This window comes from Lactobacillus sp. ESL0260, from assembly GCF_003692935.1.
Lineage (GTDB): Bacteria > Bacillota > Bacilli > Lactobacillales > Lactobacillaceae > Lactobacillus > Lactobacillus melliventris.
Genome location: NZ_REHO01000013.1, coordinates 112375 through 227717, shown reverse-complemented (window position 1 = coordinate 227717; position 115343 = coordinate 112375). Strand labels below are relative to the sequence as shown.

99 protein-coding genes, 2 tRNA genes, 1 pseudogene and 1 riboswitch (1 of these 103 running past the window's edge) are annotated in these 115343 nt (G+C 36.0%); of the genes and pseudogenes, 87 read left to right on the top strand and 15 right to left on the bottom strand.

Going from position 1 to position 115343, the window contains the following annotated elements:
- The 16 genes from F5ESL0260_RS07505 to F5ESL0260_RS07430 form a co-directional block, all read left to right on the top strand.
- Positions 1-335, top strand: the final stretch of a protein-coding gene (locus F5ESL0260_RS07505; protein WP_046325443.1) for a DeoR/GlpR family DNA-binding transcription regulator. 418 nt of this gene lie to the left of the window's left edge; only the last 335 of its 753 coding nucleotides appear in the window; the start codon falls outside the window, past its left edge; its stop codon occupies positions 333-335.
- Positions 336-461: 126 nt separating this feature from the next.
- Positions 462-860 (top strand): nuclear transport factor 2 family protein, encoded by a 399-nt coding sequence (locus F5ESL0260_RS07500; protein ID WP_233557727.1) that lies wholly within the window; start codon positions 462-464, stop codon positions 858-860.
- Positions 861-1148: 288 nt separating this feature from the next.
- Positions 1149-2513, top strand: coding sequence for a PTS sugar transporter subunit IIC (locus F5ESL0260_RS07495; RefSeq protein WP_046325441.1), 1365 nt, complete (start codon positions 1149-1151; stop codon positions 2511-2513).
- A gap of 14 nt (positions 2514-2527) precedes the next feature.
- Positions 2528-3628, top strand: coding sequence for a DUF871 domain-containing protein (locus F5ESL0260_RS07490; RefSeq protein ID WP_122026429.1), 1101 nt, complete (start codon positions 2528-2530; stop codon positions 3626-3628).
- A gap of 124 nt (positions 3629-3752) precedes the next feature.
- Positions 3753-4811: a DUF871 domain-containing protein gene (locus F5ESL0260_RS07485; protein ID WP_122026428.1), complete on the top strand. Its 1059-nt coding sequence runs from the start codon at positions 3753-3755 to the stop codon at positions 4809-4811.
- A 180-nt stretch (positions 4812-4991) separates the two neighbouring features.
- The gene (locus tag F5ESL0260_RS07480) at positions 4992-5963 is read left to right on the top strand and encodes a ribose-phosphate diphosphokinase (RefSeq protein ID WP_122026427.1); all 972 of its coding nucleotides are present in this window, start codon (positions 4992-4994) and stop codon (positions 5961-5963) included.
- 163 nt (positions 5964-6126) lie between these two features.
- Positions 6127-7728, top strand: coding sequence for an ABC transporter ATP-binding protein (locus F5ESL0260_RS07475; RefSeq protein WP_122026426.1), 1602 nt, complete (start codon positions 6127-6129; stop codon positions 7726-7728).
- Positions 7718-9301 (top strand): ABC transporter ATP-binding protein, encoded by a 1584-nt coding sequence (locus tag F5ESL0260_RS07470; protein WP_122026425.1) that lies wholly within the window; start codon positions 7718-7720, stop codon positions 9299-9301. Before F5ESL0260_RS07475 ends, F5ESL0260_RS07470 begins: the two co-directional genes overlap by 11 nt.
- A 25-nt stretch (positions 9302-9326) precedes the next feature.
- Positions 9327-10931 (top strand): ABC transporter ATP-binding protein, encoded by a 1605-nt coding sequence (locus tag F5ESL0260_RS07465; protein ID WP_122026424.1) that lies wholly within the window; start codon positions 9327-9329, stop codon positions 10929-10931.
- Positions 10932-11123: 192 nt separating this feature from the next.
- Entirely contained in the window at positions 11124-12152 is a 1029-nt protein-coding gene (locus F5ESL0260_RS07460) for an SIS domain-containing protein (protein WP_122026423.1), read from the top strand.
- Between the two features lie 66 nt (positions 12153-12218).
- Positions 12219-13289, top strand: coding sequence for an SIS domain-containing protein (locus F5ESL0260_RS07455; RefSeq protein WP_122026422.1), 1071 nt, complete (start codon positions 12219-12221; stop codon positions 13287-13289).
- Between the two features lie 3 nt (positions 13290-13292).
- Complete coding sequence (locus F5ESL0260_RS07450) at positions 13293-13712, top strand: PTS sugar transporter subunit IIA (RefSeq protein ID WP_122026421.1); 420 nt, start codon at positions 13293-13295, stop codon at positions 13710-13712.
- Between the two features lie 13 nt (positions 13713-13725).
- The gene (locus F5ESL0260_RS07445; protein WP_046325428.1) at positions 13726-14193 is read left to right on the top strand and encodes a PTS sugar transporter subunit IIB; all 468 of its coding nucleotides are present in this window, start codon (positions 13726-13728) and stop codon (positions 14191-14193) included.
- Between the two features lie 22 nt (positions 14194-14215).
- On the top strand, positions 14216-15028 hold the full coding sequence (locus F5ESL0260_RS07440; RefSeq protein ID WP_122026420.1) for a PTS sugar transporter subunit IIC: 813 nt from the start codon (positions 14216-14218) through the stop codon (positions 15026-15028).
- Complete coding sequence (locus F5ESL0260_RS07435; protein ID WP_046325426.1) at positions 15018-15851, top strand: PTS system mannose/fructose/sorbose family transporter subunit IID; 834 nt, start codon at positions 15018-15020, stop codon at positions 15849-15851. The genes F5ESL0260_RS07440 and F5ESL0260_RS07435 overlap by 11 nt, the downstream gene beginning before the upstream one ends.
- An 88-nt stretch (positions 15852-15939) precedes the next feature.
- The gene (locus F5ESL0260_RS07430; protein WP_122026419.1) at positions 15940-17118 is read left to right on the top strand and encodes an MFS transporter; all 1179 of its coding nucleotides are present in this window, start codon (positions 15940-15942) and stop codon (positions 17116-17118) included.
- Here F5ESL0260_RS07430 and F5ESL0260_RS07425 read toward each other — a convergent pair.
- From F5ESL0260_RS07425 to F5ESL0260_RS07415, 3 genes are all read right to left on the bottom strand, one after another.
- The gene (locus tag F5ESL0260_RS07425) at positions 17115-17852 is read right to left on the bottom strand and encodes a GntR family transcriptional regulator (RefSeq protein WP_122026418.1); all 738 of its coding nucleotides are present in this window, start codon (positions 17850-17852) and stop codon (positions 17115-17117) included. The two genes, F5ESL0260_RS07430 and F5ESL0260_RS07425, sit on opposite strands and share 4 nt — an antisense overlap.
- Complete coding sequence (locus tag F5ESL0260_RS07420) at positions 17845-18582, bottom strand: GntR family transcriptional regulator (protein ID WP_158593824.1); 738 nt, start codon at positions 18580-18582, stop codon at positions 17845-17847. Before F5ESL0260_RS07420 ends, F5ESL0260_RS07425 begins: the two co-directional genes overlap by 8 nt.
- A gap of 248 nt (positions 18583-18830) precedes the next feature.
- Positions 18831-19553 carry a GntR family transcriptional regulator gene (locus F5ESL0260_RS07415; RefSeq protein ID WP_158593823.1) on the bottom strand — a complete coding sequence of 241 codons (723 nt, stop codon included), beginning with the start codon at positions 19551-19553 and terminating at the stop codon, positions 18831-18833.
- Between the two features lie 287 nt (positions 19554-19840).
- Here F5ESL0260_RS07415 and F5ESL0260_RS07410 point away from each other — a divergent pair, with 287 nt between their 5' ends.
- Genes F5ESL0260_RS07410 through F5ESL0260_RS07385 form a run of 6 tightly spaced genes read left to right on the top strand, consistent with a single transcriptional unit; the run spans position 19841 to position 24068 of the window.
- On the top strand, positions 19841-20242 hold the full coding sequence (locus F5ESL0260_RS07410) for a PTS sugar transporter subunit IIA (protein ID WP_122026415.1): 402 nt from the start codon (positions 19841-19843) through the stop codon (positions 20240-20242).
- A complete protein-coding gene (locus tag F5ESL0260_RS07405; RefSeq protein ID WP_122026414.1) occupies positions 20242-20730 on the top strand; it encodes a PTS sugar transporter subunit IIB in 489 nt (162 codons plus the stop codon). Before F5ESL0260_RS07410 ends, F5ESL0260_RS07405 begins: the two co-directional genes overlap by 1 nt.
- A 19-nt stretch (positions 20731-20749) precedes the next feature.
- A complete protein-coding gene (locus F5ESL0260_RS07400) occupies positions 20750-21496 on the top strand; it encodes a PTS sugar transporter subunit IIC (protein ID WP_122026413.1) in 747 nt (248 codons plus the stop codon).
- Positions 21496-22326 (top strand): PTS system mannose/fructose/sorbose family transporter subunit IID, encoded by an 831-nt coding sequence (locus tag F5ESL0260_RS07395; protein WP_122026412.1) that lies wholly within the window; start codon positions 21496-21498, stop codon positions 22324-22326. Before F5ESL0260_RS07400 ends, F5ESL0260_RS07395 begins: the two co-directional genes overlap by 1 nt.
- Before the next feature lie 11 nt (positions 22327-22337).
- A complete protein-coding gene (locus F5ESL0260_RS07390; protein ID WP_122026411.1) occupies positions 22338-22970 on the top strand; it encodes a hypothetical protein in 633 nt (210 codons plus the stop codon).
- Positions 22971-24068: an SIS domain-containing protein gene (locus F5ESL0260_RS07385; RefSeq protein WP_122026410.1), complete on the top strand. Its 1098-nt coding sequence runs from the start codon at positions 22971-22973 to the stop codon at positions 24066-24068.
- Positions 24069-24234: 166 nt separating this feature from the next.
- On the opposite strand, the gene F5ESL0260_RS07380 is transcribed toward F5ESL0260_RS07385, so the two are convergent.
- Entirely contained in the window at positions 24235-25593 is a 1359-nt protein-coding gene (locus F5ESL0260_RS07380) for an HD domain-containing protein (RefSeq protein ID WP_046325422.1), read from the bottom strand.
- A gap of 197 nt (positions 25594-25790) precedes the next feature.
- On the opposite strand from F5ESL0260_RS07380, the gene F5ESL0260_RS07375 reads away from it, so the two are divergent.
- The 9 genes from F5ESL0260_RS07375 to scrK all read left to right on the top strand — a co-directional run bounded on the left by F5ESL0260_RS07375 (position 25791) and on the right by scrK (position 36280).
- Entirely contained in the window at positions 25791-26621 is an 831-nt protein-coding gene (locus tag F5ESL0260_RS07375; RefSeq protein WP_158593822.1) for a helix-turn-helix domain-containing protein, read from the top strand.
- Between the two features lie 443 nt (positions 26622-27064).
- Positions 27065-28669: an ABC transporter ATP-binding protein gene (locus tag F5ESL0260_RS07370; RefSeq protein ID WP_122026408.1), complete on the top strand. Its 1605-nt coding sequence runs from the start codon at positions 27065-27067 to the stop codon at positions 28667-28669.
- Positions 28670-28891: 222 nt separating this feature from the next.
- Positions 28892-30082 (top strand): MFS transporter, encoded by a 1191-nt coding sequence (locus F5ESL0260_RS07365; RefSeq protein ID WP_122026407.1) that lies wholly within the window; start codon positions 28892-28894, stop codon positions 30080-30082.
- 112 nt (positions 30083-30194) lie between these two features.
- Positions 30195-30599 carry a DUF1934 domain-containing protein gene (locus F5ESL0260_RS07360; protein ID WP_122026406.1) on the top strand — a complete coding sequence of 135 codons (405 nt, stop codon included), beginning with the start codon at positions 30195-30197 and terminating at the stop codon, positions 30597-30599.
- Between the two features lie 47 nt (positions 30600-30646).
- Positions 30647-31201, top strand: a complete 555-nt coding sequence (gene rpoE, locus F5ESL0260_RS07355) for a DNA-directed RNA polymerase subunit delta (RefSeq protein WP_046325417.1) — start codon at positions 30647-30649, stop codon at positions 31199-31201.
- A 126-nt stretch (positions 31202-31327) separates the two neighbouring features.
- Complete coding sequence (locus F5ESL0260_RS07350) at positions 31328-32947, top strand: CTP synthase (protein ID WP_122026405.1); 1620 nt, start codon at positions 31328-31330, stop codon at positions 32945-32947.
- Positions 32948-33076: 129 nt separating this feature from the next.
- Complete coding sequence (locus F5ESL0260_RS07345; protein WP_046325415.1) at positions 33077-34351, top strand: UDP-N-acetylglucosamine 1-carboxyvinyltransferase; 1275 nt, start codon at positions 33077-33079, stop codon at positions 34349-34351.
- A 160-nt stretch (positions 34352-34511) separates the two neighbouring features.
- Positions 34512-35138: a hypothetical protein gene (locus F5ESL0260_RS07340; protein ID WP_122026404.1), complete on the top strand. Its 627-nt coding sequence runs from the start codon at positions 34512-34514 to the stop codon at positions 35136-35138.
- Positions 35139-35407: 269 nt separating this feature from the next.
- Entirely contained in the window at positions 35408-36280 is an 873-nt protein-coding gene (gene scrK / locus F5ESL0260_RS07335; protein ID WP_122026403.1) for a fructokinase ScrK, read from the top strand.
- A gap of 214 nt (positions 36281-36494) precedes the next feature.
- On the opposite strand, the gene F5ESL0260_RS07330 is transcribed toward scrK, so the two are convergent.
- The gene (locus F5ESL0260_RS07330) at positions 36495-37910 is read right to left on the bottom strand and encodes a C69 family dipeptidase (protein WP_122026402.1); all 1416 of its coding nucleotides are present in this window, start codon (positions 37908-37910) and stop codon (positions 36495-36497) included.
- 201 nt (positions 37911-38111) lie between these two features.
- Here F5ESL0260_RS07330 and F5ESL0260_RS07325 point away from each other — a divergent pair, with 201 nt between their 5' ends.
- Positions 38112-38267, top strand: coding sequence for a helix-turn-helix transcriptional regulator (locus F5ESL0260_RS07325; protein ID WP_122026401.1), 156 nt, complete (start codon positions 38112-38114; stop codon positions 38265-38267).
- 181 nt (positions 38268-38448) lie between these two features.
- Positions 38449-39327 carry a phosphotransferase gene (locus F5ESL0260_RS07320; RefSeq protein ID WP_122026400.1) on the top strand — a complete coding sequence of 293 codons (879 nt, stop codon included), beginning with the start codon at positions 38449-38451 and terminating at the stop codon, positions 39325-39327.
- Between the two features lie 78 nt (positions 39328-39405).
- On the opposite strand, the gene F5ESL0260_RS07315 is transcribed toward F5ESL0260_RS07320, so the two are convergent.
- Both F5ESL0260_RS07315 and F5ESL0260_RS07310 read right to left on the bottom strand, forming a co-directional pair.
- The gene (locus F5ESL0260_RS07315) at positions 39406-40719 is read right to left on the bottom strand and encodes a nucleobase:cation symporter-2 family protein (RefSeq protein WP_122026399.1); all 1314 of its coding nucleotides are present in this window, start codon (positions 40717-40719) and stop codon (positions 39406-39408) included.
- Entirely contained in the window at positions 40719-41297 is a 579-nt protein-coding gene (locus tag F5ESL0260_RS07310; RefSeq protein WP_122026398.1) for a xanthine phosphoribosyltransferase, read from the bottom strand. The genes F5ESL0260_RS07315 and F5ESL0260_RS07310 overlap by 1 nt, the downstream gene beginning before the upstream one ends.
- An 80-nt stretch (positions 41298-41377) precedes the next feature.
- Positions 41378-41475: riboswitch (purine riboswitch) on the bottom strand.
- A gap of 188 nt (positions 41476-41663) precedes the next feature.
- On the opposite strand from F5ESL0260_RS07310, the gene guaA reads away from it, so the two are divergent.
- From guaA to budA, 4 genes and pseudogenes are all read left to right on the top strand, one after another.
- On the top strand, positions 41664-43214 hold the full coding sequence (gene guaA, locus F5ESL0260_RS07305) for a glutamine-hydrolyzing GMP synthase (RefSeq protein ID WP_122026713.1): 1551 nt from the start codon (positions 41664-41666) through the stop codon (positions 43212-43214).
- 232 nt (positions 43215-43446) lie between these two features.
- A complete protein-coding gene (locus F5ESL0260_RS07300) occupies positions 43447-44559 on the top strand; it encodes an ImmA/IrrE family metallo-endopeptidase (protein ID WP_122026397.1) in 1113 nt (370 codons plus the stop codon).
- Positions 44559-45065, top strand: a complete 507-nt coding sequence (locus F5ESL0260_RS07295; protein WP_122026396.1) for a DUF4411 family protein — start codon at positions 44559-44561, stop codon at positions 45063-45065. The genes F5ESL0260_RS07300 and F5ESL0260_RS07295 overlap by 1 nt, the downstream gene beginning before the upstream one ends.
- A gap of 166 nt (positions 45066-45231) precedes the next feature.
- A pseudogene (budA, locus tag F5ESL0260_RS09625) lies at positions 45232-45941 on the top strand (acetolactate decarboxylase).
- Positions 45942-46099: 158 nt separating this feature from the next.
- Here budA and F5ESL0260_RS07280 read toward each other — a convergent pair.
- Positions 46100-47050 carry a LacI family DNA-binding transcriptional regulator gene (locus F5ESL0260_RS07280; protein WP_122026393.1) on the bottom strand — a complete coding sequence of 317 codons (951 nt, stop codon included), beginning with the start codon at positions 47048-47050 and terminating at the stop codon, positions 46100-46102.
- Between the two features lie 169 nt (positions 47051-47219).
- Between F5ESL0260_RS07280 and gtfA the strand changes: the two genes are divergently transcribed.
- From gtfA to F5ESL0260_RS07255, 5 genes are all read left to right on the top strand, one after another.
- Positions 47220-48662 (top strand): sucrose phosphorylase, encoded by a 1443-nt coding sequence (gene gtfA / locus F5ESL0260_RS07275; protein ID WP_122026392.1) that lies wholly within the window; start codon positions 47220-47222, stop codon positions 48660-48662.
- Positions 48663-48679: 17 nt separating this feature from the next.
- Entirely contained in the window at positions 48680-50134 is a 1455-nt protein-coding gene (locus F5ESL0260_RS07270) for a 6-phospho-beta-glucosidase (RefSeq protein ID WP_122026391.1), read from the top strand.
- Entirely contained in the window at positions 50131-51444 is a 1314-nt protein-coding gene (locus tag F5ESL0260_RS07265) for a PTS sugar transporter subunit IIC (RefSeq protein WP_122026390.1), read from the top strand. The genes F5ESL0260_RS07270 and F5ESL0260_RS07265 overlap by 4 nt, the downstream gene beginning before the upstream one ends.
- 346 nt (positions 51445-51790) lie before the next feature.
- Complete coding sequence (locus F5ESL0260_RS07260) at positions 51791-53392, top strand: ABC transporter ATP-binding protein (protein WP_122026389.1); 1602 nt, start codon at positions 51791-51793, stop codon at positions 53390-53392.
- Positions 53382-54959, top strand: a complete 1578-nt coding sequence (locus tag F5ESL0260_RS07255; RefSeq protein ID WP_122026388.1) for an ABC transporter ATP-binding protein — start codon at positions 53382-53384, stop codon at positions 54957-54959. Before F5ESL0260_RS07260 ends, F5ESL0260_RS07255 begins: the two co-directional genes overlap by 11 nt.
- 45 nt (positions 54960-55004) lie before the next feature.
- On the opposite strand, the gene F5ESL0260_RS07250 is transcribed toward F5ESL0260_RS07255, so the two are convergent.
- A complete protein-coding gene (locus F5ESL0260_RS07250; protein ID WP_122026387.1) occupies positions 55005-56084 on the bottom strand; it encodes a GntR family transcriptional regulator in 1080 nt (359 codons plus the stop codon).
- Positions 56085-56466: 382 nt separating this feature from the next.
- Here F5ESL0260_RS07250 and F5ESL0260_RS07245 point away from each other — a divergent pair, with 382 nt between their 5' ends.
- From F5ESL0260_RS07245 to F5ESL0260_RS07195, 11 genes are all read left to right on the top strand, one after another.
- Complete coding sequence (locus tag F5ESL0260_RS07245) at positions 56467-58071, top strand: xylulokinase (RefSeq protein ID WP_122026386.1); 1605 nt, start codon at positions 56467-56469, stop codon at positions 58069-58071.
- Positions 58072-58800, top strand: coding sequence for an L-ribulose-5-phosphate 4-epimerase (locus F5ESL0260_RS07240; protein ID WP_122026385.1), 729 nt, complete (start codon positions 58072-58074; stop codon positions 58798-58800).
- 20 nt (positions 58801-58820) lie between these two features.
- On the top strand, positions 58821-59792 hold the full coding sequence (locus tag F5ESL0260_RS07235; RefSeq protein WP_122026384.1) for a family 43 glycosylhydrolase: 972 nt from the start codon (positions 58821-58823) through the stop codon (positions 59790-59792).
- 17 nt (positions 59793-59809) lie between these two features.
- Positions 59810-61096 (top strand): oligosaccharide MFS transporter, encoded by a 1287-nt coding sequence (locus F5ESL0260_RS07230; RefSeq protein WP_122026383.1) that lies wholly within the window; start codon positions 59810-59812, stop codon positions 61094-61096.
- Positions 61096-62589: an alpha-N-arabinofuranosidase gene (locus F5ESL0260_RS07225; protein ID WP_233557725.1), complete on the top strand. Its 1494-nt coding sequence runs from the start codon at positions 61096-61098 to the stop codon at positions 62587-62589. The genes F5ESL0260_RS07230 and F5ESL0260_RS07225 overlap by 1 nt, the downstream gene beginning before the upstream one ends.
- A 57-nt stretch (positions 62590-62646) precedes the next feature.
- Entirely contained in the window at positions 62647-64071 is a 1425-nt protein-coding gene (gene araA, locus F5ESL0260_RS07220; RefSeq protein WP_122026382.1) for an L-arabinose isomerase, read from the top strand.
- Positions 64072-64198: 127 nt separating this feature from the next.
- On the top strand, positions 64199-65236 hold the full coding sequence (locus tag F5ESL0260_RS07215; RefSeq protein ID WP_122026381.1) for an aldose epimerase family protein: 1038 nt from the start codon (positions 64199-64201) through the stop codon (positions 65234-65236).
- A 167-nt stretch (positions 65237-65403) separates the two neighbouring features.
- A complete protein-coding gene (locus F5ESL0260_RS07210; protein ID WP_122026380.1) occupies positions 65404-66258 on the top strand; it encodes an ABC transporter ATP-binding protein in 855 nt (284 codons plus the stop codon).
- Positions 66259-67104: an ABC transporter permease gene (locus F5ESL0260_RS07205; protein ID WP_122026379.1), complete on the top strand. Its 846-nt coding sequence runs from the start codon at positions 66259-66261 to the stop codon at positions 67102-67104.
- 1 nt (position 67105) lies between these two features.
- Positions 67106-67558 carry a LytTR family DNA-binding domain-containing protein gene (locus F5ESL0260_RS07200; RefSeq protein WP_046325395.1) on the top strand — a complete coding sequence of 151 codons (453 nt, stop codon included), beginning with the start codon at positions 67106-67108 and terminating at the stop codon, positions 67556-67558.
- A gap of 2 nt (positions 67559-67560) precedes the next feature.
- Positions 67561-67950, top strand: coding sequence for a DUF3021 family protein (locus F5ESL0260_RS07195; RefSeq protein ID WP_122026378.1), 390 nt, complete (start codon positions 67561-67563; stop codon positions 67948-67950).
- Positions 67951-68216: 266 nt separating this feature from the next.
- On the opposite strand, the gene F5ESL0260_RS07190 is transcribed toward F5ESL0260_RS07195, so the two are convergent.
- Both F5ESL0260_RS07190 and F5ESL0260_RS07185 read right to left on the bottom strand, forming a co-directional pair.
- Positions 68217-69515: a PTS sugar transporter subunit IIC gene (locus F5ESL0260_RS07190; RefSeq protein ID WP_122026711.1), complete on the bottom strand. Its 1299-nt coding sequence runs from the start codon at positions 69513-69515 to the stop codon at positions 68217-68219.
- A gap of 43 nt (positions 69516-69558) precedes the next feature.
- Complete coding sequence (locus tag F5ESL0260_RS07185) at positions 69559-70206, bottom strand: hypothetical protein (protein ID WP_122026377.1); 648 nt, start codon at positions 70204-70206, stop codon at positions 69559-69561.
- Positions 70207-70764: 558 nt separating this feature from the next.
- On the opposite strand from F5ESL0260_RS07185, the gene F5ESL0260_RS07180 reads away from it, so the two are divergent.
- The gene (locus tag F5ESL0260_RS07180) at positions 70765-71451 is read left to right on the top strand and encodes a MurR/RpiR family transcriptional regulator (protein WP_122026376.1); all 687 of its coding nucleotides are present in this window, start codon (positions 70765-70767) and stop codon (positions 71449-71451) included.
- Between the two features lie 59 nt (positions 71452-71510).
- Here F5ESL0260_RS07180 and F5ESL0260_RS07175 read toward each other — a convergent pair whose 3' ends face one another.
- Positions 71511-72818, bottom strand: a complete 1308-nt coding sequence (locus F5ESL0260_RS07175; RefSeq protein ID WP_122026375.1) for an APC family permease — start codon at positions 72816-72818, stop codon at positions 71511-71513.
- A 200-nt stretch (positions 72819-73018) separates the two neighbouring features.
- Here F5ESL0260_RS07175 and rbsK point away from each other — a divergent pair, with 200 nt between their 5' ends.
- From rbsK to alr, 11 genes are all read left to right on the top strand, one after another.
- Positions 73019-73924, top strand: coding sequence for a ribokinase (rbsK, locus tag F5ESL0260_RS07170; RefSeq protein ID WP_122026374.1), 906 nt, complete (start codon positions 73019-73021; stop codon positions 73922-73924).
- A gap of 148 nt (positions 73925-74072) precedes the next feature.
- On the top strand, positions 74073-74981 hold the full coding sequence (locus tag F5ESL0260_RS07165; RefSeq protein ID WP_122026373.1) for an L-lactate dehydrogenase: 909 nt from the start codon (positions 74073-74075) through the stop codon (positions 74979-74981).
- 370 nt (positions 74982-75351) lie between these two features.
- Positions 75352-76011 carry an amino acid ABC transporter permease gene (locus tag F5ESL0260_RS07160; RefSeq protein WP_122026372.1) on the top strand — a complete coding sequence of 220 codons (660 nt, stop codon included), beginning with the start codon at positions 75352-75354 and terminating at the stop codon, positions 76009-76011.
- The gene (locus tag F5ESL0260_RS07155; protein WP_122026371.1) at positions 75992-76669 is read left to right on the top strand and encodes an amino acid ABC transporter permease; all 678 of its coding nucleotides are present in this window, start codon (positions 75992-75994) and stop codon (positions 76667-76669) included. Before F5ESL0260_RS07160 ends, F5ESL0260_RS07155 begins: the two co-directional genes overlap by 20 nt.
- Before the next feature lie 5 nt (positions 76670-76674).
- A complete protein-coding gene (locus F5ESL0260_RS07150; protein ID WP_122026370.1) occupies positions 76675-77415 on the top strand; it encodes an amino acid ABC transporter ATP-binding protein in 741 nt (246 codons plus the stop codon).
- 10 nt (positions 77416-77425) lie between these two features.
- The gene (locus tag F5ESL0260_RS07145) at positions 77426-78271 is read left to right on the top strand and encodes a transporter substrate-binding domain-containing protein (protein WP_122026369.1); all 846 of its coding nucleotides are present in this window, start codon (positions 77426-77428) and stop codon (positions 78269-78271) included.
- Between the two features lie 115 nt (positions 78272-78386).
- The gene (locus F5ESL0260_RS07140) at positions 78387-78635 is read left to right on the top strand and encodes a type B 50S ribosomal protein L31 (RefSeq protein WP_046325385.1); all 249 of its coding nucleotides are present in this window, start codon (positions 78387-78389) and stop codon (positions 78633-78635) included.
- Between the two features lie 131 nt (positions 78636-78766).
- Positions 78767-80134, top strand: a complete 1368-nt coding sequence (murF, locus tag F5ESL0260_RS07135; RefSeq protein WP_122026368.1) for a UDP-N-acetylmuramoyl-tripeptide--D-alanyl-D-alanine ligase — start codon at positions 78767-78769, stop codon at positions 80132-80134.
- 10 nt (positions 80135-80144) lie between these two features.
- Positions 80145-81626, top strand: coding sequence for a DEAD/DEAH box helicase (locus F5ESL0260_RS07130; RefSeq protein WP_122026367.1), 1482 nt, complete (start codon positions 80145-80147; stop codon positions 81624-81626).
- 78 nt (positions 81627-81704) lie between these two features.
- Positions 81705-82058, top strand: coding sequence for a holo-ACP synthase (gene acpS / locus F5ESL0260_RS07125; protein ID WP_110446449.1), 354 nt, complete (start codon positions 81705-81707; stop codon positions 82056-82058).
- A gap of 2 nt (positions 82059-82060) precedes the next feature.
- The gene (alr, locus tag F5ESL0260_RS07120; protein ID WP_122026366.1) at positions 82061-83188 is read left to right on the top strand and encodes an alanine racemase; all 1128 of its coding nucleotides are present in this window, start codon (positions 82061-82063) and stop codon (positions 83186-83188) included.
- Between the two features lie 63 nt (positions 83189-83251).
- On the opposite strand, the gene cbpA is transcribed toward alr, so the two are convergent.
- Positions 83252-83944, bottom strand: a complete 693-nt coding sequence (cbpA, locus tag F5ESL0260_RS07115) for a cyclic di-AMP binding protein CbpA (RefSeq protein ID WP_046325378.1) — start codon at positions 83942-83944, stop codon at positions 83252-83254.
- Positions 83945-84170: 226 nt separating this feature from the next.
- Here cbpA and pth point away from each other — a divergent pair, with 226 nt between their 5' ends.
- The 12 genes from pth to lysS all read left to right on the top strand — a co-directional run bounded on the left by pth (position 84171) and on the right by lysS (position 98887).
- On the top strand, positions 84171-84737 hold the full coding sequence (gene pth / locus F5ESL0260_RS07110) for an aminoacyl-tRNA hydrolase (RefSeq protein ID WP_046325377.1): 567 nt from the start codon (positions 84171-84173) through the stop codon (positions 84735-84737).
- Position 84738: 1 nt separating this feature from the next.
- Entirely contained in the window at positions 84739-88233 is a 3495-nt protein-coding gene (gene mfd, locus F5ESL0260_RS07105; protein ID WP_122026365.1) for a transcription-repair coupling factor, read from the top strand.
- An 8-nt stretch (positions 88234-88241) separates the two neighbouring features.
- Positions 88242-88484, top strand: a complete 243-nt coding sequence (locus tag F5ESL0260_RS07100) for an RNA-binding S4 domain-containing protein (protein WP_046325375.1) — start codon at positions 88242-88244, stop codon at positions 88482-88484.
- Positions 88485-88559: 75 nt separating this feature from the next.
- Positions 88560-88937 (top strand): septum formation initiator family protein, encoded by a 378-nt coding sequence (locus F5ESL0260_RS07095; protein WP_199700514.1) that lies wholly within the window; start codon positions 88560-88562, stop codon positions 88935-88937.
- Complete coding sequence (locus tag F5ESL0260_RS07090; protein WP_110446443.1) at positions 88937-89302, top strand: S1 RNA-binding domain-containing protein; 366 nt, start codon at positions 88937-88939, stop codon at positions 89300-89302. Before F5ESL0260_RS07095 ends, F5ESL0260_RS07090 begins: the two co-directional genes overlap by 1 nt.
- On the top strand, positions 89292-90548 hold the full coding sequence (gene tilS / locus F5ESL0260_RS07085) for a tRNA lysidine(34) synthetase TilS (RefSeq protein WP_122026363.1): 1257 nt from the start codon (positions 89292-89294) through the stop codon (positions 90546-90548). The genes F5ESL0260_RS07090 and tilS overlap by 11 nt, the downstream gene beginning before the upstream one ends.
- A gap of 86 nt (positions 90549-90634) precedes the next feature.
- Complete coding sequence (gene ftsH / locus F5ESL0260_RS07080; protein ID WP_122026362.1) at positions 90635-92887, top strand: ATP-dependent zinc metalloprotease FtsH; 2253 nt, start codon at positions 90635-90637, stop codon at positions 92885-92887.
- A gap of 47 nt (positions 92888-92934) precedes the next feature.
- Positions 92935-93810, top strand: a complete 876-nt coding sequence (hslO, locus tag F5ESL0260_RS07075; protein ID WP_122026361.1) for an Hsp33 family molecular chaperone HslO — start codon at positions 92935-92937, stop codon at positions 93808-93810.
- 69 nt (positions 93811-93879) lie between these two features.
- A complete protein-coding gene (locus tag F5ESL0260_RS07070) occupies positions 93880-95466 on the top strand; it encodes an ABC transporter ATP-binding protein (RefSeq protein ID WP_122026360.1) in 1587 nt (528 codons plus the stop codon).
- 102 nt (positions 95467-95568) lie between these two features.
- Positions 95569-96195 carry a histidine phosphatase family protein gene (locus tag F5ESL0260_RS07065; RefSeq protein WP_122026359.1) on the top strand — a complete coding sequence of 209 codons (627 nt, stop codon included), beginning with the start codon at positions 95569-95571 and terminating at the stop codon, positions 96193-96195.
- A gap of 113 nt (positions 96196-96308) precedes the next feature.
- Positions 96309-97328, top strand: a complete 1020-nt coding sequence (gene dusB / locus F5ESL0260_RS07060) for a tRNA dihydrouridine synthase DusB (protein ID WP_122026358.1) — start codon at positions 96309-96311, stop codon at positions 97326-97328.
- 17 nt (positions 97329-97345) lie between these two features.
- On the top strand, positions 97346-98887 hold the full coding sequence (gene lysS / locus F5ESL0260_RS07055; protein WP_122026357.1) for a lysine--tRNA ligase: 1542 nt from the start codon (positions 97346-97348) through the stop codon (positions 98885-98887).
- A 68-nt stretch (positions 98888-98955) separates the two neighbouring features.
- Here the strand turns inward: lysS and F5ESL0260_RS07050 are convergent, their stop codons facing one another.
- Complete coding sequence (locus F5ESL0260_RS07050) at positions 98956-99774, bottom strand: DUF2785 domain-containing protein (protein WP_122026356.1); 819 nt, start codon at positions 99772-99774, stop codon at positions 98956-98958.
- Positions 99775-99968: 194 nt separating this feature from the next.
- Here F5ESL0260_RS07050 and F5ESL0260_RS07045 point away from each other — a divergent pair.
- The 7 genes from F5ESL0260_RS07045 to F5ESL0260_RS07020 all read left to right on the top strand — a co-directional run bounded on the left by F5ESL0260_RS07045 (position 99969) and on the right by F5ESL0260_RS07020 (position 111343).
- Positions 99969-100040 (top strand) — tRNA-Gly (locus F5ESL0260_RS07045).
- A 43-nt stretch (positions 100041-100083) separates the two neighbouring features.
- Positions 100084-100157: transfer RNA gene (locus F5ESL0260_RS07040), tRNA-Pro, on the top strand.
- 286 nt (positions 100158-100443) lie between these two features.
- A complete protein-coding gene (locus F5ESL0260_RS07035; RefSeq protein ID WP_122026355.1) occupies positions 100444-102939 on the top strand; it encodes an ATP-dependent Clp protease ATP-binding subunit in 2496 nt (831 codons plus the stop codon).
- A 210-nt stretch (positions 102940-103149) separates the two neighbouring features.
- Positions 103150-106788, top strand: a complete 3639-nt coding sequence (rpoB, locus tag F5ESL0260_RS07030; RefSeq protein ID WP_122026354.1) for a DNA-directed RNA polymerase subunit beta — start codon at positions 103150-103152, stop codon at positions 106786-106788.
- Positions 106789-106804: 16 nt separating this feature from the next.
- Complete coding sequence (rpoC, locus tag F5ESL0260_RS07025) at positions 106805-110464, top strand: DNA-directed RNA polymerase subunit beta' (protein ID WP_122026353.1); 3660 nt, start codon at positions 106805-106807, stop codon at positions 110462-110464.
- Between the two features lie 118 nt (positions 110465-110582).
- Positions 110583-110723 carry a hypothetical protein gene (locus F5ESL0260_RS09470; RefSeq protein ID WP_158593821.1) on the top strand — a complete coding sequence of 47 codons (141 nt, stop codon included), beginning with the start codon at positions 110583-110585 and terminating at the stop codon, positions 110721-110723.
- Between the two features lie 107 nt (positions 110724-110830).
- Positions 110831-111343 (top strand): ECF transporter S component, encoded by a 513-nt coding sequence (locus F5ESL0260_RS07020; protein ID WP_233557724.1) that lies wholly within the window; start codon positions 110831-110833, stop codon positions 111341-111343.
- 69 nt (positions 111344-111412) lie between these two features.
- Here F5ESL0260_RS07020 and F5ESL0260_RS07015 read toward each other — a convergent pair whose 3' ends face one another.
- Positions 111413-112102 carry an A24 family peptidase gene (locus F5ESL0260_RS07015; RefSeq protein ID WP_122026351.1) on the bottom strand — a complete coding sequence of 230 codons (690 nt, stop codon included), beginning with the start codon at positions 112100-112102 and terminating at the stop codon, positions 111413-111415.
- A 183-nt stretch (positions 112103-112285) separates the two neighbouring features.
- Here F5ESL0260_RS07015 and rpsL point away from each other — a divergent pair, with 183 nt between their 5' ends.
- Genes rpsL through fusA form a run of 3 tightly spaced genes read left to right on the top strand, consistent with a single transcriptional unit; the run spans position 112286 to position 115295 of the window.
- Positions 112286-112693: a 30S ribosomal protein S12 gene (rpsL, locus tag F5ESL0260_RS07010; RefSeq protein ID WP_046325359.1), complete on the top strand. Its 408-nt coding sequence runs from the start codon at positions 112286-112288 to the stop codon at positions 112691-112693.
- A 13-nt stretch (positions 112694-112706) separates the two neighbouring features.
- On the top strand, positions 112707-113177 hold the full coding sequence (gene rpsG / locus F5ESL0260_RS07005) for a 30S ribosomal protein S7 (RefSeq protein ID WP_034980476.1): 471 nt from the start codon (positions 112707-112709) through the stop codon (positions 113175-113177).
- Positions 113178-113201: 24 nt separating this feature from the next.
- Positions 113202-115295 (top strand): elongation factor G, encoded by a 2094-nt coding sequence (gene fusA, locus F5ESL0260_RS07000; protein WP_046325358.1) that lies wholly within the window; start codon positions 113202-113204, stop codon positions 115293-115295.
- Positions 115296-115343 lie beyond the last annotated feature (48 nt).

Sequence of the window (115343 nt, the reverse complement as noted above, 5' to 3'; positions counted from 1 at the left end):
TATTAGATCGACACAGTATTTCTTTTCATGGTGCAATAGCTGAGCGGACTTTGCAAAACTATAATGTCGATGTAGCCTTAATTAGCTGTAAAGGTTTAGATATGGAGCAAGGGGTAACAGACTCAACTGATTCTGAAGCTATAATCAAAAAAATAATGATTAAACAAGCAAGTGAAGTTTATTTGCTAGTGGATTCAACGAAGTTTGATAAAAAAGGTTTCGTTCATTTGATTGATGCTTCAAAATTAAGTAATGTGATTACAGATAAAAAACCAAGTGTAGAATGGTTAGAGTACTTTAAACAAAAGAATATTAAACTTATTTATCCCAAATAGTTCGCTATAAAGCAATTCTTTGATGAATTGCTTTTTCTACCCTAATAAACTATATAAAGCTCTTTAACTTTAAGCTTATAATATTGATAGATTATAAAACCAAAATAAAAACCGACAGGAGGGAAAATGATGCACACAACTGAGCAACTTTTCGCTGAGGAAAAGATTATTAGAGAATATTTTAATTCATGGCTAGAAAGCGATTTTAGTAGACTTGATAACTGGTTTAGCCAAGATGTCTATTACCGTGAATGTTATGGTGCTACTTATAAGGGATTAAATGAGTTAAAAGCCTATATCAATTCGAAGTCTAAAGAGCAGACAGTTTTAAAATGGGATATTTTGAGCATGGCTTATACTTCCTCTAACCAGTTTGTAGTTACTTGGTTTTTTGATGCTAAAGAAAAGCAGGAATATTGTTTTGACGGTGTTTCCCTAATAGCTTTTTCTGATAACAAGATAAAAAGCATAGTGGAATATTCAACCAAGCATGAGACATACCGACCATACAAGGACAAGGTGTAACCATGATTTTGTAAACATCATATATTTAACTCATTGGTGCAATAATTTAAATTTAATAATTTCTTTTTTTATAGCATAAACAAAAAGGTTAAAAAAATTTTTAAGAAAAATATGGTATATACCATTTATATTCAAAAGCTATAAATATATTGAAATACAAGACTAATTTGGTTTATACCAAAGCTCTAAACCTTACTGCCACAACATTTTTCACCGATTTATAGTAAAACGTTTCCATTTAATGTGCTATAATACAATTGTAGTGAAATATTAGTAGGAGGAAATATTATGAATGCTATAATTAATTGGCTAAACAAGCATCTAGTACCTGTTGCAGCCAAGATTGGTTCAATTCGCTGGCTTGTAGCTTTACGTGACGCCTTTATTTCGATAATGCCAATAATGTTAGCTGGTTCTGTTGCTAGTGTATTGAATGCCATTTTTAGAGACGTTCCCACCAACTTAGGCTGGATGGGTGTTGTTAACTCAATGCAATGGCTGATCAGTATCAATGCAATGGTCTGGACAGGATCAACTGCTATTTTGGGCTTGCTGTTTGCCTTTACTTTTGGTTATCAGATGTGTGTGCAGTATAAAGTTGAACCAATTGCGGGTGGTCTTCTTACACTAGGCACATTTATTATGAGCTTGCCTCAGAGCTTTTCAGTTGATTTGAAAAATGCTCTTACTAAAGGTGATATAAAGACCTTAACTGATGCTGGTACAGCTGTTGTCGGTAAAAATGTTAGTGCCTGGGGCTGGTTTAACTTTAACAAGTACTTTGGTGCTTACGGCTTCTTTACCATAATGATTATGGGTGCCATTTCAGTTGCAGTTTATATTGCTTTAGTTAAGAGACATATTACTATTAAGATGCCTGAAAGTGTGCCACCTGCAGTTTCTAATGCCTTTACTGGTATTATTCCAGCAACTGCTGGTTTGTTCGTTGTCGGTATTATTGATTATCTATTTAGTTTAAAGAACACTACAGTTATTGACCTAATTGCTCAAACAATTCAAGAGCCATTAATGAAGATGGGTCAAGGCTATGGTTCATTATTATTAATTGTATTCTTAGTACAACTGTTCTGGTTCTTTGGTATTCATGGTACCAATGTTCTTGCTCCAGTTACTGAAAGTATTTGGACAACAGCATTAATCGCTAACGTTAATGCCCACAAGATGCAAAAAGCTTTACCATATATGTGGACTAGAAGCGACTTCGACCTTTACGTTTGGATTGGTGGTGCAGGTTCAACACTGTTGCTTATTCTGGCTGTTCTTGCCTTTTCAAAACGTGAAGATGAACGTGCTGTTGCTAAGGTTTCTCTCGTACCTGGAATCTTCAACATTAACGAGCCTATGATGTTTGGTATGCCAATTGTTTTGAACCCAATTTACATTATTCCATTCATTCTTGCTCCATTAGTTATGGTATCAATTGCCTACGGTGTTCTGAGTCTCGGCTGGGTAAGTCCGGTTGCAGTACAGACTACTTGGGCAATGCCGCCATTCCTTAACGCAATAATCGCTACGATTGACTGGCGTTCAGTTATCTTACAAATTGTTAATATGGTTGTTGGCTTCCTAATCTATGTACCATTCGTTATTGCATCTAATAACATGGATCCTGAAAAAGTTAATAAAGTTTAAGGAGCAATAATTTTATGAAACAGTTAGGTATTTCCCTTTATCCCGAACAAAGTACATTTGAGCAGGATAAAGAATATATGGATTTAGCTCACAAGTATGGCTACAGCAGAATTTTTTCTTCACTCTTGCAATTAAAGAGTGCCAGCGGTGAAGATTTACTTGCCAAGTTAAAAAAAGACGTTGCTTATGCAAATGATTTAGGGTTTAAAACCGTAGTTGATATTAATCCCGTTTTATTTAAAGAATTAAAAATTGACTATAATGATCTAGTCTTTTTCCATGACTTAGGCGTTTGGGGCTTAAGATTAGATGAAGGCTTCAGCGGTATGGAAGAAGCCGCCATGACTCATAATCAATATGAGTTAAAAATAGAACTTAATATGAGTCGTGGTACTAATTATTTGGATAGTATTATGGCTTATGACCCTGAAGTTGATAATTTGATTGGTTGTCATAACTTTTATCCTCAAGAATACACGGGACTAAGTGAGAAAATTTTTAATGAATATTCACAAAAGTATCGTGACTATGGTTTACATACCGCTGCGTTTGTTTCATCTAAAAATGCTCAATTCGGTCCGTGGCCTGTTCATGAAGGTTTACCAACAATGGAAAGCGATCGTCAAAGAGATATTTTTAGTCAAGTAACACATTTGCGCTTGAGTAAAAAAATTGATGATATTATTTTTGGCAACGCGTTTGCTAGTGAAGATGAACTAGCTGCTGCTGCGAAAGCTTTTAACAGTTCATTTCCTGCTCTAGGAATTGAATTTGAACAAGATATTTTGCCAATTGAGAAGACAATTTGTCTTAAAAAGCCGCATTTGTATCGCGGTGATGCTTCGGAATTTTTGTTGCGTGATACCCAACCCCGTGTCGTTTATGCTAAAGAAGATATTCCTGCACATAATAACGATAAAGCCTCTTTTGAAAGAGGAGATATAGTTGTTGTCAATGATAAATATCCACGCTACAAGGGAGAATTACAAATTGTTTTAACTCCATTTGCAAATGATGGCAGACGTAATCTTGTTGGTCATATCTGTCCAGATGATTTGGATCTGTTGAAAGACATTGAGCCTTGGAGTACATTTATATTACGAGAATCTAACTAAGTTAATTTAATTATTAAAGCCATGAGCAATTGCTCATGGCTTTTTAATATGCATTTTTTTAAATAAAAAATAGTATAATTGTACATGTAAGTGATTTCAGATAAAGGAAGAGAATTAAATTACTATGCTAGGTTTTTCAATGTATCTCAACCGCGATTTTACGGCTGATGACTATAATTATCTGCTGGCAATGCGTAATGCGGGATTGACTACTGTTTTTACTTCATTGCATATACCAGAAGATGATCAAAAAGTTGTTTTGAAAAGATTAGCTGAATTAACCAAGTGGTGTCAAAATTTAGAAACAGATATCATTGCCGACGTTTCAGAGGAGGGACTAGAGCAATTAGGCATTGCACTAGATAACGAAAAGCAGGTTGAAAGTCTGGGTTTAACCGGCCTAAGAATAGATGATGGTGTGTCGTCAGCTACTATAGCGAAACTTTCGCAGAAAATGCCAATTGCTCTGAATGCCAGCACTATAAATGAAGATGACATCACAGCTTTACGAGAACACGGTGCTAACTTCGAAAATTTGCAAGCTTGGCACAATTTTTATCCTCGTCCGGAAACCGGCTTAGATGCAAATTGGTTGGAACAAAAAAATAATTGGTTGCACCAAATGAATTTGGAGACGATGGCGTTTGTTGCGGGCGATGATATTCTGCGTGGACCTATTTATGCGGGATTGCCAACTCTGGAAAAACATAGAGGTGAGAATCCTTTAGCTGCCACACTGGAATTGAAACAGCTTGGTTGCGACCATATTTTTATCGGGGATCCCTCTTTAACTCCAGACATGATTAACTGTTTTAATAATTACATCAAACAGCAGACTATTACACTTCACGTTGATGAAAACTTGCCTGAATTGTTCAATTATGAATGGAGCAATCGTCCAGATGTGGCGCGAGATGTGATTAGGTTGACGGAGGGGCGTAGCCGCCAACTTTTTAACACAGAACCAGAGACAAAAGTAAGTGCACGTCCTAAGGGAACAATTACCTGTGATAACAAATTATATCTGCGTTATCAGGGTGAATTACAAATAACTAAGCGTGATTTACCAGCAGATAAGAAAGTTAACGTTTTAGGACATGTCGTGCCTCAAGACTTACCGCTTTTGAATCAAATTGGTGCAGGTCAAAAAATTATTTTTAGATCTATGAATGAACAAAAATAGCAGATTTTTGTTTGTTTAAATTTCTATGTTTACTTTAAAACTTATGCAATTTCCAAGATAATCTAGTATTCGGGGCTTGAATGTCACCAACTAAAGTTGAATAATAATAAAGGAAGTAACTTTTTCAGACAACTTTTGGTAAAATAATAAGTTGTTAACAAATTTAATACGGAGGAAATTATGTCTTATAAAGACAATATGATGTTGTTTGCCCTTAATTCAAACGTTCCGCTGGCCCAAAAAATTGCGGAGCGTGTGGGGGTGCCCTTAAGTAAGTCTAGCGTTCAACGCTTTAGTGATGGTGAAATTCAAATAAACATTGATGAATCAGTGCGGGGCAAAGATGTATATTTGATTCAGTCAACCAGTGTGCCGGTCAACGATAACCTAATGGAGCTGTTAATCATGATTGACGCTGTGCGCCGCGCCAGTGCACAAACGATTAATATCGTAATTCCTTACTATGGCTATGCTCGGCAAGATCGCAAAACAAGACCCCGTGAACCAATTACTGCTAAACTAGTTGCTGATATGTTGCAAGAAGCTGGCGCAACTAGAGTTTTATCTCTTGATCTTCACGCCCCACAAATTCAAGGATTCTTTGACATTCCGGTTGATAACTTAATGGGTGCACCATTACTTGCTGATTACTTTTTAAGAAACAAATTGCATGAAAATGCTGTTGTGGTTTCTCCCGATCACGGTGGTGTAACCCGTGCTCGTAAATTAGCCGAGTTTTTAAAGACTCCAATTGCAATTGTCGATAAACGTCGTCCGCGGGCTAACGTATCTGAAGTAATGAATATCATTGGTAACGTGAAAGGTAAGCGTGCAATTATTATTGACGATATGATTGATACTGCTGGTACGATTACTCTTGCTGCTCAGGCTCTGATAGATGCTGGAGCTACCGAAGTTTATGCCAGTGCTACACATGCGGTTTTATCAGGACCCGCTATTCAAAGGTTAAATGATTCTCCGATTAAAAATTTGGTGCTAACTGACTCTATTAATCAACCAGTAGAAAAGAAATTGGAAAAAACTCTTCTAGTTTCGGTTGGCCCGCTTATTGGGGATGCAATTAAATGTATTCAAAAACACGAGCCTCTTAGTCCATTGTTTAATACTCGGTATGAAAAAGATAAACATTAATAAGTTAAAAAAGATAGAAGATCTGCTTGAAATAAGGCAGATCTTTTATTTTGACAGAATTACCACTTAGTTTACTTTATTAACCTCTTAGTAAAATTCAATTGCTTTTGAAATAAAATTAAAGTTTAATAAAAATATACAAAAGATGAAAGGATAAAGGGTAATGTCACTGAAAGAACTTTTGAAAACTAATATTCCCCGTAGTGTATTTATTCTAATTATTTTCTTAGGTTATGCCATTTGTGGAACACTAGGAACATATCTTTTTAAATATGCAATTAATGATTTAACAAAGGGGCATTGGGACAGATTTGTGTTTTGGCTGGTTGTTGATTTTGTCATATCAATCTTTTCCGTTTTGCTTTTACCAGTAGGAACATTTTTATTTAATAAACAAATTCAAGAATGCTTGCATAATATTCGGGCAGAACTTATGTGCCATTATTATCAGTCAAATACTTATAAAGTTTCCAATATTCAAAACCAGTTGAACAACAATCTCAAAATTTTAACTGATGATTATGCTACTCCCTGGATTCAGGTCTGGACTAATTTATTAAGTATAATTATGGCAATAGGGACATTGCTTACACTTCACTGGTCATTAATTTTATTCGTTGCCATAACAGCAGTCATTGTCTTGGCATTACCAAAAATTATGTCTAAAAAATTATCCAGTTCAACGGCTGAAGCATCAAAGAAAAATGCTGAATTATTAAATACCATTGAAAATTGGTTTTCCGGATTAGGAGAATTACGCCGTTACAGTGCGGGGGCTCGCTTGGACAGAGCACTTGGCCAAGACAGCCGTAAACTGGCAGCAGCCAATGTTAATAGAAGAAAAATCCAAGGAATTTCTATTAGTATTAATGGCTTGGGTAATGCTATTGGTCAAATTGGTGCAAGTTTATGGAGTGGGCTGCTATTTTTTGCACATATTATCACCTTAGGTGATTGGTTTATAGCGGGCAGCTTTGCTTCGACAATTTTTAATGGTCTCTGGTCAGTTATTAGCGCAATGACGCAGATGAGATCTACCAAAAAATTGCGTCAGGAAATTGCTCAATTGACAAAGCCAATATCTGGGAAGAAGCAAAGCACTAAAGTTTATGGCGTTGAATGTCATAATTTGAAGGTACAATATCAAAATGGTGAAAGTATATCCTATCCTGATTTTACGATCAACAAAGGTGATAAAGTTTTACTTTCTGGTGATTCTGGTACAGGCAAGTCGACTTTATTCAAAGTTTTACTGGGACAACTTAAGCCCGAAACAGGTGAAGTATTCTTTACTGCTAAAGATGGCACCAAAATATCACCTCAAAAAGCTCAACTGGGTTATGTAGCTCAGGATGCAACTCTTTTTCCTGATACTATTGCTAATAATATTACAATGTTTAACCGCAAATTGACTGGCAAACTAAAAGAAGTTACACAAAGAGTTCAGTTAGTGCCGGATTTAGCCAAGTTTCCAAAACAAATTAATACAACAGTTGATTTAGATCAAGGCAATTTATCAGGTGGGCAAAGACAAAAAGTGGTTTTGGCCAGAGTGGAAATTCATGAAGAACCATTTCTGTTACTTGATGAGGCAACTAGCGCAATTGACAGTAAAACTACCAATGAAATTATTGGTAACTTGCTCGATACTGATAAAACAGTTTTGATGATTGCACATAACTTTAGTCCTGAACTAAAAGACAAGTTTGATTATCAAATCAATTTAAAATCTAATAAAAAATCAGGTAATCAAAATGACAATTAAAGAATTTTACAAGACCAATCCTTTGCGTTTTATTGTTTTACTATTAATCAATATTAGTTTCTATGCTCTGCTAATTATTGGCACAGTTTTCAGTATTATAGAAACTACGGCAATTCAACAGGGCAATTTTAAAATCTTTTTAATTACTATTTTATGTAGTTTTGTATGTGTAATGGCAGATTATTTAATGCAAGGTCTGACAAACTACCTTTTGTCTTGTCAGGAAGAACAATATAATATCGCCATCAGAGCGAAAACCGTTAATCACTTTTATAAAGATCAAAAAGATCACACAGTGGCACAAGTTCAAAATCGGCTAACAAATGATGTAGTCCAAAGTCAGCAAAATTATATTACTCCCTTTTTTAGTTTAATTGGCGGAGTAGTCATCATAGTTTCTGCTGTTATATTATTGATTTCATTGCATTGGAGTTTGCTTGTTACTATTGTAATAATGGTGGTAATCTCTTTACTTTTACCCAAGCTGTTAGAGAAACCCTTGCAAAAGTCAATGCTTCGAATTTCTCAAAGTAACCAAAAATATCTCGATTGTCTGGAAAAATGGCTTAATGGACTTGCAGAAATACAGCGTTATTTTAGTGGGGCAAAACTATTTAGGGTAACAGGTAGCGCAGCTAAAGAATTAGAAGATGCCAATGTTAAGCAAAATGGTGTCATGCAATTATTAACTGTTATCAACGGTTTAGTGTCTGTCGTTTTCTCACTGATTTTATTTTTATTAGCCGGATATTTGTTTCAGCAAAAATTAGTAGTGTTTGGCGTCATTACCGCAGTAGGTAATTGCTTAAGCTACTTGAAACAAGGAATTCAGTTTATAGTAACCTCTTATGGGCAAATGAAGGCAACGGCATCTCTAAATAAAGAAATTGCTAAAACCGCAAAACCAGTAAGAAAAACTCAAACTGAAAAAATTGTGACTCCAGCAGCGATTAGCACATCTAATCTTAGTTTGCAATTTCCTAACGGTGAGAGTTTGCTCTTTCCTGATGTTAATGTGAAACCCGGTGAAAAAATACTATTAACTGGAGACTCTGGAGCTGGTAAGTCAACGTTGTTTAAACTCGTCTTGGGACAGATTAAACCAAGTTCTGGACAAATCACTTTTAAAAACAAAAATGGTAATATAGTTAACCCCGACATGAGTAAAATTGGCTATATTCCGCAAGACCCTGTGCTTTTTCCGGTAACTATTGCTGATAACATGACTATGTTTTCCGATAAATTAAAAAGTGCACTGCCACAATTAGTTGAAAAAGTTCAACTTGCTGGCGATATTGCCAAGTTTGATGATGGTTTAGAACAAAAAATCGATTTAAACAAATTGAATATTTCTGGTGGTCAAAGACAAAAGATTGTTCTAGTACGAGCTTTAGTCCATCAAAGTGAAATTTTTTTGATTGATGAAGGAACCAGTGCTATTGACCAGCAAGCGACAATGCAAATTTTGCGGGAAATCACATCGAGTTCTGCTACAGTAATCTTTATTGCACACAGCTTTAATGATCAGATGAAAGAAATGTTTGACAGAGAAATTCACTTAACGAAAACATAAAGCAATAAAAAGGAGGTAAGATATTATGACAATTAAGGACTTTTATAAGCAAAACCCTTTACGCTTCATGATACTAATTTTGATTACCGTTTTAGAGTGGACTTTACCAATTGTAACCACACAAATACTTATGCTTTTAACCACAGCAATTCAGCAACAGAAATTCCAACAGTTTTTAATTATAAATGTCATTTCATTTATGCCTTTCTTATTTCAATATTTAATACAAGGACTGCATGCGTTCCTTCTATCAAAACAACAAGAGGAATTTAATTTTCATATCAGAAAAAGATCTGTATCTCACTTTTATGCGGATCAAAAAGAGCATTCTGTTGCCCAGATTCAAAATCGATTAACAAATGACCTGAATCAGAGCCAAGAAAATTATTTTGCACCATTTTTTGGTCTAATTGGTGGTGTTATTAATTTAGTATCTGTAATTGTTCTGCTTATTTCATTACACTGGAGTTTACTTCTCACAATTATTTTGATGGTAGCTATTTCATTATTGTTACCAAAATTATTAGAAAAGCCACTACAAAATTCAATGACCAAGATTTCAAAGAGTAATAATCAATATCTCGATTGCTTAGAAAAGTGGCTTAATGGCCTTGAAGAACTACAACGTTATTTTGCCGGAGGAAAACTATTTAAAGTAACTAATGATGCAGCTAAAGAGCTAGAAGATGCTTATGTCAAGCAAAATGGGGTTACGCAATTACTAAGTATCATTAATGGATTGGTATCAGTTTCTTTTTCATTAATTTTATTCTTACTAACGGGTTATTTGTTCCAAGCTAAAATAGTAGCATTTGGTGCAATTACTGGAGTAGGCAATTGTAATTTCTACTTAAGGCAAAGTATTCAAATCATAGTTAGTCGTTATGGACAAATAAAGGGCTCCAAAACTTTAAATCAGGAGATTGCCCAAACGGCTGCGCCAGTTAAAAAAGAGCAAGCTGAAGAAGTAGCAACTCCAGCATCACTTAGTACTCATGATCTTAGTTTGCAATTTCCTAATGGTGAAAGTCTAATTTTTCCAGACATTAATATTAAGTCAGGTGAAAAAGTGCTTCTGACTGGTGATTCTGGAGCTGGGAAATCAACTTTGTTTAAACTCATTCTAGGACAAATCAAACCAACTTCAGGGCAGATAGTTTTTAAGGGCAAAGATGGTGCTGTGGTTAACCCAGATATGAGTAAAATTGGCTATATTCCCCAAGATCCAGTGCTTTTTCCGGTGAGTGTTGCTGACAATATGACTATGTTTGTAGACAAATTAAAAAGCGCTTTACCGTCATTGGTTGAAAAAGTACAATTAGCGGGAGACATTGCCAAATTTGACGATGGACTAAATCAAAAGATTGACCTAAATAAGTTAAATATTTCAGGCGGACAAAGACAAAAAATTGTACTGGTACGGGCTTTAGTTCATCAGAGTGAAATTATTTTGATTGATGAAGGGACTAGTGCCATTGATCAAGAAGCAACAATGCAAATATTGCGCGAGGTTACTTCAACCCCTGCTACGGTAATCTTCATTGCACACAACTTTAGTGACAAAATGAAAAGCCTATTCGATAGGGAAATTCACTTAGTTAAAAATGTTAAAGTAAAAGTTAAAGATTAAGAGAAGAAATTAATAAGTGGAAGACTAATTCAAAGCCAATTTTGAATTAGTTTTTTATTTTTAGCAAAATGAATGAAAGCGATTAAAAAAAGTGTTGATTTATTTCTAAAAACTGGTACACTTAAAAGTGAAATCGGACTTATTAAATATCCAATTTTGTTTTATCTTGTTTTTTTACTTGGGAGGTAAAAAATGGAAACAGAAAAAGTAGAACTAATCAATTTTAACCCGGAAGCCTATCTAAAAGACGGTGAAATGGTCTATTCCAAGAGGTCAGAAATTGAAAAGCTGGCTGACAAGCTAACCCAAGAAGGATATAAAAATATCTATCTGATGGGAATAGGTGGAACTGAGTTTGAATTGTACCAGTTTGCATATGCAGCTAATAGAATGTCAGATTTACCTGTTAAAGTGATTAATGCTGCCGACTTAAATGCAGTCCATCCACGTGATTTGACCAAAGATACAATTGTTATTACTGCAAGTGACAGTGGTAATACTCCAGAGATTATCGAAGCTGCACAGTGGTTAATAAAAGATGATATTAGACTAATTGCATTTACTAAAAAGAGCGGCGAATTAGGTGGAATGGCACCAACTGTGATCGAAGTAAATGGCTCAACAGGTTCTGGACAAAACTACTATATGGCAGAAGCTATGTTAGTTTACAGCTTGCTTTATAAACATGGTGATTTTCCAGACTACCCTCAGTTTGCTGATCAACTGAAAAATGTCTTTAAGGATTTGCTGGACATCAGAAAGAAATTCGAACCAACAGCTGATGAGATTGCTCATAAATGTTACAAGGCTCCTTACACTATTTTCACCGGTTCAGGAGCTCTGTGGGGTGAAACTGAATTATTCGCTGAATGTCTGCTTGAAGAAATGCAATGGGTAAGAACACGCCCAATTACCAGTGCAAAATTCTTCCATGGTACTCTTGAGTTGGTTGAAAAGGGTGTACCAGTTTTCATTGTCGAAGGTGAAGACGAATTTAGAAAGCAAGACGTTCGCGTACAACGTTTCTGTGAAAAGATTGGCGCTGAACATTATGTAATTGATACAAAAGAATATAGTTTAAGTGTTGATGATAAGTTTAGACATTTGGTTATTCCATGGATTGTTAACTCTCTATTAACAGACAGATTAACAAATCACTACCAAGTTTATACAAAGCATAATAAGAACTACAGAAGATATTATCGTCAATTCGAATATTAGTATGATAAAAAGACGGGATACTTGTGTATCCCGCTTTTTGTTCAAATTTTTAGTTTGGAAGTGAATATGATGAAAATGCTGGATTATGTTAAAGCGTCACCACAAAAAGTTAAAGAAAACATTAATGATAAAGAAAGTTTAGTTACACCATTAGTAAAACTTTTTTGTGATCAAAATTTTGTAAGCGTTATCATAGTTGCGTCTGGATCATCTATGAATGCTGCAAAAATGGCACAACCATATATGGTTAAACGTTTAGGATGTCCTGTATCGGTAATAACCCCTGAATTGTATGAACTGATAGAACCAATTAATTTTAACAAAACATTCGTATTCTTTATATCTCAAAGTGGGGCTTCTACCAATATTCTGCATGCGATGAATTACATGAAAAAGTTAAGCCACCAAACTATTTTATTGACAGGTAATGTTCATAGTCAGGCTGCTGGTAATGCTGATTACGTAATTGATTACTGTGTAGGCGTTGAAACGGTTGGTTATGTGACCATCGGTTTGTCAACCTTAATTCTTTATTTAGCCCTCTTTGCAAATGAAGTTGCTATTAAAGGTGATCGTGAACATAACACTGATGATGAATTTATCCAATTAGCTAATGTTATGTCTAGCACAGTAGATAAGGGAATTGATTTTGTCAATGAGCACTTCCTGGAGCTTGCTGAAATGGGCCCAACTTTTATTTGCGGTAATAATATGAACCTGGGTGTTGCCAGAGAAGCTGCTCTTAAATTCCAAGAAACTTTGAAAATTCCTACGATGCATTATGAAGTTGAAGAATTTATGCATGGACCAGATATTCAACTAAGCCCAAAATATACGGTGTTTTTAATTGATAATCTGCAACACAGCTCACGAATTTCCAGTATTTATGAAAAACTAGCTGTAGTAACTTCAAGAAGATATTTGATCACGTTTGACAGTGAACCAAAAGAGCAAAACGTTATTAATATTACCAAACCGTTGATTACAGATCTGTGTTCTCTGGCCGTAATACCATTTTTCCAAGTTATTGTTGCCTCAATGATGCCCGCACTGAGTACGGAAAAATCTCATCCGCTGGCAGAAAAATTTATGGACGCAATTACTACTAAAAATTATAGTCAAAACAACAAGGAGTAAAAAATGGTTCAAGTATTGATATGTACGCATGAAGAGATGGCAGTTGGTGTGAAAAAAACAGCGGAATTTATTATGGGCCCGCAAAAAAATTTACATGCTATAGCAGCTTATACTGATGAACATTTAGATTATCAAAAAATGATTGCTGAGTTTTTAGCAAAACATTCTTCTGAACCTGTTGTTGTGCTAACAGATATCCTTGGCGGCAGCGTTAATACAGCATTAGGGAAAATGCTAGATCAATACCAAAACCTGCATATCATCTCGGGAGTCAATTTACCAATGATAGTGCAACTGTTGTTGTCAAATGAAAAAACCTTGGATGGAACAATCCAAAAGACAATTGCAGAAGCAAAAAATGGTATTCAGTATGTAAATCAAACACTCACTAAACAAACGAATAGTTTAAGTGATGATTTTTAAGGGGATGTTTTAAATGATTAAAATGATCAGAGTTGATTACCGTCTATTGCATGGCCAAGTCGCTGTGTCATGGACAGGAACTCTTGGAGCTGATGCACTTTTGCTAGTTAGTGACACCTTGAAAAATGATAAGTTAAGATTACAAATGCTTGCTTTGGCTAAGCCCAGTGGTGTCAAGGTAGTAGTAAAAGACACACAAGGTGCAATTGATGTCATCAAGAGTGGCAAAACCGATCGCTACAGTTTATTCATTATTTGTGAAACTGTTGAAATAGCGGCCAAGTTAGCTCGTGAATTTAATATTAAATCAGTTAATTTGGGCAATATCTCATTTGGTGACGGCAAGCAAAAGATTAGCAAGAGTATTTATATTAATGAAGACGAAAAACGAACAATTAAAGAATTAATTGATGAAGGAGTTGATGTCTTTATCCAAATGGTACCTACAGAAAATAAGATTGAGGCCAAAAACGTAATTTAGAGCGGTAAAGGAGATGTTCTAAATGATTTTAAAAACATTTTTGATTTTCATTGTGGCTTTAATTGGCTATAGTGATGCTTTTACTGGTACAAGTTTAATTCAACGTCCACTAGTTATGGGGATGTTAACAGGACTGGTATTGGGCGATTTAAAAGACGGCATTATTATGGGTGGTGCCATGGAACTGGCCATGGTAGGTTCAGTTTCAATTGGTGCTTATATTCCGCCTGATATGGTTTCTGGAACTATTTTAGGAACTGCTTTGGCAATTCAAGCACATGCGGATTCAGCAGCTGCTTTAACATTGGGTATTCCAATTGCTACTATAGTATTGGCTTTAGAAACAGCAATTGGTCAGCCACTAAAGTTGATCTTTGTTCACAGAATTGATAAAAACGCCCAGGATGGAGATACTAAGGCAATTGCACGTAATATGATCCTTGGTGGTTATGCTGGTAAATTACCGGGCTTAGTTATCGTACCAACCGCATTTTACTTTGGTCAACATGCGGTTACTACTTTACTCAGCAATATGCCTAAATTTATCTCGACGGGGATGACTATTGCTTCAGGGTTACTGCCAGCATTAGGATTTGCCATGTTAGCACAAATGATAATGAACAAGAAAGTTGCTGTGTTCTTTTTCATTGGTTTCTTCATGGTTGCTTATGGCAACTTGTCAACAACAGGTGTAGCTTTATTTGCTGCTTTAATCATCATTGTAATGTACATCTTTGTTGAGAGAAAAGATGATAAGAAAGGTCAAGCTACAGCCACTGAACCCGCCACAGGACAAGCAACAGAAGAACAAGGAGATGGTTTCGATGAGTTTTAAAATACAGCCTGAATATAAAGGTAAAATAACTAAAAAGGATCTACAAAAAGTATTTTGGCGCAGTATTCCAACAGAGCATTTGTGGAACTACGAAAGAATGATGAATGTTGGCTATACTTTTGCCATGATCCCAATCTTAAAGAAACTTTATCCTAAAAAAGAAGATTTATCAGCTGCATTGACGCGAAGTCTAGAAGTTTATAATGTTACTCCGTATATTATTACTTTACCAGAAGGTATTGCTACTGCTATGGAAGAGCAAAATGCGAGTGATCCAGATTTTGATACGCAATCAATTTCGGCTGTGAAACTCGCTATGATGGGTCCTTTATCAGGAGTTGGTGATGCTTTCTTCTGGGGAACTTTAAGAATACTGGCTACTGGTGTTGGTACTTCCTTAGCAATGCAGGGAAATATATTGGGACCTTTACTTTTCTTGATAATTTTTGATGTACCACATTTTATAATCAGATATGTCATGACTTTTTTAGGATACGGTCTTGGTTCAAACGTGATTGATAAACTAAAGAAGTCCGGTATTATGGATAAGGTTATGGAATATGCTTCAATCATGGGGATCATGGTTGTTGGTGGCATGACGATGAGCATGTCAAAAATTAACTTTATTACAAAAATAGGTTCCGGTAAAGGCGCCCAGACGATCCAAGGACTACTTGATGGTATCGCCCCGGGACTAGGTGTCTTAGCGCTATTTGGCGTCATGTACTGGATGCTTAAGAAGAAAATGAATCCATTGTTAATTATGTTGATTGTCTTAATCGTAAGTATAGCAGGAGCTTACTTTAACATTTTAGGAGTTTAGCTGCTATTTAATTTAAGAGTCATCAAAAAGAAATGAGATTAAATGAACTCATTTCTTTTTGTTTTTTAAGTAAAAACTAGGTGAAAAAATGTTGAAAAAAAGACGAACTATTTCTTTAAAATGGCTACTTCTTGGTGTTTTAATTACTAATACTGCAATGAGTTTTATTTGGCCGTTAAATACAATCTATATACATGAAACATTACATAAAAGCTTGGTAGTTGCGGCATCTGTATTATTCTTAAATCAACTTGCAACCATGTTGGGTAGTTTGATTGGTGGTAAATTGTTTGATACCTGGAGTCCTTATTACTCCATTTTACTAGGAATAATTTTAAATATATTTGCTTTAGGGGGACTTATTTTTTTTCATGCTTGGCCGGCCTACGCTTTATTGCTCATTTTGTCTGGTCTTGCAAATGGTATTTCTGTAACTTGTGAAAATTCTTTGGCAACTAGAGTCGGCGATCATCGTTCCAGTTATGTATTTAACCTCTTATACTTCGCCTCGAACTTTGGCTTAGTTTTTGGAACTCTTACAGTTGGATATATTATGCCTTTGGGAATTGCTTACGTATTTGCCATTGCAACCATAATTCAAGTATTGTTTTTAGTGGTAGCTGTTATCAATTACAATATTCAGTTTAACCAAACAATGGGCGACAGAAAGCAAGCAATAAAAAAGGGAAAATTAACACCAAAGATTCTAGGTGCTCTTATCATGGTTTTAATTTGCTGGCTCATTTATGAACAATGGCAAAGCAATCTCTCCACTTTTATGGTTGAAAAAGGCTTTAAAGTTAAAAGTTACAGCTTTCTTTGGACATTCAATGCAATTTTAATTGTTTTATTTCAACCTGTTGTTACTCATTTTGATGAATTATTGTTAAAACATATTAGAGGACGATTAAATATAGGTATTTTATTATTGCTGGCATCATTTGCAATTTTATTATTACCTTTTAAAAACACTTACGGACTTTATGTGACATCTATGTGTTTACTTACCCTAGGAGAGATATTGCTTTTTCCAGGGGTTGCCAGCTTTGTAGACATTGAATCACCTAAAAATTTAACAGGTTATTATCAAGGCAGAGTTCAAATGTTTAGTGCTTTAGGCAAAGCAATAGGTCCCTTATTCGGAGCATTAATTATTGACAATACCAGTTATGAATTTTTGTTCTTAACCTGTATTTTAATGGCCTTAATGGCTTTAGTTATTTTTTCTTGGCCGGGATTTGCTATTTCAAAAAAATATAAGGTCTAATTGCTGAGGTTTACATGATAACGGATTGACCCTTCGTTTGCAATGACGTAGCTTTCAGTGTATTCAATGATATCCTGATTTTGATCAGCGGTTGAATAGCAAGATTTGAAAACAAATGAGTTGGTACTAATTTGTAATAATTTTGCTTCTTCAGGCATTAAGGTTTCGAGTTGCTGATATGTTTGATGTGCCTTTAAAAAGTGTCCCATGCTTTCAATATAATCGTATAAGCCGATATTATTAAAATCAATTTGATAAAAATTAGGGAAAAACTTTCCCGGAACAAAGGAATTTTCAAGTGCAAAGGGTTTGCCACAATGTAACTTTAACCGTTGAACGCCATATACAGGTTCATTTTCGTTAAGAGCTAATTTTTGCCTTAGAAATTTTGAATCAATATCAGTGAAAAATTTAATTTGTTTGTTTGTGATAATAATTCCTTTAAGAGACATTGAATTGGTCAGGGAACGGGAACTGTCAAATGAAATATTAAAACGCTGGTCAATACCACTGATGACGAAAGTTCCTTTTCCCAGTTTTCTTATTAATAATCCTTGTTCAACCAATGAGTTAACGGCACGCTTTGTAGTTGTTCTGCTTATTTTGTAGTGTTCCGCCAGTTCACGCTCACTAGGTATTTTTTGCCCCGGTAAATATTCTTGAGTTCTAATTTTTTCGTATAAGAGGTGTTCAATTTGTTCGTATAAAGGAGCTTTATAAGAAATTTTATTCATTAAATGTACCAAGTTTTTCACTTATTATCTGAGACGGCATAATACTTACCGTATTTTGGGCGTCACTATATTGTTCTATAAAAAAACAAGTCTGATTGCTTGTAGTGGTAAATGTAGTTTCAATAGATAGCAAAGGATCTTGCACTTTGACGTGAAGAGCTTTAGCAATTAGTTTATCGGCAAAACAGAAGTTTAAAGTAACATCTGCATCTTGCGCCGTTTGCAGTTTTTCCTTAATTTTATTGAAGATCATTTCTTCACTACTCATTGAAAAACTGTTGTCAATTGGTAAAAAGATTCGATAAACTACATAACCGTTTGATTCTTTTTCAACTGATCTGAGAGTTATTAGTAGAATTTTTGTTCCCAATAAAACTTTTAATTTTTCAGAAAGCTCCTTGTCAGTGTCGATAAATTTATATCTTAGTATTTCATATTTGGTGTCATGTTGAGAAATATTAAGGTAATCAAGTTTATTTGAAAAAGAATTAATCAAATTTAAAAGAGGCTCATGCTTACGGTAGTTAACAAAGTAACCAGCTGCCGGTTTGCGAGAGATCAATCCTTGCTTTTCCAGTCTTTTTAGCGCCATTCTAGCAGTTCCACGAGACACTGAATAATTTTTGGCTGTAGTACGTTCAGTCAATTTTTGCTCATATTTAATGAAGCCTTGTTCAATTTGGTATTGAATATCTTTAGCTATCAATTCTTCTTTCCTTATAGCCGACAAGATAGCCACTCCTTAGATAGATTAATTCGGAATTAATTGAAAACATTTAGTTATATTTAAAGTAATTTTATCAAATTTATTTTGATATAGATGTGACGTGTTGATAAATTATTAAAAAAATTACTTCTTTATAATGCAAAATTTATTATATCATGATTGAAAAAACTAGTGTGTCAATAAGTTAGACAGTGAACAACTTGTGTATTGTTAAAAAAGCCTTATTTCGTTTTAAAAGCGAGATAAGGCTTTTAATTGTTTGAGCCATTAAATCTATATGTATATAAGTCAGGGTTATAGTATGAAACAAATACTCCTAGAGGTACCCGCTTACCAGATATGGAAACTGTATCAACGTTAGCTAAAGTTTTTAAAAGAAAGTCAACACTCAAATGTAATAGACTCTGTTGCTCTTTTGTTGCTTTAACTGCGTTAATTTCAGCGTAGTTCTCAATTAGTGGTAACTTACATTTTTTCAAATATTGGTATAGAGACTTGTTCAAAAGAGCCAAATCAATATTTTGCATTATATCGAAATTTAAATATTCTTCATTAATAGCTATAGGCTGATTATTACCTGTTCTAAGTCTTTTTAAATAATGAAATTTACTGGGCATAATTGAGGAATTAGAAAAGCTGACATATGTAGGAACGGCCTTGGATTCTAGTAAATTATATGAAAGCAGCGTTGAGCCCGGTGTCATACGTTGGCGTTTGATAATATCACTGAAACTAACAGTTTCGTTTAGCGATCGCACAATGCTTTTTTCTTTTACAAATGTTCCCCGGCCAGCAATCCTGGTTACATAACCTTGCTTTTCCAAGTCTTTAAGAGCCTTGTTTACAGTCATCCTGCTAAAACCGTTTTGCTGACTAATTTTTACTTCCGGTGGCAATCTGTCGCCTGCTTTAAGAGAACCACTATTTATTTTTTTGATAAAAAAATCTTCAATTTTTAGATATTTTGCCTTCAATTTTTTGTCCTTCATATTGTGATAAAAATCATTTCTTTACTATATATTATAGTTAAATAGTCAGTTTTTAAGCAAATAACTTTTTCATTTAAAAAATGTATAGACAAACATAAATTACTTTTAATATAGGCTAATTTTAATTGTTTAAATGCTTATAAAATATGGATTAAACTAACTAATAAGTAAAAAATAGCTTGATAAATTGTATATACAGTAATAAAATTAACTTAGTTTTAATGTTAGCGCTAATATTTTAATTTCATTTTTGGAAGAAGGGAAGCGCATATATGAGCCAATTTATTATTGCGACGCATAGCTATTTAGCAGATGGATATAAACACTCAATTAAATTTTTTAATACTGAAGTTAAAAATATTCATTTTATAAATGCCTATACAGAAGAAAAAAATAATTTTGTTGAAGAACTAGAAAAACTATTAAACGAATTTGAAGATGAACAAGTAATTATTTTAACTGATTTGCCTGGAGGGAGTGTTAACAAAGAATCCACAGGTTTGATAAAGAAGTATAACTGCAACGTTATTAGTGGAATTAATTTGTCTTTAGTTTTAGAACTCGTTTTAGGTTATGATGAAGTTCTCACAGACGAAAAAATACGTGCGGCAGTAGAACAAGCGCGCTCACAAATTGTATTTATGAATGATTTGTTAAAAGGGGATGATTTGTAATGATCAGTCTTTTAAGAGCAGATGATCGTTTAGTTCACGGATTGGTTGCAGTTTCATGGACCAATCAGTTACATCCAGATATTTTGTTGGTTGCTAATGATCATGCTGCAAATGATGCAATGACAAAAATGACAATGAAGCTGGCAAAACCGGCAGGAGTAACTTTGGGAATTAAAGATTTGTCATCTGCTGCAAAAATATTAAATAATCCAAAGTATGCGCATAAAAAAATTTTTGTGGTGACAATTAATATTAAAGACGCTTTAACACTGAAACAAAGTGTTAAGGCCATAAATAAGGTAAATGTGGGAACGGCGGGAATTCATTACAAGGATGGAATATCTGTTTTACCACAAGTAAAAATGACCAAAGACGAGTTTAATTGTGCAAGTCAACTAAATAATTTAGGAGTAGAAGTTTTTGCTCAAGTAAATCCCACAGCAGAAAGTCTCAACTTTGCAGGGATAGCGAAGGCTTTTAATCAATAATAAAAAAAGGAGATAAGTTATGTTACAAGCATTCTTAGTAGCATTGGTTGGCGCTGGGGTGTTCATGGAAAGCCCACTTCTGGGACAGCACATGCTTGCCAGACCAATAATTATTTCACCATTAGTCGGTTTAGTAATGGGTGATTTGAAAACTGGTTTAATGTTGGGCGGAGAATTGGAACTCGTTTGGATGGGTTTAGTTGGTATAGGAACAACTACTCCTCCCGACGTAGTTGTAGGTTCTGCTTTAGCAACAGCACTTGCCATAAAAACTGGAGCAAGTTGGCAAACAACATTAACTCTTGCTATTCCAATAGCATTGGTTGCCCAAATGATCAGTCTAGTTGTCAACAGTTTTGATGCAATTTTTACCCATTATGCTGACAGACAAATAGAAAAGAAAAATTGGAAAGGTATTGCAATCGGTCAGTGGACGGCTTCGGTAGTAGTATTTTTCTCAAAATTCATTCCTATTATGATTGGCTATCTTGTTGGGGCACCAGTTATTAAGATTATTGTTCAAGCTATACCGATAGTCATTAAAGATGGTTTAGCACAGTCAGGCAATCTGCTACCAGCTTTAGGTATAGCAATGCTCATGCAATTAACCTACGATAAAAAATACGCCCCATTTCTTTTCTTGGGATTTGCTCTTGTAGCATTTCTAAAAGTACCAATGATAGGAGTAGCTGTTTTTGGCTTAATAATTGCTTATATTTATTACCAATTTAAGCCTAACGATCAAAGTGAGGAGGACTTGTTATAATGACAGACTCAGTCGCAAATAATAAAAGGAAGCAACTTACAAAAAAAGATTTACGGAGTGTTATGTGGCGTCATTATCAACTCTTAGGTGCCTTCAATTATGAGCGTCAAATGTCCCTCGGATATGCATGGGCTATGACTCCAGTTTTGAAAAGGCTATATGGTGATAATGATGAAGAATTGCAAAAGGGATTTAAGCGCCACCTCGAATTCTTTAACTGTGCAACATCAACATCGCCAATGATTTTAGGTATTAGTTGTGCAATGGAGGAGCAAAATGCTAATTCAGAAGATTTTGATGCTAGTTCAATCAACTCAGTAAAAACTGCTTTGATGGGCCCGCTAGCCGGAATTGGTGATTCAATGTTCTGGGGTACTTTAAGGGTCATTGGTGTTGGCGTTGGTGCACCTCTTGCAGTAAAAGGAAGTATCTTAGGGCCGATTCTTTACTTTTTAATTAATGTTATCCCAAGTGAATTACTTCGTTGGTTTGGCTTTAAATTAGCTTATGAAGGCGGTAATAAATTTTTGGCAGAAGCCAGTGAAAGTGGAACTTTGCAAAAATTAACTGAAGCTGCGAAAATTCTTGGTTTGGTTGTAGTTGGTGCAATGATTGCTTCAATGGTGATTATTAAGGTGCCACTGATAATGAAGTTTGGAGGAACTAAGGTCAGTCTGCAAAAAACTTTGGACTCCCTGATGCCTAATTTACTGCCATTATTATTAACTTTTGGCTGCTATGGATTATTACAGAAAAAGGTTAACGGCACTGTAATCTTGATAGGATTAATTATACTGGGAATTTTAGCAGTAGCAGTTGGTTTGCTTTAAAGGGATAAATTATGAAATCTGTACTAATGATTTTATTTCTTATTTTGGCCTTTTTATTTAGTTGGTTAGCGGAAGCAAAATCAAAAAAGAAACTTTTTACCAATCTTTTGGCATGCGAGAAGAAAGGCGATAGCAAAAATTATTTTAAGCTTCTTGAGGAGCCTGTTGCCAAGATCTGTTTATCTGCAAGTTCACGTTTATTATTGCAGTTAGACTTTTATTTAACCTATGGGGATGTGAATAAGGTAAAGAAACTTATTACGAAAATTACGAAAAAACCTGCAGACTTGTCAAAAGACCAAAATTTATTAATTAGGCTAATGCGCAGCTATATTCTTTTTTTAGATAAAAATGATAATCAAGAAGCTTTAAAACTTGAAGATTATTTAAGAAAAAATTGTAAGAAAACTCAGATACAAAAGGAAATTGAACAGCTACATCAGGTATATTTGGCACCAAATCAAAATTTATTAACTGAACTAAGTAAACAATTAAAGACAGCAGAAAAGCCACAGCAAAAGTTGATCATTTATGATCGTCTAACTAAAGTAAGTGAATCATTAGGATTAAAAAAACAAGCAAAAGAATATTTAACGCAAATGCGTAAAATTGCACAAAAAACAATTAAAATGGAGGAGTTTTAAATGGCAAAATTAACAATGATGGGACATATTGAAGATACAGCAAGAGTTTTGCAGAGAGCAATTGATGAAAGAAAAGATTATGGTCAGGAATTTATTGATTTTTGGCAAAATAATAATTTTAAAAAAGTTATTTTTACAGGGTCTGGAACTTCTTACAATGCTATGCGCGTGATTCGTAATATGTTTGTCAAATTACTGAATATCGAAGGGGTAGCGATTGAGCCCACAGTTTTCACGTATTCTGAAAGTATTAATCCAAGCAGTTGCTTTAGAAATGATCAGGTTTTAGTGATAGGCCTTTCGCAACATGGAGATAGCATTTCTACATGTGATGCCTTAAAAAGAGCAAAGGATGAAGGATTTGCTACTGTAGGAATTTCTGAGGAACAAAACACTGCGATTACTAAAATTGCTGATCATTATGTCCATCTTGTATGTGAAGAAGAACAAATCGGGCCTGAAACACGTGGTTATACTGAAACCTTGCTGCAATTTTATCTGTTAGCTGTTGAAGCAGCACATCAAACTAAATTAATTGGTAAAGAAAAATATAACCAACTTATCAGTGATGCACAAAACTTGGTAAATGATTTTCCAACTGTAGTAAAAGAAAGTTCCGAATGGTATGAAAAGCAACAAGATGAGCTAGTTTCTATGAAAAAAGCTTCAATTGCAGGATATGGTTACAACTTTCCAACTGCTCTAGAGGGGAGGCTAAAGTTTTTTGAAACTTTTGGCAGGCCAACAACAGCGTATGAGCAAGAAGAACAACTTCACGGACCTATTCGTGCTTATGATGAAGATAATTTTATCTTCTTAATTGGAGGCAATAATGGCCCTGAATTCAAACGGATGATTGATATTGCAGGATATTATCGTCGTGCTTTCACAAAACATGTTTTTGTGATATCTTCTGCAAAGGCAACAGAAGACAAGAGAGATTTGAAATTCACTGTAAAAACTACAGACTTGCTTTCACCCATTTTTTATGTAGTACCATTTCAAGTTTTGTCAGCTAAACTTTCAGAGAAAGTGGGTATTGATACCAGTGTGAGTCCTGTAACCGACAGATCAATTTCTGGACATATGAACGGCTAAAACTTTATTTAGATATTATGTATCCAGAAAAAGCAAAATATTGAAACTACACCAAAGAAGGTAAACCACATTTAGTGATTTGCCTTCTTTTTGTCTTTGCTGCGAAAAAATAGTAATGAAATTTTTCACCTTTTTATTAAATTGGAAAAATAATTTTTGCAGATTTTTATTTTTTAGGCTTTCTGATATATCTTAACGCACCATTTTTAACATAACGTTGGAATTTTTGGTATAGGGGATCAAAAATTTGGGGTTCATCACTATTTGACATCATAATTTTTGGAAAAAAGAAACGTTCATCGCCTTGAAGTGTGCCATTTAATGATCTTACAAGTGGACTTAATTGTGACAATTCAATCAATTGTCCGTCATCCTGCATGATTTCAATTTGACTGTTGGCATTTTTGCCTGATGGCTTATAGGCATCGTATGGCTCGTCAAAAGCCGAATTGGTATCTGTATAATAGTTTGGATCAAAACCTGCTTGTTTAATCAAATCTTTCAATTTAGGTAGTAAATTTTTAGTTTCCTGATCAATACAAATACTGGCTAAGGGTTGTCTAAAAAGATAACGTTTGGTTAGATCCGCCAAAATTGGGTCACTCACTTTAGTCCACATTGAAAAATTAGTTTCCATTACGCCATCATCTAGCTTCAAATAATCATCAAGCGTCCAGTCGTTGGCTAAAAATTTGGCTAAACTTGGTGTTACTGGCAAATTACCCTGCTGGTAAATAATTTTTGCTCTTTCAAGCAAATGTTGTAAAATTACTTCCATTGAACGACCAACTCTATGAAAGTAAACTTGTTGATACATTTGATAACGGGAAACAATATAATCTTCAACAGCATGCATACCTGCCATTGTGAAGCAGATTCCCTCATTGTAGGGACGAATTTCCTGTAAAATTCTTGATAAATCGAATTTACCATAGGTTACACCAGTAAAATAAGCGTCACGTTGCAAATAGTCCATTCTGTCAGCATCTGCCTGACTGGATATCATTTTTACCACCTGTGGATTAGGATAAGTTTTGGCAATAACGCTAGCTACAAGAGCTGGAAAATTGGGTGAAACAGATCTCAAAACCTGATTGATTTCGGTATTTGGATCAGTGATAATTTTTTGACCGATTTTTTCGTGGTTTGTACCAAAAAGATGTTCAAAAGTATGTGAATAGGGGCCATGACCAATATCATGCAGTAGTCCCGCACATTCAACAAGGAGTCTGTTGTTATCGTCCCAGAGACCATCACCTGAGCGTTGAGAAGGATATTTCTTGGCAAAAATATTACAAATTCTGCGTGTCAGTTCATAGACACCTAAATTATGTTCAAAGCGTGTATGAGTTGCACCAGGAAAAACATATGAGATTGGCCCGAGTTGCTTTATTCTCCGCATACGCTGAAATTCTTTGGTTTTTAAAATATCAAGTATTACCTGATCTTCAATATGGATGTATTCATGAACCGGATCTCTTAAAACTACTTCTTTTTTAAGTTTTTGGCTGTAGAAATTTGGCATATAGAATCCTCGAAAATTACTAGATTATTCTTTAAAGGTTATTTGATACCTAAATTATAACAAACTTAAGCCTTTTAGTTTAATACAGTTGCCGTTAATATTATTTTTATTAAAATTAAATAATGAGTTTTGCCAGTTGTGGCAAAACTGTTCATAATTATAAAGGCACTAATATTATTAAATAGATGGGAGATCATATGAACTATATAGGCAATAAATTAAAAGCCTTACGTCAAGAATTAGGTTTAACTCAAACAGAAATGGCAGCGGGTGTAATTTCCGTTTCCTTTTATTCAAAGGTCGAGCGAGGCTTAAATGACATCGGTGTAAATGATTTTCTGGAAATTTTACAGAAGCATAATGTTAAACCACAGAAATTTTTTAATGATTTTAAAGTCGAGAAAGACAATAGAAAATTAGTTTTATCGTTAATGAATAAATTTATTAAAGCTGCATACTCAGATAACGATAAAGTAATAAAAAAAATAATAAAGGAATTGCAACTGATCAAACCAAGAACAGCTTTTATTAAATTTTCTCTTTTACAGGCGAAACTAATTGATCAAACTAAAGATATAAATGCACTTAAAAAGTTGGATAAATCCCAAAAAAATAAAATAAAAAAAATAATTTTTCAAAAAGATACGGATGAAAATGAGTATCACCGTATTTCTTTAATTGGAAATATTATTCAAATATATAGTTTTGATGAGGCCTCTTTTTTAGTAAATAGTATAATTAGACATTATCACAATGTTGATAAATTAGATAAAAAAATTATGATTGCACTAAGTGTGTTAATGATTAATTATATAGATTGGTGTTATAAGGAAAGAAAATATAGTCTATGTTCTGTGCCAATTAATTTTCTGAAAAGGTTACCTAATGACATTGAATTGGCTTTTGGTAAAATATTAGGCAGGTATTATGAAGATTTAATTACTAATAAAAAAGATGAAGCAAGTAATATTAGAGATATACTTATTAAATCTGGGTATGAGGCCAACGTTAAAAAAATGGTCAAATAATTTTTTCAAATATGAAAAAGCAAATTACAATATCTAATATAAGAGTTATTATATATTTAAAAAATTAAAAACAATCTAGGGAGGAATACATTATGGATCTTTTAAGAAACGTAATTATTTATATAGCTGACATGTAAATTTAATATTCAGAATTGAACTTTATCAATTTGAATAGGGATCAATCGTCTTTAGAAATTAATTGACTTTTTCTAAAACGATTTAATTAACGGCCAATAATATTATTTAATTTAACCATGTAGATTAATTAAGTACATAATTATTGGTCTTTTTTTAATAAAAAAGATAATTAAAACATAAATTTGAATAGTAACAACTATTTCAATAATAATTAGGACAAACAAGAAATAAACCAGTTTTCCAATCCAAATAGGGGTCCAAAAGTAGTTTTTAATTTTAAGATGATGTTCCTAAGGCAGAGCTTTATGAAAAATTTGTTTAAATACGTTAAACAAGAACCGGCAAAAGTAACTTTGGTAGTAATTCTCCAACTAATTTGCTCAGCTTTTCGGGTTCTTAATTCACTAATTAATGTTTTCATTTTAAATAGTTTGATTAAACTTGATTTTCAGGCTTTTTTTAAATATATTTTGCTCAATATCTTATTATTTTTAGTAATGACCGTATTCTTAATTAGTGAACAAGTATTGAGCGTAAAAACAGTGCAGTTTCTTAGCTTAAGGTTACGTCAGGATATTATTGAACACATAGAAGATTATTCGGTTTCCAGGTTTGAAAAACATGATACTGGAGTTTACACATCATGGCTAACTAATGACATGAATTTAGTTGAAGAAAATGGTTTTACAAATTTATTCTCAATGGTACAAATTTTTGGTGATTCCATCTTTTCTCTAATTGCATTGATAAAATTTAATTGGACTTTTCTACCTCTAGTAGCCATTTTGACCCTTTTTACTTTGGGATTACCTCAACTTGTGCGAAAGAAAGTCGCTAGCAGCAACTTCACTACTAGTAAGGAAAATGAAAAAGTGGTTAATGTAATTAATGATTGCTTACAAGGGTTTGCTACTTATAATATTTTTACTGCAGAACAGCAAATAGAAAAGCGTATTACCGATGCTATAAAAAAATTAATTGGGGCGAAAGTACGACAAGCAAAGTATAGCTCATATAATGGCAGTATAGCTGGGGCCAGCAATGTTATCAGTCAAGTAGCTATTCAAGCTTGGACAGGTTTTCTGATTTTAGAAAAGCAGGTAACTATTGGGGTAATTAATTCATCTACTTCGCTTGCCTTTAATGTTTTTAATTCATTAGCGGTTATTGCACCGATATTGACTGAATTGCAGGCACTCAATTCGATTTTTAGCAAATACCAATTAGACAAGCCACTTAAAGCTCATACTCAAGGCGGTAGTAAAATTGCTGACATTAATATTACAGCTAAAAATTTACAAATTGCTTATCATCCAGGTAAGCCAGTATTTAAAAAGCCACTCAACTTTACCATTCATGATGGTCAAAAAATTGCTGTTGATGGAGAATCAGGTAGTGGTAAGAGTACGCTATTAAAAATTTTAGCTGGTAGGTTGACCGATTACACAGGTGATCTTCAAATAGACCAAACCGAGATTAAAAATATGGATAATAGTACATTACGGTCTAACATTGTTTACATTGATCAAACAGCATATCTTTTCAATGCTACTGTGCGCTATAATTTGGAACTTGGCCAGCATTTTACTGACGAAGAAATAAAATCTGCATTGGAAAAGGCTGATCTATGGGATTTTGTCAGCACTTTGCCGCAAAAATTAGATACCCCAGTTGGCGAAGGTGGCGCTAGTTTATCTGGTGGGCAAAAGCAACGTTTGGCTTTAGCTCGAGGATTGTTACGCAATCGTAAGTTATTCTTACTGGATGAATCGACTAGCAGCTTAGATAAAGCTGGAGCTATCAAAGTTGAAAATGACTTTTTAAATCAGCCTAAAATTACTGTTGTGTTTGTCAGTCACCAATTACATGAAGAAAATAAAGATAAGTTTGACCAAATCATAACTGTTTAACTTATTAAAAGTAACTCTTTTGTAAATCTAACATAAAACGACTCGGAACTCTTTTTTTTTGAAATTTTTTACGAAAAATGATTTATTATTAAAAAAAAATGATAAAATGAAAAACAAGAAGTTTTTAATTTTAAATTTTCGTTCCATGTAAAACAAGCGGTTATTTATTTTAAGCGCCTAATATAAAACGATATTAACAAGCTAAGCTTTAGAGGAAAAATCATGTTAGAAAAAAGACCGTACTTACTTTCCCGATTAGTCAGTGGTTTAGGCAACTCACTTTTTGGTATGGTATTTATTTGGTGGATCCAAATACAATCTAAGAGTTCATCTGTTGTTGGTATTACCAATGCCATTTTCACAATAACTGCAGCCCTTTCTATTTTTTATGGGCCATTCATTGACAATCATTCTTTCAAGAAAACCAGTATTTATTCAATGGTGATCCAAGTAGTCCTACTTTTTATGTTAACAGCTGCAATGATTTACTTTAGTAAATATTACGCTTTTGCCATTATTATTGCTGGGCTTCTGTCCATTTGTGATGAGTTTTTTGATCCCGCTGATCGGGCTATTTTAAAAGAATCTGTGTTAGACGAAAGCGAAATGACCAGTATCATTTCCCAGATTAATATTGTTGATCAGCTAGTCAATGTTGGTGGTACTGCACTTTCTGGCGCATTACTGGCCTTTTTGACAAGTGGAGATATTATTTTAGCTTGTTCATGCTTAAGCTTGCTCGGACTTTTATTACTAATTAGAGCTCTAAGAAATATTCCTGTTCACAATGCAGTTAAAGAAAAAGAGAATAAAGATGAAGGCTTAACAAAATATTGGCAAAAAATTCTCAACGGTTACCGCTACATAAAGGGAAACCGCTTTTTGTTTCACTATCTTTGGTCCAGCGTATTATATTCATTTGCAGAACCTGCACTGATCTTGATTTTGCCTCGGATAGCTGCAAAGGCAGGACAACCGGCACTTTATAGCACTTTTTACATTTGTATACTGGTAGGAATAATTCTTGGTGCTGTCATCGGTGGCAAAATGAAAGCCAAAATTAAAACAATTGGTTGGGCCTGGATTATTAGCGCTATACCTATCATTGTTATGCTCTTTTTCCTAAAGAATATGGTTATGCTTTGTATCCTGCTTTTCCTTTTTGGCCCTGCAACCAGTATTCATAATGTCCTTGAAGAATCTATTATTCAAACTTCGACCTCTGATAATTACTTAGGACGAGTTTTGACGACTATCAGGACATTTGCCAATATTGGTGGACCGATTTCGTCAGTTGTTGCCGGAGTAATTCTTGATCATCTTGGTGAAAAATTTATTGTTGTTATTAGTACAAGCCTAATTATAATTGGTGGTATTAATATTTTGCTGTCAGAACCTAAAAAAACTAATTAGTGGTGTTAAAAAATAATTTGTTTTATAATAATTTCTGCTAAAATTAAGAAGGATGTTAAATTATATTAGCTAATCGTGATGGTTGGCTTTTTTATTACAAAGAATCAGATAGATGACTAAAGTAAAAATTGATTTTACTAGTAGAATAACTCAAGGAAAAGAAAGCGAAACTTTTACTAAGAAATGCCAAGGAGAACTAATTGAATCAGGTGAAACTACCAGAGTTTCATACTTGGAAGATGACCAGGTACCGGTTAAAATACTGATTAGAGAAAATAATGTGATTATTAGGCGTGGCAGTGACCAGAATAATTACTCGCAGTTACATTTTATAGTTGGCGAGCGTAAAGATTGTCGCTATGTGGCACAAGGCTATCAAATGGATCTGCAAAGTACAACTGAATTTATTAAATTTTTTTCTAAAAATAATAATTCCCGTGAACTTCAGATTGAATATAACCTTTACAGTGGTCTATACTTAATAGGTAATTATACCGTCACATTGATTTTTACATGAACGCCTAGTAAAATAAAAAAGACTGTTTAAAAGAGAGGAATACAATTGTGGGATTAAACGACTTTAAAGACAAAAATCGCAATGAATTATCAATGATTGAAGTTGCTCGCGCAATTTTAGAAGATAACAATAAGAGAATGGCTTTTGCAGATATTGTTAACGCTGTGCAAAAGTACTTAGGTGTGAGCGATGAAGAAATAAGGGAACGTTTGCCCCAATTCTATACTGACATGAACACCGATGGTGAATTTATTTCAATGGGTGAAAATGTGTGGGCTCTTCGTTCATGGTTCCCGTATGAATCTGTAGATGAAGAAGTTAATCACCCTGAAGATGAGGATGAAGAAGATACTCGGACTCACCATAAGAAAGTTAATGCCTTTTTGGCAAGTGCTACTGGCAGCGATGATATTATTGATTACGACAATGATGATCCTGAAGATGAAGACTTGGATGCCACTGCTGATGATGAGCCTGATGACTTTGATGATGACGATGATTATGTCAATACTGATGATGACGATGACGAAGACTTACCAGATGGTATTGAAGGTCAGTTATCAGAATTAAACGATGATGACGACGAAGATGACAATGAATAATTTTCTTGACTTTGCGTCCTAAAATAGATAGTATTTTATTTGGGCACGTTATGTGCGTTTAAGCTCCCGTTAGGGAGCTTTTTTATTTTTTGATTATTCTTATTTTTTGCAAAGGAGTTTGGGCTAATGACAAAATATATCTTCGTTACTGGCGGTGTTGTTTCTTCACTGGGTAAGGGAATTACCGCTTCTAGCTTAGGTCGATTATTAAAAAACCGCGGTTTAAAGGTGACAATGCAAAAGTTTGATCCCTACATTAACATTGACCCCGGAACAATGAATCCTTATCAACACGGGGAAGTGTTTGTCACTGATGATGGTACTGAGGCGGACCTTGATTTAGGACACTATGAAAGAATTGTTGACGTACGTACCAGCAAATATTCCAATGTTACTACCGGTAAAATTTATAAAGAAGTACTGGAAAAAGAGCGGCGCGGGGACTATCACGGAGCTACTGTTCAGGTCATTCCCCATATCACAGACATGATTAAGCAAAAAATTATGCGTGCTGGTCTGACCACTGATTCAGACGTTGTTATTTCAGAAATTGGCGGTACTGTTGGCGATATTGAATCTACTCCTTTTATGGAAGCTATCAGACAGATGCGCCGTGAAGTAGGTGAAGAAAATGTAATGTACATTCATTGTACGCTAGTACCTTATTTACATGCGGCACAAGAAATGAAAACTAAGCCTACCCAACACTCTGTCGCTGAATTGCGCAGTATTGGTATTCAGCCTAATATGCTGGTTTTACGTGCTGAAATGCCAATTGATCAGGAACATAAGGATAAAATTTCCAATTTTACTGATGTGCCGGTTGACCGTATTATTGAATCAATTAATGCGCCATCGCTTTTTGACTTGCCGTTAGCTTTCCAAAAACAGGGAATGGATCAAAAGGTCTGTGATTTTCTCCATATCAAGAGCCCTAAGGATGAAGCTGATATGGCTGAATGGCAAAGGCTTGATGAACGGGTTAAAAATTTACAACATACTACCACAATTACTCTTGTTGGTAAGTATGTTGAACTTGAGGATGCATACATTTCTGTTACAGACGCCTTGAAGCATGCTGGTTACGCCTACAATACTGATGTCAAAATTAATAAGGTGCAAGCAGAAGATGTGACCGAAGATAACATTGCCGACTTTATGAAAGGCTCTGATGGTTTAATCGTTCCTGGTGGTTTTGGTTCACGCGGTTTTGAGGGAATGATTACAGCAATTAAGTATGCCCGTGAAAATGATATTCCGTTTTTAGGAGTTTGCCTGGGGATGCAAATGGCGACTGTCGAATTTGCGCGTGACGTTTTAGGATATAAGGATGCTAATACCACCGAAGCAGATCCTAAGACTAAGCATAATGTTATTGACATTATGGCTGATAAGCGTGACGAAGAAAATATTGGCGGAACCTTGCGTTTAGGTCTTTACCCAGCAACCTTGAAGAAGGGAACAAAGACTGCTGCTGCGTATGATAATCAAGATGTCATTCAGGAGCGTCACCGTCACCGTTACGAGTTCAATAATGAATATCGTGAAGCATTTGAAAAAGCAGGAATGACTTTTGCCGGAGTATCACCAGATAACCACTTAGTTGAAATTATTGAATTAACTAAAAACAAATTCTTCATTGCTGCACAATATCACCCTGAATTTTTGAGTAGACCGCAAAGGCCGGAAGGATTGTATAAAGCATTTATAGGTGCTGCATGTGGTCTTCCTGAAGAAAAGCTTTAATTGGCAAAGTTGAATAATACAAAAACCAGATTTTTGGGTGAGGGAAGGCAAAGGTCTTCTCTTGTTTTTTCTGTTAAATTCCTATAACATTATTATGACTAAACGAAATAGAAAAGGATTTTTTCGCCAATGAAGCAAATGATAATTCATGGTGGAAAGCCCCTGCAGGGTGATGTCTGGATTGGTGGTGCCAAAAATTCAACGGTCGCGTTAATTCCAGCATCTATATTGTCGCGTACACCAGTAACTTTGGAAGGTGTTCCAAAGATTGCAGATGTTGACAACTTAATGGATCTGCTCAGTGAAATGGATGTTGTGAGTGATTTTCACAATACAACATTGCGTATCAATCCAGAACACATTAAGATGAGCCCATTGCCAAGTGGTAAAATCAAGAGTTTGCGTGCATCTTATTATTTTATGGGTGCCCTTCTTGGTCGTTTTGGTAAGGCTGTTGTGGGCTTCCCTGGTGGAGATGATATTGGTCCCCGCCCCATAGATCAACATATAAAGGGGTTTGAAGCCTTAGGCGCATGTGTAAAAAATGAGAATGATCAAATAAAAATTACTTCCCCTGCAGAAGGGCTCCATGGTGCTACTATTCATTTAGCAATGCCTTCTGTAGGTGCAACAATGAATATAATTATGGCATCAGTAACCGCTAAGGGACAAACTATTATTGATAATGCTGCTAAAGAACCTGAAATAATTGACTTGGCTACGTTTTTAAATAATATGGGCGCAATTATCAGGGGTGCCGGAACGGATTCGATTAGGATTGAAGGAGTTAAGCAGCTGCAAGCTAAAACCCCTCATACAATAATTCCTGATCGAATTGAAGCGGGCACTTATATTTCCCTTGCCGGTTGCATTGGCAATGGCATCTGTATTCATAATATTATTGAGGAGCACCTTGATTCTTATTTAGCCAAGGTGGAAGAAATGGGTGTAGTAATTGATGCAACTGAAGATTCCCTTTATGTTTATCCTGCTGGCGATTTAAAAATGACACAAATTCGCACGTCTTCTTATCCAGGATTTGCGACAGATTTGCAGCAGCCGGTGACTCCGCTTCTGCTTTCTGCCAAGTCTGGTGAAGGCGTGATTATTGACCAGATTTATCCTAAAAGAATCGGTCACATTGAGCAGTTGCGTAAAATGGGTGCGGACATTAAAGTGGAAGATAATATTATTTTGATTCATCCAACTGCTAAACTTCATGGTACGAATGTTTCAGCTGGTGAAATTCGTGCAGGAGCCTGCTTAATGATAGCTGGTTTGATGGCAGATGGCGAGACTGTAATTGACAATGCTGATAATATTCTCCGTGGTTATGATCGCGTGCAAGAAAAACTCCGGCTACTTGGTGCGGATGTAAAAATCCAGGATGCACCTAATGAATAATTTAATAGTAACTGAATAATAGTTGAGTGGGCTAATCATAATGATTAGCCTGTTTGTTTATATTTTAAAATTATAAAAAGTACTTTATTGTTTCTTTTGTAATAAGAACGTAATATAATTACATTATTATTACTAAAAGATGAAATAATGAGGTATAAAAATGAAAAAGGACTTTCATAAATTTTCAAAAACTGTCATAGCTGCGGCTTTGCTAAGCGTTCCTGTCGGAGCAGTTTTTTCTGTCAACAATGTTGAAGCAAAAACTGTTACCAGCGCAGAAACGGTCTTTCACTATTCTCAAAAGACTTTGTCCAAAAAGTTTGCTAAGGCCGGTTATGTTTTTAAACTAACTGATGCCACAAAGGGAGCCTTATATAAGTCTACTGGTAAACCTTATAGTACCAAAGTCATTAAAAAGATTGTCAAGAACAATACACTTTTTAAAGTTAAAAAAGTTTGGTCAATTCATAATGGCATGTTTGTTGATTTAGTTTCAAAAGATGGTAAATATAAGGGTTATACTACATATCTAACTGGTATATATAACAAAAATACAGAAGATGAAAAGCTGAAACCTTTGGTGCAGGCAGAGCTGGATGTTACGACAGCTAGAGATAATAATAAGCCAACTGCAGAACTATTAGCTAAAGCTGAAACATTAGCTAATGAATTGACAGGACACGAAAAGAAAATCGCACTGACATCTATCAAAGAACTAAAAGAATTCGTTAAGTATGGGACTATGGGAGAAATACCAGTGCTATTAATTGGAAAGTATCCTGATTAATTAAAGGAATAGATCAAGTATAGAATTATGTGGTAATACAGCTACTACAGATTGAAAATTGTTCAAAGACTTAATATAGATAGGATAAATAATATAGTTTAAGTAAAATATAAAGCCTGAAGTATGATTGCTTCGGGCTTTTTTATTAAATAATTGTTTGTATGGCTTGCAGGAAGACGCACTTTTTATTTGAGAAAAAATTTTTTTATTCTGATTGAGAGTTATAATAAAAAAGTAACTAAAATGAAAGGTCAATTAAGGAGTTATAAATGCTATTAGGTTCAATAGAAGCTGGCGGTACCAAGTTTGTTTGTGCAGTCGGCAATGAAAATTATCAAATTAAAGATCAAACAACTTTTCCCACCACGACACCAGAAGAAACTTTGCAGAAAACAGTGGATTACTTTAAACAATTTGCCGTTGATGCCATTGGAATTGCATCTTTTGGACCGATTGAGGTGCGGAAAACAGCACCTAATTATGGCTTTATCACTGATACACCCAAAAAGGGATGGAACAATACTGACTTTGTCGGATTTTTGACTAAAACAATTAAAGTCCCAGTTTTCTTTACTACTGATGTTAATGGTTCGGCTTTTGGGGAATACGTAATGTCACAGTTATCAAACGAAGATGTTGACTCTCTTGTTTACTATACAATTGGTACTGGAGTAGGTGGCGGAGCTATTATTAATGGTAAGTTGGTAGGCTCTTTAGGCCACCCTGAAATGGGTCACGTAAAAGTTAAACGTCATCCAGATGACTTGGATTTTGCAGGAATTTGTCCTTTTCATAAAGATTGCCTGGAAGGTTTAGTTTCAGGTCCTACTTTTGAAGCTCGCCTTAATACAGCCGGTAAAGATGTGCCACTTTCAGATCCTGTTTGGGATATTATGAGTTACTACGTAGCTCAGGCTGCCTTGCAAGTCACCTTAATTTTACGTCCTGACAAAATTGTTTTTGGCGGCGGTGTTACTAGTGAAAAGTTTCTAGAAAAAGTGCGGCGTGATTTTGCGACATTATTGCATAATTATGTCCACGTGCCACCATTGGAGCAATACATCACTATGCCGGAAATCAGTAATAATGGTTCTGCCACAGTCGGTGATTTTGCTTTGGCAAAACGGGTGTTGAGAGAATAATTTATAGAATAAAAATATGATCTAACCTCCAAATTTAGGACAAATTTGGGGGTATTATTGTGGCTAAATTATCTATGCGAGATAAGATTTAAATCTTTCACCTATGGCATGATTATTAAACAACTCTATTGAAATCTTTCTACAATAAAAACCACTGATATCTTATTAATATCAGTGGCTTTTAAAGTGTCTATTTTACTAAAATTTCACAGTTTTAATCTAACAAGTCAAACTTAAGCGTTGCCAGGTTATGACCTTCATTAACCATGTTACCCAGCAGTTCAATAGTGTTGTTGTAAACTTGATCAGCCATCTTTTGGTTGGCTGCAGTTAATAAATCTTCAGCTTCTTTGCCTGATAGACCTGCAACTTTTTTATCAGTTTCATGTTGAATGAAGTGACATTGCGCTAAAGATTTTTGTTCAAAGTCATTTTCTAGTTCACCGTAGACCTTAAAGTTAGTGTCACCCAATTGTGCTGTTAATTTGTTTAACCAGAAAATCTTGTTCAAATCGAACTTTGGACCAGTCTGGAAACTGGCTGGTGTGTCATTAACGTTGGTATAGAATGGGACAAAGCTGTTAAAAGTATTTGGACCAAAGCAAAGCCATTGTACGCCAGCAATTTCTTCAGGGACATCATTTCTAACTTGGAGGATATGAGTTTCAAAGTTGCGATTAAGGGCAATTGGACGGTAAGTTTTCTTTTGCTCAGGGGTACCTTGATCGCCATAAGGATCAAATGGCGTATCTTGATAGTGAGAACTCTCGATAAAACAAATATCCTCAATACTAATTTTACGGTTTGCGTGGCAAATGAATGGTTGATCTTGATCACTTGGTTTGCCGCCAAATTCTGGATCAAAGTAATTGTGAACAAACCAGGCACGTGGATTGTTGTAATGAGCATCTTTAATAGTTGAGCTACCAAAGATATGCCGCATGTTGTAACCTTCGCGGTCAGGGTTTAAGTGGTATTCCTTAATCAAGTCTTCTAAGGTGTCATCAGCTAAGAAGCCATCTTTACCAAAATGGAATTCATCGATGTTCAAACGGTTAGGAGCAACAACATAAGCGTCATCAGGAATACGACGTGCAATCCAGTGGTGACCACCAATAGTTTCCAGGTACCAAACTTCATCGTGATCGGCAAAAGCCATACCGTTCATTTCGTAAGTACCATATTTTTCCAGCAAATAACCAATGCGCTTAACGCCATCAAGAGCACTGTGGATATAAGGCAATGTTAAAGTAACAAAGTCTTCTTCTCCTAGGCCGCCCTGGGCAAGAAGCGGGTCGATCCCTTGTATACGTGCATTTGTGGTAATAGTTTCGGTAGCAGTCATTGCTACGTTTTCTGAGTTAATTCCGGCTGCACCCCAGATGCCGCTTTCGCCAGAGACATCAGGTGCACTGGTATAACGTAAAGGCTTTTCCGCTAAGTCTGCATCATCAATCTTTTGGTGACTAATGACACTTTCATAATGCTTTGGTTGTTTTTCCGGTGTAATAAGTTCAAAACCTTCAGGAATTATTTCACGGCCACCGTCTTCACTTCTGGCAATCATAGCTGAGCCGTCAATGGTGGCATTTTTACCGACAAGAATAGTCGTACATTCTGCTTTTTTCATCTTATCTGTCCTTTCAAATTACTTAATCTATATTGTATTAAAAAAGACGGGCTGTTTGCAAAAAAATGAGTAAACTTAAACCTAAATTATTATTACTTTTACGAAGTTGGGATTTTAACTAAATTCTGATTTATGATTGGCAAAAAATGTAAAAGATGCTTTACTAAAAATGTCAAATAAGTTTGACAGGAGAGTGAATTAGTGAAAAATAGAATTGCTCAATTGCGTAAAAAGCAGAGGTACTCACAGGCTCAATTCGCCGCAGCCGCTCATGTTACTCGGCAAACAAGCAACGCCATTGAAAATGATAAGTATGACCCATCATTAGGATTAGCTTTTCAGTTGGCGCAGATATGAGGGGTAACGGTTGACGAATTATTCTTATATGAAGGCGAGGATTAAAATGATTAATACTAAGAAAAACATAGTTTATGGTGCATTTTCATACTGCTACCTTGATTAGCAAAAACCGGTAAATTATTTTTGTGCTATATCGCTGTAGCATTGTCCGCGTTGATGAAATGAGAGAACTAGACTAATGACTATAGAAAAAATTTTAGAAGAAAAATTGCAAGCAGACTTAACAAAGGTTACGCACGAGTCACAGAATAGCACTTTTGTTGGTATTAGTGCAAAATTTGAGCAAAAAATTTTTGTCAAAGTCTTTGCACAAGAAGGAAAATTTTTAACTGAAAAATCTGTTAACGAGCAACTAAATACTCGTGTATTAGACTCTTTTGTTGTCAAACAAACGCAACAATTTGTTTTGGTCATGAAAGATTTGGCGCCTTCTGATATTAAAGAAGAAATCAATCCTGATATGGCATTTAACATGGGCATAGAATTGTCTCACTTCCATCAAAAAGTCAAACCATTTTCTGGCATATACCTAAATAATCAACTATTCAATAAGTCAAAACGCGACATTGATAACTTAAATAAACCCGAAATCAAAAATAAGCTGCTGAAATTGCTGGCACAGTTTACAGCCGAAAGAGCAGATATTGAAAAAGATTTAGCAGTTCATGCAAATACTGTTTTACACGGAGATGTCGGCTTGCGCAATTATAAAATCGTTGCTGATCATCTTAGTTTAATTGACTTTGAACGAGCACGCATGGGAGTAAATTATCAAGACTTCATTAAGCTTTTTTACCAGGACTTTGGTTTAAATAAAGAATTGATTATTTCTTTTGTCAAAGGATATGAAAAATGTGGTCAGAAAGTTGCAATTACTCCAGTGACACAGGCCTTTCTCATTTTTATCACTGCTATTGGAATTATGAAGTATACGGAAAAGATTGAGGATAAGCCATTTGAGAAAATTGGAAAGCAAATGCTGGCAACTTGCAGTTCATTTCTAAATACAGGGAGTTTGAATGAGAGCCTGAATAACATGAATGCTATTATCCTATAAAAATAAAAAAGCATCTTCTTTCTTGAAGATGCTTTTTTGGGGTAAATAGAATTGTCTCAAGGGTAAAGACAACTTCATTTACGTGATATTTGCAGTTTGAGTATTTTGTTTTGCTTTTTTATCACCTCCTTTAAGTAAAAAGTTTAGAATCGTTGCGGATAAGCTGGTAATGACGATGCCGTTGCTTAAAAACAATTGCACAGTAGCCGGTAGATTTTTGAAAAATTGGGGATAAATAGTAACACCGAGTCCAAGTCCAATTGAGATGGCAATGATTAAGACATTGTTATTGTCACTAAGATCAACTTTGGCCAGTGTCTTGATACCTTGAACTGCAATCATAGTGAACATTACGAGCATGGCACCGCCCAACACTGGGGTAGGAATGATAGTTACCATTGCGCCAATTTTAGGTAACAAACCCATAGCCATTAGTAGACCACCGGCCCAGTAAATCGGACGTTTGGTTTTAATACCTGATAATTGTAAAAGGCCGACATTCTGCGAAAAAGTGGTATAAGGAAAAGCATTGAATAAACCACCAAAAATCTGAGCGATACCTTCTGCGCGGTAACCCTTTTTCAAATCTTCCTCAGTTACGTCATGGTGTAAGAGGTCACCGATGGCGAAGAATACGCCGGTTGATTCGACCATTGAGACTAAAGCTATGATGATCATTGTCAGACTAGAAGACCATTCAAATTTCGGCACTCCGAAATAGAAAAGTTGGGGTAAGTGGAACCAAGATGCTTCCATTACGGGAGTGAATGAAACAAGTCCCATGCAAGCGGCAATAACAGTTCCGGCAACAAGACCGATTAAAACTGAAATTGACCTGATGAATCCTTTAGTCCAAATTTCTAATGCCAAGATGATAAACATGGTGCAAAAGGCTAGAAACAGGTTTTGACCACTGCCAAAACTTTTAGCAGCTGAATTGCCGCCACCCATGTTTTGAATTGCGACCGGAACGAGGGTTAATCCAATAGTAGTAATTAACGTGCCTGTTACCACTGGGGGAAAGAATTTTTTGATTTTAGCAAAAACGCCTGAGATTAAAACGACAAAAATCCCGGCAACAATGATGGCACCATACATGTCGTTGATTGAGAATTTCTGCCCAATCATTTGCAAGGGGGCAACTGCTTGAATGGCGCAGCCTAAAATGACTGGAAAACCAATACCAAAGTACTTGTTGCGCATTAATTGTAATAGCGTAGCTAGGCCGCACATGAAAATGTCAATTGAAACAAGGTAAGTCATTTGTGCAGGAGAAAATTTTAATGCATTGCCAATTAACAGAGGTACCGCAACAGCACCGGAGTACATTGCTAACAGGTGCTGTAAACCTAAAACCGCTGCTTTTTGCTGGCTAACTTCTTTTTCTGCCATTAGTTTTCTCCCACAAAACGTACTTGATTATTGGCCAAACTAGCGATTTCTGCCAATGCTTCGAGGCGATAGCCGTGTTCTTTAATCCAGTCGCTGCCGCCTTGGAAAGTTTTGGCGACTACGATACCAACACCAGCTACCTCAGCACCAGCCTGGTTAGCAATATTAATCATGCCTTTAACTGCTTCGCCGTTTGCCAGAAAGTCATCAATAATTAACAGGTGATCATCTTTGTGCAAAAATTTTTGTTCAACACAAATTTGATTAGTGACTTTCTTGGTGTAGGAATAAACATCTGCCCAATAGACAGCATCATTAAGTGTAGCTGGCTTTTTCTTGCGGGCAAAGACCATTGGCACATGTAATTCATAGGCTGCCATTACTCCAGGGGCAATTCCGGAAGCTTCACAGGTCAACACCTTTGTGACACCACTATCTTTAAATAGCCGACTAAATTCTTCTCCGACTTTCTTCATTAGTTCGGGATCTACCTGATGATTTAAAAACGAGTTGATTTTTAAAACGTTACCGGGTAGAACTTCTCCGTCACTGCGAATCCGGTCTTCTAATAACTTCACTTTTTCCTCCTTCAACACAAAAAGGGCTTTTCCTACCAAAACTATGGTAAAAAAAGCCCTTTAAACCAGTATTTTAACTACTTTAAATGCATATTATCCATAGTTCAGAATTTACGGTTCTGAGTAGAAACTGCCGACCACATTACGGCAATATATAGATTTTTATTTTGCTATTGCAAGCATTGTAACAGAGTCGCATAATATGTGCAAGATTAATTTTAAATGAAATTGCGAATTATATTCAGTAAGAAGACATAAATAATTCGTAAAATCATTCATTAGAGCTAAAAAATTATTGACCACTGCTGCATTTCTTAGTAAAGTTGATATAGTATGAATTTAGTGAGTAAAGGAGCTTGGATGTCGGTGAAAAAGAATATTAGTGATTTTGATGAAATTATTGTGCTGGATTTTGGTAGTCAATATAATCAACTAATCACACGCAGGCTGCGGGATTTTGGGATTTATTCCGAGTTGTTGCCCCATGATATTAGTATGGATAGAATAAGGCAGATTAGTCCTAAGGGAATTATCTTTTCAGGTGGGCCCAACAGTATTTATGACCAAAATGCCTTGAAAGTAGATCCTGCAATTTTTAAGTTGGGCATTCCTATTCTGGGCATTTGTTACGGGATGCAACTCATGACTTCTTATTTAAACGGCAAGGTCGAAAAAGCTGCTAATTCTGAATATGGTCGTGCCGACATCGAGGTTGAAGACACCAACTCCGTTTTATTTGCTGGGCTGCCCAAAGATGAGTATGTCTGGATGAGTCACGGTGATTTGGTCACTGGTGCTCCTGCTGGTTTTGAAACGGTCGCTTCAAGTAAGAATTGCCCGATTGCCGCTATTGCTAACGATCAAGCCAAAATGTATGGTATTCAGTTCCATGCGGAAGTGCGCAATACGCAATATGGCCTTGATATCCTGCGTAATTTTGCCTTTAAAGTTTGCGGCGCTAAGGCTGACTGGTCAATGACCGATTTTATTGACTTGCAAATTGCTGAAATTAGAAAAACTGTTGGTGATAAGAAGGTAATTCTGGGTCTATCCGGTGGGGTAGACTCTAGCGTCACCGCGACTCTTTTACACAAAGCGATTGGCAATCAGCTGACAGCCATTTTTGTGGATCACGGCATGTTGCGCAAAAACGAAGGCGATGAAGTAATGGCTGCCTTGAACCGTGATCTAGGTGTTAACATTATTCGGGTAAATGCTCAAGAGCGCTTTTTAAATAAACTCAAAGGTGTCACCGACCCCGAGCAAAAGCGTAAAATCATTGGTAAAGAGTTTATTGAGGTGTTTGCGGACGAAGCAAAGAAAATTAAGGATGTGGACTTTTTAGCTCAAGGCACCCTGTACACTGATGTGATTGAGAGCGGCACAAATACCGCCCAGACAATCAAGTCGCATCATAACGTTGGTGGGTTACCTAAGGATTTACACTTTAAACTAATTGAACCTTTGCGCAAGTTATTTAAAGATGAAGTACGTGAACTGGGTGAAAAATTAGGTATTCCGCATGATTTGGTTTGGCGTCAGCCTTTCCCAGGACCTGGTCTTGGCATTCGCGTTATTGACGAAGTAACTGAGGATAAACTCAAATTGGTGCGTGACAGTGATGCAATTTTGCGGGATGAAATTAAAAAAGCCGGTTTACAGGAAAAAGTATGGCAATACTTTACCGTTTTACCCGGTATCAAATCCGTGGGCGTGATGGGTGACGGTCGCACTTATGACTATACCATTGGTATCCGTGCCGTTACATCAATTGATGGGATGACCGCTGATTTTGCCCGCTTGCCATGGGACGTTTTGCAAAAAATTTCAACGCGTATTGTCGACGAAGTGCCCAACATTAACCGTGTAGTCTATGATGTCACCAGTAAACCACCGTCAACGATTGAATGGGAGTAATATGATAATTTAGCTCTGCTAGCTATTAGGCTTTCAGAGCTTTCTATTTTTATTGACAGTTTTTACAGGTGAGTACGTTTAATATTTTTATTTTATAAAAATGAGTTAGAAATAGTTTCTTTAGTTGTTTAAAACAAAGTTAATATCATAAAATAATATTAAAGATTGCATTAATGTAAATTTTTGAGGAAAATAACAGTATAAATGCGTATTAATAAGGGAGGTGTTTTTAATGGTAACTAGATTAGGCATAAATCCACGTGTTTTAGCTTATTACATTGACAATTCTGGAGTTTCTAAAGATTATTTAGAAATGAAAGTTCAGAACATTGATGCTTTTTTAGATGGCAGTAAAAACCCTACTTTTAATCAACTTTCAGAAATTGCTAAACTTATTGATGTTCCGACTGGCTTGCTGCTTCTTTCAGATCCAGTTGATACTGATAAGAATACACTTAAATTTAGGACGATTAATTCAAATCGGATTGAAAAGATTAGTAATGAACTTAGAGATACGATTGTTGAAATGCAAACAAAACAGGATTTTCTGCGAAATGAAATTGATTATCAACTCGATTTTATCGGAAAATATTCAATTAAAAATGATTACCAGCAAGTTGTAGATGATATGCGTAATTATCTCGATATTCCAGTTAACTATCAGAAAAATGTGGGAAAGAATGCCTTGAAATATTTTAGAGATAAAATGAATAAAATAGGCATCTTTATCTTCTTTAATGGCTCAGTGAAAAGCAATACGCATCGAAGCTTGTCGCTAGATGAGTTCAGAGGTTTTGTCTTAAGTGACAAAAAAGCCCCCATTATTTTCGTTAATTCTAAAGATAGTGAAGCGGGTCGATTATTTACACTTGTTCATGAATTAGTCCATCTTTTTCTTGATCAGGAAGAAATATTTAGTTTAGTTGACACAGGATCATACAAGTTTGATCGCACAGAAGCCTTTGTTAATAAAGTAGCAGCAGAAGTACTGCTACCAGATGAAGAAATCAGAAAACTAAATAACTATGATATTGAATTTTTAGCTCACAAATTTCCCGTTAGTAAATTTGTCATTGTACGTAAACTATATGATATGAAGATTTTGACGAAAAAAGAGTATGATGAAAAAGTTTCACAGTTAGAAAAAGAATTTGCGAAAATCCCGCTAGATAAAAAAACTAGGGGTGGAAACTATGATAATAATATCAGATTTCGTTTTGATCAGACTTTTGTACATTATATTGAAAATGCAATAAAACAAAATAAGATTACTTATACGGACGCTTTTAATATTGCTGGTGTTAGTTATAAGTCGTTTAAGATTCTGACGGGGGGCAGAATGTAATGGAAAAATATTTGCTGGATACTAATATCTATATAAATTTTTATGAACGGTATTATCGGGTAAAGTATTTTCCTAGTTTTTGGGCTAAGCTACCTGCCATTTTAAATAAATATGTTGTCATTCCCGAAATTGTGGTCGATGAAAACTACCAAGCCCCTAAATTTAGAAAATGGTTGGATAAAAATTATTTAAAAGAAATAATAAACCATAAAAATTATGCAATACAATGGGCCAAAGTACTACAATATATTGGCGACTGTGAATATTATAAAGATGAAGCATTATCAGCTGACAGAGGATGGGCACATGAAAAAATTGCAGATCCTTGGCTTATTGCTATTGCAAAAGAAGAAAATTTAACCATTGTAACAAGTGAAATTCGGAATCCTAATTTGCACAATCCAAATGGTAATAAGGCCGCAAAAATACCTGATGTGTGCGATGACTTAGATGTTGATTGCATTGACATGAATGATTTCTTTGAGAAAATCAATTTGTGCATTTGAATTTTTAGATCGAGATAGTTATTTACTAAACTAAAAATAGCAAGAGCTGAAAAACAATCAGAACATAATAAGTTGAGAACAAATTGGTGCTAAACTGATTTGTAAAAATTAAGTTTGTTCTGATTGTTTTTATATACAAGTCTTTGAAAAAAGGAGCAGCAATACAATGAATAAAAACACATTGTTTCAACATGGGACTATGCAAATGCTGGTTGAGGGCCTATTGGAAGGCACTTTACCGCTATCAGAATTGTTAAAACACGGCAATATTGGTATTGGAACCGGTGATGGCGTTGATGGTGAATTAGTGATATTAGACGGTGTTGGTTACAAAATAGATGTTAGTGGTCCAGCTGTGAAACTGCCAGATAACTTTAAAGTGACTTATGCTGACGTTAGTTTTGCGGATTATCACAAATTCAAAAGCTATCAAAATGTCGAATTGACAGAAATGCTAAAAGATGTTTTAACAAAAATAACGCTCAAAATCAATTTTTCGCAATATTGACTAAAGGTGTCTTCCAAAAAATTCGTACAAGGTCTTCCAAAAAGTCACATAAGCCATATCCGTCTCTAGGAAAAATTGCGGAAAATCAAGTCGAGTTTGAAGCTGAAAATATCACTGGAGCAATGATTACTTATTACACGCCGCCTGTTTTTCAAGGTGTTGGGGTATCAGGATTTCACAATCATTTTTTGGCCGACGATTTAAGCTTTGGCGGTCATGTTTTGGCAGCTACGATGAAAGATGTAACAGCCAGCATTCAACCAATAGAAAACTTTAAATTGCATTTACCAGTTGATAATCAGGAATTTTTAAATGCCAATTTAACTGATATTAGCAAGCTAGATAATGTTATTTCGAAATCAGAATAACTTTGGTGTGAAGATTGTTTGAACTCTAAAATTAAAGTGCTCGATTATAGCTAAAAATATAATCGAGCACTTTTTAATGTCTAAAATCATAAGAAATAATTTTAAGAAGTTGAATCCAATATTATTTTGGTTAAAGCAACTGATTTTTCAGCTAACTTTTAAGAAATTAAAGTTACCGGTAGGGTGTAGATTTTCTTAAAACCTTCGGTTGGATGATGAATCTTTTGGATTAAGATTTCTGCTATTAAGTTAGTCATGTCTTTAGTTGGTTGCTTAATTGTAATTAATTCAGGAAATAGATTTTGTACCAAAGCAGTTCCATCAAAGCCTGTTATTAAAGGATAATATTCCTGTTTACTGGTAAATTGTTTAACCAAAAGTGCAGTATTATCGTCGGTACAACAAATAGAATCATAAGCCTGGGAATTAATAATTTGCGCAATAGCAATTTTTTTTGCCATGATTGAACTATTGAAATCTAAATAACTGGTATTAACATTTACCTTATATAAGTTAAAGACTGATAGCATTCCTTTAATCCTGTCATTAATTGGGTACAAATCAGACTTATCACCTGATATTATTAATACATTCTTTTTGCCTAGGCTTAATACCTTCTCTGCTATTTTTTTGCCACCGTCTAAATTATCACTTCTTATCTCTATAATATTTTTAAAGTCCCGATCAAATGAAACGATTGGTAAATCTCGTGATAAAGAGTGATAAGAATCTTGCAAATGCGAACAGACGACTATCCCATCAACCTTGCGAGAACGGATATCGTTAACAAAATTCTCTAAACTATCTTGAGGATTATTTGCAATAGTAAACAGAACGTCATAGTTATAGTAATTCAGACTTTCTACCAGATTATTAAGAAAGTCCGCATAAAAGGGATTATATATATTAGGCAATATGGCTTTGATAATTCTTTTTGATGCTGTGACTTGCTTTTCCTTTACTGGAACTTGGTATCCAGATTTTCTGATCGCTTCTAAGACATTTTTACGTGTTTTAGTACTAATATAGCCATTATTATTAATAACTCTTGAAACGGTAGCAATTGAAACATTTGCTAATTCGGCTACTTCTCTGATAGTTATTTTCATTTTTACACCTATTTATGAAAATTTACATACTGTTAACTACTAGTTTTGTAGCTTATTATACAGTTTTAAGATGTAAATTGCTTTAAAAAGTAACATTCGGTTTTCATTTTGATATTATAAATTCTGTAAGAAAAAAGCGATTTCAGTAAATTGAGAATGGGGAGATTCAATGAAAGTCAAAAACAAAGCTTTACTGATCACATATCCAGATAGTCTTGGAAGCAATCTGCAGGATTTGACTTTTGTAATAAACAAGTATTTCAAAAATGCCATTGGCGGAGTTCACCTATTACCATTTTTTCCATCAGCTGGTGATAGAGGATTTTCACCTTTAAGATACGATAAAGTGGATCCCAAGTTTGGCACTTGGAAAGATGTTGAAGAACTTGGTAAAAACTATTATCTAATGTTTGATTTTATGATAAATCACTTGTCACAGCATTCATCTTATTTTAAAGACTTTCAATCTAAGAAGTTTAAAAGTGAATTTTGCAATCTTTTTTTAAGTTGGGATAGGTTTTGGCCTACTGGTCGACCAACCAAAAATGACGTTGCTATCATTTATAAGAGAAAAAATAAAACTCCATGTAAGGAGATAACATTCGAAGACGGTAGTAAAGAAAAAATGTGGAATACTTTTGGCCCTGACCAAATGGATCTTGATATCAGAACCAGTACTACACAAAAGTTTATTAAGCATAATCTGCAAAACTTAGTAAAACATGGTGCAAGTATAATTCGCCTAGATGCTTTTGCTTATGCTATTAAAAAATTAGATTCAGATGATTTTTTTGTGGAACCAGAAATCTGGGATTTATTAGAGCAAATAAAAAATTACTTAGCAGATACTGACGCGGTTATTTTGCCAGAAATTCATGAGCACTATTCAATGTCATTTAAAGTTGCAAAACATGGTTATTTTATTTATGACTTTGCTTTGCCTATGGTACTACTCTATTCGCTTTATAGTGGTAAAAGTGATCAATTAGCAAAATGGCTTGAAAAGTGTCCTATGCATCAATTTACTACTCTTGATACACATGATGGAATTGGAGTAGTAGATGCTAAGGATATTTTGACCGAGAAACAGGTAGAGTACACTACTAATAAGCTTTACCAAATAGGGGCTAATGTGAAAAGAAAATATTCAAGTATGGAATATCACAGTCTGGATATTTACCAAATTAATACAACGTATTATTCAGCGTTAGGTAATGATGATCAGAAATATTTTATTGCTCGTTTAATTCAAATGTTTGCGCCTGGTATTCCTCAAATATACTATGTCGGTTTACTAGCAGGTAAGAATGACATAGAGCTACTTGAAAGAACTAAAGAAGGTCGTAATATTAATCGACATTACTATAGTCTAAAAGAAATCAAACAAGAAGTTCAGCGTCCTATAGTTAAAGCATTGATAAAGTTATTAGAATTTCGTAATAAAGAAAAAGCATTCGATTTGCAGGGTTCAATTAAAGTTTTGACACCTAGTGATCATGAAATTGTAATAACAAGGACGAATAAGCAAAAAACAAGTGAGGTCACTGCAAAAGTTGATTTCGAAAATTTAACATATTTCGTAACAAAAAATAAAAAGAAAATAACGTTTTAATGAAAGGAAGTTAGTATATGAACAAATTAAGAAAAGATTTCTTATGGGGTGGAGCTGTTGCTGCTAATCAGATTGAAGGAGCTTGGAATGAAGATAACAAAGGTTTAAGTATAGCTGATGTAGTAACTGAAGGAGCGGTAGATAGACCAAGAATAATAACCAATGGAATTCAAAAGGGAAAGTATTATCCAATGCATAAGGCCAGTGATTTTTATCATCATTATAAAGAAGATATTAAGCTTCTTGCTGAGATGCATTTTAAATGCTTTCGTTTATCAATTGCATGGTCAAGAATTTTTCCTAACGGCGATGACAAGGAGCCAAATGAAGATGGTTTAAGGTTTTATGACAATGTATTTAATGAATGTAAAAAATATAATATTGAACCTGTAGTTACATTTTCTCATTTTGAAATGCCTTATTCTCTTGTCAAAAAATATGGTGGTTGGACAGATCGTCGAGTAATAGATTTCTATGTAAAATTTGTTGAAGTATGTTTTTCTAGGTACAGGGATCAGGTTAATTACTGGATGACTTTTAATGAAATCAACAATCAAACTGACTACAATAGCGATTTAAGTATGTTAGCTGATTCAGGTATTGTAATTAATAATCTTTCTGAAGAAGAACGAGAAGAAAAAATGTATCAAGCCGCTCATTATGAGTTAGTTGCCAGTGCTAAAGCAGTGCAAATTGGTCATGCAATTAATCAAGATAATAAGATTGGTTGCATGATTAATATGACGCCTCAATATCCTTATTCTTGTAAGCCGGAGGATATATTTCAGGCGCAAAAAGCTATGCAAAGACGATATTGGTTTGCGGATGTACAAGTATTAGGTAAATACCCTGAAAACATGGAAAGCTATTTTGAAGAGAATAATCTTCGTAAAGACATAACAGATAATGACCGTGAGGACTTGAAAAACGGTAAAACTGATTTTATCGGATTAAGTTATTACAACTCAAATACAATCAAGTTTGAAAAAAATAATCCAGATTTCAAATTTGTCGGATCAGAATTAAATGTTAACAATCCATATTTAAAACAAACTCAATGGGGCTGGCCAGTCGATCCTTTGGGCTTTAGATATTCATTAAATTGGCTAACAGATCATTATCATAAGCCACTTTTTGTAGTGGAAAATGGCATTGGTGCAGAGGACAGGGTAGAAAATGACAAATCAATTCATGACGAATACAGAATTAGTTATTTAAAAGAGCACATAAAGTCAATGATTGATGCCATTGAACAAGATGGAGTTGACGTAATTGGTTACACTCCTTGGGGGTGTATTGATCTGGTATCAATGGGTACGGGTCAAATGTCAAAACGATATGGTTTCATCTACGTTGATAGTAATGATAAGGGAGATGGTTCATTTAGAAGGTTAAAAAAGGATTCTTTCTATTGGTATAGAAAAGTAATTGATTCTAATGGTAAAAATTTATTTTTGGAGGATGAAAAATGAAAAATGGATTTTCAAAGTGGGTTAATAATAAATTAGTCCCACCCGTACTTAAATTTGTCAATTTCAAAGCAATCAGGGCTTTAAAAGATGGTATCCTTTATACACTGCCACTTTTAATGATCGGCTCTTTATTTACTTTAATTGCCAACTTTCCTTGGGCTCCTGTAACTAATTTTTTGACTGTTAATGGATGGATGGATCCTTTAAATCAAATTAATGGAGCCACATTTTCAATTATTGCAATTATTGCAGTCTTAGGTGTTAGTTATCAATATGCCAAGATAGAGAATGTTGAACCATTAGGGGCCGCTGTTATAGCCTTATCTTCTTTTCTTGTACTCACAAAATCAACTGCAGTAACTGCAAATGGTAAATTTACAGTTGCAAATGTTATTCCAAAAGACTGGACGAGTGGCCAAGGAATGATTGCCGCTATAATTGTCGGATTATTAGTTGGATGGGCTTATTCTGCAATGATTAAACATCACTGGACAATTAAAATGCCAGAAGCTGTTCCATCAGGAGTTTCTAATTCTTTTGCAGCTCTGATCCCCGCAGCTGTCATTATTTCAGTTACCTTTGCCGTATATGCACTCATCCACTTTGTATGGAATACTACATTTATTGAAGGTGTATATAAGATTATTCAAACTCCTCTACAGGGTATGACAGACTCAGTTTGGGGCGTAATGGCTTATTGTTTTATAGCAACATTTTTCTGGTGGTTCGGAGTCCATGGCGGTACCATTGTCACAAGCATTTTTTATCCAATTTTATTAGCAAATTTAACTTCTAACCAAAAACTCTTAGATGCTGGTAAAGCCTTAACAATTGGAAATGGTGCACACGTATTCACTGATCAATTCACAGCTATCTTGATTAATATGACTGGCACTGGAGCAACTATTGGGTTGGTAATCTATATGTTCTTCTTTGCCAAATCTCAGCAAACGAAGCAATTGGGTAAACTAGCCATTGTTCCTACGCTTTTTAATATTAATGAACCAGTAATTTATGGTACACCAATAGTAATGAATCCCTTCTTATTTATCCCGTTTGTATTAACACCACTGGTGATTGGACTTTTGGATTATGGACTCATGACTGCTGGAATACTTCCGCTATTCAGCGGTGTTCAAGTTCCGTGGACCACACCGGCAATTATTTCAGGTTTTATTCTTGGTGGTTGGCGTTTGGCTTTAGCTCAAGCAGTAAATATTGTTATTTCATGCCTAATTTACTTTCCGTTTATTAGAAAAGTCGATAATCTCAATTATGAAAAGGAGCAAGCAGCTGTAAATAAAAACTAAATATTATTTAACTTTGATTAAGAGCATTTATTAAATAATTTTAAAGAGTCAGTTTACTAATAGTAAACTGATTTTTTGTAATTTAGGAATTTTTAGAATAGATTTTTTTCAAGAGAGTCCGAAATTATAAGAAGGTAAAACAAACTATAATTGACATTATCATTGCTGAACCGGTTGACCAGTGCAAAATTTTAATCACTTTTCCACTAATTCTTTTTAAAGAATTAGTTTTTTATCTATAACAGCGATTATATTTTGCCTGCTAATTTGACACCCGTACTCATTCATTTTATTATTAGATAAATTTAATAAAATTGATTTAGCATAAAATGAAAGACGCAAGAACATGACATTAAAGGGACTGATTGGCTCTAATAAACAACGAGCAATTTTTATTATCTTACTTTATTTTATTTTTGCTGTTACAGGATCACTTGACCAATATTTTTTTCAATTTGCAGTTAACGGACTAAGCGTTGGCAATTTGCCTGTTTATATTCGCTGGCAATTAATTGAATTTATCCCGGTAGTTTGTGGTGTATTTATTCTGCCTTTAGCGACTTACCTTTTTAACGCACAGATTCAGGAATATCTTGATCAATTAAGAGGGCAAATGGTAGACCATTTTTATACTGAAAACGATGCGACAGTGGCGCAAATGCAAAATTATCTGCAAAGCAATCTCGATACTTTGACCAGCGATTTTGCTCTGCCCTGGGTTAATGTTCTTAGCAATTTGTTCATCATCTTGCTTTCTGCCGGTGTCCTTTTTAGCTTAAATTGGTCTTTTGTTTTACTAACTACAATTTTTGTTCTAATTGATTTAAGCTTACCCAAAATAATGGCGCGCATGACTTCAGTGGCAAGTAGAAAAGTGATGAAAAATACTAGCACCTTTTTAACAGGAATTGGCGAGTGGATCAATGGCTTAAATGAACTGCGGCGGTATCATGCTTGGACGATCTTAAATAAAGAATTGAGCAGCTACGCTGAGAAGTTGGAAAAATCTAAAGTCAATCAAATCAATAAAAACTGTGCTTCTAATACAATTAATGGAATTGGTAATACTTTAGGACAAATGTCGATTGCCTTTTTAGCGGGCATCCTGTTTTTAACTGGTCAAATAAAAATTGGAGCGGCATTAGCTTCGACTTCTTTTGCTTTTGGTATTTTTTCAGCTGTATCCTCTATTACAAGTGCTGCAGTCAAGATTAAGTCTACTAAAAATATTAATCAAACTACGGCTAGCTTGATTTCTAACACCAAATCCAAACCGAATGGGTCATCTGCTCAAATTGCCCAAATTGAAATTAAAAATTTGGCGCTTAAATATCCTAATGGTCCAATAATTGAATATCCCGATTTTGTGATCAATAAGGGTGAAAAAGTTTTGCTTACAGGTGACAGCGGAACAGGCAAGTCAACACTGCTTCAAGCTCTTTTAGGTAAGGTCAGGCCTTATCAAGGTCAAATTATTTTTAAAAATAATGCGGGGCAGATTTTTCAACCTAATTTAAACCGGATCAGTTACATTGCTCAAGATCCGCAATTATTTCCAGGAACAATTGCGGGAAATATCGTGATGTTTCATCGACAATTGTTGGATCAAGTGCCTAATTTAATTAATAAAGTGCAATTGCAGAGCGATATTGCAAGGTTTCCCCAAGGAACTGATACCCAAGTTGATTTGGACAAAAACAATTTATCCGGTGGTCAAAGACAAAAGATTATCCTTGCCAGATCAGAAATTTTCGCTGATGAAATTATTTTGCTGGACGAAGCGACAAGCGCCATTGATAGTCAAGCTACTAAGCAAATTATTACCGAGCTGATTAACACTGATAAGACCGTGATCATGATTGCCCATAATCTTAATTCTGAAGTTAAAAATATGTTTGATAAAACGATTCGGTTAGCAAGCCAGAAGGAGAACCACCATGACTTTTAAAAACTTCTTTCATACCAATCGAATTCGTTTCATATTCATTGTACTTTTTAGTTTCTTACAACCTTTGGTTTTAATTGGCGCATCATACTTAAATATGTGGGAATTTACCGCTTTGCGCCAGCATGATGGGCAAGCCTGGCTCTTAATCATTACTTTTACAACATTAGCTTATCTCTCATCGTATGCTTTTGACTGGAGTTCTGAATATTTACTGACACGACAAGTTCAAGAATTTAATCACACTTTAAGAAGCAAAATAGTAAGCCACGTCTACCATGACCGTAAAAATTATCAAACTTCGCAAGTTAAAAATCGCCTGACCAATGATCTTAATACGGTTAACAATCAGTCCTTTAACTTAATTCCTGTCATTTGCAATTTTCTGGGCTATGTTATTTTCTCCGTAATTGCCCTGCTAACGATGCACTGGAGTTTGTTGCTGCTCATCTTAATTTCGGTAGCAGTTTCCCTGGTTTTACCTAAAATAATTGAAAAGCCGTTGCAAAGAGCAACGGAAAAGGTTTCTCATCAAAATAGACAATATTTGGATCTGATTGAAAAATGGCTAAGCGGTATTGCTGAATTAGAGCGGTATCTTGCCGGTGATAAATTAACTAGCGTAATGCACAAGGGCGCGCAAGATTTAGAAAAAGCCAACCTCAAACAGACAAGGGAACAACAAATTCTATCCATTATTACTAACGGTGTTGCGCAAGTTATGATCCTGATTTTGTTCGTCTGGACTGGTATTTTAATTAAAGGCGGTCTGGTTACGTTTGGTGCAATTGCAGTTATCGGTAATTTTAGTCATTATATTTCACTAGCAATCGAATACTTGCCATTCTATTTTGGTTTAATTAAGGGCACCAGAACTTTGAGAGACAAAGTTACCGCAGCAACTGTACCAGTAAAAACTGATGGGCAAAAGTTAGGAACACCTGTTGCTTTTAGTACAAAAGATTTGGCAATTAGTTTTCCTAATGGTGAAACTTTAAAGTTCCCTGATATCACCGTCAATTATGGTGAAAAAATTTTACTATCAGGTGATAGCGGAACAGGTAAGTCAACTTTGTTTAAGCTGCTTTTAGGAATTTTGCCACCGACTTCTGGAAAAATGGCATTTAAGGATCAAGAGGGAAAAGTTATCAAACCTGATTTAGCTAAAATCGGCTATATTGCACAAGATCCTGTTTTATTTCCCAGCACCATTAAAAACAATATTACAATGTTCAATCCCAAATTAGACTTGCTGGCCGAACCTGCAGCTCTAGCAGTAGGTTTGGGCGCAGATATTGCCAAATTTTCTCATGGCTTGAATACAGAAATAAACTTGCAAAAACTAAATGTTTCAGGCGGTCAAAGGCAAAAAATAATTCTTGCGCGCTCGCAAATACATGACAGTAAAATCTTACTGATTGATGAAGGCACAAGTGCAATTGATCAGGCAGGAACCAGAGAAATCCTGCAAGAACTCCTTAAAATGCCAGGCACTGTCATTTTTATCGCCCATAATTTTGATAAAAACCTGCAACTGCTGTTTGACCGCGAGATTCATCTAAGTAAATAGCAACAGTAAAAAGGCGTTAATCAAATTTTTGATTAACGCCTTTTTTTATTGTTTCAGTGTGGCAACTGAATCACGCAATTTCATCTCAGGGTGATGTACCACTGAAGTAAATTTCTTACCATTTATTAAAGCTAAAATTCCTTTGCCTGCCTCTTGACCAACGGAAGTTCTCTGATAATTCATAGTCGTCAGGCTAGGGTTTAAGTAAGCAGATGAATCGTAGTTATCGAAACCAACTACAGAAATATCCTGGGGAATTTTGATTTTTAGCTTTTTCAATTTGTCAATGACTAAAACAGCTAATTCATCATGATAACATGCTATTGCTGTAGGCGGTTCGGGACCATTTAAATACATATCAATTTTTTTACTAATAACAGAGAAAGGATCATGTGAGCTGTACATAATTAAATTACTACTAGCTAAATTAACATTATTTTCCTGATAAGCAGCGATAAAGCCCTTCATCCGTTCGACCCCTTGAAGATCGTCTGTTTGAAAGATACCTAAAATTCGGCGATGATTTTGCTGCAATAAATAAGTTGTCAATTCATTTTCTGACTCTCTATCCGAATTCACAATAGCAGGAAAATTAAATTCAGGGTACTCCGCATTAATGAACAACAAGGGTATTTTACTTTTTGCAATCCGGCGGTAAATATCCGCATTTTGACAAGGCTTGGCACTTTCACTGGGTTCAACGATTAAACCGGCCACTTGCGAATCAAGCATTTTAATCAAACTTGACCGTTCAGTTTGAGGGTAATTATGCGTATTAGCTAAAAGCAAAGAATAGCCCTGTGGTTCAATTTCCGAATCAATTTGAGCAATAATCTTGGGAAAAATATAATCTGCAATGTGAGTGCAAATTAATCCGATAGTTTTACTTTGCGGATTGGCTTGCCATTTTTTATTCCAATCCTGGATATACATTCCGCTTCCTTGGACTTTGTAGATTAAATGCTCATTTTGCAATTCAGTTAAGGCTTTCCTAACAGCGTAACGAGTGACCTTAAAGCGGTGCATTAACTCGTCTTCTGTGGGTAATTTTTGGTTAACTTCATAATTACCAAATGTTATTTCATTTTTAAGTGTTTCCACAACGTTTATGTAATCGCTTTTCATTGTGTAACCTCCTAAAATTCATTTGAATAAATTTTAGCTAATATTGTTAAAATCCATGCTCTTTTAATTAAAATCATAACATAGTTCAATTTTAAAAGGTAACTTATATTTATTTTTTGCTGAAATATTAGCATTTTTATAAAAAAATAAAGGTATAAGTGTAAACAATAAATTTCTGCTGAAATAGCTCAATAAAAACAAATAAAAATTCTAAAATAGCTAAAATGCCGTGAAATTAAGAGTTTAGAAAGCTTAAAAATTTTCAAAAACATTCGAATGAATTTTTAAGCCTATTGAATTATTCAAATAAAAAATATATCATGAAAGTGCTTTCCGAAGAAAGCTAAGGATAGAATTCTACCGTGAGGAAAGAGGCGTTTAAATGAACATTACTAAAATTGTTCAACTCATTCAAAGGGGGCAAACAGCATTAGGAATTGAATTCGGTTCTACACAAATTAAAGCAGTTCTAATCAGTCCTGATTTTCAGCCGCTTGCTTCTGGCAGCTTTTCATGGGAAAACAGATTGCAAGATGGTATCTGGACCTATTCTCAAGCAGATATTTTGACTGGTTTAAGGCAAAGTTATGCCCAATTAGCCGCTAACGTCAGCAGTAAATTTCATGTCAAAATTGAAAGAATAGGAGCCATAGGTGTTAGTGCAATGATGCACGGCTATTTGGCCTTTGATACTAATGGCAAACTGCTAGTCCCATTTAGAACATGGCGTAACACTATTACGGAAGATGCAGCAGAAGAACTAACCAAGCTATTTAACTTTAATATTCCTTTGCGCTGGAGCATCGCTCATTTATATCATGCGATACTGCAAAACGAGCATCATGTTAAAGATATTGCTTACATCACAACTTTAGCTGGTTATGTTCACTGGCAATTATCTGGTGAAAAAAATATTGGCGTTGGCGACGCTTCAGGAATGTTTCCAATTGATAGTGATGGTCAGTTTGACCAAACATGTCTTCGCAAATTTTCCAGTTTAGAAAAGGTGAAACAGTATCCGTGGCAAATCGAAGATATTTTACCTCAAGTTTTAAAAGCTGGTGAAGTTGCAGGCTATTTAACTGAAAAAGGTGCTGCTTTACTTGATCCAACTGGTACTTTAAAAGCTGGTAGTGTTATGGCACCACCTGAAGGAGATGCTGGAACCGGCATGATTAGTACCAATAGCGTTAGACGGCGTACAGGAAATATCTCTGTGGGTACATCAGAATTTTCGATGGTTGTTTTAGATAAGCCTTTGCAAAAAGTTCATAGGGACATTGATATTGTTACGACTCCTACAGGACTACCGGTGGCAATGGTTCACATAAATAACTGTTCTTCAGATATTAATGCTTGGTCGCAAGTTTTTAACGAATTTGCAGTCAGATTAGGTAAAAATATTAGTGCAGACGAACTATTTAGCACTTTGTTTTTAGATACTACAAAGTCTGATCCAGATGCCGGTGGCATAGTTAACTATAGCTACTTTTCAGGTGAACCAGTAACCAAAACCCAAGAAGGAAGACCTTTGCTAATTAGAACACCTAACAGTAAATTTACTTTAGCTAATTTTATGTTGGCACAGCTTTATTCAGCTTTTGCACCACTCAAGATTGGAATGGATATTTTAACTAATGAGGAGAAAGTGACAACGGACGTTATGATTGCCCAAGGCGGACTATTTAAGACACCCGTTGTAGCTCAACAAGTTTTATCTAATGTTTTGAATATGCCAATTTCAGTTATGACTAATGCCAGTGCTGGTGGTCCTTGGGGTATGGCAGTTTTAGCCCAATATGTATTATCTGGTGCTCAAGAAAAGCTGGAGGACTACTTAGATGAGAAGGTTTTTGTTGACTCGGAGATAATGACACTGAGTCCTGAACAAAAAGGAGTTACTGGGGCTGCGCAATACATTGAGCGTTACCGTTCAGCTCTATCCTTAGAAAATTCAGCGTCTATTTTGAAAGATGAGGAACGTTAAATGCTGGAGCAATTAAAAGAAGAAGTTTACAAGGCTAATATGCAGTTGCCTCGATTAGGATTAGTTACTTTTACTTGGGGTAACGTTTCCGGAATTGATCGTGATCAAGGATTATTTGTCATTAAGCCTTCAGGAGTTGAATACGATAAGCTAAAACCTGAGGACATGGTGGTAGTTGATTTGGCGGGCAAAGTAGTCGAAGGAAAATTGAATCCATCAAGTGATACTCCCACGCACACATATTTATATAATCATTTTCCAAGGATTGGTGGCATTGTTCATACTCATTCACCTTGGGCAGTAGCTTTTGCGGCTGCTAAGATGGATATTCCGGCACTTAACACCACACACGCCGATACTTTTTACACTGATGTTCCAGCAGCTGATGCGTTGACTAAAGAAGAAATCGCAGAAGATTACGAAGGCAATACTGGCAAAACCATAGTACGCACGTTTGATGAGCGTCATTTAGATTATGAAGCTACTCCAGGAGCCTTAGTTAGTCAACATGGACCTTTTTGCTGGGGGCAAACACCAGCCCAGGCTGTTTATAATGCTAAGGTATTAGAAGTTGTAGCTGCAGAAGACTATCATACGCTGCAATTGACTAGAGCAAACAGCCGGCTGCCCCAATACTTGTTAGACAAGCATTATTACCGTAAGCATGGCAAGGATGCATATTATGGTCAAAATAACGCGCAATCACAGACGCATGCAAAAAGAAGATAAAAATTTAGGAGGAAATAATTATGGAAACTAATACTTATACTAATCCCTTAATAATTCAAAGAGCGGATCCGTATATTTATAAGCATACAGACGGCTACTATTATTTTACAGCCTCTGTACCATCTTATAATCGCATTGAATTAAGAAGAGCAAGAACCCTTGAGGGACTGGCACATGCAGCTCCCAGAACTATTTGGCGTAAACATGATAGTGGAGAAATGAGCCAATTAATATGGGCACCGGAACTTCACTATATTGATAGTAAGTGGTTCATTTACTTCGCTGCAGCAGAAACAAAGGAATTAGATAAAAATGGTATGTTTCAACACAGAATGTTTTGCATCGAATGTGATGAGGCTAACCCAATTACCAAGGAAGAAAATTGGATAGAGCATGGTCAAATAAAGACTGGTATGGACAGCTTTTCATTAGACGCAACCAGTTTTGAATACAAGAATGTCTTGTATTATGTTTGGGCTCAAAAGGATCCAAATATTAAAGGAAATTCAAATATTTATATTGCTGAAATGGAAAATCCGTGGACGTTAAAGACTAAGCCTGTCATGTTAACCAAACCTGAGTATGACTGGGAGACAAAGATTTTCTGGGTAAATGAAGGACCTGCTGTAATTCATCATGGTAATAAGTTCTTCCTTACTTATTCAGCAAGCGCAACTGACGAGAACTATTGTATGGGCATGCTTGTGGCTTCAGACACAGCAGATTTGTTAGACCCTAACAGCTGGGAAAAGAGTTCAAAGCCGGTATTTCAAAGCGATTTAGCTCATCACCAATATGGACCTGGTCACAATTCATTTACCAAGGCAGAAGATGATAAGACTGATATTTTAGTTTATCACTGCAGAGATTATACCGATATTAAAGGAGATCCTTTGTACGATCCAAACCGTCATACTAAGATTCAGGCTTTCACTTGGGACGAAAATGGCATGCCTGTTTTTGGTAAACCAGTTCCATATAACTATCAGTAATAAATAGAGGAGAAAAAATGAATAGTGAAGTAAAAAAAGAAAATAAACATTTTTGGGGTTTCCCGTTTACCCATTTTAGTTACTTCTTTATTTGGGCAACTGTAAATGGTTACTTAACTCTATGGATGGAGCAAGTAGGTCATCTAAATGGCGCACAATCAGGGCTAGTATTCTCAATGATGGCAGGAATTTCACTAATCTTCCAGCCTTTCTTTGGAGTAATCTCTGACAAATTACTTTTCAGGAAAGATTTGATACTAATTATTGGTGTAGTAGGAATTTTCATTGGGCCTTACTTCCAATGGGCTTTCATACCATTAATGAAAATTAATTCATTTTTGGTTGCCTTTGTTACCGGTGTTTTCCTCAGCTTTGTTTTAAATGGCGGTGTTAGTGTAGTTGAACAATACGTTCAGCGTGCTAGTTTAGCCAACGGCTTTGAATATTCCCACTCACGTTTAGGTGGTTCTTTAGCCGGAATTGTGGCTTCATTAGTAGCAGGTCGTCTGTTTCTATGGAAACCAGATTCAATTTTCTGGATGTGTTCTATTGCTGCTATAATTTTTGTTTGCTTGTTGTTGTTTAGCGATAAAATTAATATGGATAATGCATCAGCTGCCGGTGATACATCTAATTCATTGAATATGCAGATTGTTGGTTCTGTATTTAAGAATAAAAACTTCTGGTATTTATGTATCTTTTATGTTGGTGCATCAGCTATTTTTGATGTTTTTGATCAGCAATTCATTATCTTTTTCAAGACATTCTTTGCTACCGCAGCTCAAGGTACTTTAGTATACAGCTATATGTCATCTGCTCAAACTTTAATTGAATTTATCTTAATGTTTCCAATGCCTTGGATTATCAATAAGATTGGAGCTAAAAAGGGCTTAATTGCTTATGGCTTTTTAACTTGTATTCGTATTTTAGGTTCTGCTTTATCTCCAACTTGGGGTTGGATAGTTGTATTTAGACTGCTGGCTGGTCTGGAAATGCCATTGCTTTTAACTTCAATCATGAAATACATTGCCGGTGCGTTTGATATTAGATTATATGCTACTGTTTATGCATTAGCTTCAAACTTTGCCAAGCAAATATCTGTCTTTATCTTTTCATCAGTAGCAGGTCATATGTATGATGGTTTTGGTTATCAACATACATATGTCATGATGGGTATCTTCGTCTTTGTTATTACTCTCTTTTCAGCATTTGCTTTAAAGAAAGAAGACCCAGTACAAGCTGGTGAAGTTGCAGAAAGTAATGCTTCAAGTAGTACCCAATCAAGTTCTGTGGAGAATAAATAATGGTAAAAGCCTCTTTTAAAATTAATTCAGACAATATAATCGGTAAAATTGACCCACGTATGTGGGGTTCTTTAACCGAACAATTAGGTCGTTGTGTTTATAACGGTATTTATCAACCGGATCATCCTTTAGCTAATAAAGATGGTTTTCGCACCGATGTAATTGAAGCTATCAAGAAATTAAGAGTTCCCCTAATTAGATATCCAGGAGGAAACTTTGTTTCAGGCTATAACTGGGAAGATGGCATAGGTCCTAAAGATACAAGACCTGTCAGACTAGATTTAGCATGGAAAAGTATTGAGACCAACCAATTTGGTTTACACGAATTTTTAAATTGGTGCAAATGTATTGGTGCTGAAGCTGATATGGCTATTAATCTAGGTACCCGTGGAATAGATGCCGCTCGCAATTTGATCGAATACTGCAACTTCCCAGGTGGTACTTATTGGAGTGATTTGCGCATTAAGAACGGACAAAAAGAACCATTCAATGTTAAATTATGGAGTCTCGGTAATGAAATGGATGGAGACTGGCAAATAGGTCATAAAAATGCCCATGAATATGGCAGATTGGCTCATGAAACCGCTAAGGCAATGAAAATAGTTGATCCTTCTATTGAATTAATAGCTTGTGGAAGCTCACTACATTCCATAGATACTTTTGGCTCATGGGAAGAGACTATTTTAGATAACGTCTATGAAGATGTAGACTACTTATCACTTCATCAATATTATGATGACAATGATCACGATATTAAAAAATTCCTTTCGTCTTCAGTTGATTTGGATAGTTTTATTAGTGAAGTGGTTTCTATTTGTGATGCTGTTAAGGCGCGTAAGCGCGTAGATAAGACCATGTATTTGGCTATGGACGAGTGGAATGTTTGGTACCATTCAAAAGAAAATGATGATAAACAAAAGCCATGGCAAGTAGCACCACATTTGTTAGAAGATCATTATACATTTGCGGATGCACTTGTTGTAGGTTCACTCGCTCTAACTTTATTAAAGCACGCCGACAGGATTAAGATTGGCTGCTTGGCACAACTGGTAAATGTTATTGCACCAATTATGACTAACAATGAAGGAACCCCATCAGTATGGTATCAATCAATCTTTTATCCATTTATGCAAATTTCAAACTTTGCACAAGGCGAATCGCTTAAGGTTGATAGTAAAGTAGAAAACTATACTGTAGTAAACAGAGACGTACCATATCTCAGTTCAGCTGCAGCAGTCAACAAAGCAACAAATGAAATAGTCTTATTTATTGAAAATAAGGCTGATGAACCAGCACAGTTTGAATATCAACTCTGCAATTTTCCAAATGTCAGCTTAAAAAAAGCAACTCAATTTGCAGGGTATGATCTTGACGCAACAAATGAAAATCAATTAATGCATATTTCAGATTTAAAAGATGTTGCTATCGACAATAATACTGTGAAAGGAAAACTCGACGCATATTCATGGAATATGATTCGTTTAAGTCTTTAATTAATTATTGTTAAAGCTTAGTTTAGACATTTTTTAAAAATAAAAGGAGGACAAATAATGTTAAATGTACCAAAATATGAATTTTGGTTTGCAGTTGGTAGTCAACACCTTTATGGTGAAGAAACCTTGCGCAGTGTAGCTGATGATGCGCAAAAAATTGCTGACGGTTTAAATGAAAAAGGCAATTTGCCTTACAAGGTTGTGTTTAAGAAGGTTTTAACTACAGCCGACGAAATTACCCAGTTTATGAAAGAAGTCAATTACAGGGATGAAGTTGCCGGTGTAATCACATGGATGCATACATTTTCACCCGCTAAAAACTGGATTCGCGGTACAAAACTATTACAAAAGCCGTTGTTACACTTTGCAACTCAATTTTTAAATTATATTCCTTATGACACAATTGACTTTGACTATATGAACTTGAATCAAAGTGCTCATGGTGATCGTGAATATGGTTATATTAATGCTCGCCTGCAAAAACATAATAAGATTATCTATGGTTATTGGCAGGATCCAAAGATCATGAAGCAAATTGCTGACTGGGAAAATGTTGCTGTAGCTTATGATGAATCGTTCAATTTAAAAGTTTGCCGCTTTGGTGACACGATGCGGAATGTAGCCGTTACTGAAGGCGATAAAGTTCAAGCTCAAATTCAATTAGGCTGGACTGTTGACTATTACGGCGTTGGCGACTTAGTTGCTGAAATGGCAAAAGTCAAAGAATCTGAAATCGATGACGAATTTGCTGATTTGAAAGCAAAATATATTTTAGTCCAAGGCGCTATGGATCCAGATGTTTACAATAAAACGGTGCGCTACCAGTTAAAACAGTATATTGCAATGAAACATTTCTTGGAGCGCGGTGGCTATACCGCTGTTACCAGCAACTTCGAAGATTTACATGGACTAGAGCAGTTACAAGGTTTATCAGCTCAACTGTTAATGCGTGACGGCTATGGCTTTGCAGGTGAAGGTGACTGGAAGACAGCAGCCTTACTGAGAACTTTCAAGATCATGACTCATAATCAAAAGACTGCCTTCATGGAAGATTACACTCTTGATTTGCGTCCGGGTCATGAAGCAATTTTGGGCTCCCACATGCTTGAAGTTGATCCATCAATTGCTTCAGAAAAACCACGTGTTGAAGTTCATCCATTGGATATTGGCGGTAAAGCTGATCCGGCCAGATTAGTCTTTTCAGGTTCTGAAGGAGACGCTATTGATGTTACCTTAGCCGACTTTAGAAATAACTTTAAGCTTGTTACTTATGAAGTTGATGCTCATAAGGCTGAAAAAGAAACACCACACTTGCCTGTAGCTAAACAATTATGGACCCCAAAGGTAGGCTTAGAAAAAGGTGCTACTGAGTGGATCAAAGCTGGTGGTGGTCACCATACTGTCTTCTCCTTTGCAGCAACAGAAGATCAAGTTACTGACCTTGCAACAATGTACGGCATTGATCTGTGCAGTATCAAATAAAATCAAATCGCTAACTAATAAATCCCAAACACATACGCTTAAGATTTCTTAGAATAAATACACTATTTCAATAGTATAATTGAAGTAGTGTATTTTAGTAATGCGATCAAGTTAACTGGAGAAAAAAATGGAAGACATTGAGGAAACATTTGAAAATTATCAAGGTAATGAAATCAAAAAGGTTACGTTAAAAAATGATCATGGCATAACAATTTCATGCTTATCGCTGGGAGCTGTCTGGTACGAATTTTTGGTACCAGATAAAAATAAACAACAAAAGAATTTGTTGATGAACTTTGATCATTGTGCAGATTATTATTCTAACGGTTTATGTTGCTGCCAATCAATTGGACGTGTAGCTGGCAGAATTAAAAAAGGCCAGTTCACTTTAGATGGGGTTAATGTGCAAGTTCCCACCAACGAAAATGGCAATACACTGCATGGTGGTAATAACGGCTTTCGCTTTTTAAACTGGCAAGTACAAACCGCTAAAACTGCTAACAGTGTGAGTGCAATATTTACACACCAGATTAATGAAGACCATGATGGATTTCCTGGCGATATGCTGGTAAGCATTACCTATACTTTAGATAATGAAGATAAAGTAACAATCTCTTATAAAGCTGAAAATGGTACGCAAACAACACTGTTTAATCCTACTTGTCATGCTTACTTTAATTTAAGTGACCAGCCTAATTTAAGTACGCACGAAATTAAGATAAATAGTGAGAAACATTTACAACTTGACTCTGAGTTAATTCCGACTGGAAAAATGCTGGCAAATGCCAATACTCCGTATGATTTTCATGATTTTAATAATTTGGCTGCTGCACTAGAAGCCAATAAAGGTTTCGATGACGCGTTCGTTATTAATGGTAAAGAAAATCAAATGAAGCCTGTCGCTACTTTGAGAGAAAAAGAAAGTGGCCGTCAAATTACTATTTCAAGTGAAAGCAATTGTTTAGTGATGTATACCATGACGCAGGAGCAAACTGGAGTAAAATTTAAGCGGGATAACGGTTCAATTGCGCAGCCAAGTGAAGCTGTCGCTTTAGAAGCGCAAATATTACCAGATGCAATTAATCACCGAGATTTTGGAGATATTGTTTTACCTGCTAATACTACCAAGAAACATCAAATCGTTTTTGCTTTTGAGCAGCATTAAGTTTCTATCAAATCATATGTGGAAGGCTACTAAATGTAGCCTTTTTTATATTTCATGATTTAATTTCGTCTTTTTGTGTTGAATATTTGGTTGCTTATCTATAAGTTTGCTACAAATTTTTATTTTATTAGTATGATGGCTCTAATTAGAAAAAGGAGATGCCAATTATGCTGATTGAAACAAAAGAACTGACGAAAAAATTTGGTAATAAGGTTGCTGTCAGCAAAGCTAATATTCAAATTAAAGAGGGCCAGCTTGTTGCTTATTTAGGAACAAATGGTGCGGGTAAATCTACCACGATTAATATGCTAACCGGATTATTAAAGCCTACTTCAGGTGTCATTTCATATGCGGCAGATTTGAAAATAGGCTTAGTTTTTCAGAATAGCATTTTAGATAATGAGTTAACGGTTAAAGATAATCTTTATTTAAGAGCAAAGATGTACCCCAAATTTTCCCAGGAGTGGCTTGAACAATTAATTGACTTAATCGGTATTAAAAATTTTTTAAAGCAAAAGTTCGGCACTTTATCAGGCGGTCAAAAGAGAAGGGTAGACATAGCCAGGGCTCTTATTTGTAAACCAAATTTACTGTTTCTAGACGAACCAACTACAGGGCTTGATATTCAAACCAGAAATGCTATTTGGGAATTATTGACCAAACTGCAACAACAACAAGAACTCACTATTTTCTTGACAACGCATTATTTAGAAGAAGCTGAAAATGCTGATCAAATGTACATTTTGGAAAATGGTCGAATCCTAGCTAGTGGTTCTGCTGCAGAAATTAAGAGCCAATATGCTCCTAATAAATTAATACTCACCGTTGGCGATATTCAGTCTTTGAACACTAATCAAAAAGTTATTCGGCTTAATCGTGAGCAAGTTGAAATTGATTCCTTATCAGCGCAAGAAACCATTGAATTATTAAAAAACAATCAGGAAAATATCGCTGACTTTACTTATTCTAAAGGAACGATCAATGATGCGTTTTTGCAGATTACAGGAAAGGAGATACAATAAATGGTTGCTTTGTTTCGCAGAAATTTAAAAATCTATTTTTCTAACATTACTGGTGTAATTATGTCATGCCTCGGTGCACTGATATCTTTCTTTATTTATATTGGCTTTTTGCAAAACAATCTAGAAAAAAGTTGGCAAAATTTACCACATGTTACTAAAATATTAGATTTGTGGATGATAGCCGGTATTGTTGCAGTTTCTGGTATTACTACGGCTTTTCAAGCTCTTGGCCAGCAAGTTACTGATCAAGAAACTCATGCTGTTGCCGATTTTCAACTGACAGGTTTATCACAATTCAAACAAAATCTTGCTTATGTTTTGAGCGGGGGAGTAGTTAGCTTCCTTATGCAAATAATCACGTTTATTGTGATGGCAGCTTATTTTGCACTAGTAGATAAAGTAAAAATTCCTCAAGAAGCATATCTACCTGGGCTTGTATTTATTTTCGTGGGTGCAATTGCAGCAACTTTACTTGATGAGATAATTGTGCTGTTCATGCATTCCAGCACTACTTTTAGCCGATTTTCCGCTGTATTAGGTGCTGCTGCCGGTTTCGCGGTTGCGACTTATTTACCATATGGTATATTGGTTTCTGGAGCACAAAATTTGGTAAAATTAGTACCAAGTAGTTATGAGGCAGCTGCTCTAAGAGGCTTTTTACTTAAGCCAACATTAGCTACTCTCCCCACTAATGTAAAACGGCATTTAATTAATTATTTAGGGATACAGTTCAAAATTAATAGTAACAGGCTAAATAATATGCTTGTTTTGCTATTAATGATTGCAATACTAATTTTAGTGATTATTATGCTTTCGCTTATCACTGATAGAAGGCGCAATAAGTAAAGTGAAGATTGAATTTAAGACGGACTCTGCTTTAAACAAAGAAGACATTGAAGTTGAAATTAAGGCAGCTCAAAAAAGTGAAGTAGTTGATAATTTAATAGATTATTTGCATAAATTCGGCGAAAAGAAATATCATCTTTTACCAATTAAGGTAGAAGACCGCATAGTAACAATTAAACCTACTGAGATTATTAAAGTAGAAATCCAAACAACAGATATCACATTTTATACTACTAAAGACATAATAAAAACCACTGGTCGCTTATATCAGGTACTTGAAAAATTGGGTGATGGGTTTATTCAGGTTTCTAAACATGGCATTATCAATATTAATTTTCTGGAATCGATAGAAGTAGGCTTTGCAGGAAATATGATCGCACTTTTAAAAAATAATTTAAAAGCTGACGTTTCCAGATTATATTTGCCGGCATTAAAAAAAGAATTGGGGCTATAAAAATGAGAAAATTGAGTAATTTCATTAACTATTTCTTTACCGGTGTGGGCTTTGGTGCAGCTACTTATTTGATAATACTGACTTTTGCTTCTCCTAGTATTCCTACCCGTTTAGGTGTTATTTCTGTTTTTATTATTTCAGGGTTAATAGGCATTTTATCAATGATTTTTGCAATGGATGTACCACCTGCTATTGCCTTCAGTGTTCATATCATAGGCACATTTTTACTGGTGTTATTAATGTCTTGGATAAATAAGTGGCCGATTAATTTTTGGTTGATAGGCGTATTTATATTAGTTTATATCGTTATTTGGCTAATTGTTATTTTGTCGCAAGTACACACGGTGAATAAAATCAATTCTAGAATAAAAAAAAGAAATTCTAAAAAATAGAATTGATTAAATTTGCTTTACTTTTTAAATATAAAATATGTTTTAAAATCATAAATCATCAGTTATATTTTATCCTTATGCTCTAAAATTATTGCAATTTAGAATAACAAGTTTAAATTACTTATGTAGGAATAAACAATAGGAATATTATGGTGATCTCAAGAAAATAGCTAAAAATTTAGATAGTATCTAAAAAAAGCATTGAGCAATAAAGCTCAGTGCTCTTTTAGATTAGTAAAAAAATTTAAAGTCAAATCACAAAAAACTCACTTTGCTAATTCTATTTCGTTCTTTTCAGCCACTCTAAAGAAAGGCAAATAGATAAAAATGCCAATCACAATCAATAGAGTTTCAAAAATAACATTTCGCCAATCCATTGAACTAATATAGGCTTGGAAAAAGTACGGTGTGAATGATGGATCAACTATATAGCCTAAACCAATCCAGTGCAAACTTTCTGCCACATAAGTCAAAACTAAGTTAATTATTGGTGCGATTAAAAACGGAATTCCTAGAATAGGATTAAAGCAAATAGGTGCTCCGAAAATGACTGGTTCGTTTATACTACAAATTCCTGGAATAATTGATAATCTACCCAAAACTCGGAATTTTTCCACTTTACTTGTCATCATCAAAAGAACTAATGCCAAAGAATTTCCTGACCCGCCTAAAACTGCAATCCGAAACATTTGTAAATTCATAATATTTGTTGGCATATTTCCCTTGGCAACCAGTGCAGCATTTGCGCCAGTAGCAGCTATTCCAGTAGCGAATATAATGGGGAAAATAACGTTACTACCATTAACTCCGATTAACCAAAGTAGATTTCCAATTGTAACGATTAAAATATAGCCCCACAAGCTGTTAGCAAGAAATGTAGCTGGCGTAAGGCATTTAATTATAAAGGTCGTAAAATCAGAATGTGTAATGCTGACAAGGATTAAATTTGCTCCATAAAAAATGACAATATTTACTAAGAGCGGAATCAAGGAATTGATAAAATTTGCTACCATTGGTGGAATTGTTTCAGGAAGCTTAATTTTCCAATTCTTTTTATCAATTAACTTATTAATATCTACGGATAGAAGTCCAATTATAATCGCTACAAATAATCCATTTGTACCTAAATTGTTTAAACTAATACTATTATTTTTGTTAACGGTAGTTGTGACCATTAGGTAAACCACCATTGAAATCATTCCGTCTGTTTCAGGATGAAAGCGGTGATTTCCTTTGCTGAGTTCATAGGCAATACCAAAGGCACTAATCATCCCGAATATACCCATAGTCATATTGTACGGTAAAGTAATTTGAGCAGAATGGGCTATAGCCCAATATTTCCAACCAGCGATTAATTTAACAAAGAAATTGGCTGTTGCCGGATTATATTTCTCTATTATTATTGGTGGATTTGCTAATATTAGGAAAAATGAACCAATAACTAAAAAGGGCAATCCAAAAAGCATGCCATTAGAAATGGCTTGAAGATGTTTTTCATTTCCTATTTTTTGGCCAATTGGGGTTAAAGTTTTATCAAGTTTGTTAATGATAGAGTATTTTCCCATTTTTTGTTTAGTCATAGTTTTCTCCTATTGAATAAAAGCAGCATTAAACTTGATAAGTGTTAAATTTAAAAGCGTTCTTAATAACCTTACTTTCATCCCAATTTTCTTTGATTTTGTGATATTCCTCCCAATAATTGTTGCTGACTTTAAGTTGTGGGGTAACTTTAGAATCAACTTCCAAAAAATGCATACTGCCACGATGCATTTTTTTACCTCTAGTTGTATGTTTATCCAATGCATAATCTGGTATCTCTGGAACATAGCCTAAAGCAAATTTTTTAATAATAATATTTTTAAGAAGATCGGACGAACGGTCTTTAGTTGATTCACAAAGATAGCGAATTGCGTGAACAAACATCATTGCCCTATCAGGTTCATTATAACTAAAGCTTTTTCTCATTTGGTTAAGACTGTTAATCAATATTGCTGCTTGAGGGTTTCCCATACCGATATCTTCAACTGAAATTGCTTGAAGCCGGCGCCAAAGTTTTTCTTCCATATCTGGAGATGAAATATACATTTCGTAAGCAAATTCACAGGCAGCTCTCTCTTTTCCCTTGCGGATTGATTTTTGCAAAGCAGAAATTACTTCATCTGCAGCCAAGCCATTACGAGTTTTTGTTCTAGCCCAAGGATCAGCTAGAAACTCAGAATTGTTAGTTGGATTGAGATTGTTTTTTTCTTCAGCCATAATATTCCTTTCTTATTTATGAAAAGTTTTATATAAAATTTAAAGTATATAAATTTAGAAAATAAACTAATTTGAAGAATCTAAATAAGCTATTTAATTAGTTGTTAAATAAAACTATTAATTATCTATCCCATTATTTCGACTCACTCTTTTGTGCAAAAGTTATATTTTCTAAACAAATTTATAATAATAAATTAGGTCAAAAAATAAAGATTTTGCACCTTTTTGTGAACATGTTTTTATTTATTAAAAATATGTTTATTTTTAGCCGTTTATTTAATAAAAATAATTCAAAACAAAAAGCTTATGGTATTGAAAATAATTCAAGCATAAGCTATATAGTTAGAAAAATAATTTTAAATTTTTTTATACAAAAGTGTGCTAAAAAAAGGATATTTAATTAAAAAGTTCCTATTAAGCCAAACAAAAATTGTTGTTGAAAGAATAATTGATCGGATTATATAATACATTATGAGTAATAATTTGTTTCAATTTGAGGATATTGGTCATTTTTTAACTTATTGAAACTGTATTTATATTTGTAAAAGGAGAAAAATAGTGAGCATAGAAAAAGTTTGTGAAAAGTATCAATTGAATGCAGATGAAAAAAGAATATTAATATACATGAATAAGAACCGTGCAAGTTTAAAAAATATGAGTATCCGAAAATTAGCTAAGAAGACATATTCTTCACCAAGTTTTATTATAAAAACTTGCAAAAAAATGAACTTATCAGGATATTCTGAACTCGTTTTTCTGATAACAGATACACCTGTTTTTCCTAGTAATTTAGAAATGGATTTTCAAATAAAAAAATACACAAAACCTTTTCTAAAGCTCATGAATAAACACAAAAATTCAATGATCATGATTTTAGGGAGTGGATTTTCACAAAATTTAGCAAACTATATGAATGAGTACTTAAATATGAATGGCTTGAGGTGCACGGCAAACTCCCATTTGGAATTGCTGAGAGAAAACGGAAACGTGCTAATTATTGCTATTAGTAATTCCGGAGAGACAAAAAGACTAGCTGAATTATGTGGACAAGCTCACAATAATGGATGTGATGTATTAGCCTTTGTTGGCGACAAAAGTTCTACTATTGCAAAGCATGCTACTCTTACAATAAGTACAGAAACTTTTAACCCTTCATCATTTGACAGTCATTATCCACAGCTATTTTTTGGTACCACATTAATCTATTTTGAATTATTAATGAGTAACTTTCTATTAAATAAATAAAGACGTATAATTTTATTTCAAGTGCTTAATATTATATTTGAGTGGTTTATAAATAGCTTTTAAGTACGATTTTTCTTTTGCACATAAACATAAACCGGCCAACCACTAAGCGTCAGTAAAATACCTGTAAGTGATAAAAGTGGCTGGGTAAACGTGGTGGTAATAACAATAAATAACGCACCACAGATTGCTAGAATTGGTGGAATAGGGTACCAGGGAGTTTTGTATGGTCGTAAAAGATCTGGTTGTTTTTTACGTAAGATAAGAACTCCTAAAAATAATAAAATTGAAAAAATCCAGGAAACATAGACTAACATGTTTGTTAATGAGTCAAATGTACCGGAAAAAATCATAATGGTGGCAATTACGCATTCAAAAATCATACTGTTTGTAGGCACGATAGTTTTTGAATTTAGTTTGCTGAAGAAGCTTGCGGCTGGCAGCTTCTTTTCTCTACCCAAAACATAGGGCATTCTTGACCCTAGAAGAAGGTGTCCATTAATAGCACCGAATACAGATACTAATATCCCTGTAGCGACTAAAGTGCCACCTACACTGCCAAATAATTTTTTAGCAGTAAGCAGAGCTGTTGTTTGGTTACCTACAACCTTAGACCAGGGAATAACTCTGACATAGCTCCAATTAAGAAGAGTGTAAAAGATTGTTACTCCAAAAAGTCCCCAGATGATCGCTTTGGCCAACGTTTTTGCCGGGTTTTTAATTTCACTGGCTAAATTACCGATACTTAGCCAGCCGTCATAGGCAAAAAGTACGGCCAAAAGAGCTTGCCCAAAAGCCATTGCACCTGAAGCAGAAGAAATGTGTGGTGCTAGAGCACCAGCTAATTGGTTAGGCCCTCTGTAAAACAAAGCAAAAATGATAATTGCCGCAATTGGGAGTAGTTTAATAACTAAAGTTATTTTTTGCACTTGACCGCTCAATTTAGAACCGATCCAATTTATCAATAGGATTGTCAACATGACAATTAGGGCAATTACCGTAGTAGACAAGCCTTTAAAATGTGGTATTTCTTTTAACTGAGTGGCAAACACGATTGAAAGTGCTGCAATATTTGCTGGATAATAGACGATTATCAAAGACCAGCCAAAAAGAAAGGCTATCTTAGGTCCGTAAATTTCTTCCAGATATCTGACAGGTCCGCCATCTTTAGGATAAATTGACGCTAATTCAGCTATGCTTAGTCCTGCCATTAGTGTGATAAAACCGGCAAAAGGCCAAACGATGATACTAAGCCATGCATTATGAGTCAATGCGGAGACATTAGCAATTTTAAAAAAAGCACCGCCACCAATCATGGTGCCCATGACAGTTGCTAATGCGGCGAAAAAGTTAAGTTCTCTTTTCATATTTTTACCTTACTTATTTTAAGTTAAACTGTATTATATTCTTTCTCTAAGAAAATAAAAAGAACTGTTAACGCCACTTAAGCAAAAATAACTAAAAATTAAATGAAAAAATTACAAAATTCAGGTTTTGTTGCAAGCAGATTTTGATATGATATGATTTGAGTTGAATCAGGCAAAAATTTTATTTTTGAGGAGCAGAAATGAATAAAGTTACAGTTATTGGCAGTATTAATTTGGATACCAACTTACGTGTCAAGCAAATGCCCAGACCCGGTGAAACAATTCATGCTACAGATCACTATTCAGCTGCGGGAGGTAAAGGTGCTAATCAAGCAGTAGCTGCAGCTAGAGCAGGATCTGAGGTAAGTTTTATTGGCGGAGTTGGCGCTGACGCACCAGGAAAAGAAATGCTGAACTTGCTTAAAAGCGAAAATATTGATACTAGTGGCATAATTACAGCCACTAAAGAATCTACTGGTCAAGCATTTATCACGGTTGATGACAGTGGTCAAAATTCGATTACTATTTATGCAGGAGCTAATTACGCTTTTGGAGCAAATGAGGTTTTACAAAACCAGAGTTTAATAAAAAATGCAGATTTTCTTATTGCACAGTTTGAAACACAGCTTGCAGCTACAATTAAGGGCTTTGAAATTGCTCATGAGGCAGGTGTCAGAACAATTTTAAATCCAGCTCCTGGAATGGCTCAAATTCCAACAGAATTATTAAAACTGACTGATATCATTACGCCAAATGAAACAGAGGCTGAAACTATTACAGGCGTTAAAGTAACTGATGAAAAAGCCGCACAAAAGGCTGCTGATAAATTGCACGAGCAAGGCGTGGGTACAGTTATCATTACTATCGGTGACAAGGGTGCATTTTATTCTTATCAAGGTAAAAATGAACTCATTCCTGCTTTTAAAGTTAAAGCTGTTGATACTACAGCAGCTGGTGACACATTTATTGGGGCAATGGCAAGTGTGTTGCATCCAGATCTGTCCAACTTAAAAGAGGCCATTCTTTTTGCCAATAAAGCCTCGTCACTTACCGTTCAAAAGTACAGTGCCCAACCTTCAATTCCTTATAGAAAAGATATTAAATAAAAACCCAAAAGTATTTGTCTTTTAAAGATTAAGATTCAAAAATTTTTTCTTTAAATTGTAACCTTGAAAGCCCTATCTTTGTATAATAGAGGAGTAATTGAGTTTGGCTGACAATATGTCAGATATTTTAAGGGAGAGGTACTTAATTATGACAACAAAAATAGGTATTATTGGTGACGGTCACGTTGGTTGCACTGTTGCTCACGAATTAATAATTTCAGGATTAGTCGATGACTTGGTAATGATCGATGTTAATGAAGGCAAAGTCAAAGCTGACGCAATTGATTTTGAGGATGCTATGGCTAATTTGCCAAATCATGTCAACATTATTGTTAATGACTATGACGCATTGAAAGATGCCGACATTGTCATTAGCACTTTAGGTAAAATATCTTTAGAAACACAAGGCGATCGTTTTCAAGAATTGGAATACAATAAAAAACAGCTCAGTCCGATTACAGAGTCTATTAAAAATAGCGGCTTCAACGGAATTTTGATTGTTATTTCCAATCCGGTAGATGCAATTACCAGTCTTTATCAGCAACTAACAGGTTTACCAAAAGAACATGTAATAGGAACTGGAACTTTGCTTGATACAGCCAGGATGAAGAAAGTGGTTGCTAAAAAGTTTAACGTTGACCCTCGTTCTGTAAGTGGCTTTGCACTAGGTGAACATGGTAATTCGCAATTTACTGCCTGGTCAACTGTAAAAGTATTCGAAAAACCTATAACTGAACTGGCTAAGAATGAATCATGGCAACCAAGTGACCTTGAGGATGAAATTAGATTCGGTGGCCAAACTGTTTTTATGGGTAAGCATTACACTAACTATGGAGTTTCCGCTGCTGGCGTTAGAATTGTTCGTGCTGTTTTGACAGATTCTCGGACTGAATTGCCTGTTTCGAGTTATCAAGAAAAATACGGTACATATATGTCTTATCCAGCAATTGTTGGCCGCGAGGGAATTGTTCACAAAATTGATTTACAATTAACTGCTGCAGAAGAAGAATTATTACAAAAGTCTGCTGAAGCAATTAAAGAAAAATCACAAGCTTAAAAAAGGTACATTATAATTAAAACGCGCTTGACTAAGCGCGTTTTTTGTTAACAAAAATTGGAAAAATGAAAGTAATATTAAGCAAAGTAATTGACAAAAAGTAAGTAAACGCATAGCATTAGAGACACTTGTAGTTGCTAACAAAAAGGAAGTGAAAACAAGAAGTAGGCAAGTCTGACTACAAAAGGGAAAATAACAGTGATTCCTGATAAAAGTAGTTGGAACTTAGTTTTTCACTTGTTTCAATGGTGTTAGCAATTATGACATTTAAATCTGCGAATAAATCTGATTCGTAGATTTTTTGTTTTTCTGACTGCTTGATTCTCTAACTCTTAGATCAGGTCGTCTATTTAAAAGTGGGAGGTAAAAAATGAGTTGGCAGATAATTACACAGAGTTTGCCTATTTTTTTGAAAGCCTTTGAGTTGACCCTTTGGCTATCATGTGTGGGAATTGTGTGCTCAATCCTCGTGGGTATTTTTTGTAGTTTAGTGCAGTATTTTAAAGTGCCCGTTTTGCATCAAATAGTCACAGCCTATGTGGAATTGGCACGAAATACACCTTTATTGATCCAATTATTTTTTCTATATTATGCTTTTCCAGTCATTGGCTTAAAAATGTCGGCTCAAACTTGCGGGATTATCGGTCTGGTATTTTTGGGTGGAGCGTATATGGCTGAGGGCTTTACAGGCGGTTTTGCCGGGGTCAGTCCAAGTCAAATTGATGATGGCAAAGCCTTAGGGATGAATAACTTGCAAATAGCACGTTATGTGGTCTTTCCACAAGGCTTTGCTTTGAGTATGCCAGCCTTAACGGCTAACGTGATCTTCTTAATCAAAGAAACATCAATTTTTTCGGTCATTGCAATTCCCGAGCTGACTAACACTGCTTTGGACTTGATCGGGCTGTATTACCGTTCCAATGAATATCTACTGGTGTTGGTCATAGCCTATGCCATTATTCTAATTCCGGTTATTTTGCTTTTAAACTATTTAGAAAGGAAGGTTCGCTATGGCACATTCGGCGATTAATGTTTTATTTACCGGTAATAACTTCAGTAGAATTTTGCAAGGCTTATGGACCTCAGTTTGGATAGCTGGAGTTAGCTTAATAATTGGCTTAATTTTGGGCACGCTTTTAGGAATATTGCGGACTTTACCTAATGAAATAATGCGCTTCATTTTACGACTGTATCTGGAATTTTTTAGAATAGTTCCCACAATCGTATTACTCTTCTTGTTTTATTATATTTTGCCGCGTACCTTCCATATTAACTGGCCAGCTAGTTGGATGGCGGTTTTGGCATTTTCTTTATGGGTTGCAGCTGAATTTAGCGATATTGTTCGTGGCGCACTTGAATCAGTTCCACTTGTGCAAAAAGAATCGGGCTTGGCTTTGGGCTTAAGCAGAATGCAACTCTTGCGCTATGTCTTATTACCTCAAGCTGTGCAATTGGAACTACCGGCAACTATTAATCTGGCAACAAGAGTAATCAAAACGACTTCTTTATTAATGATGATCAGCATCATGGACGTGATTGCTATTGGTCAACAGATTATTGAAGCTAATAATCAAAAATATCCAACAGCCGTTTTTTGGATTTATGGTCTGATTTTCTTCCTGTATTTCATAATAGATTATCCGTTATCAAAATGGTCTAAACGATTAGCGGCAAAACAGAATAGGTGAAGCAAATGACAAAAGAAGTTTTACGAGTTGAACATTTAAATAAGTTTTATGGCGATTGGCAGGCTTTGCATGATATTAGTTTTACCCTCCATCAAGGCGAAGTTTTGACATTATTAGGACCTTCCGGCTCTGGCAAAAGTACGCTAATCAGGTGCCTAAATGGTTTAGAAGATTTCAAGAGTGGTGCAATTTATTTTAAGGGTGAGAAAATTGCAGCTACTGCCAAAAACTGGCAAGAGTTACGCCAAAAAATTGGCATGGTTTTTCAAAGTTATGATTTATTTCCCAATTTTACAGTTCTTGAAAATATTTTGCTGGCACCGGTGAAGGTGCAAAAACGAGCTGAAGATGAAGTTAAAACTGAAGCTTTGCAGCTGTTAAAACGAGTTGGACTAGAAAAGTACGTTAATTCTTATCCCCGTGAACTGTCTGGTGGACAAAAGCAAAGAATTGCTATTGTTAGGGCGTTAGCCATGCATCCTGAAATAATGCTGTTTGATGAGGTGACAGCTTCTCTTGATCCCGAAATGGTTCGAGGAGTTTTACAAATTATGACTGACTTATCCCGAGTTGATCATATGACAATGATTATTGTGACCCACGAAATGAATTTTGCGCGTCAAATAGCAGATCAGGTTTTATTTCTTGAAAATGGCAAAATTTTAGAAAACACGCCGGGAAAAGAATTTTTTAAGCATCCCCAAACAGATAGGGCACGTGATTTCTTAACAAGTATGGATTTCTAAGGAGAAAATAATGCAGAAAAATAAAAATAGAAATATTATCATCACCGTTTTAATTGTCCTGATAATTGCAGTGGCAGCTTTTTTTGGCATTAAGTCAACAAATAATAAAAGTAGCAATGCTAATGACAGCAGCGTGAGCGCAATTAAAAAGCGGGGCACTTTACGAGTTGCCGTATTTGGCGATTTACCACCATATGGTTGGGTTGATGATAACGGCAATCGCGTAGGCTACGACGTTCGTCTTGCTCGCCAAATGGCTAAAGATATGGGCGTTAAAGTGAAGTTTACCCAAGTAAATGCCAATAATCGTGTTGATACCCTAAATTCGAATAAGGCCGATATTGTTTTAGCCAATTTTACTGAAACGCCAGAACGTAAACAAGTCGTCGATTTTGCAAAACCATACATGAAAGTATCCGTTGGGGTTATTTCACCTAAGAGTACTCCGATTACTAATGCAAAACAGTTAAAGGGCAAAAATTTAATTGTTAACAAGGGCACAACAGCAGAAAATTACTTCACTAAAAAAGGCGGAGTTGATTTACTGAAATTTGATTCCAAAACGCAGCAGTTCAACGCTTTTAAAAATAAACGTGCTGCCGCTTTAGCAGATGACAATTCATATCTCTATGCCTGGGTCAAAAAGAATCCTAATTATACAGTCGGAATTAAAAACATTGGTCCTAATCAATTTATTGCCCCCGCAGTTAAACAAGGGAATAAGTCACTTTTAAACTGGACTAATAAAGAAATCACTAGATTGGCAGATAAAAAGTTCTTCACAGATGACTATAATAAAGAACTCAAACCATATTTTGGCAAGGAAGTTAAACCAAGCGACATTGTTTTAAATTAACTCTGCTGCTATAATAAATAAGTCTTGAATTTTACTATTAAAAATGTTAAGGTATTAAGCGTTAATCGATTAATCTATGACTTGCAATAGGAGTCATGGCAAAGGAGTAATAAATATGAAACAAGGTATTCATCCAGATTACCAACAAGTAGTCTTTATGGATTCAGCAACTGGTGCTAAATTTGTTGCTGGCTCAACATTAAAGTCCAAAGAAACAGTGGATTATGAAGGTAAAACTTACCCATTGATTCGTGTTGAAATTACTTCGGATTCTCACCCATTCTATACTGGCAAGCAAAAGTTTGCTCAGGCCGATGGTCGAATCGAAAAGTTCAACAAGAAGTATGGCATGAACAACAAGTAATATCTTCAATCTGGTGGAAGGCAGTCCCATTGGGGCTGCTTTTTTATGTAAAGGCTAATTGTTATACTACATAAATAAGGAGTATAATTAACTACTTCAGCAAAAACTCTTTTCGGCTAGGAGATAAAAAGATGAAAATGCAACTGGCAGAGATAGCCAAAGCAATAAATTCAAAGTGTGAAGGCAACGATCAGACCGTTATTACTTCTGTTGCCTTTGATTCTAGAAAAATCGCCGCTGGTGGATTATTTGTTCCACTAAAGGGCGAAAGAGACGGTCATGATTTTATCAGCAGCGCAATTAGTAACGGTGCAAGTGCCACATTATGGCAGAAGGATCATCCCAATAAACCCGACAATATTGCAGTTTTAGAAGTGGATGATCCATTAAGCAGTATGCAGCAACTGGCCCAATATTATTTAAATAAAGTTAATCCTACAGTAGTTGCCATTACAGGTTCAAATGGTAAGACTACGACCAAAGATATGACGGCAGCAGTTTTAGCGAAAAGGTTTAATGTGCATAAAACTGCTGCTAACTTTAACAATGAAATTGGCGTACCCATGACAATTTTAGATATGAAACCAAATACTGAAATCTTGGTTTTGGAGATGGGTATGGATCATGCAGGGCAACTTCATCAACTAAGTAAACTGACTCGCCCTGATGTCACGGTCATTACAATGATTGGTGAGGCTCACATTGAATTTTTAGGCTCTCGTGCTGGAATTGCTGATGCCAAGATGGAAATTACCGATTTCTTACGCGAAGATGGTGAGTTCATATATAACGGGGATGAACCGCTTTTACGTGAACGGGCAGCAAAAATACCACAAGCAAAAGTTACCTTTGGTTTTGCAAAAAATGATACAGTTTATGCAACAGGTTATCGCAGTTACAAGCATCATGCTACTTTTACGATTAATAATTCTGCTCATAAATTTACTATTCCTATGATTGGCAAACATAATGTTTCTAATGCACTTTCGGCTCTTTGTGTTGGCAGGCATTTTGGTGAAAGCGATGAAGAAATTGCCACAGCTTTAGAAAAGTTCACTCCGACAGCGGATAGAATGGAATGGGAAAAAGGCGATGTAGGAGAAGATATTATGAGCGATGTTTATAATTCCAATCCTACCGCTGTGCGTGCCGTGATAACCAGTTTTGGTCAGATCCAGGTTCCAGCTGGAAGTCGCAGGATCGCCGTTTTGGGTGATATGTTAGAACTAGGCCAAAGATCTGCCAAGCTTCACGCTGGGCTGGCAGATTGTCTTGACCCGCAGGTAATTAATGAAGTTTATTTGTATGGTACAGAAATGAAAAATCTGGCAAATGCACTTAAAGAAAAGTATAAACCAGAGAATTTGCATTATTATGCCCCAGAACAAATGCAACACATGGTTTCAGATTTAAGAAATGATATTAAGCCGCATGACATTGTTGTTTTAAAGGGTTCGCATGGGATGCACCTGGAAAAAGTAGTAAAACGGCTTAGATAAGGAGAATTTAGTGAAATTTTCAGAATTAGGATTAAAAGATGAGCTTTTAAAAGCAATTAAGCGCTCAGGCTTTGAAGAGGCAACACCAATACAGGAACAAACAATTCCTCTGGCTTTAGAAGGCAGGGATGTAATTGGTCAAGCTCAGACAGGTACTGGTAAAACTGCGGCCTTTGCGCTGCCTATCTTGCAGAACTTAGATAAGCATAATAAGGTAATTCAAGCTTTAATTATAGAACCGACTCGTGAATTGGCCATTCAAACTCAGGAAGAACTTTTCCGACTGGGTCGTGATGAAAATGCTCGCGTGCAGGTTGTTTACGGTGGTGCTGATATTGGACGGCAAATTCGTTCACTTAAAAATCATGTACCTGCGATTTTAGTAGGGACACCGGGACGATTACTTGACCATTTAAAGCGCAAGACGATTGATTTAGAAAATGTTAATACCATTGTTTTAGATGAAGCTGATGAAATGCTGGACATGGGTTTTATCCAAGACATTGAAAGTATTTTAGGCTATGTTAAAAACCGGAAACAGACTCTACTGTTTAGTGCTACTATGCCTAAACCAATTTTGAACATTAGTGAAAAGTTCATGCATAATCCGGAAATTGTACGGATTAAAACTAAAGAGCTAACTGCCGATTTAATTGATCAGTACTTTGTTCGGGCAAAAGATTCAGAAAAATTTGACATCATGTGCCGTTTGATTGATGTTGAAAGCCCAGATCTGGCAGTAGTATTTGTTAGAACTAAACGTCGAGTTGATGAAGTTACCAGGGGACTTCAGGCTCGTGGTTACAATGCAGCGGGAATTCACGGTGACTTGACCCAAGCTCGCAGACTTACTGTTTTAAAAAGGTTCCGTGCTGGTAAACTAGATATTTTAGTTGCTACAGACGTGGCTGCACGTGGATTGGATATTTCAGGCGTAACACACGTCTATAATTACGATATTCCGCAAGATCCCGACTCTTATGTTCACCGCATCGGTCGTACCGGCCGTGCCGGACAAAATGGTAGTTCAATCACTTTTGTTACGCCAAATGAAATTGGTTATATGCGTACAATAGAGCAATTAACTAAGAAAAAGATGACCCCTTTGCGTCCGCCATCTGATGATCAGGCTTTAAGGGGCCAACTTAAAGTGGCTAAATCTAAGATAGAAGACATAATGAAAGATGATCTATCTAAATATACTGATGATGCCAACGAATTATTAGAAAATTATTCAGCAGTTGATTTGGTATCAGCTTTTCTGAAGAATTTGTCAAAAGATTCTTCAAATGTTGAGGTCAAAATTAGTTCTGAAAAACCATTGCCGTATAAGGGTAATGGTCGTGGTGGCCGCAGTCGCTATAGTCATAGCAGAAATAGTCGTGGAGGCTATCGCGGTGATCGTAATCGCAGCCGTGGCAATTATCGTGGAGGCCATTCTCGCCGCTCCGGTAATGGCAGAAATTTTATTATTAAAAATAAAAAAGGTTAATGTTTTTACTAAAAAAGAGTTGTGACAGTTTACAACTCTTTTTTGCTAATATAATTTTATTATTATGAGGATAAGAAAATGATCGTTGGAGTTGGCATTGATGCTGTTGAAATTGAACGAGTTAAAAAAATAGTAGCCAAAGGGGATAATTTTGCCCGCAAAGTTTTGACCCCAAAAGAATTTGCCCAATACCAAAAACTAGCAGGCAGACGCAAAGTAGAATATTTAGGTGGCCGCTTTTCTATTAAGGAGTCGTTTGTTAAAGCACTAGGAACAGGCTTTGGCAAAGAAGTGGGTCTGCAAGATGTTGAAACTTTATGGGATAAAGTAGGTCATCCAGTCACAAGCTCGCCTAAATTTGCTGGCAAGATTTTTCCTAGTATTACTCATGATAGACATGAGATAGTTACATTAATTGTTTTGGAGAAGTAAAGATGGTTCCTGGAATTCATAGACCTGCAGCTGTGTGTGTGGATTTAGCTGCAATAAGACAGAATATTAAAGAAGAAATTAAGCATTTGGCACCAGGGCAGAAACTGTTTGCCGTTGTTAAAGCAAATGCATATGGTCATGGTGCGGTAAGAGTAGCCCAAGAAGCTGTTAAGGCAGGTGCCAGCGGCTTTTGCGTTGCTATTTTAGATGAAGCTTTAGAATTAAGGCAAGCTGGAATTGTTCAGCCAATCTTGGTGTTGGGCGTTACGCCCGCAAAGTATGCCTCACTTGCAGCTGTGAATGGCGTCTCATTAACTGTGCCTGATTTAAAATGGCTCAGAGAAGCCGAATCTAACTTGATTCAAGACAAGCTGCAATTAAAAGTTCATTTGGCAATAGATTCCGGGATGGGACGCATTGGTTTTAGTCAAGATGATGAATTTATTGCAGCAAATGATTTTTTACTAAATAATTCAAATTTTGATGTTGAAGGGCTGTTTACGCACTTTGCCTCCGCAGACAGTAGTGATGATTCATATTTTCAAGGACAAGTCACGCGCTTTAACCACTTTAAAAAATTGTTGAAAATAAAACCCAAATGGATTCATGTAGACAACACTGCAGCCAGTGTTTTTGATAAGAAAGTTCATAGTGATTTGGTTCGTTTTGGTATTGGCATATATGGTCTGAATCCATCTTCGAATCCTGCAAGTGCTGACTTAGAAACCGCAATTAAATTAAAACCGGCTATGTCTTTTGTTAGTGAACTGGTACAAGTTCATACTATTCACAAGGGTCAGGGAGTGGGCTATGGCTCAACATATATTGCTGACGAGGATCAAATTATCGGAACAATTCCAGTAGGTTATGCCGATGGCTTTATTCGTAAATTTCAGGGTTTTAAAATTAAAGTCGGTTCCGAATACTGTCCTATTGTCGGTCGCATTTGCATGGATCAGTTAATGGTGCAATTGCCATATGAGATGGCAGTAGGAACTAAAGTAGTTTTGATTTCAAATGATCCGGCAGCGCCAAATTCTATCAAAAAAGCAGCCGACTATGTTGACAGTATCCATTATGAAGTTGCCTGTTTACTAGATGATCGTTTGCCAAGAAAATATTATAATTGACAATAAATAAAAGCACATCGCCTCGATGTGCTTTTATAGTGGTAATAATTAATTATTTTCGTCTTAGTTAATGTAGACACCAGGATTTTCATCACTCATAAGTGTCATACCAGCCTGCAAGTCTTCAATCTCAGCAACAACATAGCCTTTTTTCTCAAGACGTTTAACGATTTCTTTTAAGACGTCCTCGGTAAGCCCAGCAGGTAATGTAAATAAAATACGTCTTACAGCATTATCTGTTTTACCAGCAGTAGGTGCGTCCAGGCTCATTACACCTGCTATGGCACAGTACTTACTGATAATTTTACTCATCTTTGCTAAATTGCCCCTTGAATTATCTGTTAAAACAGTGAGGACATACGACCCAGTTTTAATATTCCAGGCATCTGATAACATATCAAGCAATCTTGAGTGCGTCAAAATACCATAGAATTTGTTTTCTTCGTCTAACACTGAAATGTAAGGCAAGTCCTTAATTGTGAAGAAAACTTTAAAGAATGGCGAATTAACCTTGATGGTTTTAGTAGCATTTTTTAATAAGTAGGTAACTGGCAAATTCATATCCTTACCTTGAGATTTATGGCGGTAGATATGCATCTTATAAATATTACCACGGAAAATTGTGCCAGTGTCATCCAAGATTGGGACACATCGGAATCCAGAATCTTCCAAAGTTTTTAAAGCTTCTTCAAGCGTAGCGTGTTCGTTGACTGTGGTTAAATAATCTTTTTTAATAACCAAAGATTTGATTAGCATTAAACTGCCTCCGTTGTAAAAATAATCTAAACGATTATATCATATAAATGAAAAAATTAGATTAAATGAAAATTAAAATAAAAACATTGTTCAGATTGATTTTAGCACTTGCCGTACAAATTAAAAAGCCTAATTAATCAATGAAATCAAAGTGTAATAGTCTTTAAGGAAATCAGACCGATTGATTGTGCTATCATTAATAAGACTATAAATAAGGGGAAGTTAAATGAAAATTATAGCAGGACTGGGTAATCCAGGCAAAAAATATGATGGAACAAAACATAATACTGGCTTCATGGCTTTGGATCACTTTTTACAAAAAAATGCTTTAAATTTGGAAAGAGAAAAGTTTGAGGGCAAGTATACAAAACAAAAAATAGCAGGAATTGACGTAATTTTACTTGAACCACAAACTTTTATGAATGATTCAGGCAGATCTGTAGCCCAATTTGCTCATTTTTTTAAAGTTGAGCCCCAAGACATTTTGATTGTTCATGATGACATGGACATGCCATTAGGTAAAATCCGTATCCGTGCAAATGGTAAATCTGGAGGTCATAATGGTATTAAAAGTATTATTCGTGATTTAGGCACCAATAATTTTAACAGACTGAAAATTGGTATCCGCCATCCAGCAAACGTAACAGAAGCAAGTGTAGTCTCCTGGGTTTTATCACCGTTTAATACTGAACAAAAACAGTTGATGGATGAAGCTTTTGCCACAGCCAGTGAAGTCATAACTGACTTTATTGCAGGAAAAAGCCCACAGTATTTAATGAATAAATATAATTAAAATGCGTTTAACTAACATTATAGAAAAAGATCATGATCTGATAAATTTTATTGCTAATACTAGCAACACCAAAAATTCTTTGATCACCGGAGCTAATGCCGGTGCTTTTGATTTGCTTTTGTGTCAAATAGTTGAAACTTTGCAAAAGCCGTTAGTGGTATTGGAAGAAAATGAAAATAAGGCTCAAAAACTTTATAGTGAACTCAATGCAATTATGCCTGAAAACAGTGTGCAAATTTTTCCAGTAGATGCATCGATAGCGACTCAAACGGCAGTTACTTCGCCTGATGAATTAAGTAGTCGTATTCAGGCGCTTAACTTTTTGCTGAGTCAGAACAAGGGCATCGTGATTACTACTCCGCAGGGCTTACAGTATAAACTGTCTAAACCGCAAGAATACCAAGCAGCAAGACGGGAGTTTGAGCCTGAAAAAGAATTTGATTTAGCTGAACTGACTAATTGGTTTGTGCAGGTAGGCTTTCGCCGCGAAAATCTGGTAGCTAAACCTGGCGAATTTGCATTACGGGGAGATATTCTAGACGTTTACCCACTTGACCGCGAAAATCCTGTCAGAATTGAATTTTTTGGTGACGAAATTGATACTATAAAAGAATTTGATTTAGCCAGTCAACGCAGTCAAAGGCAGATTGATAAAATAGTCGTTACTGCAGCTCAAGATCGCGTTTTTGCCGCTAATAATTTTAAACGTGCGGCACAGAAGATAGCAAAAGCTATGGCAGATTCTCCTGCTAATGAAAAGGAAGTTAAGGAACATTTTGCGGAGTCATTGGATGAACTAAATAATGGTTCTTTACCTCAAAACTACGCTTTTTTAACAGACTTTCTGATTGATAATCCTGATAATCTCCTTGATTATTTAGCAAGTTCTGGCTTGGTTCTGCTTGATGACTGGCCGTTAATTGAGCAGGCTGTTAAAACAGTAGATGAACAGAATGCCGGTTTTATTGCTGATGAACTAAAAACTGGAGCTATGATACCTGGGCAACGGCTCTATAGTGACTTTCATAGAAATTGGGCGCAAGATAAACATAGTCACCTTTATTTTTCATTATTTCAACGCAGTATTGGTCGCGTTAAACTAGGTCAATTATTTGACTGGCAGACAAGAGAACCTGAACAGTTTTTCAGTCAGATGCCTCTTATCAAGTCTGAAATAGAATCATATCAGAAAAAACAACAAACGGTAATTCTGCAGGCAGATAATAATAAGAGGGCAAAACAAATTAGTCAGACGATGGCTGAATTTGGCATGGATGTGGCAATTGTTAAGCCAGATGACTTAGTCGTGCGTCAAACGCAAATTACGGTTGGCGGTTTTGCCAGCGGTTTTAATTTGCCCAATAATAATCTAGTCTATTTAACTGAACGAGAACTTTTTAATAAAGTAACGCACCACAGTCGCCGTATTAAAACCATGGAAAATGCCCAAAGACTGCGCAGTTATACTGAATTGAAACCAGGCGACTATGTTGTTCACGTTAATCATGGAATTGGCCGCTTTGAAGGTATAAAAACTTTAGAAAATAATGGTGTCAAAAGAGACTATATTACTATTACCTACCAACATGGTGACCAATTATTTGTTCCCGCTGATCAGCTGAAATTAGTGCAAAAATATGTTGCTTCTGAAGGGAAAAGACCACATGTTAACAAGCTGGGTGGTAGTGAATGGGCAAAGACCAAGAGTAGAGTTCAATCTAAGGTCGAGGATATCGCCGATGAATTAATTGCTTTGTATGCTAAAAGAGAAGCGGAAAAAGGCTTTGCTTTTTCAAAAGACGATGATTTGCAACAGCAGTTTGAAGATGCTTTTCCTTATGTCGAAACTCCGGACCAACTGCGTTCAATTAAGGAAATCAAACATGACATGGAACAAGAAAAGCCGATGGACAGGCTACTTGTGGGTGATGTTGGCTTTGGTAAAACTGAAGTAGCCTTAAGAGCAGCGTTTAAAGCGATTGAAGATAACAAGCAAGTTGCCTTTTTGGTACCTACAACAATTTTGGCACAGCAACATTATGAAACTATCCAAGACCGGTTTAAAAATTTTCCCGTCAATTATGCTGTTTTATCCCGTTTTCAAACTCCAGCTGAAGCCAAAAAAATTACTGAAGGTTTAAGAAATGGCAAGATTGATCTAGTGGTTGGAACGCATAGATTATTGTCAAAAGATGTTAAGTTCAAAGACTTAGGCTTACTCATTGTTGATGAAGAGCAAAGATTTGGCGTAAAGCACAAAGAGAGGCTCAAAGAACTGAAAGCTAACATCGATGTTTTAACGCTGACTGCAACACCGATTCCTCGTACGCTGCACATGTCAATGATTGGCGTGAGGGATTTATCAGTTATGGAAACCCCGCCATCCAATCGTTATCCGATTCAAACCTATGTAATGGAACAAATACCAAGTGTTGTTAAGGAAGCCTGCCTGCGGGAAATTCAGCGCGGAGGTCAAGTCTTTTATTTGCACAATCGTATTGGTGATATTGATGATGTTGTGCTGGAGCTCGAAGCTCTCATGCCTACAGCCAGGATTGTCAGTGTTCATGGCCGTATGAGTAAAAACCAAATGGAAGATATTTTGTATCGTTTTTTAAATAGAGAATTTGATATCTTGGTTACAACTACCATCATTGAAACCGGAATAGACATGCCGAATGTCAATACCATGTTAATTGAAAATGCAGATCATTACGGCTTAAGTCAGCTTTACCAGTTGCGTGGCAGAATTGGTCGTAGCGCCCGCTTGGCATACGCTTATTTTTTATATCAGCCCAATAAGGTTCTGACAGAAATTGGAGAAAAAAGGTTGGATGCCATACGTGATTTTACCGAACTTGGATCAGGATTCAAAATTGCTATGCGTGATTTGTCAATTCGTGGAGCTGGCAATATGCTTGGAGCAGAGCAGCATGGCTTTATTGACAGTGTCGGTTATGATCTGTATTCACAAATGCTTTCTGATGCAATTAAAAATCGGAAAAACAAAAAGAAAGTCAGAAAGAGCAACGCTGAAATTGATATGGGACTTGAAGCATATATTCCAGAAAAATATATTAGTGATCAAGAAGAAAAAATCGAATTTTATAAGAAAATTAAATCTGCCAGTCCTGCTGATATCGAGCAAATTAAAGATGAGTTAATTGATCGCTTTGGTAATTATCCTGAACCGGTCGAAAATTTACTGGCAATTTCACAGTTAAAGGCTGAAGCAGATTTGGCACAGGTCAGAAATATTACCAAAATTAATAACCAGCAGGTAAAAGTTGAATTTGGATTAGAAGCTTCAAAAGAATTACAGGGACCTAATATTTTTAAGGCTCTTGAACATGTTTCATTTAAAGCAAAAATCAATCTTTCTCCGGCTAACAGGCTGATTGTGCTGCTGGAACTTCCTGATAATCTGCATCAGAGACAATTGTTTACTAATTTAATTACTTTTATGACAGCTGCCAGTGATATTATTCAAAGATAGGAGAAAAAATGAGAATTGATAAATTTTTAAAAGTTTCCAGACTAGTTAAAAGGCGTCCGATAGCTAAAGAAATGGCTGATCAGGGTCGAATTAAGGTAAATGATCACGTGGTTAAATCCAGTTATGACGTTAAGATTGGCGATATTATCGAAGTAGGTTATGGTTCTAAACAGGTAAAAGCTAAGGTTTGTGCAATTAAAGAAACTACTAAAAAAGCAGAAGCCAGTGAATTATATGAATTAATAAATTAGTTTGGTCTTTAATGACATTTATAGGTGGTCTTGTTATAATTAAAATAGTATTTGTTTTTGGTAGTAGAGGTCAAAATTATGAACGGTCCACGTATATACAATTCAGTTAGTCCGGAGGAGCAACTGGCTCGTCTGAAACGTAAACAAGAAAAAAGAGCAAAAGAAGTCCACCGTGTAAGACGTAATCGTATTGTTGCGTTTTTCGTTGCTATTTTTGCGTTTTTAGGAGTACAGATTGGCGTTACGCACTCTCAGACAGAACATATTAACAGTCAAGTGCGGACTTCTAAGAAGGAATTGAAGAAAATAAATAATCAAAAACAAGTTTTATTAGCTAAGCGCAATGACTTGAAGGATAGTGATTACCTGGCTAAACTGGTTCGTTCTAAATTTTTGTACTCTAAGCCAAATGAAACAATTTACAATTTACCTGAAGGAAAAAACAATAATTAATGAAATATCAAGTTGGACAGAGGGTTACAGGTATTATTAATAATATTAGTGACTTAGGCATCTTTGTCACTCTTTCGCACCATCAAACAGGACTAATTCATCATAGTGATTTTAACAATAATTGGTTGCGAGAAAAGAATAATTATCATGTTGGAGAACAGATTCGCGTAGTTGTCCTTCATAATTATAAAGGCAAAATTGCCCTTTCAAGAATGAGGGTTAATGATCCGGATTTAATTGATCATACTAACCCTTTTTCTGATACCAAAATGGCAGATTTTACCAAGACTTTAACGCAAACTGTGAATGATGCCCAAAAAGAAATAAAAAAATTAGAACAAGATTTGGTCAGTTATGCGGATTGATGACTTTTTTAAGGTAAATCATTTGCCGCTGGCTGCTAAAACCCTTGTAGTTGCAGTTAGTGGTGGACCAGATTCATTAGCTTTATTAGATTTGTTATACCAAATAAAGGAGCAATACCGTTTTAGACTGCTGGCAGCTCATTTGGATCATCAACTTCGGCTTGATTCTTTTAAAGAAGAAAAAGTAATTTCTGCATATTGTCAAAATAAAAGTATCGAGTTAATTAGTGAAAAATGGCCTAAATCTTTACAACCTATAGTTGGCGTTGAAGCTGCAGCCAGAAAATATCGTTATGATTTTTTAGTTAAAATAATGCACAATTATCAAGGAGATTATTTACTAACGGCACATCATATGGATGACTTGCTTGAAAATATTCTACTTAAATTTATTCGCTCTGGTAATCCTAGTGAAATGAACAGCTTGAAGGCAGTTAGCAAAATGCAGGGAATGACTTTGCTAAGGCCCCTTTTGAATATTCAAAAAGCTGATTTATTAAAATATGATAAAAGGAACCACATACCATACGTAATCGATCAAACTAATAATGAGGACGATACTTTGCGCAACAAGTTGCGTCATCATGTGATTCCTTTATTAAAAAAAGAAAATAAGCAAATTGGTCAAAATGCTCTTAGATTTAGTAAAGAGGTTAGTTTGCTGACAGCAATCGCTGATGAAAGATTTGCTCAAGTTGACCAGCCTGAAAAATTTTTAAATGTAGCATACCGTCTAAAAACTAGTGCTCTCAAAGAGTTAAATAGTGAGCAGAAGCAGGCTTTTTGGCAACATTTTATATGGCAGACCTGGCATGAGCGGGTCAATCAAAATTTGGCGAACTATACGTTACTTGTTTATCAAGGCTTTTTTTATCTTTTTAAACAGTTGCCAGCTAGGCCAGCAAATAAAGAAATTATTCTCGATCAAAAAATTTCATTTAATAAGCGTAAGTTTTTGCTTTCTTTAAAAGCAGACAAACCCTATAAATTGCTTGGAAGTTTTGGGGCAACTAATAAAAAGCAATTAACCACAGGGTCAATTTTACCCGGAACAAAGCTTTTATTAAAAGATGGCAGCCACGTAAAGAGTAAGAAAAAGTTTGCTCAAAGTGGTATTCCAAATATATTGCGGCCATATTGTTTGACTATTTATGACGGTGATAAAGTTGTTTTCATTGAACAGACTTATTCTAATCAACAAGTGAGTTCTGGTGAAAAATGCTTTTATTTATATGAAGATAATTGATAAAAATTTTTAAATTATTAGAGTACAGATGAAATTTGTGATAAACTTTTATTCGTATATCTCTAGAAACTTTGCGGAGGTTTTATATGAAAAATAACCGGAATCGGCTGTTTTCAAACGGTTTATTCTATATAGTTGTTTTCCTGCTTTTAATAGGAGGAATCAACTGGGCAATTGGCGGATCAAATAATTCTGGTAGCAATGAGAATATTAGTTACTCTGAATTTGTAAGTGATTTGCGTAAGGGAAAAGTTAAAAACTTTAATGTTCAACCTGCAAATGGTGTTTATACTGTTTCAGGTAGCTATAAAGAAACACAAGAAAGTAAAAACCAGTCAGATAGTAATTTTGACTTTTTTAATGGCAATTCAGGATCAAAAGTAACACGTTTTTCCACTACGATGCTACAAAACGATTCCAGTGTATCCAATGTGCAAGAATTAGCTCAAAAGAGCGGCACTAAGATGACGACTCAGGGTGAGTCACAATCTGGAAACTGGATCTCGACTATTGTCATGCTTGTGCCGACCATTCTTTTCATAGTTATGCTTTGGATGATGGTCAGTCAAAGTGGCGGAGGCCGAGGCGGCAACGGCGGAATTATGAATTTTGGTCGTTCTCATGTTAAGCCTGAGGATCCCAAGAAGAATAAAGTGCGCTTTTCTGATGTTGCCGGCGAAGAGGAGGAAAAGCAGGAACTGGTAGAAGTGGTTGAATTCTTAAAGAATCCGGCTAAATTTACCAAGTTAGGCGCTAAGATACCTTCAGGTGTTTTACTTGAGGGTCCTCCAGGTACTGGTAAGACATTGTTGGCTCGTGCCGTAGCGGGAGAAGCAAATGTTCCTTTCTTCTCAATTTCAGGTTCAGACTTTGTTGAAATGTTTGTCGGTGTTGGTGCCAGTCGTGTACGTGACTTGTTTACTAATGCCAAGAAAAACGCACCAAGTATTATTTTCATAGATGAAATTGATGCTATTGGACGCAGACGTGGTGGTAACGCTGGCGGCGGTAACGATGAACGTGAACAGACTTTGAACCAGTTGTTAGTTGAGATGGACGGTTTTGAGGGTAACGAAGGCGTTATTGTTATTGCAGCTACTAACCGTTCTGACGTACTGGATCCAGCTCTTTTGCGCCCAGGTCGTTTCGACAGAAAAGTTTTAGTTGGTACACCTGATGTTAGAGGCCGTGAAGCAATTTTACGTGTTCACGCTAAGAATATGCCTTTGGCTGATGATGTTGATTTAAAGGAAATTGCTCGTCAAACACCAGGTTTTGTTGGTGCAGACCTAGCTAACTTACTTAATGAAGCTGCACTGCTTGCAGCCAGACGAAACGGTAATAATATTACTGCTGCAGATTTGGATGAAGCTGAAGACCGTGTCATTGCGGGTCCTGCTAAGAGAAACAGCTTGATTTCTCAAAAAGAAAGACGCAGAGTTGCCTTTCACGAGGCTGGTCACTCCATTTGTGGTTTAGTGCTTAGTGATTCAAGAACGGTGCGTAAAGTTACTATTGTGCCTCACGGCAGAACAGGTGGCTATAACTTGATGTTGCCTAAAGATGATCAGTTCCTGCTAACTAAGAAACAGTTAATGGAACAAATCGTTGGTCTGATGGGTGGACGTGCTGGTGAAGAGGTTGTAGTTGGAGACCAGTCAACTGGTGCTTCTAATGACTTTGAACAAGCCACGCAGATTGCTCACAGCATGGTAGTTAATTACGGAATGACTGATTCACTGGGGATGGTTGAACTTGAAAAAGAGGGCGAAACTAATCCTTATGGTTTTAAACCGTATAGTGAAGCAACTTCAGCTAAAATAGATGAAGCTGTCAAGAAGCTACTTGATGAAGCTCACGCTAAAGCAGTTGAAATTGTTAAAAACAACCGTGAAAAACATCGCATTATAGCCGAAGCTTTACTTAAGTATGAAACTTTAGATGAAAAGCAAATTATGTCTCTTTACACAACGGGCAAGATGCCTGAAAAGACGGAGCAGGAATATCCAAGCGAATCCAAAGCATCAACTTATGAAGAAGCCAAGGCAGCTGCTGAAAAGAAAGAAAATCAATCGCAGAAGAAAAATCTTATAAATTCAGAAAAGGCGCAGGAAGAAAGAGATGCCTCTCTAGAGTCACCCGCCCAAAAGAATGAGGAAGCAGAAGAAAGTAATCCTGAGAATCCAGAAAAAGCTGAATTCCCCAAAGAGTCTGAGCTAGATTCAGAAGAAAAAACATCTGATTTTAATTCTTCTGAGTCAGAAAAGGATTCTGAGGATCAGCAAGATTCAAAGGATACTGATAATTCACATAGTGAAGATGATCATCCTCAAGAATAATAATTAATAGGGCCTACTGTTAGGCTCTATTTTTTTAGGAGAATAAAATGACTGATTATTTAATTAAAGCAATTGATAAGACTAAAAATTTACGTTTGTTAACGATTACTGCCAAGGATTTGGTTCAAGAAGCACAAACTCGTCATGATACTTGGTCAGCTTCTTCGGCAGTTCTCGGGCGTACTTTGCTTGCAGGCGTTTTACTGGCAGGTGCTGAACTCACAGACCAGGAGGAGTTGACGATCAGACTTTTGGGCAATGGTCCAGTAGGTCCAACGATAGTCACAGCCAAATCAGACTTAACTGTTAAGGGTTATGTTAAAAATCCCCATATTGCTTTACCACCAAAGGAAAATGGTCATATTGATGTTAAAAAAGCCGTCGGTGCAGGATGGCTTGAAGTTACTAAAGATTTGGGCTTAAAAGAGCCCTATACGGGTCAAGTACCTATTGTTTCTGGTGAGATTGCGGAAGATATTGCTTATTATTTAACTAAATCTGAGCAGATTCCTTCGGCTGTTGGTTTATCAGTTTTTGTTAATCCCAACAATACTATTGGTGAAGCAAGTGGATTTATGCTGCAAGCATTGCCGGGTGCTTCAGACAGTTTAATAACTAAGACTATTGAACGAATCAATAAGTTGCCAGCACTTTCTAGTGCTTTTTTGGCTGGTTTGACTCCTGAAAAATTGGCAACTATGATTCTCGGCGATGACTGTAAGATTTTAGAAAAAGATGAAGTTGCCTTTAAGTGTGATTGTTCTAAGGAAAAGTATGGTAAGATTTTAGCAACAATGAAGAAAAGTCAGCTTGAAACCATGATCAATGAGGATCACGGAGCAGAATTGACCTGTAGTTTTTGTGGTAATAAATACCACTATACAGAAGATGAATTAAAAGCAATTTTGACTAAAATTAAATAATAAGTTATTGTCATATAAGTGATAAGTATGTTTTATTCATTTTAGTTAAAATTTTGAAAAGGAAAGAAAATGGTTGGGCAATATTTACGACAGGTAGCTGATAGAATAGGAATATTAAAAATAATATTTTTTTGTGTATTTCTTTTTGTTGCCTATGCCGTGTATTTTGCACAACCATATTTAATTACTGCTTTATTTCAAGCCCATTTAAGTACAAATTTGCAAATATTGTTAGTCCTTGCTCTTGCAGTCTCATTGATGATGATGCCGTTAATAAACAGTTGTAATAATTCATTTATTCAGGCTGTAAGAAAATTTTCTAAACAAATTTTATGGGAGTCAATTGTTAATAAGCCTTTTAGCTACTTTTCTGATAAATCAGTGGGAAAGGTTCAAAGCTACATTAAAGATGTTTCATTTGCATGTCGAGAGTTGGAGCAATCCGGTCTGGAAGTAATAGTGCAAATGTCTGTCATGCTTATTATGTATACAATAATGTTAAGTCTACAAAATATCTTTGTCGGTATTTTGTATTTATTATTCTTTATTAGTTATATGTTGATTTCGGTGTGGATGGCCAGACGAAATAGGGATAATGTAGCTGCATCGCTTAAAAGTGCTTCTAAAGTCAACGAATATATCATTGATTATTACAGTAACATTGAAACGATTTTATCAACTAATTCCAAAGACTTTGAAGAACGGAATATGGATAAAATATTGAATGATGAACAAAAGACTTTTATCAAAGTTCAACGAATTACTAACGAGGCATCTCTGTTTCAGCAATTTTTAATTGTGATTTTGGCTTGCATTATTACGGTTTTAGGGCAATTTTTAATTGGCACTAAAGAAAATCAAGCACTCTCTTTGATCCTAATTCTGCTATATTCTATTGTTAATTTGTCTGGCTTTGGTACCCAGTATTTAGCGATTGAAGAATTTCTCAACAGAATTCGTTCTGGTCTGTCGGAATTGGAATACGGAGAAAAATCAACTGAGCATCCATTACCTGTTCAATTCGATTCAAATAAAAAAGCAATAATTTTCAAACATCTCAGTTATTCTTACAAAAAGAAACAAGAGGTTTTTAAAGATTTGAACCTAGAGTTTAAAAAAGGCAGAATAACTGCACTTGTAGGACCTAATGGCACTGGTAAAAGTACATTACTTAAACTGTTAACTGGTTTTTATCAGCCACAAGCTGGTCAAATTATTTTGCCTTTTGCCAGTAAGCCACAACTTATGTACTTGCCGCAAAATGCACAATTATTTAACCGCTCAATTATGGAGAATATTTGCTACCCCGATAATAAAGTTTCACCTGATATTTTGCTAAAACTGATTGAAGAAATCAATTTAACCACCTTGATTCATTCTGTTACCGATTTAACCAATAAAACACCAGGAGACTTTAAAAATAAAATATCTGGTGGTGAAAAACAAAAGATTTTGTTTTTAAGAGCTATTGTTGCGAAACCCCAGATTTTATTATTAGATGAATTTACCAGTAACTTAGATGAAAAGACTATTACTATTGTTTACCACATGATCAAAAAATATTTGCCAGGGACTACTATTATCAGTGTCGTTCATCGTTTTGAAGAATTGCAATATTATGACGAAGTGGTGCGACTAGAGCAGAATTATAGCTAAAAATCATGCCCACTTTTTTGGCTTTTCTAGAGATTAAAAGTGCGGTTAGTACCAATTTTGCTATAATGAAAGAGTTGAATAGATAAGTAAAGGAGAAAATAAATGCTAAACGTATATATAGTTCGTCACGGCCAAACGGATACTAATAAAACTTTTGGTATAAATGGCTCGGGAACTAACTTACCACTAAATGAAACTGGTAAACAACAAGCCGAAAATTTACGCGATAGTTTTGACATTAACAAGATTGATTATGTTTATTCCAGTCCTTTAAAAAGAGCGTGTGAAACAGCAGAAATTTTAAACCAGGGTAAACATGAGATTTTGATTGATGACCGTTTAACCGAAATGAATTATGGCAACTGGGATGGTAAAGATGTTCACGAAATAATTGCAAAGTATCCTCAAGTATTTGATGAACTGGGTTATTTCAAAGAAAATTACAGTGATTATTGCACCGGTGAAACCTACCAGCATTTGGCAGACAGACTAATGGATTTCTGGCATGACCTAATTAATAATCATGAAAATGAGTCGGTTTTATTAGTGTTTCATGGCACTGCTTCTCGTTCTCTGGTCCAGAATGTTTTGCAGATACCTAAAATTGCTTTGGTTGGCGAAATTCAAAATGCTGGCGTAATCAATATTTCCGTTGATGAAGCTTCCCAAAAACCGTTTTTGCGTTATTATAATAGAGTTGCACCTGGAAAATTTTTTATCGAAAAGTAATTAAAGATTGATATAGATATCAAGGGTTAACTTTTTATTACGAAAAGTACCATGAATTTTGCTTATAGAATCCTTTTTGTTAAGATATTATGGTGTTTTGAAAGGGTGATTTAGTGGATAATAGTTGGAAAATTCGTGATATTACTATTCCTAATCGTGTTGTAGTGGCTCCAATGGCTGGAGTGTCAAATTCGGCTTTTAGAATGATTTGTAAGGAATTCGGGGCAGGCTTAGTTGTCTGTGAAATGATCTCGGATCATGGCATTATATATCGTAACAAAAAAACTATGTCTATGATGAAGGTTGCCCCGCGTGAGCACCCCATGAGTATTCAAATTTTTGGTGGTACTGAAGATACTTTACTTGAAGCAGCACAATATATTGACCAACATACTGCTGCAGACATTATAGATATTAATATGGGTTGTCCGGTTCCTAAAGTAACCAAAACAGATGCGGGCTCCAAATGGCTGCTTGATTCTAATAAAATTTATCAGATGGTTCACAAAGTTGTCCAAAATGTGCAAAAGCCAGTTTCTGTCAAAATGCGTATTGGCTGGGATCGTAAACATATTTTTGCAGTAGAAAACGCCTTGGCAGCGCAGGAAGCTGGTGCCAGCATGATTGCTATGCATGGTAGAACTCGTAAGCAAATGTATATGGGTGAAGCTGACTGGGAAACATTGCACGATGTAGCACAAGTACTTGATATTCCTTTTGTGGCTAACGGTGATATAACGACGCCGGAATTAGCTAAAAAAGCTTTGGATGAGATTGGATCAACTGCAGTCATGATAGGTCGCGCAGCCTTGGGTAATCCCTGGATAGTTAAAAATATGGTGCACTATTTAGAAACCGGTGAGAAACTCAAACCGCAGACGGTCCGTGAAAAGGTTGCTACAGCTAAACACCAATTAAAAGGTTTAGTTGAATTAAAAGGTGAAAAAATTGCAGTGCCTGAATTTCGCCAGCAAGCAGCCTACTATTTAAAGGGAGTTCCCCGTTCTGCACGTACTCGTGCTAAAATAAATGAAGTTTGGACGGCACAAGAAGTTTATGATTTGCTTGACAATTTCGTTGATGATTATGAAAAAAGGCAAAAACAAAGGACTGTCAGAAGTGATGTTAATTAATAATGGAGGAAATGTAATTGGCTAAAAATGAAATGAATGACCAATTAATCGTTCGACGCCAAAAATTAGACGAATTAAGAGAAAATGGTATCGAACCTTTTGGAATGAGAAAGTTTGATCGGCAAGACTTAGCGCGGTCTTTGAATGAAAAATATTCTCAAGATGATAAAGATGAGCTAAACAAGGAATTGCCTAAGACTAAAATTGCTGGCAGAATGCTGGCAAAAAGAGGAAAGGGTAAAGTCGGTTTTGCGGATCTCTATGATCGGACAGGCAAAATACAGATTTATGTTCGTAAGGACATTGTCGGTGAAGACAATTATAAGATTTTTAAAAAGTCCGATATTGGCGACTTTTTGGGTATTGACGGCGAAGTTATGAAAACTGATACCGGTGAGTTAACGATTCGCGCGACTCATGTTACCTTTTTATCTAAGGCTTTACGTCCATTGCCAGAAAAATATCATGGTTTAAAAGACGTTGAACAAATATATCGTCAACGTTATCTCGATTTAATTACCAATCGCGAAAGTTATGAACGTTTTGTAAATAGAACAAAAATTATTCAAGCTATTCGTGACTATCTGAACAGCAAGGACTTCTTGGAAGTTGAAACTCCTGTTTTGCATAACATTCCAGGTGGTGCAGAAGCACGGCCATTTATCACTCATCATAATGCTTTAGATATTGATTTGTACATGAGAATAGCTTTGGAATTACCTTTAAAGCGTTTGATTGTCGGTGATATGGAAAGAGTATACGAAATTGGTCGGGTATTTAGAAATGAAGGCCTTGACACACACCATAACCCTGAGTTTACTGAACTTGAGACTTACTGTGCTTACTGGGATTTCCATGATGTAATGGATGAAGCAGAAGGCATCATTCGTGCTGCTGCTAAAGTCGTATCAGATGATGGCAAGATTACTTATCAGGGCACAAATATTGATTTGGGTAAGCCTTTCCGCCGCGTTCATATGGTTGACCTAATTAAGGAAAAGACCGGCGTTAATTTCTGGCAAAAGATGAGCGTAGCAGAAGCAACCAAAATTGCTGAAGACCATGACATCAAGGTTGAAAGCTTCTGGAAGGTTGGTCATATCATTAACGCCTTCTTTGAAAAATATTGCGAAGAAACAATTGTTGACCCTACTTTTGTTTATGGTCATCCAGTTGAAATTTCACCATTGGCTAAGAAAAATGCTGATGATCCTCGGTTTACCGATCGTTTTGAAATTTACATCATGGGTGAAGAGTACGGTAACGCCTTTTCAGAACTAAACGACCCAGATGACCAACGTGAGCGTTTTGAAGCACAAATGGCAGAACGTGAAGCTGGAAACGATGAAGCAGATATGATCGATGAAGATTATCTGCGTGCTATGGAATACGGTATGCCGCCAACAGGTGGTTTGGGCATCGGAATCGATAGATTGGTGATGCTTTTGACAGATGCACCTGCAATTAGGGATGTTTTACTATTCCCAACAATGCGCCCTGAACGAATTGAAGATATTGAACGCGAAGTCGAAGAAGACATGAAGAAAAAGAGCAAATAATAATTAAGAAAACATTTTAAAAATGAGCCCTAAAAGAATATTACTTTTAGGACTCATTTTTATTTTGTTTACAGTTGGTATCCCAGTTGTTCGTTATATTCAGAAATCTTTTTAAGTAGATTATCTTTAACAGACTGGTTTGAAAAATAAAAATACCAGTTTTGAAGTAATTTGAGCCAGGAACTTAATCGATACCAGCTGATGCGATCATTTTCTACGAGCTGCTGATAAATTTTTTCGTTATAGCAGTTAATAAACGAATTAAACTCAGCAGTCGGTATTTTACCGAAATGAACGCCTTCAAAAAAGGCAAAAGCTAACCGTTGCTCCTCATCATCAATAAACGGTCCTTGCATATTTTGAAAGACCGTTTCAATTATGGCCAAAATATCAGCAGTATTATTTGTTGTAAAATCTGGATGACTTAAAGTAGAGCCTAAAAAGTCGCTACCATGAGCAACGCTGTGAGCCCAACCTTTATCTTTAACATAACCGCGGAAATCTTTTTCTTCCTTCAAATAGGAAATACTCCAGTTAAAAAGAGTTTTTCGTTTGGTCGCATTTAAAATCGAATGCTTTTTATCGTCATCTAAAATTAGGGAACCCAGTAATGCACTGAATGTTCTGAGAAAAATTAAATCGTTTTCTGGCTGATCGATGCCCTTAAACAGATTTTTTGAATTTATAAAATTGGTAAAAATTTTTGCTTTCTGCTTTGAAGTAAATGAATTTTCAAAAAAGCCACGAGCAAAAAGCGTATAAACAACATCATCACGAAGATGTGGGTCAAGGTTTCCGATATTTTGCAACATATAGTCAATTTGACTATCATCAAAAGTGATTTTACCAGAATCTAAATTAACAAGTTTTTCCAGTTCTTTTTGCAATTCTGTAGCCTCCTTTTTATCTGACAGTGATATGATTTCATATTTGTGTATAACAGAATACTACCTTTTACTAGCAATTATGTTTTAGAAACTCTCAAAAGGCAAGCTTTCCCGTTAAAATACTTATTTTACGGATTTATTTTACTTAAAAAGGTTGCAAAATGAGATTGGTTTGCTATAATAATATTTGTCTTGCGGAAGTAGTTCAGTGGTAGAACATCACCTTGCCATGGTGGGGGTCGCGGGTTCGAATCCCGTCTTCCGCTCTAGGAAAAAGACTCACCAAAAGTGGTGAGTTTTTTTAATAAACGGGAAATAGCTCAGCTTGGTAGAGCGCTACGTTCGGGACGTAGAGGTCGCAGGTTCGAATCCTGTTTTCCCGATAATATATAGATTTATTCTCATGCTGGTAATTTATTTTTGCTAGTATGAGAATTTTTAGTTTTTTGGAAGTTATAACAGCCCACTAAGATTCTTGTACAAGTATTCTGTTGAAAAATTATTTCTAATTTAAATAATAAAGGAGGATTGGGTCGCGCGAACTGCATCTCTTTGGTATAATAGTTGCAAAGTTTTTTGACATTAATAATTCTGTTGCAAACAGAATATTTTACAAATTCTCAAAAAGGTTTATAGTGTATACACGTCATTTTTAAAGGTGGTGCTATGATGAAAAAATCTTATACGACTAGTGCAAATCAAGTATTAGAAATTGCACGAGAGCAAGCACAGAATTTTCATCATCGTTTGATTGGTACTGAACACGTACTACTTGCGATGGTAATTGAATCTGATGGTGAAGCCGGCAAAAATTTGCGGGCTTGGGGTGCAACACCGAAAGCAATTCGTGAAGAAATTGAACGTTATACAGGTTATGGCTCAGCTGGCAAAACCAGTTACATGCAGATGTCACCACGCCTCAGCATGGTTTTGGCATATGCTGGCACTTTAGCTGAACGAGAAGGTTCTGCTAAAATTAAAACCTGCCATATTTTATTAGGAATGGTTCTCAATGAGCAGATATTGGCTTCTGTGATTTTGCGTAATTTAAACATTGATCTTGATGGTTTGCGTAATGACATCCTGCACAGTTTAGGTGAAGATGAACAAGATATGGATGAAAATGATCAAGAGGATAGCAGTTGGTCAGGTTTTAATGGCTCTGAAGAAAGCACCAGTAGAAATTCTAGCACACCAACTCTTGATCAGGTTTCAGTCAACCTCAACGAGAGGGCTGAAAATGGTGAGATCGATCCAGTCATTGGGCGTGATCGTGAAGTAGCACGAGTGATTGAAATTTTATCTCGGCGTAATAAAAATAATCCTGTGTTGATTGGTGAACCAGGTGTAGGCAAGACGGCAGTGGCAGAAGCCATTGCAAGCGCCATTGTTGCCAAAAAAGTACCGCACGATTTATTAAAGAAGCAAGTGGTCTCACTGGATTTAGGTGGACTTGTTGCTGGTACAAAATATCGTGGTGAATTTGAAGACCGGATGAAAAAAATCATCAAGGAAATTACTGAGAATGGCAATATTATTCTCTTTGTTGATGAAATGCACACTCTCATTGGAGCTGGAGGCGCTGAAGGCTCAATTGATGCTGCAAATATTTTAAAGCCATCTTTAGCTCGAGGCGATATCCAAATGATTGGGGCAACAACTTTTGATGAGTATCAAAAGTATGTCGAAAAGGACCAGGCTTTAGCTCGTCGGTTCCAAATCGTGAGGTTAAATGAACCTTCTCGTGCTGAAACTTTAGCAATTTTGAATGGCTTAAAACCAAAATACGAAAAATTTCATCATGTAAAAATATCTAATTCTGCTTTAGAAAATGCAATTGATCTTTCTAGCCGCTATATTTCTGACCGTTATTTACCAGATAAGGCAATTGATTTAATTGATGAGGCAAGTGCTGCGGTTAAGATTAAGTCAGGTAAAGGTTCTAACAATCAGTTATTGCAACTTAATGATCAAATCGAGAAAGTCATTGGCGAAAAGAATCATGCTGCAGTTAACCAGAATTTTGCTAAAGCTGCACAACTCCAGGAAAGACAAAATAGTTTGCAAAGAAGACAAGATGAATTAACAACAAAGCTTGATGAATCAACTAGTAAAGGTGCTATAGTTCAACCTGAAGATGTTGCTAAAGTAGTTTCTAATTGGACCGGTGTTCCCGTTACCCAAATGAATCGGGATGAAACTAAGCACTTAGCCAATTTGGAAAAAGACTTACATAAGCGCATCATTGGTCAGGACAAAGCAGTTTCTGCTGTCAGCAGGGCGGTCAGGCGAAGTCGCAGCGGTATTAAAGATGAAAATCGACCAATTGGTTCATTCCTATTTTTAGGTCCGACAGGGGTCGGTAAAACTGAGCTAGCAAAAGCAATCGCTGCAGCAATTTTTGGCTCTGAGAACAACTTGATTAGAATTGACATGTCTGAATATATGGATCAAATAGCTAATAGTAAATTGATTGGTTCTGCTCCGGGCTATGTTGGCTATGATGAGGGCGGCCAGTTGACTGAACAGGTTCGCCGCCATCCATATTCAGTAGTATTATTGGATGAAGTTGAAAAAGCTCACCCTGATGTATTCAACTTGTTGCTACAGGTTTTGGAAGATGGCTTTTTAACCGATTCCAAGGGCCGTAAAGTAGACTTTAAAAATACTATTATTATCATGACTTCCAATTTGGGTTCCCGTTCATTATTTGAGACGCAGGCTCTAGGATTTAATGCTGATAATACTAGTCAAACCAAGCTGCGTCAAGATCGCGTTCGGCAAGCACTTAAAGAGTTCTTCAGACCTGAATTCTTAAACAGGATTGATGAAACTATTATTTTTGATGAGCTTAATCAAAAGCAATTACGTCAAATTGTTACGCTTTTAACTCGTAAATTGATTGACCGCTTGCATAAACAAGGAGTTCAACTGAAAATTTCCACAGCTGCTTTGGATAAGATTGCAAAAGATGGTTATAATCCTGAAATGGGAGCAAGACCGCTGCGCCGTGCAATTCAGAAAGATATTGAAGATAAGATTGCTTCAATGCTGATTAAAGGTGACCTTAAGAATGGTGATATTCTTAAAGTTGGGTGCAGTCATAATCACTTAAAATTTGATGTTTTGAAACAAAAAGATAATAATTTAGTCGGCGCAAAGTGAATTAATTGACACACGAATTTTATTTTGTTATAGTAGTGCGTGATTAAAAAGCTGATTTTCAGGATTTTGCTGATCTATTGTCCAGCAAAATAATAATAGACAAAAACGACAAAGGTTGTTTTTGTCTTTTTTATGCATAAATTTCCGGCTTTTTGAAATTGTAATCAAAATGTAATATTAGCTTTCTCTGACAGAAAGGGTGTTTTCTCCTTGTTAAATGGACACGTAGTGAATTTTGGCAAACATCGGACAAGGCGCAGTTTTTCCCGCATTAAAGAAGTGCTGGATCTGCCTAACTTGACAGATGTGCAAACCGAATCATACCAATGGTTTTTGGATGAGGGTATTAAAGACGTTTTTGATGATATTATGCCAATTAGTGACTTTTCAGGTAAGCTTTCCCTGGAATATTTGGGCTATAAACTGCAAAAACCAAAATATACCGTTGATGAAGCACGTGATCATGATGCAACTTATGCTGCACCAATGCACGTTACTTTAAAACTGACCAATCAAAAAACCGGTGAGATTAAGACTCAAGATGTTTTCTTTGGTGATTTACCATTAATGACTGAATCTGGCTCATTTATTATTAATGGTGCTGAAAGGGTCATCGTTTCTCAATTAGTTAGATCACCAAGTGTTTATTATTCTGGTGATTATGACAAGAATGGTCGGCAAATTTTTGGTACTACTGTGATACCAAACCGTGGTGCCTGGCTTGAGTATGAAACTGATGCTAAGAATGTTTCTTACGTTCGCGTTGATCGTACTCGTAAATTGCCACTAACTGTTTTAATCAGGGCACTTGGAATTAGTTCGGATGACGAGATTTTAGACCTCTTTGGTCAGAGTGATACGCTACAATTCACTTTGGATAAAGATGTACATAAGAATCCGGCTGATTCTCGTGTAGCTGAAGCGTTAAAAGATATTTATGAGCGCCTGCGTCCCGGTGAACCAAAAACGACTGACTCTTCACGTTCACTTCTTTATGCACGCTTCTTTGACCCACGTCGCTATGATTTAGCACCCGTTGGTCGATATAAAGTTAATAAGAAGTTATCTTTAAAGAGTCGCTTGTATGGTCAAACTCTGGCAGAAACTTTGGCAGACCCTGATACAGGTGAAATTATCGTTAAAAAGGGTACAGTTGTGACCCATGAAGTGATGGATACTCTAGAAAAGTATCTTGATCGCGATGACTTTAAGATGGTTACTTATCAACCATCCAAAGAGGGCGTTTTACCTGATCCAATTAATGTTCAAGAGATAAAAGTTTACTCCAAGGTAAATCCTGAACGTGTTGTTAAATTAATTTCTAACGGTCATATTGATAAAAAAGTTAAGTATTTAACTCCAGCTGACGTGGTTGCTTCTATTAATTATTTCTTCTTGTTGCAAGATGAAATTGGTAACACTGATGATATTGATCACTTAGGTAACCGTCGTATTCGTCGTGTTGGTGAATTGTTGCAAAACCAGTTTAGAATTGGTTTGGCCCGGATGGAACGTGTTGTTAGAGAAAGAATGTCAATTCAAGACCCTTCAACTGTGACGCCGCAACAATTAATTAATATCAGGCCAATTGTGGCAAGTATTAAAGAGTTCTTTGGTTCATCACAACTGTCACAGTTTATGGACCAGCACAACCCGCTGGGTGAATTAACTCATAAGCGCCGTATGTCTGCTTTGGGGCCTGGTGGTTTAACACGTGATCGTGCTGGATACGAGGTGCGGGATGTTCACTATACTCAATATGGTCGTTTGTGCCCAATTGAGACTCCTGAAGGTCCTAACATTGGTTTGATTAACTCTCTTGCTACATACGCAGTTATTAATAAATATGGCTTTATCGAAACGCCATATCGTCGGGTTTCCTGGACCACACACAAGGTAACTAATAAAATTGATTACCTCACCGCTGATGTTGAGGATAACTACATTATCGCTGGTGCCAATACTCCACTTAATCCGGATGGTTCATTTAAAGATGATCTTGTTTTAGCACGTCATAAGGAAGATAACGTCGAAGTTAGTCCAGATAAAATTGACTACATGGATGTTATTCCTAAACAAGTTGTTTCTGTTGCTTCAGCATGTATTCCGTTTTTGGAAAATGATGACTCTAACCGTGCTTTAATGGGCGCTAACCAGCAAAGACAAGCTGCACCTTTAATTAATCCTCACAGCTGTCTTGTTGGTACTGGAATGGAATATCGTGCAGCACATGATTCCGGTGCAGCAGTTTTGGCTAAAGCCGCTGGTACAGTTGAATATGTCGATGCCAACACTATCAGAGTAAGACGTGCTGACAGTACACTGGATAAGTACACTCTGGAAAAATATCGTCGTTCAAACAATTCGAAATCATACAATCAGACTCCTAACGTTAAGTTAGGCGACAAAGTTGTAAAGGGTGAAGTAATTGCCAATGGACCAACAATGGATCATGGCGAATTGGCTTTGGGTCAAAACCCAGTTATCGCTTTTATGACTTGGAACATGTATAACTACGAAGATGCCATCATGCTTTCTGAACGTCTGGTAAAAGATGATGTTTATACTTCAATCAGTATTGAAGATTATGAATCAGAAGCCCGTGACACTAAACTTGGCCCTGAAGAGATTACACGTGAATTGCCAAACGTTGGTGAGGATGCACTTAAGGATCTCGATGGTCAAGGTATTGTTCGTGTAGGTGCTGAAGTTCATGACGGAGACATTTTAGTAGGAAAAGTTACGCCTAAGGGTGTTACTGAACTATCAGCTGAAGAAAGACTGCTGCATGCCATTTTTGGTGAAAAAGCTCGTGAAGTGCGTGATACCTCATTACGTGTTCCTCACGGTGGTGGCGGTATTGTCCGTGATGTTAAAGTTTATACTAGAGAAAATGGTGATGAACTATCTCCTGGTGTTAATACTTTAGTCCGGGTCTACATTGCACAAAAGAGAAAGATTCAAGTCGGCGATAAAATGTCTGGTCGTCACGGTAACAAAGGTACTGTTGCCGCAGTTGTACCAGAAGAAGATATGCCATATTTACCAGATGGTACTCCAGTTGATATTTGTTTAAACCCAATGGGTGTTCCTTCACGTATGAATATTGGTCAGCTTTTGGAATTACACCTTGGCCGTGCTGCAGATAACTTGGGTATTCATGTCGCTACACCAGTATTTGATGGAGCAAGTGAAGACGATGTTTGGGATACTGTTCATAAGGCCGGTATTGATAAAGATGGTAAAACAGTTCTTTATGATGGCCGTACCGGTGAGCCTTTCCACAACCGGGTTTCTGTTGGTATCATGCACTATCTGAAGTTGACCCACATGGTTGACGACAAGATTCACGCACGTTCAATTGGGCCTTACTCATTAGTAACGCAACAACCTCTTGGTGGTAAAGCACAGTTTGGTGGACAGCGTTTTGGTGAAATGGAAGTTTGGGCTCTGGAAGCTTATGGTGCAGCATATACTTTGCAGGAAATTTTGACTTATAAATCAGATGATGTTGTTGGCCGTGTCAAAGCTTATGAAGCTATTGTCAAGGGTGAAAGAATTCCAAAACCAGGTGTTCCTGAATCATTCCGTGTCCTAGTTAAAGAATTGCAATCTTTAGGATTGGATATTCGCGTTCTTGACATGAATCATAAAGAAATCGAATTGCGTGATATGGATGATGATTCAAATGAGCATTTGAACATTGATACTCTTTCAAAGATGGCTGAAGAGCAACAAAAGAAGAAGTTGGCCGCAGAAACTGCAGATTCTGAAGATAATGAAGAAGCAGCAGAGGAATTGGATACCCCTGTAGATCAGTCTGACGATGATAATAAGATTTCTCAATAAGTAGGAGGTTAAACTTTTGATCGACGTAAATAAATTTGAAAGCATGCAAATTGGCCTTGCATCTCCGAATAAAATTCGCAGCTGGTCATACGGTGAAGTTAAAAAACCAGAAACTATTAATTACCGTACTTTAAAGCCGGAAAAAGATGGTTTGTTTGATGAACGAATTTTCGGACCGACTAAGGATTGGTCATGTGCATGTGGTAAATATAAAGGTGTGAGATACCGCGGGATCGTCTGTGATCGTTGTGGTGTTGAAGTTACCTCCTCTAAAGTTAGAAGAGAACGAATGGGTCATATTGAATTGGCCGCACCAGTTACTCATATTTGGTATTTTAAAGGGATTCCATCAAGAATGGGACTCATTTTGGATATTTCTCCGAGACTCCTTGAAGAAGTTATCTATTTTGCGGCTTATATTGTAATTGATCCTGGTGATACCGATCTAGAATTTAAACAACTTTTAACAGAGGCAGAATACCGGGAACAGAAAGAAAAATACGGTAATCGCTTTACGGCCAAAATGGGTGCTGAAGCAATTCGTGATTTGTTACGTAAAGTTGATTTAAATAAGGAAGTTACCGATTTAAAGAAAGAACTGGAAACTGCTACTGGTCAAAAACGTACCCGTGCTATCAGAAGACTTGATATTCTGGACGCGTTTAAAGATTCTGGTAATAAACCAGAATGGATGGTTATAGATGCTGTCCCAGTTATACCACCCGACTTGCGCCCGATGGTTCAACTTGAAGGTGGACGTTTTGCGACTTCTGACCTAAATGATTTATACAGAAGAGTAATTAACCGTAACAATCGGTTAAAGAGACTGTTAGATCTAAATGCACCTAATATTATTGTGCAAAACGAAAAACGGATGCTGCAAGAAGCAGTAGATGCGTTAATTGATAATGGCCGCCGTGGACGTTCTGTAGTAGGACCAGGTAACCGCCCGCTGAAATCTTTATCGCATATGCTTAAAGGTAAGCAGGGACGTTTCCGTCAGAACCTGCTTGGTAAACGTGTTGACTATTCCGGTCGTTCCGTTATTGATGTTTCTCCAAAATTGAAATTCTATCAATGTGGTGTTCCGCGTCCGATGGCCTTGGAATTGTTTAAACCATTTGTCATGCATGAGCTTGTTAAGCGTAAGATTGCTACAAATATCAAGAGTGCTAAACGGAAAATTGACCGCGAAGACGATGATGTCTGGGATGTACTTGAGGATGTTATTAAGGAAAGAACGGTATTGTTAAACCGTGCCCCTACTTTGCACCGTTTGAGTATTCAGGCCTTCGAACCAGTTTTGGTACCTGGAAAGTCCATTCGTCTGCACCCACTTGCTTGTGAGGCTTACAACGCTGACTTTGATGGTGACCAGATGGCGATTCACGTGCCTCTGTCAGATGAGGCTGTTGCTGAATCAAGAATGTTAATGCTGGCTGCTCACCATATTCTTGCTCCTAAGGATGGTAAACCAATTGTTACTCCATCACAGGATATCGTTTTGGGTAACTACTGGTTGACTCAGGCTGAAAAGGGTCGCGAAGGTGAAGGAATGATTTTCAATTCACCTGATGAAGCGACAGTTGCTTACACTAACGGTGACATTCATTACCACACTATTATCGGAATGTCTGCTGACTCAATGCCGAAGAAAGCATGGCCTAAAGGTTATGAACATGGTATTTTTGTTACTACATACGGCAGAATCATTTTCAATCAAATTTTCCCAGAAGATTATTTCTACGTTAATGAACCAACTGAAGAAAACTTGAATAATCCTCTTGCTGCCAAGTACTTCTTGGAGCCTGGCGAAGATATTCATGAGAAAATTGACAGCGTGGCAAATGATTTGATTTCTACACCATTTAAGAAGTCCTTCTTGTCTGATTCTATCGCTACAATTTACAAGTATTACAAGGTTCAAAGAACTTCAGAATATCTTGATGATTTGAAGACTTTAGGTTATACCAGTTCAACTACTTCTGGTATTACGATTGGTATGACCGATGTTCCCGAAATTCAGGATAAAGATGAAAAAGTTGCAAAAGCCCACAAACAAGTTGATGTGGTGTCTAAGCAGTTTAGACGCGGTTTAATCACCGAGCAGGAACGTCATGATCGTGTAATTAGCATCTGGAATGATTGTAAGGATCAAGTCCAAGATGAAATTGCTCAGATTTATGATCCACGTAATCCTATTACCATCATGGCCGACTCTGGTGCCCGTGGTAATATTTCAAACTTTACTCAACTTGCTGGTATGCGTGGCTTAATGGCTACTCCAAACGGTGGTTTGTTCGAAATTCCAGTTACTTCCAACTTTAAGGAAGGTTTGTCAGTTCTAGAACTGTTCATGTCAACTCACGGTGCACGTAAAGGTATGACGGATACTGCTTTAAAGACTGCACAATCTGGTTACTTAACTCGGCGGTTAGTCGATGTTGCGCAAGACGTTATTATCCGTGAAGATGATTGTGGTACCGATCGCGGTATTGATGTTCACGCAATCATGGAAGGTGACGAATTAATTGAGCCACTCTACGATCGATTATTGGGACGCTTTACTGCCGAAACGGTTAAAGATCCTAGAACCGGTGCCACAATTATCGGTCGTAACGTTATGATGGATGAAAACTTGGCTCACCAAATTTGCGATGCAGGTGTGACTAACGTAAAGATTAGATCAATCTTAACTTGTGACACGCCACACGGTGTTTGCCGCAAGTGTTATGGTATGAACTTAGCTACAGGTGAAGAAGTTGAAGTTGGTGAAGCAGTTGGTACTGTTGCCGCTCAATCAATTGGTGAACCTGGTACGCAGCTGACTTTACGTACATTTCACAACGGTGGTGTTGCCGGCGCTGAAGATATTACTCAAGGTCTTCCTCGTGTGCAGGAATTGTTTGAAGCTCGTAATCCTAAAGGACGTGCGATAATTTCTGAAGTTGATGGTGTAGTTGATTCAATTCAGGAAAATCCTGCTGAACATACTCGTGAAATCACTGTTAAAGGTAAGATTGATACCAGAAGTTACAGTGTTCCTTATACTGCATCAGTAGCAGTTGCCGAGGGCGATGAAGTTCAACGTGGCGATAAGTTAACTCTTGGTTCAATTGATCCGAAAGAGTTGATTCAAGTTACCGATACTTTAACTACTGAAGAGTACATTCTGGTTGAAGTCCAAAAAGCATATAGAATGCAGGGTGTTGATATTTCTGACAAGCACGTCGAAGTATTAACCAGACAGATGTTACAAAAAGTTCGTGTGCTTGATCCTGGTGAGACCGACTTGTTGCCGGGCGAGATTATGGATATTGGTCAATTTAAAGATCGCAACACATCTGTAATTATTTCTGGTGGTATACCTGCAACTGCCCAAAGTGTAATTCTGGGTATTACCAAAGCTGCCCTTGAAACTAACAGCTTCTTATCAGCTGCTTCATTCCAAGAAACAACTCGTGTCCTAACAGATGCTTCTATTCGCGGCAAGAATGATCCATTACTTGGATTAAAGGAAAATGTTATTATCGGTAAGATCATTCCTGCTGGTACTGGTCTTCCAGTTTATCGTGATATGGAACCTGAGTCAGATGTAAAGAAACCTAAATCTGTTTACTCAATCGCAGACATTGAGAAGAAGATGAAGGAAGCCGATCAGGCTAGAGAATCATAAACTCAATTAATCAAAAAAACTGTTCCGTTAGAAGTTCCTAACGGAGCAGTTTTTGTTTACCCCAAATTTTTACTTTAAAATCTTACCAAATAACATATATGACATTGTCCATAAAATTATGCCAACAACCAAAAAAATACCAAATATTTTTACCAAGTCTAGTATTGATTTAGTTGGGAACCAGCCACTGAATACTAAACAAGGATACACGGTAACCAGCATGATTAGAAAATATGTGATAAAACTGGATCATATTTAATGTTAAGAACACCGTATATATTCTATGATTTGGAATTTTATGAATAATTAGTGATATTATGAATAAAAAATGATATAATCAGAAAAATAATGAGGGGGATATTGAAGTTGAGGGAAAATGATTTTTCTTTAAAGAGACTTGTATTATTAGCATTATTAACTGCGATTAACGTCGTTATTAGTCGAATTTTCATTATTCCTATGCCTTTGACTCACGGTAATATTAATTTATGTGATGCAATTATTTATTTAGTGGCACTTTTGTTTGGTCCTGTAGCTGGAGGTGTAGTTGGTGGTCTTTCCGGATTTTTACTTGATCTTTTGGGTGGATACGGCCAGTTTATGCTCTTTTCTCTTGTTGTCCATGGTTTAGAAGGTTTCTTTGTTGGATTAGTCTTTAGATACTGGAACTTAAAAAATCAAGTAGTTAAGGGAGCTGTTGCCGGAGTTATAGGAGTATTTTTGATGGTTGCCGGGTATTTTGTCACTAACACAGTCCTTTATACTTGGGCAGCTGGCTTTGCCAGTCTTTTTACCAACACAATTCAAGGAGCAGTTGGAGTAGTATTAGCCCTAGTACTGCTGCCAAGTTTTCAGAGCTTGATGGCAAGATACAGTTAACATATGCTTAAAAAAATAATTTTATGGTTTATAGGAGCTGCCATCTTATTTTATTTAAGATGCAGCTTTTTATTTACATAAAAGTTGAATGATTAATCCAATATAAATGAAGGGAATAAATGCTACAGGTTCATTTTTGCTTACTTCACCACCAATAAAAAAGCTAAGTAAAATAATTGAGGCAGTTAAAAAAGTTAAATTGGCAAATTTAGGGTCAAAACAAAAAGTTAAGATAAGGTAGATCAATAAATCTCCCTTGCCAATTTTATGTTTTATTGTTTCATAAAGAAAAAGTAAAAAAATGGGACAAAACTCAACTAAATCTGTAATATTGATTTGCTCAAAGGTTTTAATTATACGCAAAGCTGAAATAAAAAAGGCAGGAACAACGAAAGCAATATCGAACTCTTTTGACTGATAGTCACTGATAGCAGCTAGAAGTATGTTAAACAAAATAATTGCTGTGATTGCATCATGAGGATTACTAAAATCGATCTTAAGGAAAGCAGCCCCTCCTAAAAATTCTGTTACAAAATATTCAGCAGGAATCTGAACTTTGCAATAACGACACCGACCTTTGAGTAATAAATAAGAAATCAATGGTATCTCATCAAATATGTTCAGTTGCTGATTGCAGTTCGTGCATTTTGAACGGCTAAAAATAAAGTCTTCTTTTCCAACTCTTTCGACAATAACGCAGGCATGAGAAGCCAGACAGGTTCCAATCAAAAAATTGCTAATTTTAAAAATCAAGTTCATTTCATTACCCCACTAGAACTAAATACGAAAAAACTGATATAAATTTTTTAGCTAATAAAAATAATTTGCATTTTTAATTCAAGCGAGTACAATAGTCATTGTGTATTTTGAAGATTTATCTGGGACCAAAAAAAGAAACTCCTGGATGTGTGAACAAAATAATTTTTTTAGGAGGAAAATTTAATGCCAACCATTAACCAATTGGTAAGAAAAGGTCGTCATACTAAGACGACTAAATCAAAGTCACCTGCTTTAAGCTACGGCTACAACAGTATGAAGAAAGAGCTAGTAGCTAACCCAGCACCTCAAATGCGTGGAGTAGCTACTCGTGTCGGTACCATGACACCAAAGAAGCCAAACTCAGCTTTACGGAAATATGCTCGTGTTCGTCTTTCAAACTTGATCGAAGTAACTGCATACATTCCAGGTGAGGGCCATAATTTACAGGAACACTCAGTTGTTTTAATTCGTGGTGGTCGTGTAAAGGACCTTCCTGGTGTTCGTTATCACATTATCCGTGGTGCGTTAGATACTGCGGGTGTTGATGGTAGAAAACAAGGCCGTTCCAAGTACGGTGCCAAGAAAGATTAAGGAGGAGTAAATAATGCCTAGAAAAGGACACGTTGCTAAAAGAGATATTTTAGCGGATCCAGTATATAATTCAAAGCTCGTAACCAAGTTGATCAACCACTTAATGATTGATGGTAAGAGAGCTAAGGCATCTTCAATCCTTTATGATGCTTTTGACATTGTTAAAGAAAAGACTGGCAAGGAGCCACTCGATGTTTTTGAAGAAGCTATGAACAATATCATGCCAGTTTTGGAAGTTAGAGCACGCCGTATTGGTGGTTCAAACTACCAGATCCCAGTAGAAGTTCGTCCTGAAAGAAGAACTACTCTTGGTTTAAGATGGTTAGTTTCATATGCTCGTTTACGTAATGAACATACTATGGATGAACGCTTAGCTAATGAAATTATCGATGCTTCAAACAATACTGGCTCAGCTGTTAAGAAGCGTGAAGATGTTCACCGTATGGCTGAAGCCAACCGTGCATTTGCACACTATCGTTTCTAATTTTTTAGGGAAAGGAAAAAATCTATGGCTAATAAGCGTGAATTTCCATTAGAAAAAACACGTAACATTGGTATTATGGCCCACATTGATGCGGGTAAGACTACTACTACCGAGCGTATTCTTTATTACACTGGAAAAATCCATAAAATCGGCGAAACCCATGAGGGTGATTCCCAAATGGACTGGATGGATGAAGAAAAAGAACGTGGTATTACCATTACTTCAGCTGCTACTACAGCACAATGGCATGATTACAGAATTAACATTATCGATACCCCAGGACACGTTGACTTCACTATTGAGGTAGAGCGTTCACTTCGAGTACTTGATGGTGCTGTTACTGTTCTTGATGCCCAAGCCGGAGTTGAACCTCAGACTGAAAATGTTTGGCGGCAAGCTGAAACTTACGGAGTTCCTCGAATTGTTTTTGTAAACAAGATGGACAAGATTGGTGCAGATTTTGATAATTCTGTTAAGTCTTTACATGAACGTTTAAATGCCAATGCTCTGGCTGTTCAAATGCCAATTGGTTCTGCAGAAAGCTTTGAGGGTGTTATCGACTTACTCAACATGGTGGCTGATGTTTATGATGAAGATAAACTTGGTTCCAAGTGGGACACTATTCCTGTTCCTGATGAGTATAAAGAAGAAGCAGAAAAGCGTCGCGGTGAGCTAATTGAACAAGTAGCAGACGTTGATGATGATATCATGGAAAAGTATCTTAATGGTGACGAAATTTCCGTTGATGAATTAAAGGCTGCTATTCGTAAAGCTACATTGGATTTGAAGATTTTCCCAGTATTTGCAGGTTCAGCATTCAAGAACAAGGGTGTGCAAATGATGCTTGATGGTGTAGTTGACTATTTACCATCTCCATTAGACGTTAAGCCTTATGTTGCTCACGATCCAAAAACTGGTGAGGAAGTTGAACTAGTTGCTGGAGACGAAAAGCCATTCTCTGCTTTGGCATTTAAGATTGCTACTGACCCATTTGTTGGTCGTTTAACTTATATTCGTGTTTACACTGGTTCACTTGAATCAGGTTCATATGTTTTGAATGCTTCAAAGAATGGCCGTGAACGTGTTGGCCGTTTGTTGCAAATGCATGCCAACTCAAGAAGTGAGATTCCTGAAGTTTTCTCAGGTGATATCGCTGGTGCCATTGGGTTAAAGAACACTACTACTGGTGATTCCTTAACTGATCCTGATCACCCGTTAATTTTGGAAAGCTTGGAAGTTCCAGATCCAGTTATTCAAGTTTCAATTGAGCCAGAATCTAAAGCTGACCGTGATAAGCTTGATGTTGCCTTGCAAAAACTGACTGAAGAGGATCCAACTTTTAGAGCAGAAACAAATGCTGAAACTGGTCAAACTTTGATCTCCGGAATGGGTGAATTGCACCTGCAAATTATGGTTGAACGTATGAAGCGTGAATTCCATGTTGAAGCAAAAATTGGTGAACCACAAGTTGCCTATCGTGAAACCTTTACTAAGCCTGCTAAAGCACAAGGTAAGTTTGTTCGTCAGTCTGGTGGTAAGGGTCAATACGGTGACGTTTGGATTGAATTTACTCCAAATGAAAGAGGAAAAGGTTACGAATTTGAAGACGCCATTGTTGGTGGTGTTGTTCCTCGCGAATTTATTCCAGCCGTTGATGCAGGTCTGCAAGAATCCATGAAAAATGGTATCTTGGCTGGTTACCCGTTGATTGATGTTAAAGCTAAGCTTTATGATGGTAGTTACCACGAAGTCGACTCATCTGAAGCTGCCTTCAAGGTTGCTGCTTCATTGGCATTGAGAAATGCGGCTCCTAAGGCTGGTGCTGTTATCCTTGAGCCTATTATGAAAGTTCAAGTAATCACACCTGAAGACTACTTAGGTGACGTAATGGGTTCCATTACAGCTCGTCGTGGTACTATGGATAACATGCAGGACCGTGCTGGTGCTAAAGTGTTGAATTCAATGGTTCCACTTGCAGAAATGTTTGGCTATGCTACTACTTTGCGTTCTTCAACTCAAGGTCGTGGTACGTTTACAATGGTCTTTGACCACTATTCACCTACACCTAAATCTATCCAAGAAGAAATTATTAAAAAGCGTGGGGGTAACGCAGAATAATTTCTGATAGTTAATGGGGTATAATTTTAAAATTGATATAAGAGCTAT

What these genes read in the sequence shown, in the direction of transcription:
- F5ESL0260_RS07035 (WP_122026355.1), top strand. Translation starts at nt 100,444, where the DNA reads ATGAAAAAATCTTATACGACTAGTGCAAATCAAGTATTAGAAATTGCA.
- F5ESL0260_RS07225 (WP_233557725.1), top strand. Translation starts at nt 61,096, where the DNA reads ATGGTAAAAGCCTCTTTTAAAATTAATTCAGACAATATAATCGGTAAA.
- F5ESL0260_RS07320 (WP_122026400.1), top strand. Translation starts at nt 38,449, where the DNA reads ATGACTATAGAAAAAATTTTAGAAGAAAAATTGCAAGCAGACTTAACA.
- rbsK (WP_122026374.1), top strand. Translation starts at nt 73,019, where the DNA reads ATGAATAAAGTTACAGTTATTGGCAGTATTAATTTGGATACCAACTTA.
- F5ESL0260_RS07370 (WP_122026408.1), top strand. Translation starts at nt 27,065, where the DNA reads ATGAAAAATTTGTTTAAATACGTTAAACAAGAACCGGCAAAAGTAACT.
- F5ESL0260_RS07345 (WP_046325415.1), top strand. Translation starts at nt 33,077, where the DNA reads ATGAAGCAAATGATAATTCATGGTGGAAAGCCCCTGCAGGGTGATGTC.
- F5ESL0260_RS07360 (WP_122026406.1), top strand. Translation starts at nt 30,195, where the DNA reads ATGACTAAAGTAAAAATTGATTTTACTAGTAGAATAACTCAAGGAAAA.
- F5ESL0260_RS07140 (WP_046325385.1), top strand. Translation starts at nt 78,387, where the DNA reads ATGAAACAAGGTATTCATCCAGATTACCAACAAGTAGTCTTTATGGAT.
- F5ESL0260_RS07195 (WP_122026378.1), top strand. Translation starts at nt 67,561, where the DNA reads ATGAGAAAATTGAGTAATTTCATTAACTATTTCTTTACCGGTGTGGGC.
- F5ESL0260_RS07280 (WP_122026393.1), bottom strand. Translation starts at nt 47,050, where the DNA reads ATGAAAATAACTATCAGAGAAGTAGCCGAATTAGCAAATGTTTCAATT.
- F5ESL0260_RS07445 (WP_046325428.1), top strand. Translation starts at nt 13,726, where the DNA reads ATGATTAAAATGATCAGAGTTGATTACCGTCTATTGCATGGCCAAGTC.
- scrK (WP_122026403.1), top strand. Translation starts at nt 35,408, where the DNA reads ATGCTATTAGGTTCAATAGAAGCTGGCGGTACCAAGTTTGTTTGTGCA.
- F5ESL0260_RS07250 (WP_122026387.1), bottom strand. Translation starts at nt 56,084, where the DNA reads ATGAAAAGCGATTACATAAACGTTGTGGAAACACTTAAAAATGAAATA.
- F5ESL0260_RS07175 (WP_122026375.1), bottom strand. Translation starts at nt 72,818, where the DNA reads ATGAAAAGAGAACTTAACTTTTTCGCCGCATTAGCAACTGTCATGGGC.
- F5ESL0260_RS09470 (WP_158593821.1), top strand. Translation starts at nt 110,583, where the DNA reads ATGCCAACAACCAAAAAAATACCAAATATTTTTACCAAGTCTAGTATT.
- F5ESL0260_RS07475 (WP_122026426.1), top strand. Translation starts at nt 6,127, where the DNA reads ATGTCACTGAAAGAACTTTTGAAAACTAATATTCCCCGTAGTGTATTT.
- F5ESL0260_RS07185 (WP_122026377.1), bottom strand. Translation starts at nt 70,206, where the DNA reads ATGGCTGAAGAAAAAAACAATCTCAATCCAACTAACAATTCTGAGTTT.
- F5ESL0260_RS07260 (WP_122026389.1), top strand. Translation starts at nt 51,791, where the DNA reads ATGACATTAAAGGGACTGATTGGCTCTAATAAACAACGAGCAATTTTT.
- F5ESL0260_RS07470 (WP_122026425.1), top strand. Translation starts at nt 7,718, where the DNA reads ATGACAATTAAAGAATTTTACAAGACCAATCCTTTGCGTTTTATTGTT.
- alr (WP_122026366.1), top strand. Translation starts at nt 82,061, where the DNA reads ATGGTTCCTGGAATTCATAGACCTGCAGCTGTGTGTGTGGATTTAGCT.
- F5ESL0260_RS07190 (WP_122026711.1), bottom strand. Translation starts at nt 69,515, where the DNA reads ATGGGAAAATACTCTATCATTAACAAACTTGATAAAACTTTAACCCCA.
- F5ESL0260_RS07160 (WP_122026372.1), top strand. Translation starts at nt 75,352, where the DNA reads ATGAGTTGGCAGATAATTACACAGAGTTTGCCTATTTTTTTGAAAGCC.
- F5ESL0260_RS07435 (WP_046325426.1), top strand. Translation starts at nt 15,018, where the DNA reads ATGAGTTTTAAAATACAGCCTGAATATAAAGGTAAAATAACTAAAAAG.
- F5ESL0260_RS07065 (WP_122026359.1), top strand. Translation starts at nt 95,569, where the DNA reads ATGCTAAACGTATATATAGTTCGTCACGGCCAAACGGATACTAATAAA.
- araA (WP_122026382.1), top strand. Translation starts at nt 62,647, where the DNA reads ATGTTAAATGTACCAAAATATGAATTTTGGTTTGCAGTTGGTAGTCAA.
- murF (WP_122026368.1), top strand. Translation starts at nt 78,767, where the DNA reads ATGAAAATGCAACTGGCAGAGATAGCCAAAGCAATAAATTCAAAGTGT.
- F5ESL0260_RS07240 (WP_122026385.1), top strand. Translation starts at nt 58,072, where the DNA reads ATGCTGGAGCAATTAAAAGAAGAAGTTTACAAGGCTAATATGCAGTTG.
- F5ESL0260_RS07270 (WP_122026391.1), top strand. Translation starts at nt 48,680, where the DNA reads ATGAACAAATTAAGAAAAGATTTCTTATGGGGTGGAGCTGTTGCTGCT.
- F5ESL0260_RS07235 (WP_122026384.1), top strand. Translation starts at nt 58,821, where the DNA reads ATGGAAACTAATACTTATACTAATCCCTTAATAATTCAAAGAGCGGAT.
- F5ESL0260_RS07430 (WP_122026419.1), top strand. Translation starts at nt 15,940, where the DNA reads ATGTTGAAAAAAAGACGAACTATTTCTTTAAAATGGCTACTTCTTGGT.
- F5ESL0260_RS07405 (WP_122026414.1), top strand. Translation starts at nt 20,242, where the DNA reads ATGATCAGTCTTTTAAGAGCAGATGATCGTTTAGTTCACGGATTGGTT.
- tilS (WP_122026363.1), top strand. Translation starts at nt 89,292, where the DNA reads ATGCGGATTGATGACTTTTTTAAGGTAAATCATTTGCCGCTGGCTGCT.
- cbpA (WP_046325378.1), bottom strand. Translation starts at nt 83,944, where the DNA reads ATGCTAATCAAATCTTTGGTTATTAAAAAAGATTATTTAACCACAGTC.
- rpsL (WP_046325359.1), top strand. Translation starts at nt 112,286, where the DNA reads ATGCCAACCATTAACCAATTGGTAAGAAAAGGTCGTCATACTAAGACG.
- F5ESL0260_RS07230 (WP_122026383.1), top strand. Translation starts at nt 59,810, where the DNA reads ATGAATAGTGAAGTAAAAAAAGAAAATAAACATTTTTGGGGTTTCCCG.
- F5ESL0260_RS07395 (WP_122026412.1), top strand. Translation starts at nt 21,496, where the DNA reads ATGACAGACTCAGTCGCAAATAATAAAAGGAAGCAACTTACAAAAAAA.
- F5ESL0260_RS07500 (WP_233557727.1), top strand. Translation starts at nt 462, where the DNA reads ATGATGCACACAACTGAGCAACTTTTCGCTGAGGAAAAGATTATTAGA.
- F5ESL0260_RS07390 (WP_122026411.1), top strand. Translation starts at nt 22,338, where the DNA reads ATGAAATCTGTACTAATGATTTTATTTCTTATTTTGGCCTTTTTATTT.
- F5ESL0260_RS07460 (WP_122026423.1), top strand. Translation starts at nt 11,124, where the DNA reads ATGGAAACAGAAAAAGTAGAACTAATCAATTTTAACCCGGAAGCCTAT.
- F5ESL0260_RS07330 (WP_122026402.1), bottom strand. Translation starts at nt 37,910, where the DNA reads ATGAAAAAAGCAGAATGTACGACTATTCTTGTCGGTAAAAATGCCACC.
- F5ESL0260_RS07155 (WP_122026371.1), top strand. Translation starts at nt 75,992, where the DNA reads ATGGCACATTCGGCGATTAATGTTTTATTTACCGGTAATAACTTCAGT.
- F5ESL0260_RS07495 (WP_046325441.1), top strand. Translation starts at nt 1,149, where the DNA reads ATGAATGCTATAATTAATTGGCTAAACAAGCATCTAGTACCTGTTGCA.
- F5ESL0260_RS07015 (WP_122026351.1), bottom strand. Translation starts at nt 112,102, where the DNA reads ATGAACTTGATTTTTAAAATTAGCAATTTTTTGATTGGAACCTGTCTG.
- F5ESL0260_RS07490 (WP_122026429.1), top strand. Translation starts at nt 2,528, where the DNA reads ATGAAACAGTTAGGTATTTCCCTTTATCCCGAACAAAGTACATTTGAG.
- F5ESL0260_RS07425 (WP_122026418.1), bottom strand. Translation starts at nt 17,852, where the DNA reads ATGAATAAAATTTCTTATAAAGCTCCTTTATACGAACAAATTGAACAC.
- F5ESL0260_RS07070 (WP_122026360.1), top strand. Translation starts at nt 93,880, where the DNA reads ATGGTTGGGCAATATTTACGACAGGTAGCTGATAGAATAGGAATATTA.
- F5ESL0260_RS07350 (WP_122026405.1), top strand. Translation starts at nt 31,328, where the DNA reads ATGACAAAATATATCTTCGTTACTGGCGGTGTTGTTTCTTCACTGGGT.
- F5ESL0260_RS07295 (WP_122026396.1), top strand. Translation starts at nt 44,559, where the DNA reads ATGGAAAAATATTTGCTGGATACTAATATCTATATAAATTTTTATGAA.
- F5ESL0260_RS07165 (WP_122026373.1), top strand. Translation starts at nt 74,073, where the DNA reads ATGACAACAAAAATAGGTATTATTGGTGACGGTCACGTTGGTTGCACT.
- mfd (WP_122026365.1), top strand. Translation starts at nt 84,739, where the DNA reads ATGCGTTTAACTAACATTATAGAAAAAGATCATGATCTGATAAATTTT.
- F5ESL0260_RS07485 (WP_122026428.1), top strand. Translation starts at nt 3,753, where the DNA reads ATGCTAGGTTTTTCAATGTATCTCAACCGCGATTTTACGGCTGATGAC.
- F5ESL0260_RS07315 (WP_122026399.1), bottom strand. Translation starts at nt 40,719, where the DNA reads ATGGCAGAAAAAGAAGTTAGCCAGCAAAAAGCAGCGGTTTTAGGTTTA.
- F5ESL0260_RS07300 (WP_122026397.1), top strand. Translation starts at nt 43,447, where the DNA reads ATGGTAACTAGATTAGGCATAAATCCACGTGTTTTAGCTTATTACATT.
- F5ESL0260_RS07145 (WP_122026369.1), top strand. Translation starts at nt 77,426, where the DNA reads ATGCAGAAAAATAAAAATAGAAATATTATCATCACCGTTTTAATTGTC.
- F5ESL0260_RS07440 (WP_122026420.1), top strand. Translation starts at nt 14,216, where the DNA reads ATGATTTTAAAAACATTTTTGATTTTCATTGTGGCTTTAATTGGCTAT.
- F5ESL0260_RS07455 (WP_122026422.1), top strand. Translation starts at nt 12,219, where the DNA reads ATGATGAAAATGCTGGATTATGTTAAAGCGTCACCACAAAAAGTTAAA.
- rpsG (WP_034980476.1), top strand. Translation starts at nt 112,707, where the DNA reads ATGCCTAGAAAAGGACACGTTGCTAAAAGAGATATTTTAGCGGATCCA.
- F5ESL0260_RS07245 (WP_122026386.1), top strand. Translation starts at nt 56,467, where the DNA reads ATGAACATTACTAAAATTGTTCAACTCATTCAAAGGGGGCAAACAGCA.
- acpS (WP_110446449.1), top strand. Translation starts at nt 81,705, where the DNA reads ATGATCGTTGGAGTTGGCATTGATGCTGTTGAAATTGAACGAGTTAAA.
- F5ESL0260_RS07410 (WP_122026415.1), top strand. Translation starts at nt 19,841, where the DNA reads ATGAGCCAATTTATTATTGCGACGCATAGCTATTTAGCAGATGGATAT.
- gtfA (WP_122026392.1), top strand. Translation starts at nt 47,220, where the DNA reads ATGAAAGTCAAAAACAAAGCTTTACTGATCACATATCCAGATAGTCTT.
- pth (WP_046325377.1), top strand. Translation starts at nt 84,171, where the DNA reads ATGAAAATTATAGCAGGACTGGGTAATCCAGGCAAAAAATATGATGGA.
- F5ESL0260_RS07215 (WP_122026381.1), top strand. Translation starts at nt 64,199, where the DNA reads ATGGAAGACATTGAGGAAACATTTGAAAATTATCAAGGTAATGAAATC.
- F5ESL0260_RS07255 (WP_122026388.1), top strand. Translation starts at nt 53,382, where the DNA reads ATGACTTTTAAAAACTTCTTTCATACCAATCGAATTCGTTTCATATTC.
- F5ESL0260_RS07265 (WP_122026390.1), top strand. Translation starts at nt 50,131, where the DNA reads ATGAAAAATGGATTTTCAAAGTGGGTTAATAATAAATTAGTCCCACCC.
- F5ESL0260_RS07400 (WP_122026413.1), top strand. Translation starts at nt 20,750, where the DNA reads ATGTTACAAGCATTCTTAGTAGCATTGGTTGGCGCTGGGGTGTTCATG.
- F5ESL0260_RS07210 (WP_122026380.1), top strand. Translation starts at nt 65,404, where the DNA reads ATGCTGATTGAAACAAAAGAACTGACGAAAAAATTTGGTAATAAGGTT.
- F5ESL0260_RS07340 (WP_122026404.1), top strand. Translation starts at nt 34,512, where the DNA reads ATGAAAAAGGACTTTCATAAATTTTCAAAAACTGTCATAGCTGCGGCT.
- F5ESL0260_RS07380 (WP_046325422.1), bottom strand. Translation starts at nt 25,593, where the DNA reads ATGCCAAATTTCTACAGCCAAAAACTTAAAAAAGAAGTAGTTTTAAGA.
- F5ESL0260_RS07385 (WP_122026410.1), top strand. Translation starts at nt 22,971, where the DNA reads ATGGCAAAATTAACAATGATGGGACATATTGAAGATACAGCAAGAGTT.
- F5ESL0260_RS07150 (WP_122026370.1), top strand. Translation starts at nt 76,675, where the DNA reads ATGACAAAAGAAGTTTTACGAGTTGAACATTTAAATAAGTTTTATGGC.
- F5ESL0260_RS07090 (WP_110446443.1), top strand. Translation starts at nt 88,937, where the DNA reads ATGAAATATCAAGTTGGACAGAGGGTTACAGGTATTATTAATAATATT.
- F5ESL0260_RS07365 (WP_122026407.1), top strand. Translation starts at nt 28,892, where the DNA reads ATGTTAGAAAAAAGACCGTACTTACTTTCCCGATTAGTCAGTGGTTTA.
- ftsH (WP_122026362.1), top strand. Translation starts at nt 90,635, where the DNA reads ATGAAAAATAACCGGAATCGGCTGTTTTCAAACGGTTTATTCTATATA.
- hslO (WP_122026361.1), top strand. Translation starts at nt 92,935, where the DNA reads ATGACTGATTATTTAATTAAAGCAATTGATAAGACTAAAAATTTACGT.
- F5ESL0260_RS07205 (WP_122026379.1), top strand. Translation starts at nt 66,259, where the DNA reads ATGGTTGCTTTGTTTCGCAGAAATTTAAAAATCTATTTTTCTAACATT.
- F5ESL0260_RS07450 (WP_122026421.1), top strand. Translation starts at nt 13,293, where the DNA reads ATGGTTCAAGTATTGATATGTACGCATGAAGAGATGGCAGTTGGTGTG.
- F5ESL0260_RS07480 (WP_122026427.1), top strand. Translation starts at nt 4,992, where the DNA reads ATGTCTTATAAAGACAATATGATGTTGTTTGCCCTTAATTCAAACGTT.
- F5ESL0260_RS07375 (WP_158593822.1), top strand. Translation starts at nt 25,791, where the DNA reads ATGAACTATATAGGCAATAAATTAAAAGCCTTACGTCAAGAATTAGGT.
- F5ESL0260_RS07465 (WP_122026424.1), top strand. Translation starts at nt 9,327, where the DNA reads ATGACAATTAAGGACTTTTATAAGCAAAACCCTTTACGCTTCATGATA.
- F5ESL0260_RS07100 (WP_046325375.1), top strand. Translation starts at nt 88,242, where the DNA reads ATGAGAATTGATAAATTTTTAAAAGTTTCCAGACTAGTTAAAAGGCGT.
- fusA (WP_046325358.1), top strand. Translation starts at nt 113,202, where the DNA reads ATGGCTAATAAGCGTGAATTTCCATTAGAAAAAACACGTAACATTGGT.